Source organism: Pseudoalteromonas sp. APM04 (assembly GCF_022809815.1).
GTDB classification, from domain to species: domain Bacteria; phylum Pseudomonadota; class Gammaproteobacteria; order Enterobacterales; family Alteromonadaceae; genus Pseudoalteromonas; species Pseudoalteromonas marina.
This window is the reverse complement of record NZ_CP094442.1, coordinates 115,343-230,685: the sequence shown is the minus strand read 5'-3', so window position 1 is coordinate 230,685 and position 115,343 is coordinate 115,343. Positions and strand designations below refer to the sequence as shown.

Annotated in this window: 97 protein-coding genes and 2 pseudogenes (1 of these 99 cut by a window edge); 45 read left to right on the top strand and 54 right to left on the bottom strand. The window is 39.7% G+C overall.

Annotated elements, in window-relative coordinates; translation table 11 throughout:
• Window positions 1-168: 168 nt before the first annotated feature.
• Window positions 169-2,346: a catalase/peroxidase HPI gene (gene katG / locus MTP24_RS16965; RefSeq protein ID WP_243534391.1), complete on the bottom strand. Its 2,178-nt coding sequence runs from the start codon at window positions 2,344-2,346 to the stop codon at window positions 169-171.
• A 674-nt stretch (window positions 2,347-3,020) separates the two neighbouring features.
• Here katG and MTP24_RS16960 point away from each other — a divergent pair.
• Window positions 3,021-3,905, top strand: a complete 885-nt coding sequence (locus tag MTP24_RS16960) for a tetratricopeptide repeat protein (protein ID WP_008129566.1) — start codon at window positions 3,021-3,023, stop codon at window positions 3,903-3,905.
• Window positions 3,906-4,898: 993 nt separating this feature from the next.
• Here MTP24_RS16960 and MTP24_RS16955 read toward each other — a convergent pair.
• The 5 genes from MTP24_RS16955 to MTP24_RS16935 all read right to left on the bottom strand — a co-directional run bounded on the left by MTP24_RS16955 (window position 4,899) and on the right by MTP24_RS16935 (window position 10,874).
• Window positions 4,899-5,219: a hypothetical protein gene (locus MTP24_RS16955; RefSeq protein ID WP_058429360.1), complete on the bottom strand. Its 321-nt coding sequence runs from the start codon at window positions 5,217-5,219 to the stop codon at window positions 4,899-4,901.
• A gap of 8 nt (window positions 5,220-5,227) precedes the next feature.
• Window positions 5,228-5,896 carry a nuclear transport factor 2 family protein gene (locus MTP24_RS16950; RefSeq protein ID WP_243534389.1) on the bottom strand — a complete coding sequence of 223 codons (669 nt, stop codon included), beginning with the start codon at window positions 5,894-5,896 and terminating at the stop codon, window positions 5,228-5,230.
• Window positions 5,897-7,082: 1,186 nt separating this feature from the next.
• Window positions 7,083-8,629, bottom strand: a protein-coding gene (locus MTP24_RS16945) for an IS3 family transposase (protein ID WP_086007399.1) whose coding sequence is annotated in 2 segments (ribosomal slippage) — window positions 7,083-8,149 and window positions 8,149-8,629 — 1,548 coding nt in all. Because the reading frame shifts where the segments join, the coding sequence is not laid out codon by codon here.
• Between the two features lie 311 nt (window positions 8,630-8,940).
• Entirely contained in the window at window positions 8,941-9,642 is a 702-nt protein-coding gene (deoD, locus tag MTP24_RS16940) for a purine-nucleoside phosphorylase (protein ID WP_006794609.1), read from the bottom strand.
• 14 nt (window positions 9,643-9,656) lie between these two features.
• Window positions 9,657-10,874: a phosphopentomutase gene (locus MTP24_RS16935; RefSeq protein ID WP_008132937.1), complete on the bottom strand. Its 1,218-nt coding sequence runs from the start codon at window positions 10,872-10,874 to the stop codon at window positions 9,657-9,659.
• 192 nt (window positions 10,875-11,066) lie between these two features.
• Between MTP24_RS16935 and udk the strand changes: the two genes are divergently transcribed.
• The 3 genes from udk to MTP24_RS16920 all read left to right on the top strand — a co-directional run bounded on the left by udk (window position 11,067) and on the right by MTP24_RS16920 (window position 13,921).
• Window positions 11,067-11,699 (top strand): uridine kinase, encoded by a 633-nt coding sequence (udk, locus tag MTP24_RS16930; protein ID WP_006794607.1) that lies wholly within the window; start codon window positions 11,067-11,069, stop codon window positions 11,697-11,699.
• 17 nt (window positions 11,700-11,716) lie between these two features.
• Window positions 11,717-12,943, top strand: a complete 1,227-nt coding sequence (locus MTP24_RS16925) for a NupC/NupG family nucleoside CNT transporter (protein ID WP_008132935.1) — start codon at window positions 11,717-11,719, stop codon at window positions 12,941-12,943.
• A 315-nt stretch (window positions 12,944-13,258) separates the two neighbouring features.
• Window positions 13,259-13,921 carry a transporter substrate-binding domain-containing protein gene (locus MTP24_RS16920; protein WP_243534531.1) on the top strand — a complete coding sequence of 221 codons (663 nt, stop codon included), beginning with the start codon at window positions 13,259-13,261 and terminating at the stop codon, window positions 13,919-13,921.
• Window positions 13,922-14,226: 305 nt separating this feature from the next.
• Here MTP24_RS16920 and MTP24_RS16915 read toward each other — a convergent pair whose 3' ends face one another.
• The 12 genes from MTP24_RS16915 to MTP24_RS16860 all read right to left on the bottom strand — a co-directional run bounded on the left by MTP24_RS16915 (window position 14,227) and on the right by MTP24_RS16860 (window position 26,871).
• Window positions 14,227-14,436, bottom strand: coding sequence for a cold-shock protein (locus MTP24_RS16915; protein ID WP_002959120.1), 210 nt, complete (start codon window positions 14,434-14,436; stop codon window positions 14,227-14,229).
• A 239-nt stretch (window positions 14,437-14,675) separates the two neighbouring features.
• Window positions 14,676-15,389, bottom strand: coding sequence for a hypothetical protein (locus MTP24_RS16910; protein ID WP_008132926.1), 714 nt, complete (start codon window positions 15,387-15,389; stop codon window positions 14,676-14,678).
• Window positions 15,386-16,126 carry an iron transporter gene (locus MTP24_RS16905; RefSeq protein WP_243534387.1) on the bottom strand — a complete coding sequence of 247 codons (741 nt, stop codon included), beginning with the start codon at window positions 16,124-16,126 and terminating at the stop codon, window positions 15,386-15,388. Before MTP24_RS16905 ends, MTP24_RS16910 begins: the two co-directional genes overlap by 4 nt.
• The gene (locus MTP24_RS16900) at window positions 16,113-16,466 is read right to left on the bottom strand and encodes a cupredoxin domain-containing protein (protein ID WP_006793322.1); all 354 of its coding nucleotides are present in this window, start codon (window positions 16,464-16,466) and stop codon (window positions 16,113-16,115) included. Before MTP24_RS16900 ends, MTP24_RS16905 begins: the two co-directional genes overlap by 14 nt.
• The gene (locus MTP24_RS16895; RefSeq protein WP_010556092.1) at window positions 16,459-17,760 is read right to left on the bottom strand and encodes an ATP-binding protein; all 1,302 of its coding nucleotides are present in this window, start codon (window positions 17,758-17,760) and stop codon (window positions 16,459-16,461) included. The genes MTP24_RS16900 and MTP24_RS16895 overlap by 8 nt, the downstream gene beginning before the upstream one ends.
• 62 nt (window positions 17,761-17,822) lie before the next feature.
• A complete protein-coding gene (locus tag MTP24_RS16890; RefSeq protein WP_243534385.1) occupies window positions 17,823-18,482 on the bottom strand; it encodes a response regulator transcription factor in 660 nt (219 codons plus the stop codon).
• 11 nt (window positions 18,483-18,493) lie between these two features.
• Window positions 18,494-19,141 carry a hypothetical protein gene (locus MTP24_RS16885; protein ID WP_010556094.1) on the bottom strand — a complete coding sequence of 216 codons (648 nt, stop codon included), beginning with the start codon at window positions 19,139-19,141 and terminating at the stop codon, window positions 18,494-18,496.
• Between the two features lie 13 nt (window positions 19,142-19,154).
• The gene (locus MTP24_RS16880) at window positions 19,155-19,925 is read right to left on the bottom strand and encodes an SDR family oxidoreductase (RefSeq protein WP_243534383.1); all 771 of its coding nucleotides are present in this window, start codon (window positions 19,923-19,925) and stop codon (window positions 19,155-19,157) included.
• Window positions 19,922-20,611, bottom strand: coding sequence for an iron-containing redox enzyme family protein (locus MTP24_RS16875; protein WP_243534381.1), 690 nt, complete (start codon window positions 20,609-20,611; stop codon window positions 19,922-19,924). Before MTP24_RS16875 ends, MTP24_RS16880 begins: the two co-directional genes overlap by 4 nt.
• Window positions 20,604-22,082, bottom strand: coding sequence for an AMP-binding protein (locus tag MTP24_RS16870; RefSeq protein WP_243534379.1), 1,479 nt, complete (start codon window positions 22,080-22,082; stop codon window positions 20,604-20,606). Before MTP24_RS16870 ends, MTP24_RS16875 begins: the two co-directional genes overlap by 8 nt.
• A complete protein-coding gene (locus tag MTP24_RS16865; protein ID WP_243534377.1) occupies window positions 22,079-22,732 on the bottom strand; it encodes a thermostable hemolysin in 654 nt (217 codons plus the stop codon). Before MTP24_RS16865 ends, MTP24_RS16870 begins: the two co-directional genes overlap by 4 nt.
• 119 nt (window positions 22,733-22,851) lie before the next feature.
• Complete coding sequence (locus MTP24_RS16860; RefSeq protein ID WP_243534375.1) at window positions 22,852-26,871, bottom strand: rhombosortase-dependent M36 family metallopeptidase; 4,020 nt, start codon at window positions 26,869-26,871, stop codon at window positions 22,852-22,854.
• Window positions 26,872-27,002: 131 nt separating this feature from the next.
• Between MTP24_RS16860 and MTP24_RS16855 the strand changes: the two genes are divergently transcribed.
• A complete protein-coding gene (locus MTP24_RS16855; protein ID WP_138740682.1) occupies window positions 27,003-27,494 on the top strand; it encodes a hypothetical protein in 492 nt (163 codons plus the stop codon).
• An 18-nt stretch (window positions 27,495-27,512) separates the two neighbouring features.
• On the opposite strand, the pseudogene MTP24_RS16850 reads toward MTP24_RS16855, so the two are convergent.
• A pseudogene (locus MTP24_RS16850) lies at window positions 27,513-28,980 on the bottom strand (sensor domain-containing diguanylate cyclase).
• Between the two features lie 349 nt (window positions 28,981-29,329).
• Here MTP24_RS16850 and MTP24_RS16845 point away from each other — a divergent pair.
• The 3 genes from MTP24_RS16845 (at window position 29,330) to MTP24_RS16835 (ending at window position 34,052) form a co-directional block, all read left to right on the top strand.
• On the top strand, window positions 29,330-31,141 hold the full coding sequence (locus MTP24_RS16845) for a glycoside hydrolase family 3 protein (protein ID WP_243534529.1): 1,812 nt from the start codon (window positions 29,330-29,332) through the stop codon (window positions 31,139-31,141).
• A 1-nt stretch (window position 31,142) separates the two neighbouring features.
• Window positions 31,143-31,868 (top strand): 5-oxoprolinase subunit PxpA, encoded by a 726-nt coding sequence (locus MTP24_RS16840; protein ID WP_243534373.1) that lies wholly within the window; start codon window positions 31,143-31,145, stop codon window positions 31,866-31,868.
• A 159-nt stretch (window positions 31,869-32,027) separates the two neighbouring features.
• On the top strand, window positions 32,028-34,052 hold the full coding sequence (locus tag MTP24_RS16835; protein ID WP_243534371.1) for a S9 family peptidase: 2,025 nt from the start codon (window positions 32,028-32,030) through the stop codon (window positions 34,050-34,052).
• A gap of 602 nt (window positions 34,053-34,654) precedes the next feature.
• Here the strand turns inward: MTP24_RS16835 and MTP24_RS16830 are convergent.
• Entirely contained in the window at window positions 34,655-36,256 is a 1,602-nt protein-coding gene (locus MTP24_RS16830) for an isocitrate lyase (protein WP_006793310.1), read from the bottom strand.
• A 234-nt stretch (window positions 36,257-36,490) separates the two neighbouring features.
• Here MTP24_RS16830 and MTP24_RS16825 point away from each other — a divergent pair, with 234 nt between their 5' ends.
• Window positions 36,491-38,671, top strand: coding sequence for a malate synthase G (locus MTP24_RS16825; RefSeq protein ID WP_243534369.1), 2,181 nt, complete (start codon window positions 36,491-36,493; stop codon window positions 38,669-38,671).
• A gap of 276 nt (window positions 38,672-38,947) precedes the next feature.
• Here the strand turns inward: MTP24_RS16825 and MTP24_RS16820 are convergent, their stop codons facing one another.
• The 4 genes from MTP24_RS16820 to MTP24_RS16805 form a co-directional block, all read right to left on the bottom strand.
• On the bottom strand, window positions 38,948-39,673 hold the full coding sequence (locus tag MTP24_RS16820; RefSeq protein WP_008132889.1) for a YebC/PmpR family DNA-binding transcriptional regulator: 726 nt from the start codon (window positions 39,671-39,673) through the stop codon (window positions 38,948-38,950).
• A 130-nt stretch (window positions 39,674-39,803) separates the two neighbouring features.
• Window positions 39,804-40,421, bottom strand: coding sequence for an HAD family hydrolase (locus MTP24_RS16815; protein ID WP_243534367.1), 618 nt, complete (start codon window positions 40,419-40,421; stop codon window positions 39,804-39,806).
• Between the two features lie 312 nt (window positions 40,422-40,733).
• Window positions 40,734-41,228 carry a DUF6702 family protein gene (locus MTP24_RS16810; protein WP_243534365.1) on the bottom strand — a complete coding sequence of 165 codons (495 nt, stop codon included), beginning with the start codon at window positions 41,226-41,228 and terminating at the stop codon, window positions 40,734-40,736.
• The gene (locus tag MTP24_RS16805) at window positions 41,228-43,675 is read right to left on the bottom strand and encodes a M1 family metallopeptidase (protein ID WP_039037298.1); all 2,448 of its coding nucleotides are present in this window, start codon (window positions 43,673-43,675) and stop codon (window positions 41,228-41,230) included. Before MTP24_RS16805 ends, MTP24_RS16810 begins: the two co-directional genes overlap by 1 nt.
• 284 nt (window positions 43,676-43,959) lie before the next feature.
• Here MTP24_RS16805 and MTP24_RS16800 point away from each other — a divergent pair, with 284 nt between their 5' ends.
• The 7 genes from MTP24_RS16800 (at window position 43,960) to MTP24_RS16770 (ending at window position 51,332) form a co-directional block, all read left to right on the top strand.
• Window positions 43,960-44,196 (top strand): hypothetical protein, encoded by a 237-nt coding sequence (locus MTP24_RS16800; RefSeq protein WP_039037299.1) that lies wholly within the window; start codon window positions 43,960-43,962, stop codon window positions 44,194-44,196.
• Window positions 44,197-44,329: 133 nt separating this feature from the next.
• On the top strand, window positions 44,330-44,566 hold the full coding sequence (locus MTP24_RS16795; RefSeq protein WP_006793303.1) for a hypothetical protein: 237 nt from the start codon (window positions 44,330-44,332) through the stop codon (window positions 44,564-44,566).
• Window positions 44,567-44,644: 78 nt separating this feature from the next.
• Window positions 44,645-45,892: an exonuclease SbcCD subunit D C-terminal domain-containing protein gene (locus MTP24_RS16790; protein WP_243534363.1), complete on the top strand. Its 1,248-nt coding sequence runs from the start codon at window positions 44,645-44,647 to the stop codon at window positions 45,890-45,892.
• Window positions 45,889-49,539 (top strand): AAA family ATPase, encoded by a 3,651-nt coding sequence (locus MTP24_RS16785; protein WP_243534361.1) that lies wholly within the window; start codon window positions 45,889-45,891, stop codon window positions 49,537-49,539. The genes MTP24_RS16790 and MTP24_RS16785 overlap by 4 nt, the downstream gene beginning before the upstream one ends.
• Window positions 49,540-49,559: 20 nt before the next feature.
• Entirely contained in the window at window positions 49,560-50,219 is a 660-nt protein-coding gene (locus MTP24_RS16780; protein ID WP_203987707.1) for a class I SAM-dependent methyltransferase, read from the top strand.
• A 145-nt stretch (window positions 50,220-50,364) separates the two neighbouring features.
• The gene (locus MTP24_RS16775) at window positions 50,365-50,811 is read left to right on the top strand and encodes a hypothetical protein (RefSeq protein ID WP_138740692.1); all 447 of its coding nucleotides are present in this window, start codon (window positions 50,365-50,367) and stop codon (window positions 50,809-50,811) included.
• Window positions 50,812-50,939: 128 nt separating this feature from the next.
• On the top strand, window positions 50,940-51,332 hold the full coding sequence (locus tag MTP24_RS16770) for a hypothetical protein (protein WP_203987704.1): 393 nt from the start codon (window positions 50,940-50,942) through the stop codon (window positions 51,330-51,332).
• A gap of 71 nt (window positions 51,333-51,403) precedes the next feature.
• On the opposite strand, the gene MTP24_RS16765 is transcribed toward MTP24_RS16770, so the two are convergent.
• From MTP24_RS16765 to MTP24_RS16755, 3 genes are read right to left on the bottom strand one after another with little or no spacing between them, the layout of a single operon-like run.
• Complete coding sequence (locus tag MTP24_RS16765) at window positions 51,404-51,796, bottom strand: ACT domain-containing protein (RefSeq protein ID WP_203987702.1); 393 nt, start codon at window positions 51,794-51,796, stop codon at window positions 51,404-51,406.
• 17 nt (window positions 51,797-51,813) lie between these two features.
• Window positions 51,814-52,356, bottom strand: a complete 543-nt coding sequence (locus tag MTP24_RS16760) for a hypothetical protein (RefSeq protein ID WP_203987699.1) — start codon at window positions 52,354-52,356, stop codon at window positions 51,814-51,816.
• Window position 52,357: 1 nt separating this feature from the next.
• Window positions 52,358-52,813, bottom strand: coding sequence for a YaiI/YqxD family protein (locus MTP24_RS16755; protein ID WP_004588273.1), 456 nt, complete (start codon window positions 52,811-52,813; stop codon window positions 52,358-52,360).
• Window positions 52,814-52,933: 120 nt separating this feature from the next.
• Here MTP24_RS16755 and MTP24_RS16750 point away from each other — a divergent pair, with 120 nt between their 5' ends.
• Window positions 52,934-53,455, top strand: coding sequence for a lipocalin family protein (locus MTP24_RS16750; protein ID WP_243534359.1), 522 nt, complete (start codon window positions 52,934-52,936; stop codon window positions 53,453-53,455).
• 239 nt (window positions 53,456-53,694) lie between these two features.
• Here the strand turns inward: MTP24_RS16750 and MTP24_RS16745 are convergent, their stop codons facing one another.
• The 3 genes from MTP24_RS16745 to MTP24_RS16735 are packed head-to-tail and all read right to left on the bottom strand — an operon-like array spanning window position 53,695 to window position 55,963.
• Window positions 53,695-54,036, bottom strand: a complete 342-nt coding sequence (locus MTP24_RS16745; RefSeq protein WP_203987696.1) for a DUF3325 domain-containing protein — start codon at window positions 54,034-54,036, stop codon at window positions 53,695-53,697.
• Window positions 54,033-55,628, bottom strand: a complete 1,596-nt coding sequence (locus MTP24_RS16740; RefSeq protein WP_243534357.1) for a PepSY-associated TM helix domain-containing protein — start codon at window positions 55,626-55,628, stop codon at window positions 54,033-54,035. The genes MTP24_RS16745 and MTP24_RS16740 overlap by 4 nt, the downstream gene beginning before the upstream one ends.
• Entirely contained in the window at window positions 55,625-55,963 is a 339-nt protein-coding gene (locus tag MTP24_RS16735; protein ID WP_243534355.1) for a hypothetical protein, read from the bottom strand. The genes MTP24_RS16740 and MTP24_RS16735 overlap by 4 nt, the downstream gene beginning before the upstream one ends.
• Window positions 55,964-56,185: 222 nt before the next feature.
• On the opposite strand from MTP24_RS16735, the gene MTP24_RS16730 reads away from it, so the two are divergent.
• The 5 genes from MTP24_RS16730 (at window position 56,186) to MTP24_RS16710 (ending at window position 60,564) form a co-directional block, all read left to right on the top strand.
• Window positions 56,186-56,542 carry a VOC family protein gene (locus tag MTP24_RS16730; protein ID WP_006793291.1) on the top strand — a complete coding sequence of 119 codons (357 nt, stop codon included), beginning with the start codon at window positions 56,186-56,188 and terminating at the stop codon, window positions 56,540-56,542.
• 150 nt (window positions 56,543-56,692) lie between these two features.
• Window positions 56,693-57,283, top strand: coding sequence for a uracil-DNA glycosylase family protein (locus MTP24_RS16725; RefSeq protein ID WP_243534353.1), 591 nt, complete (start codon window positions 56,693-56,695; stop codon window positions 57,281-57,283).
• A complete protein-coding gene (locus MTP24_RS16720; protein ID WP_243534351.1) occupies window positions 57,280-57,624 on the top strand; it encodes a hypothetical protein in 345 nt (114 codons plus the stop codon). The genes MTP24_RS16725 and MTP24_RS16720 overlap by 4 nt, the downstream gene beginning before the upstream one ends.
• Window positions 57,561-58,016 carry a phytanoyl-CoA dioxygenase family protein gene (locus MTP24_RS16715; RefSeq protein ID WP_347814590.1) on the top strand — a complete coding sequence of 152 codons (456 nt, stop codon included), beginning with the start codon at window positions 57,561-57,563 and terminating at the stop codon, window positions 58,014-58,016. Before MTP24_RS16720 ends, MTP24_RS16715 begins: the two co-directional genes overlap by 64 nt.
• 163 nt (window positions 58,017-58,179) lie before the next feature.
• Complete coding sequence (locus MTP24_RS16710) at window positions 58,180-60,564, top strand: TonB-dependent receptor (RefSeq protein WP_243534347.1); 2,385 nt, start codon at window positions 58,180-58,182, stop codon at window positions 60,562-60,564.
• On the opposite strand, the gene MTP24_RS16705 is transcribed toward MTP24_RS16710, so the two are convergent.
• Window positions 60,548-61,477: a LysR family transcriptional regulator gene (locus MTP24_RS16705; protein ID WP_006793287.1), complete on the bottom strand. Its 930-nt coding sequence runs from the start codon at window positions 61,475-61,477 to the stop codon at window positions 60,548-60,550. The genes MTP24_RS16710 and MTP24_RS16705 overlap by 17 nt on opposite strands.
• 90 nt (window positions 61,478-61,567) lie before the next feature.
• On the opposite strand from MTP24_RS16705, the gene MTP24_RS16700 reads away from it, so the two are divergent.
• From MTP24_RS16700 to MTP24_RS16690, 3 genes are all read left to right on the top strand, one after another.
• Complete coding sequence (locus MTP24_RS16700; protein ID WP_243534344.1) at window positions 61,568-62,374, top strand: class II aldolase/adducin family protein; 807 nt, start codon at window positions 61,568-61,570, stop codon at window positions 62,372-62,374.
• Window positions 62,375-62,500: 126 nt separating this feature from the next.
• Window positions 62,501-64,486 carry an AMP-binding protein gene (locus tag MTP24_RS16695; RefSeq protein ID WP_243534342.1) on the top strand — a complete coding sequence of 662 codons (1,986 nt, stop codon included), beginning with the start codon at window positions 62,501-62,503 and terminating at the stop codon, window positions 64,484-64,486.
• A gap of 1 nt (window position 64,487) precedes the next feature.
• Window positions 64,488-65,360 carry a bile acid:sodium symporter family protein gene (locus MTP24_RS16690; RefSeq protein ID WP_243534340.1) on the top strand — a complete coding sequence of 291 codons (873 nt, stop codon included), beginning with the start codon at window positions 64,488-64,490 and terminating at the stop codon, window positions 65,358-65,360.
• Between the two features lie 57 nt (window positions 65,361-65,417).
• On the opposite strand, the gene MTP24_RS16685 is transcribed toward MTP24_RS16690, so the two are convergent.
• Window positions 65,418-66,326: a LysR family transcriptional regulator gene (locus MTP24_RS16685; protein WP_243534338.1), complete on the bottom strand. Its 909-nt coding sequence runs from the start codon at window positions 66,324-66,326 to the stop codon at window positions 65,418-65,420.
• Between the two features lie 115 nt (window positions 66,327-66,441).
• On the opposite strand from MTP24_RS16685, the gene MTP24_RS16680 reads away from it, so the two are divergent.
• From MTP24_RS16680 to MTP24_RS16660, 5 genes are read left to right on the top strand one after another with little or no spacing between them, the layout of a single operon-like run.
• Window positions 66,442-67,662 (top strand): acyl-CoA dehydrogenase family protein, encoded by a 1,221-nt coding sequence (locus MTP24_RS16680; protein WP_243534336.1) that lies wholly within the window; start codon window positions 66,442-66,444, stop codon window positions 67,660-67,662.
• A 9-nt stretch (window positions 67,663-67,671) separates the two neighbouring features.
• Window positions 67,672-68,493 (top strand): SDR family oxidoreductase, encoded by an 822-nt coding sequence (locus MTP24_RS16675; RefSeq protein ID WP_243534334.1) that lies wholly within the window; start codon window positions 67,672-67,674, stop codon window positions 68,491-68,493.
• A 12-nt stretch (window positions 68,494-68,505) separates the two neighbouring features.
• Window positions 68,506-69,579: a phosphotransferase family protein gene (locus MTP24_RS16670; protein ID WP_243534331.1), complete on the top strand. Its 1,074-nt coding sequence runs from the start codon at window positions 68,506-68,508 to the stop codon at window positions 69,577-69,579.
• Entirely contained in the window at window positions 69,579-70,283 is a 705-nt protein-coding gene (locus MTP24_RS16665) for a histidine phosphatase family protein (protein WP_243534329.1), read from the top strand. The genes MTP24_RS16670 and MTP24_RS16665 overlap by 1 nt, the downstream gene beginning before the upstream one ends.
• 10 nt (window positions 70,284-70,293) lie before the next feature.
• A complete protein-coding gene (locus tag MTP24_RS16660) occupies window positions 70,294-71,040 on the top strand; it encodes an SDR family oxidoreductase (RefSeq protein ID WP_008132839.1) in 747 nt (248 codons plus the stop codon).
• 62 nt (window positions 71,041-71,102) lie between these two features.
• On the opposite strand, the gene MTP24_RS16655 is transcribed toward MTP24_RS16660, so the two are convergent.
• A complete protein-coding gene (locus MTP24_RS16655; protein ID WP_243534327.1) occupies window positions 71,103-71,672 on the bottom strand; it encodes a short-chain dehydrogenase in 570 nt (189 codons plus the stop codon).
• Window positions 71,673-71,883: 211 nt separating this feature from the next.
• On the opposite strand from MTP24_RS16655, the gene arfB reads away from it, so the two are divergent.
• Window positions 71,884-72,297 carry an alternative ribosome rescue aminoacyl-tRNA hydrolase ArfB gene (gene arfB, locus MTP24_RS16650; RefSeq protein WP_006793276.1) on the top strand — a complete coding sequence of 138 codons (414 nt, stop codon included), beginning with the start codon at window positions 71,884-71,886 and terminating at the stop codon, window positions 72,295-72,297.
• A gap of 53 nt (window positions 72,298-72,350) precedes the next feature.
• Here the strand turns inward: arfB and MTP24_RS16645 are convergent, their stop codons facing one another.
• From MTP24_RS16645 to MTP24_RS16635, 3 genes are all read right to left on the bottom strand, one after another.
• On the bottom strand, window positions 72,351-73,235 hold the full coding sequence (locus tag MTP24_RS16645) for a fused MFS/spermidine synthase (protein ID WP_243534325.1): 885 nt from the start codon (window positions 73,233-73,235) through the stop codon (window positions 72,351-72,353).
• Entirely contained in the window at window positions 73,228-73,851 is a 624-nt protein-coding gene (locus tag MTP24_RS16640) for a fused MFS/spermidine synthase (protein WP_243534323.1), read from the bottom strand. The genes MTP24_RS16645 and MTP24_RS16640 overlap by 8 nt, the downstream gene beginning before the upstream one ends.
• Window positions 73,852-74,313: 462 nt before the next feature.
• Window positions 74,314-75,189, bottom strand: coding sequence for a LysR family transcriptional regulator (locus MTP24_RS16635; protein ID WP_243534321.1), 876 nt, complete (start codon window positions 75,187-75,189; stop codon window positions 74,314-74,316).
• Between the two features lie 107 nt (window positions 75,190-75,296).
• Here MTP24_RS16635 and MTP24_RS16630 point away from each other — a divergent pair, with 107 nt between their 5' ends.
• From MTP24_RS16630 to MTP24_RS16620, 3 genes are all read left to right on the top strand, one after another.
• Window positions 75,297-75,977, top strand: coding sequence for a hypothetical protein (locus MTP24_RS16630; RefSeq protein ID WP_243534319.1), 681 nt, complete (start codon window positions 75,297-75,299; stop codon window positions 75,975-75,977).
• A 386-nt stretch (window positions 75,978-76,363) separates the two neighbouring features.
• Window positions 76,364-76,624 carry a hypothetical protein gene (locus tag MTP24_RS16625; RefSeq protein ID WP_243534317.1) on the top strand — a complete coding sequence of 87 codons (261 nt, stop codon included), beginning with the start codon at window positions 76,364-76,366 and terminating at the stop codon, window positions 76,622-76,624.
• A 41-nt stretch (window positions 76,625-76,665) separates the two neighbouring features.
• Window positions 76,666-76,989 (top strand): hypothetical protein, encoded by a 324-nt coding sequence (locus MTP24_RS16620; protein ID WP_243534315.1) that lies wholly within the window; start codon window positions 76,666-76,668, stop codon window positions 76,987-76,989.
• Between the two features lie 818 nt (window positions 76,990-77,807).
• Here MTP24_RS16620 and MTP24_RS16615 read toward each other — a convergent pair.
• On the bottom strand, window positions 77,808-78,308 hold the full coding sequence (locus MTP24_RS16615) for a lactoylglutathione lyase family protein (RefSeq protein ID WP_054982007.1): 501 nt from the start codon (window positions 78,306-78,308) through the stop codon (window positions 77,808-77,810).
• Between the two features lie 101 nt (window positions 78,309-78,409).
• Here MTP24_RS16615 and MTP24_RS16610 point away from each other — a divergent pair, with 101 nt between their 5' ends.
• The gene (locus MTP24_RS16610) at window positions 78,410-79,276 is read left to right on the top strand and encodes a LysR family transcriptional regulator (RefSeq protein WP_243534313.1); all 867 of its coding nucleotides are present in this window, start codon (window positions 78,410-78,412) and stop codon (window positions 79,274-79,276) included.
• 74 nt (window positions 79,277-79,350) lie between these two features.
• Here MTP24_RS16610 and MTP24_RS16605 read toward each other — a convergent pair whose 3' ends face one another.
• Window positions 79,351-80,022, bottom strand: coding sequence for a haloacid dehalogenase type II (locus MTP24_RS16605; protein WP_243534311.1), 672 nt, complete (start codon window positions 80,020-80,022; stop codon window positions 79,351-79,353).
• 542 nt (window positions 80,023-80,564) lie between these two features.
• Between MTP24_RS16605 and MTP24_RS16600 the strand changes: the two genes are divergently transcribed.
• The 4 genes from MTP24_RS16600 to MTP24_RS16585 all read left to right on the top strand — a co-directional run bounded on the left by MTP24_RS16600 (window position 80,565) and on the right by MTP24_RS16585 (window position 84,477).
• Window positions 80,565-81,398, top strand: a complete 834-nt coding sequence (locus MTP24_RS16600; protein WP_243533905.1) for a tyrosine-type recombinase/integrase — start codon at window positions 80,565-80,567, stop codon at window positions 81,396-81,398.
• Window positions 81,395-82,483, top strand: a complete 1,089-nt coding sequence (locus tag MTP24_RS16595; protein WP_243533907.1) for an IS91 family transposase — start codon at window positions 81,395-81,397, stop codon at window positions 82,481-82,483. The genes MTP24_RS16600 and MTP24_RS16595 overlap by 4 nt, the downstream gene beginning before the upstream one ends.
• Before the next feature lie 360 nt (window positions 82,484-82,843).
• Window positions 82,844-83,920: a serine hydrolase domain-containing protein gene (locus MTP24_RS16590; RefSeq protein ID WP_243534309.1), complete on the top strand. Its 1,077-nt coding sequence runs from the start codon at window positions 82,844-82,846 to the stop codon at window positions 83,918-83,920.
• A gap of 122 nt (window positions 83,921-84,042) precedes the next feature.
• Complete coding sequence (locus MTP24_RS16585; RefSeq protein ID WP_243534308.1) at window positions 84,043-84,477, top strand: hypothetical protein; 435 nt, start codon at window positions 84,043-84,045, stop codon at window positions 84,475-84,477.
• A 303-nt stretch (window positions 84,478-84,780) separates the two neighbouring features.
• Here MTP24_RS16585 and MTP24_RS16580 read toward each other — a convergent pair whose 3' ends face one another.
• From MTP24_RS16580 to nhaR, 3 genes are all read right to left on the bottom strand, one after another.
• A complete protein-coding gene (locus MTP24_RS16580) occupies window positions 84,781-85,821 on the bottom strand; it encodes a methionine synthase (protein ID WP_243534306.1) in 1,041 nt (346 codons plus the stop codon).
• A gap of 31 nt (window positions 85,822-85,852) precedes the next feature.
• Window positions 85,853-86,827: a DUF1852 domain-containing protein gene (locus MTP24_RS16575; protein ID WP_243534303.1), complete on the bottom strand. Its 975-nt coding sequence runs from the start codon at window positions 86,825-86,827 to the stop codon at window positions 85,853-85,855.
• A 507-nt stretch (window positions 86,828-87,334) separates the two neighbouring features.
• Window positions 87,335-88,228 (bottom strand): transcriptional activator NhaR, encoded by an 894-nt coding sequence (gene nhaR, locus MTP24_RS16570; protein WP_243534301.1) that lies wholly within the window; start codon window positions 88,226-88,228, stop codon window positions 87,335-87,337.
• Window positions 88,229-88,337: 109 nt separating this feature from the next.
• On the opposite strand from nhaR, the gene MTP24_RS16565 reads away from it, so the two are divergent.
• Window positions 88,338-88,637: a hypothetical protein gene (locus tag MTP24_RS16565; protein ID WP_243534299.1), complete on the top strand. Its 300-nt coding sequence runs from the start codon at window positions 88,338-88,340 to the stop codon at window positions 88,635-88,637.
• A gap of 450 nt (window positions 88,638-89,087) precedes the next feature.
• Window positions 89,088-90,062: an alpha/beta fold hydrolase gene (locus tag MTP24_RS16560; RefSeq protein ID WP_243534296.1), complete on the top strand. Its 975-nt coding sequence runs from the start codon at window positions 89,088-89,090 to the stop codon at window positions 90,060-90,062.
• Between the two features lie 167 nt (window positions 90,063-90,229).
• On the opposite strand, the pseudogene MTP24_RS16555 reads toward MTP24_RS16560, so the two are convergent.
• The 4 genes and pseudogenes from MTP24_RS16555 to MTP24_RS16535 form a co-directional block, all read right to left on the bottom strand.
• A pseudogene (locus MTP24_RS16555) lies at window positions 90,230-92,562 on the bottom strand (S9 family peptidase).
• Window positions 92,563-92,720: 158 nt separating this feature from the next.
• A complete protein-coding gene (locus tag MTP24_RS16545; RefSeq protein ID WP_243534290.1) occupies window positions 92,721-93,299 on the bottom strand; it encodes a DJ-1/PfpI family protein in 579 nt (192 codons plus the stop codon).
• Window positions 93,300-93,411: 112 nt separating this feature from the next.
• The gene (locus MTP24_RS16540; protein ID WP_243534288.1) at window positions 93,412-96,612 is read right to left on the bottom strand and encodes a glycoside hydrolase family 2 TIM barrel-domain containing protein; all 3,201 of its coding nucleotides are present in this window, start codon (window positions 96,610-96,612) and stop codon (window positions 93,412-93,414) included.
• A gap of 134 nt (window positions 96,613-96,746) precedes the next feature.
• Window positions 96,747-97,988 (bottom strand): NADH:flavin oxidoreductase/NADH oxidase family protein, encoded by a 1,242-nt coding sequence (locus MTP24_RS16535; RefSeq protein ID WP_243534286.1) that lies wholly within the window; start codon window positions 97,986-97,988, stop codon window positions 96,747-96,749.
• Between the two features lie 92 nt (window positions 97,989-98,080).
• On the opposite strand from MTP24_RS16535, the gene MTP24_RS16530 reads away from it, so the two are divergent.
• On the top strand, window positions 98,081-98,485 hold the full coding sequence (locus MTP24_RS16530) for a MerR family transcriptional regulator (protein WP_243534284.1): 405 nt from the start codon (window positions 98,081-98,083) through the stop codon (window positions 98,483-98,485).
• On the opposite strand, the gene MTP24_RS16525 is transcribed toward MTP24_RS16530, so the two are convergent.
• The 7 genes from MTP24_RS16525 to MTP24_RS16495 form a co-directional block, all read right to left on the bottom strand.
• Window positions 98,482-98,889, bottom strand: coding sequence for a hypothetical protein (locus tag MTP24_RS16525; protein WP_243534282.1), 408 nt, complete (start codon window positions 98,887-98,889; stop codon window positions 98,482-98,484). The genes MTP24_RS16530 and MTP24_RS16525 overlap by 4 nt on opposite strands.
• A gap of 56 nt (window positions 98,890-98,945) precedes the next feature.
• Window positions 98,946-99,398 (bottom strand): GNAT family N-acetyltransferase, encoded by a 453-nt coding sequence (locus MTP24_RS16520; protein ID WP_243534279.1) that lies wholly within the window; start codon window positions 99,396-99,398, stop codon window positions 98,946-98,948.
• A 54-nt stretch (window positions 99,399-99,452) separates the two neighbouring features.
• Window positions 99,453-100,034 (bottom strand): hypothetical protein, encoded by a 582-nt coding sequence (locus tag MTP24_RS16515; protein WP_243534277.1) that lies wholly within the window; start codon window positions 100,032-100,034, stop codon window positions 99,453-99,455.
• A 125-nt stretch (window positions 100,035-100,159) separates the two neighbouring features.
• Window positions 100,160-101,626, bottom strand: coding sequence for a DNA recombination protein RmuC (gene rmuC / locus MTP24_RS16510; protein ID WP_243534275.1), 1,467 nt, complete (start codon window positions 101,624-101,626; stop codon window positions 100,160-100,162).
• A gap of 666 nt (window positions 101,627-102,292) precedes the next feature.
• On the bottom strand, window positions 102,293-105,439 hold the full coding sequence (locus tag MTP24_RS16505) for a DEAD/DEAH box helicase (RefSeq protein ID WP_243534273.1): 3,147 nt from the start codon (window positions 105,437-105,439) through the stop codon (window positions 102,293-102,295).
• A gap of 423 nt (window positions 105,440-105,862) precedes the next feature.
• Entirely contained in the window at window positions 105,863-106,825 is a 963-nt protein-coding gene (locus MTP24_RS16500) for a transcriptional regulator (protein WP_243534271.1), read from the bottom strand.
• Window positions 106,826-106,840: 15 nt separating this feature from the next.
• Window positions 106,841-108,079 (bottom strand): AAA family ATPase, encoded by a 1,239-nt coding sequence (locus MTP24_RS16495; RefSeq protein ID WP_006793244.1) that lies wholly within the window; start codon window positions 108,077-108,079, stop codon window positions 106,841-106,843.
• Between the two features lie 775 nt (window positions 108,080-108,854).
• Between MTP24_RS16495 and MTP24_RS16490 the strand changes: the two genes are divergently transcribed.
• Window positions 108,855-110,069 carry a hypothetical protein gene (locus MTP24_RS16490; protein ID WP_006793243.1) on the top strand — a complete coding sequence of 405 codons (1,215 nt, stop codon included), beginning with the start codon at window positions 108,855-108,857 and terminating at the stop codon, window positions 110,067-110,069.
• A 63-nt stretch (window positions 110,070-110,132) separates the two neighbouring features.
• On the opposite strand, the gene MTP24_RS16485 is transcribed toward MTP24_RS16490, so the two are convergent.
• Window positions 110,133-111,008 carry a DNA replication terminus site-binding protein gene (locus tag MTP24_RS16485; protein ID WP_243534269.1) on the bottom strand — a complete coding sequence of 292 codons (876 nt, stop codon included), beginning with the start codon at window positions 111,006-111,008 and terminating at the stop codon, window positions 110,133-110,135.
• A gap of 582 nt (window positions 111,009-111,590) precedes the next feature.
• Here MTP24_RS16485 and MTP24_RS16480 point away from each other — a divergent pair.
• A complete protein-coding gene (locus MTP24_RS16480) occupies window positions 111,591-112,940 on the top strand; it encodes a 3-deoxy-7-phosphoheptulonate synthase class II (protein ID WP_008131800.1) in 1,350 nt (449 codons plus the stop codon).
• 65 nt (window positions 112,941-113,005) lie between these two features.
• Here MTP24_RS16480 and MTP24_RS16475 read toward each other — a convergent pair whose 3' ends face one another.
• Window positions 113,006-113,815, bottom strand: coding sequence for a pyruvate, water dikinase regulatory protein (locus tag MTP24_RS16475; RefSeq protein ID WP_006793240.1), 810 nt, complete (start codon window positions 113,813-113,815; stop codon window positions 113,006-113,008).
• Window positions 113,816-113,969: 154 nt separating this feature from the next.
• On the opposite strand from MTP24_RS16475, the gene ppsA reads away from it, so the two are divergent.
• On the top strand, window positions 113,970-115,343 hold the 5' portion of the coding sequence (gene ppsA / locus MTP24_RS16470) for a phosphoenolpyruvate synthase (protein ID WP_033025757.1). 999 nt of this gene lie beyond the right edge of the window; 1,374 of the gene's 2,373 nt are visible here — the first part of the coding sequence; the start codon lies at window positions 113,970-113,972; its stop codon lies off the right edge, out of view.

Below are 115,343 nucleotides of genomic sequence, written 5' to 3'. Positions count from 1 at the left end.
AAGCGCCTCGGTGTGCTCTGTGGTGATAAAAAAATCACTTAACACTATTCAATTTGTCTGCTCATTTACTCCTCATTCGCTTCTCTTTGTGCATTAAGATTTAAAAGCCCCGTTTTTAAAAACAAAAAAGGAGCATTGCTGCTCCTTTTTAACTGTTTCTTAGGTTTATTAAATATCAAACCTGTCGGCGTTCATTACTTTTACCCATGCATTTACAAAGTCGTGAACAAAACGGGTTTTATTATCGTCTTGTGCATAAAACTCTGCCAATGCGCGTAAAATTGAGTTTGACCCAAATACTAAATCTACGCGTGTTGCGGTCCATTTAGTTGCACCGCTTGCGCGGTCAACAATGTTGTAAAGGCCATTACCTGTTGGCTCCCAGCGGTTTGCCATGTCGGTTAGGTTTACAAAAAAGTCGTTACTTAACGTTCCTACATTATTTGTAAATACGCCATGTTGTGTGCCGCTATGGTTTGTGCCAAGCATACGCATGCCACCAATAAGTACCGACATTTCTGGTGCTGTTAAACCCATTAGCTGGCTGCGCTCTAGTAATAACTCTTCTGCAGACACAACGTAGTCTTTTTTCAGCCAGTTTCTAAAACCGTCGTGAATAGGTTCAAGTACGTCGAACGATTCGGCGTCGGTCATGTCGTCGGTTGCGTCTCCGCGCCCTGGCGCAAATGGTACGTTAACCTCTACCCCTGCGTTTTTAGCGGCTTGTTCAACCGCTGCTGTGCCACCAAGTACAATTAAATCTGCCATGCTAACAGGTTTACTTAACCCAGCTTGTACTTTTTCAAGAGCCGCTAACACACTTGCTAAGCGCTCTGGTTCATTGCCCTGCCACTCTTTTTGCGGTGCTAAACGAATACGTGCACCGTTTGCGCCGCCTCGGTGATCAGAGCCTCGGTACGTACGCGCACTGTCCCATGCGGTGTTAATTAAATCGCTGGCGCTTACACCGCAATTAAGTAGTGTTACTTTTAAATCGGCGATTTCAGTATCTGTTAGGGTGTAATCAACGCTTGGAATTGGGTCTTGCCAAATTAAATCTTCGCTTGGTACATCGGCACCTAGGTAGCGCGCTTTTGGCCCTAAGTCGCGGTGCGTAAGTTTAAACCATGCGCGTGCAAACACGTCTGAAAAGTATTCAAAGTCGTTATGAAAACGCTCAATTATTTTGCGGTACGCTGGGTCCATTTTCATGGCCATATCGGCGTCGGTCATAATTGGGTTTAAGCGAATTGATGGGTCTTCTACATCGACCGGCTTGTCTTCTTCTTTAATATTTACAGGTTCCCATTGGTGAGCTCCTGCAGGGCTTTTTGTCAGTTCCCATTCGTAATTTAAAAGAAGGTCACAGTAGCCATTATCCCATTTTGTTGGGTGTGTGGTCCACGCACCTTCAATGCCCGATGTCATTGTATCGCGGCCAATGCCTCGTGTTTTGTGGTTATTCCACCCCATGCCTTGCTCTGAAATATCAGCTGCTTCTGGCTCTGGGCCAAGGTTAGACTCTTTTCCGTTACCGTGTGTTTTACCTACTGTGTGGCCACCTACGGTAAGCGCTGCCGTTTCTTCGTCGTCCATTGCCATGCGGGCAAACGTTTCGCGCACTTGTGCTGCAGTTTTAAGCGGATCGGGTTTACCGTTTACCCCTTCTGGGTTTACGTAAATTAGGCCCATTTGAACAGACGCTAACGGGTTTTCCATTGTGTCGGGTTTATCAACATTTTGGTAGCGTTCGTCGCTTGGTGCTAACCATTCTTTTTCGGCGCCCCAGTATACGTCTTTTTCTGGGTGCCAAATGTCTTCGCGGCCACCGGCAAAACCAAAGGTTTTTAACCCCATTGATTCGTATGCCATGTTACCCGCTAAAATAATGAGATCGGCCCACGAGAGTTTGTTGCCGTATTTCTTTTTAATTGGCCAAAGTAAGCGGCGCGCTTTGTCGAGGTTGGCGTTATCGGGCCATGAGTTTAAAGGGGCAAAGCGTTGATTTGCCGTGCCACCGCCGCCACGTCCGTCAGATAAACGGTACGAACCTGCCGAGTGCCATGCCATGCGGATCATTAAACCGCCATAGTGGCCCCAATCGGCTGGCCACCAATCTTGGCTTTGGGTCATTAAGTTTTTTAAGTCGGTTTTTACGGCTTCTAGATCTAGGGATTTGAATGCTTTAGCGTAGTTAAAGTCGCTACCGTATGGAGAGCTTTTTGTATCGTGTTGATGAAGGATGTCGAAATTAAGTGCATTTGGCCACCAATCTGTGTTTTGGCCTGCTGTTTGTGTATTGCTGCCATGCATTACCGGGCATTTGCCAGCGCTAGAGTTACTCATTATTTAATCCTCTTGGTCTAAAATAAAATACGTAAGCAATGGTCAATTTGTTTAGGTATTACTATTTTTAATTCATGCAAATGTTGCTTAATCAATTGTTTATATACTTGTACTTATTTTGAATTACCAATATAGGCTTATTTTTTGAGCTATACCAACAAATGCACCGTATTTAAAACGATTGGACCGATTTGTATTTTTGATTGGTATTTAAAAACGAGCCTTTAAAAATTTTTGATCTTTTTTTAAATAACGATGATCGAATTAAAAAGTAGCGGCGTAATGGTATGTGAAGGGTTTGAAAGTGGCTTTGGTTTACCACAGCGCACATAGGAATACCCCCCTTCACCATGAAATTGTAGTTATAACGTTAAAGGTGTATTACTAAGCCCAATACACCTTTACTTTATAACTCTAATTTATCTGTTTTTTGTTAGTTGATTATTATTAGCTAACGTTAGTTAAGTTTTCCTAACCTTTGATGTTTTAGCAGTTTCAGCCAGCTCACCCAGAGCTGGTTTTTTTTGCCTAAAATTTATTACTGCACACTGCTTTAGTGATAATAATTTATAATGTGCTGTAAACTCGCTTTCAAAACAAAACCCGCCCTAGTGAGTTTAGGTTGTGCGTGTTAATATTATTTTTGCAATTTATTATTTTATTTGGGCATGTTGATGCGTTATTACTTTTATTTACTATGTATTTGTTTTACTTTATTTTTAACGTCGGCTAATGCGGCTGAGCAACAAACAGAAGCCCCCTCAAAGTTACAAGAACAGCAAGCGCTTGAACAACTTAAAGAGCCTATGTATAAACCGCTTATGGAACGCTACATTTTAGATGAGTTAAAAGCGGTTCGCCAAGATCAGCAAAAACTGCGCGAAGACGTTACTAAACAAGTAACACATGCGCAGTTAGACACGGCCGACAGAGCCCTTACTTACACTACCGATACGATAAATAATGTGTTTTTTATTATTACCGCGACGGCATCTATTTTGGTACTTGTTGGCTGGAACTCGCTGCGCGATGTTAAAAATAAAGTAGAAGATATTGTAAATACCCGCGTGAGTGTTATTACTGATGAGTACGAAGAACGCTTAAAAGTATTAGAAGAAAAGCTGCGCGTTCGTTCGGAAGAAATACTTAGCAACCAAGAGCGTATATCGATTACAAATGAGGTTCACTCGTTGTGGATGCGCGCAAATTTAGAAAGTGATTATGCTAATAAAATCGAGATTTTTGATGAAATTTTAAAACGTAAACCTGAAGACGTTGAGGCTATTGCTTACAAAGCTGATGCCCTGCTTGAAATTAATCAAACCGCCAAGGCGATTGATTTATGTAACCAGGCAATTGATATAGATAGCGACTATGGTTATGCGTATTGGCAACGCGCATGTGCGTTTGCGTTAATACACGAACACGCCGATGCGCTGGCCGATATAAAAATGGCACTTGAGTATTCACCTAACTTACGTAATGAGTTACTCCACGAAAGTGCATTTGCAAGCCTTCACGATAATAATAGCTTTAATACTATTGTGGCAGGCGAGTAAGTTTAGCTTGCTTATATAGTTTGAAAAAAAGAGCGAAAGCTCTTTTTTTATGGCTGTAATAAAGTCCTGTGCTTTTGGATAAGTGGTTAACACGCAGCTGATTATTTAATACTGTGAGAAGCTGCGCTTCTAACGTGAGCAAGCTCTACGTCTACAAAACAAGGCCAAACTATGTCCTGTTCACTTTGTTTTCTCATTTTCTTCTCATTCGCTTCTCTTTGTGCATTACGTTTTTGAAAGATTATTATTCACAAAGAGGTTGAGAGGCGCTGCGCTTTTAGAGGTAAAAAATAAGTAATTTAATATTTTATCTGAAACAAGAAGCTACGCTTCTAACGTGAGCAAGCTCTACGTTTAGAAACAAGGCTAAGCATTGCCCAGATCATTATGTTTTCTCATTTACTTCTTTTTTTGCATTAAGATTTAAAAGTTCATATTCACAATGCCGTGGCTAAATACAGCCTGTAGAAGCGTTTTACTTGTGCTATAAAAGTGATTTTTTTACCACCGAGAAGTGAATGAGAAGAACAGGAGTAGTGACTAACCAATATTTTTTAACTCTGTGTAGCGCGAAGCGCCTCGGTGCACTCTGTGGTCATATCTAATTTTAAGTAATAAGAAGCTTCACTTCTAACGTCAGCAAGCTCTACGTCTACAAAACAAAACTCTATCCTGTGTATTATGGCTACTCATTTAGTCCTCATTCATTTCTCTTTGTGCATTTAAATTTTAAAGCCCATTATTCACAAAGAGGTTGAGAGACGCTGCGCTTTTAGAGTTAGGGACTAAGTAATTTAATATTTGACCTGAAACAAGAAGCTGCGCTTCTAACGTGAGCAAGCTCTACGTCTACAAAACAAGGCTAAGATATGCCGCGCTTTTAGAAGTAGAGGCTAAGTGATTTAATAAAGGATTACGTGAGCAGGCTTTAGGTATAAGGCATACGTACTCAGTATACCTTAGCCGCTTTACTTATATTTGAAGCTTCAGGGATTAGCGTTTAAAGTACAAGTCGATTGCTTTGGTGAGTAGCTCGTCGAGTTGCTCTTCAAAGCCATCCATATCGATTTCAAAGTGACTAAAATACTTTTTAACCTGCAATTGCGATAGGTTACGGCTTTTTACACTGTATTGGCGTTCGTCTTTTTGTTTATCGTAACGCGGTAAAAAAACGAATTGTGCATAATAAGGTGACTTAATATGCTTATTGGCATAACGACAAAAATCTTCAATATGTTGTGCGCCTTCGGGGCCTAAACAACCGGGCTCTACTCGGTACATTAAGCGAAGTTTTTTGTCGTCAGTAATTTGCATAATAATCCTTAACGAAAAAATAATACGCGAATTATTTTTCCGTTTTTAATTTGATAGCTCGATACAAGCTCTGAGCGTTTATCTATTACGTTTTCGTCTGCTGAGCAGGTTTCTGATAGCTCATGGTCTATTACTATATCACCATGGACTATGCGTTTAATTGGCGATGAGTGAATACACTTTAGCTTTTTAAACATCAAACCATAACGTGCTATTAGTTTTTCTTTTCCTTTAAATAATAGCTCATTGGGGAAAATATAAAACTCTACATCTTCATCGTAAACACGAATAAACTCTTCAATGTTGCGCGCGTTATAGGCTTTTATAAGTTGTTCAACCACAGCTAGTGATTCGCGTGATTGCTTGGCTTTAGCTTGCTGTTTAGCTGTTAAGGCCTCTTTTGCTTGGGCTACTGCTTTTTCTGCTTCGGCTACGGCTGCTGCCTTTTCTATTTTATTTTTAGGCTTTTCAACTGGTTTTGGTGTTTCATCGCCTAACACTTTTGAGTCGTCTGGTTTGGTTGGGTCAACAACCGGTTTTTTAAGCTCAGGGGCTTTGTATTCAAGTGTGTTTACTTTTTCATCCGCTTTTTGCTGATCGGTAGTAGGCTCTGTGGCATAGCTATTTACTGCTAGCGTAAAGGTAAATAAAGCAAAAAAAATAGATAACGATTTCATAACTTTCCTAATAAAAACACTGAGCGTGTATTGTATTGCAACATAGCAAATTTTAACGTTTTCGGGTAGCAATTAAATGAATAACCTTGGCTTTCATAGCGTAGTTTAGCTTGAGTTTAACCCAGCTTTTAAAATAATTTTGTTAAATACATAATTTTTAATGATGGTATGAAAAGTGATTACTTCACCACCAAGAAGGAAAGGACAGGAGCCGTGACTAATTGTTACTCTTTTTTTCTCGGTGTAGCGCGAAGCGCCTCGGTGCGCTCGGTGGTGATACCTTTTTTTAAGTAACAAGAAGCTACGCTTCTAACGTAAGCAAGCTCTATGTCTACAAAACAAAGCTAAACTATGACCTGTTCACTTTGGCTGCTCATTTACTCCTCATTTGTTTCTCTTTGTGCATTAAGATTTTAAAGCCCATTATTCACAAAGAGGTTAAGAGGCGCTGCGCTTTTAGAGGTACAAAATAAGTAATTTAATATTTGACCAGAAGTGAGAAGCTACGCTTTTAACGTGAGCAAGCTCTACGTTTACAAAACAAAGCTAATCTATGACCTGCTTACTATGGCTACTCATTTACTCCTCATTCGCTTCTCTTTGTGCATAAAGATTTCAAAAGCAGTGGCTGAATGTAGCCTACAGACTCGCTTTACTTTCGTTTAATAGCAACTGCTATAAAAGTGATTATTTCACCACCTAGAAGTGAAGGAGAAGACCAGGAGTAGTGACTAAAAAATGCTTTTAACTCTGTGTAGCGCGAAGCGCCTCGGTGCACTCTGTGGTGATACCTTTTTTAAGTAATAAGAAGCTGCGCTTCTAACGTGAGCAAGCTCTACGTCTACAAAACAAAGCCCTAGCCAATTTATTTTAGCTACTCATTTACTCCTCATTCGCTTCTCTTTGTGCATTAAGATTTCAAAAGCAGTGGCTGAATGTAGCCTGAAGACGCGCTTTACTTTCGTTTAATAGCAACGTTTATCTCATGCTATAAAAGTGATTGTTTCACCACCGAGAAGTGAAGGAGAAGACCAGGAGTAGTGACTAAAAAATGCTTTTAACTCTGTGTAGCGCGAAGCGCCTCGGTGCGCTCTGTGGTCATATCTATTCTTAAGTAATAAGAAGCTGCGCCTCTAGCGTGCGTCTACCGGAGTTTTTCAAGTTAGTTGTCGCCTCAAGTTAAATTTTATGCCGCCCGCATTTCTTCTTTTTTCTCAGGGTTTAAATTTACTTCATTTATCATTGACCAGTCTCGTGACTTCCCTGACCAACGGCTTGGGTTATTCAATTTAGCTGCGTCGTTTACCTGCTGACGCTTAGCTAATATTTCTTTATCTAAACCTGAATGACGTTGGTTTGGCGTCACAAATTTTATACCACTGTGTAGGTGCTCATTATTGTACCAATCAACGAACCCACTTACCCATTCTCTTGCTGCGCTTATATCTTCAAATGGCTTTTCTGGGTATTCTGGGCGATACTTTAACGTTTTAAATAACGACTCAGAGTATGGATTGTCATTACTTACTGACGGTCGACTAAATGATGGCACAATCCCTAACTCCTGTAATGTTGCCAGTAATGTCGCGCCTTTCATTGGGCTGCCATTATCTGAGTGTAACGTAACTTGCTCGCGCTTTATTTGCTCCCGACTGCAAATATCCTTCATTAAATCTGCGGCTAATTCACTTAACTGTGAGTCGTAAACTTGCCAGCCAACAACCTTTCGACTAAAAATGTCCATCACTAAATATAAGTATAAAAATTGCCCTTTTACGCTCGTTGGTAAATAGGTGATATCCCAAGTGTAGACTTCATTTGCACGCACTGCTTTCAATACTCTTGGCTTTTTTATCGGCTTAGCTGGCTTTACTTTTTCTCTATGCGTTAATAAGTTATGTGCCTTCATGACACGATAAAACGAACTTTCAGACGCTATCCATATGCCCTTATCAAGCAGCTTAGGGACTATTTTACTGGCCGGTAAATGCCCATATTCGGCTGAATTAGCCGTATTAATAATGCGCTGCCGCTCTAACTCTGTGAGACGGTTAGGCGGCTGTTTTTTCGTACTCGTCCGTTTGTCAGTCATATCGTCTGCTTCAATCCACCGCTGAACGGTTCTTAGTGTCAGTCCAAGTAACTCACATGCCTTTTCTTTCCTTGCCCCTGAAGCCTGTGCGTTTGTGATAAGCGTTATTAATTCATGTCGCTCAGTCGCTGTTGTTAATCGTCCTCGTTGAAACCCCAAAGTGCATCCGCTTTTTTTTTGAGTACAAGTAGAGCGGCAGTTTCAGCTAAGGCCTTATCTTTGCGATTCAGTTCTTTTTGCAGTTGCTTTATTTCTTGCTTAAGCTGTTTACTGTCTGACTTTACTGTTTTATTTGAAGGTGGTGTTACTAAGTCTTTCTTCCATTGCTGAATATGATGCGGATAAAGCCCTATATTACGGCAGTATTCATTTATGGCGGCTTCATCTAAACTTCCACACTCAATTACTGCGTTGAGTCTTTCTTCTAAACTCCAGTCTTGTGGTCGTTTTTCTGCTGTCATTTGGCTACCCGTCTGGTGTATTTCAAGTTGATGCTTTTTTGCCAGTGCTATCCAACGTTGTAACGTTGAATAACCGACACCTAAGTCATCTGCAATATCTTCTAAGCGAACATCATCACATTGAGATAATGCTTTTTCAACAGCTTGAACTTTAAACTCTTGTGTAAATTGACGTTTCATTTTATTTGCCTCTGCTAAATGTTAGAGGCGACAACTATCCTGACACAGGGGGCTACAAGACAAAGCTCTACCCTGTTTATTTGGCTACTCATTTTCTTCTTATTCTGTTCTCTTTGTGCATTACGTTTTTGAAAGATTATTCACAAAGAGGTTAAGAGATGCTGCGCTTTTAGAGTCTGGTACTCATGATTTTATAATTATTAAGGCATAAAAAAAGCCGCATAAAATGCGGCTTTGGAGGTTAGTCTCACTTCACTTTGGGCGTGTCTCCAAAACTTAGTGAATACGTTACCAAGGAACTGTTTTATTGATTAGATAGACTCTAATGCAATTTTAACCATTTCGTTAAACGTGCTTTGACGTTCGTCAGCAGGTGTTGCTTCGCCAGTGATCACGTGGTCGCTTACGGTAAATAATGCCATTGCGTTTGCGCCGTACTCAGCTGCAACGCCATATAAACCGGCTGTTTCCATATCTACTGCAAGAACGCCTAACTTATCTAAATCTTTGTAGAAAGTGTCGTCTGCTTGATAGAAAGTGTCGGTTGTGAATACGTTACCTACTTTTGCTTTAATGCCTAGCTCTTTTGCTGCATTAACGCCGTTTAAAAGTAGGTCGAAGTCTGCAATTGCAGAAAAGTCGTAACCACGAACACGTGCACGGTTTACGTTTGAGTCTGTGCTTGCACCTTGTGCAAAAATTACGTCACGGATTTTAATGTCGGTACCAATACCGCCACATGTACCAATGCGTATAATGTTTTTTACGCCAAAGCTAACAATTAGCTCACGTGCATAAATAGACATTGATGGAATACCCATGCCTGAACCCATAATGCTTACTGGCTTACCTTTGTAAGTACCTGTAAAGCCAAACATGTTGCGTACACCAGTTACTTGTACCGCATCATCTAAAAAGTTTTCAGCAATATATTGCGCACGTAGCGGATCGCCTGGCATTAAAACTGTTTCGGCGAAATCACCAACATTTGCATTTATATGAGGAGTACTCATTCGTTGTTTCCTTTTTATTTTGGCGCGTTTAATTGAGTTAAAAAGCTGTCGCCATATTCAAGCTCAGACAAGTTAAACCACTGTGCTAGTGTTTGACCAATATCTGCAAAACTGTTTCGTTCACCTAGCGGTGTATTATCCATACCAGGCTTATACGCTATCACAGGTACGTATTCACGCGTGTGCTCAGAACCTGGAAAGGTTGGGTCACACCCGTGGTCGGCAGTGATCATTAATACATCATCTGCATTTAACTGGTTTAGAATAGTTGGTAAATAGTCATCAAATTCTTTTAATGCTTTAGCGTAACCTACCGGGTTACGGCGATGACCAAATTTTTCATCAAAATCAACCAAGTTGGTAAAAATTAAACTGCGATCAGGTGCTGTTGAAATAACCTCGCTGGTTTTTTCAAGCAAGTTCATAAGCCCAGGTGCTTTGTGCTTTTGGGTTATGCCTTGATGCGCGTATATGTCTGAAATTTTACCAATACTAATTACTTCGCCGCCGTCTTTTGCTAAAACATCTAACAATGTTGGTGCTGGCGGAAGTACTGAATAGTCACGACGATTGCCTGTTCGTGCAAAATCTTGACTATTTGAACCCAAAAATGGCCGCGCAATCACTCGCCCTATATTCATTTCATCAAGCAGCGCCCGTGCGATTTCGCAAACTTGATAAAGCTTCTCTAGGCCAAATGACTCTTCATGCGCGGCTATTTGAAACACGCTATCAGCTGAGGTGTAACAGATTGGTTTACCTGTTTTTACGTGCTCTTCACCTAGCTGTTCTAATATGGTTGTTCCTGATGCATGGCAATTGCCTAAAATGCCAGGAATACCTGTACGAGCTATAAACTCGTCTACAAATTCTTGTGGGAAACTGGGCTGTGTTTTTGGGAAGTATCCCCAATCAAATAACACAGGCACGCCAGCCATTTCCCAATGGCCTGATGGAGTGTCTTTTCCGCTAGAAAGTTCTTTAGCGTAACCCCATGCACCTTGTGGTGCTTGGCGGTCTGAAACTAAACACGTTTCTCCACCGGCGGCCTCACAGGCGTCTACTAAACCTAATTTAGATAAATTAGGAAGCGAAAGTGCGCTGCCTGTTTCGTCGTAATATGCTTTTAGTAAGTGAGCGAATGTATTGGCGCCAAGATCACCAAATTTATCTGCATCTGGTGCTGCACCGATTCCTAGGCTATCTGCCATTAAGATAATTGCTCTTGCCATTTTGACCTCACTTTGTTTCTAGGTGGTTACTTTATCTGCTGAACGATTTTTCCGTACAGGACAAAAGTCCTGTTTCATAAAACCTAAACATTATAAATTTGCGTTCTTAAGCGAAGCAAAAGAGATTAATCGTGTCTTTTTTGCTATTGTGATCTACCAACAATATATCCTTCTGTGTGGGTGAGAACTTTAGTGACACGAACAACTATTATAGCTATTGCTGGCGCGTCTGCGTCGGGCAAATCTCTGTTTAGCCAAACTATATACAACGAGTTGGTTAATGAGCTTGAACCGGGCGCAATTGCCATTATTGAAGAAGATGCTTATTACAAGGATCAGTCGCATTTGCCGATGGCTCATCGTACGCAAACGAACTACGACCATCCTGATGCATTTGAACATGAGTTAATGCTTGAACATTTAACTCAACTTCGTAGTGGAAATTCAGTAGAAGTACCAACATATGATTATGCACAGCATACCCGCAGCGATAAAACGCGACGTGTAGCCGCTGCAAAAATTTTAATTGTTGAAGGTATTTTATTACTGAGCGACAAAGCGCTAAATAAAGAATTTGATATTAAGGTATTTATAGATACTCCTTTAGATATCTGCTTAATGCGTCGTATGCAACGTGATATGGAGCAGCGAGGCAGAACGTTACAATCTGTTGTTGAACAGTATCAAGCAACTGTAAGACCGATGTTTTATCAATTTATTGAGCCTTCTAAGCATAATGCAGATTTAGTAGTGACTCGAGGCGGCATGAACCGCGTTGCGATTGATATTATAAAAAGTAAAATTAAATATTTACTACAAGAATAACAACGGGAAACATTTGTATGACAACATTTATGAGCTTGGTAGGCATGTGTGTGCTGCTGGGCATTGCCTTTGCCGCGTCAACTAATCGCAAGGCAATTAATTTAAGAACCGTTGCTATAGCATTTGCAATGCAAGTTGTTATTGGCGGCTTTGTTCTGTTTTTTGACGCAGGAAAAAACGTATTAGCAAGTATGTCAGCAGCTGTTTCATCGGTTATTGGCTACGCGAATGACGGGATAGGCTTTTTGTTTGGCCCGCTGGCATCGCAGGATACGCTAGGTTTTATTTTTGCAATTCAGGTTTTGCCCGTTATTGTGTTTTTCTCAGCGCTGGTCGCTGTTTTATATCACATAGGCATTATGGACTGGATAATTAAGATTTTAGGCGGTGGTTTACAAAAGCTTTTAAAAACCTCGCGTACAGAATCACTTTCAGCGACGGCAAATATATTTGTTGGCCAAACTGAAGCGCCGTTAATTGTTAAACCGTTTATAGCAACAATGACCAAGTCTGAGTTATTTGCTGTAATGGTAGGTGGCTTAGCCACTGTAGCTGGCTCTGTAATGGCTGGTTACGTAATTATTGGTGTAGAGCTTAAGTACTTAATTGCAGCCAGCTTTATGGCGGCACCAGGTGGTTTTTTAATGGCAAAAATGATTGTGCCAGAAACCGAAACACCTAAAGATAACTTAGCTGATTTAGATTTAAACGACGATGATAAACCGGTAAACGTAATTGATGCTGCTGCATCAGGTGCGGCAAATGGTATGCATTTAGCACTTAATGTTGGTGCAATGCTACTGGCATTCGTAGCGTTAATTGCGCTTCTAAATGGTTTATTAGGTGGTGTAGGCGGATGGTTTGATCATCCAACATTAACGCTACAAGAAATTTTAGGTTATGTATTTGCTCCTGTTGCATGGTTACTCGGTGTACCGTGGGATGAAGCAATTATAGCCGGCAGTTTTATTGGTCAAAAGATAGTAGTAAACGAGTTTGTTGCTTACTTAGACTTTATAAATTATCGCGATACGTTAAGTGCGCACACACAAGCAATTGTTACGTTTGCTTTGTGTGGATTCGCTAACTTATCATCGATAGCCATTTTACTAGGTGGGTTAGGCGGTATGGCGCCTAGCAGGCGGAAGGATATCGCACGCTTAGGGCTCAGAGCAGTGTTAGCAGGATCTATGGCTAACCTTATGAGCGCAGCAATTGCTGGGTTTTTCCTCTCGCTAGCTTAGAAACTTAAGAGATGAACCGGTGTTGCAAAACAAGAAGTTAGTACTTTAAGGGGTTAAAGTGCTAGCTGACTTGAACGATACTTCACCAAGGGCCGCAAGGCCCTTTTATCGTTTTAGGGCTTTAATAAAGTTACCTTCCTTCCTATATCCTCTCTTTATTTTGATTATGAGATTTTTACAACTCAAATAACCACTAATACTTTGTAAATTTAACAATTTTAAACCACACTTAATTAAGTGTTTCCAAGCCTAAATTGACTAGTTGTAGTGAATTATAATCTGACCTTTTTTATCCTTTTTTTATCATTTAGTACTTTGGCTGAAGAGCCTTTGCTGGTTGTTACAGAATTAGCACCACCTAATCAAGTTTTAATAGACGGTGAAGTTCAAGGTAAAGGAACACAGTACATAAGAGATATATTTAAACAGGCAGGTTTAACACCAAACATACAAATGTACCCTTGGGCCCGCGCCTATAAAATGGCAAGCGAGGAAAAAAACACGTTTATTTACAGTATTGCTCGCACGCCAGAACGTGAAAATCAATTTCAGTGGGTAGGGGAAATTGGTCGCTTTGAAATGGGGTTTGTTGGGCTATCAGACAGAACCGATATAGTAATCAATAGTATTAACCAAGCAAAAAATTACAAAATAGCTATGCAACATAACGACTTCTCGACCCAAACTCTCACTAAAATGGGGTTTGAGGGCGTTATAACTTCAGATATACAGCATTCTTATAAGTTACTACTAGCCAAAAAAGTAGACCTAATATTGGATGACCCGCTTTATATGCTCCAATATAGTGATTACTTTAAACTTAAATCTGGTCACTTAAAATTTATTTTTAAAATAGATGCATTAACAACGGTTGCTTATTTAGCTGCAAATAAAGATACAGATAAAGTTCTTATAGAAAAAATGGAAGAAGCGCACAAACAAGTGAGCAAAACTAAAAGAAGCCCTTACGGTAAATGAGATAAATTACACGCGGCTTTTGAATTAAATGATGTGCAGGTGAGGTAAATAACTAACAATAAGTAGTATTAGCTCAGCGGTGCTTGAACTATCTCTTCTACGCTTTTACTAATTAAAGCTATACAGGCTTTTTATTAACACGTGACCCTGTCACTAACTAGGTATTTATATTAGACCTTGGGGTCAAGTAGAACCACTTTAATTGTGATCCTTGGTATTAGGTCGGGCTGTTGAATAAGTTAGGTTTGTTTCAGACACAAAAAAAGCGCCCTAGGCGCTTTTTTTCATTTTACTTAAAAGTAAAATTATACAGCTGTGATGTTATCAGCTTGAGGACCTTTTTGACCTTGTGAAAGAGTGAACTCTACACGTTGGCCTTCAGCTAAAGTTTTGAAACCTTCGCTTTTGATTGCTGAGAAATGTGCGAAAACGTCTGGGCCATTTTCTTGCTCGATGAAACCAAAACCTTTAGACTCGTTGAACCACTTAACTGTACCTGATACGATGTTAGACATTGTAATATCCTGATATAAAAATAAAAAATATGCTCATATGAGCGGGTGTAGCAAAAAATGAGATGGTACTTTAAAAACTTCAGGACGGTACTACAAGTATTACTTATACAACAACGAAATGGAGATTTATAGCTTACATGCTTTCTTTCTAGCTGCGGTCCACTATATAGATAACCAAATATAAGTCAAGCACTTCCTTATTTTATTGAGCGATAAATAATCAACCTGTATTTATACGCTTAAAATTCAAATTCTAGGGCAAGTCTAAAACTGTGGTTTTTTTCAGACTGGCTAATTTCACTTATAAAGCCAGCTTCCCATTTTAGCTGTTTTTGCCCTTCAAACCGGTATAGCCCAATAAAACCGGGCCCAATTCCGATAAAATCTTCCCCTGCATATAACTCAATAGAGGGTTGAAACGCAGACAAGTATCGGTAACGATATTGTGCCCTAAACTCTGTTTCCCATTCGTTCTCTATGTCTTGCCCCCATTCGTATACCAAAAAAGCATTCATGGTGAGACTTGCACGACCAAACTCTTTTTCAATTACAAAACCGGAGGTTGCTTCGTATGCGTCGGCGTCATGCTGTTTTTCAAATTCAAACAAAGCGCCCCAATCAGCCCATAACCGGCCTTGCTCTATTAGTTGCCATCTAAGCTCCAATTCATACGCTTGCAAGCCAAAGTCGCCGTTATCATCTCGCTCACCCACTAAATAACCTTCTAGTGCCATAGTGTCGTTAATGGCACCACCTAAACCAATACGTTGAGCTAAAATATTGCCACTGTCGGTTTGATGCGACACAAGGCGCCACTCAAGCTCTCGTTCAAACGGCAACACATACGGGTGATAAACTTTATCTACTACTATGCCATCAGCATAAGCGAGCTTAGGTATTAATAAACAAAAACCAATTAATACAGTAGCTGCAAATAGGTTTATTGCTTTCATGATTTTTCCTTAGTGATTGATTTAGGAATAAAATAACTAGCAGATAAAAATAATACGCTGCTCAGCACATAGCTTAAAAAACTGGTTAAATTTGGTGTAGCCTCATAACCGATCAGAGCGCGCAATACTCTTCCAAACTCTGAGTTTTCGGTTAAAATGTCACGTAAATCCCATACGGTTACCGTTGTTGGTATCAAATCAATTTGGCTCGCCAAATCAAGCGCCACAACTAGTTTTGCTGCACTATTTAAAGCTAACAATACCAATAAAGGGGTAAGCCCAAAGCGCTGTTTGATTGCACTCAATAAAAAATACAACAAGACGCTAAAGCTGCTGCATATTCCCAAGCCTAAAAAAGTGCCAATAAATAAACTTTGAGCCGCTTCGTTGCTTTGCCAAAAGCCAATCAGGTAAATAATGTAGTGACTTAAATAAAGTGTCATTACACTGATAATCGCAATCATAAAAGCAGCTGTTGCTTGTTTAATGGCGTAGTACAGTGCACTAATAAAAATTAAAATACACAAACCAATTTGGGCATATTCTAAACCCTGATAGTCAAACAAGGGGCTCATTAACGGCGCACTTTTTACAAACAAAAATGAAAGCCCGATCCCTAAAATAAGCCCTCCCAGCAATTTCATTAAACTTTGCTTGGCTACAACTTGGAGTAAAATAAGTAAAATGGCCACCGGCAGTAACTGGTTTAGACTCATCACTAGGCTAGTTATTAGCATTAGAACGCTCCTTTTCAGTCACTATGACAGCACCACGCGCCGTATTGGGCGAAAACTCGCCAAAAAATTCATAGCGCCCAGGGATTAATGGCCCGATATAAATAACGCTTTTGCGCTTTGGGTAAAGTACTTTCTCTCGATTGAGATCGAAACTGTCGAACTCTTCAGGCGTACTATCTTGATTTTCGATTAACAAGCGTACCTTTTTATTGGCCGGCACGACGATTTCTGCGGGGTAAAACAAATGATCTTTAAGTACAATACGATAGTCTTTACTGGCGGCGTTAAATGATAAAAATACACAACAATATAAGTAAGGCCTAATAAGTTGTTTAATCACATTTAGCTCCTGCAAAAACTACCTGTACTTTTAAGCCACCCAAATCACTATCCGTTAAGTGAATTTCAGCGCGATAAATAGCAATAATATGCTGCACTATTGCCATGCCTAAGCCCGCACCTTGTTCACCCGAAGGGTGTTGGTCACCGCCAACACGATAAAAACGGTTAAATATCCGTTGTTTTTGATCGTTCGTCATACCTGGGCCACTGTCTTCTATTTGCCAAATACGCTGCTTGTGCATCTGCTTTAGTGTTATTTTTATTTGTCCATTGGCTGGTGCGTACTTTATAGCATTGCTAAGTAGGTTTGAAATTAGCGTCACTAAGGTAAATTCATCACCGTTAATGATAAAATCATCTCCCTCAAGACTGATAGTGTGATTTTTAGCCTCTATTTTTTCATACAACTGGCTAACACCTTCTTGCGTGATCGCTAATAATGACTGCTCCTTAAACTGTTTTTGCCACTGCTCTGGCTGAGTACGCCCTAGTATTAGCATTTGCTCGACTATATTGGACAGTCGATTAATACCTTGGGTCATGGCTTGTAGTTCTTGGTTATCTCCTTGTTGAGCTGCCAAATTGTGCACATTAATTTTTAAACTGCTCAGGGGAGTACGTAATTCATGTGCCGCATCAGAGGCAAAAAAACGCTCTCGTAAATAGGCGGTTTCTACGCGTTTAAATAAATCGTTTAAGCGGCTGATCACCGGTTTTATTTCTTCATCTGTCACCTGCCAATTGATCGCAGTGAAGTCATTTGCTTGGCGCAGAGCTAACTGTTTTGATAAACGGGTTAATGGTGCCAGTGCATATTTAACAAAAAAGCTAATAAATAGCGCAAGCAAAGGAACCGCCCAGAGCATAGGCAACATAGCTGATAAAATAACCGCCTCGGCAAGTTCAAACCGCTTAGCAATCGGCTCGGCAACAATAACGGTGCGTAAAGAAGTGACAAAAACGAATACCCGCATTCGCTGCCCTGCAATATTAAGCGTTTGAAAACCCGCTTGATACTGGCTCAAATCAAGATTTAATTCGTCAGAGCCACTAAGAAGCTCACCAGCTTGCCAAATTTGATACAGTAACTGGGCGCTGTCTTGTATTTTTGGCGCCATGGCGTTTATAGATAAAGGCTGTTGCATCAACACTCCAGCGACCACTTTTAGCTCACTATCGAGTAATTGCTCACCATGGCTCATACTTTTTTGGTAGCCTTTGACTAAAGCTAAAAAGCAGGTTAACACCATCATTGACAGTAAAATAAGAGTTAAACGCTTACGAATTGACATAGAGTTTGGTTACCTTTGTAAATTCAAGTTTGTGCAATCTAGGGGCGTTTTAATCACGTGAACTATCTCTTTCCCACGACATAGCCAATACCACGGAGAGTTTTAATAAAATCGCTGGGGAATTTTTTTCGTAGGTGATGAATATGTACTTCAATGGTGTTGGAGCCAACTTCTTCTCCCCACTGATAGAGTTTATTTTCTAACTGCTGTTTAGATTGCACGCGACCTTGGTTTTCCAACAGCGCCTTTAGCAGCATGTACTCTTTTCGTGGCAGAGAAAGTAGCCCATCGTTGAGTGTGACACTATGCGCTGACGTGTCCATAGTCACTTCGCCACACTGTAATAAACTCGACTGAGCTTGATTTACTCGGCGGCTCGCTACGCGCAAACGAGCAAATAATTCGGCTGGTTCAAATGGCTTAGCTAAATAATCATCAGCGCCCATATCAAGCCCTTGCACTTTGTCATCAATGCTACTTCGTGCAGTTAGTATAACCACCGGAATCACTTTTTTTTGTGCTTTTATGTGCTTTAAAATTTGTGAACCATCACCATCGGGTAAACCTAGATCAAGTATAATCAACTCTATTTCACCACTGCCTAAGCATTGCAATGCATGCTTAACCGTTGCGCTATGCTCTACACTGTAGCCTTCTTGGCGCAATGAGCGGCAAAGCCCTTGCGCCACAAGATGATCATCTTCAACTAATAATAAATGCATTGTTTATTTTGTTATCTCTTTAGTTTTTTATCTACTTTAGCTAATAAAGAGCTAATTGCTTGTTGACGATATTTATCAGCTTTAGCACGAGTATCACGAATACCTGCTGCTTGCGCAACTAACAAATGGACTTTAGCTTGCTCATATTCACGTTCGTCATATAAAAACTCACCATACAAGTAATTGGTATCAATGCCTTTATTGTTAAAAGCGAGCGCTTGCTTAAAAAACTTGTCGGCGGTGTCATCATCACCAAAACCAATAGGCCACCCCGGTACTTTACTGTATAAGGTTGCTAGGCTGGCATACGCTGAGCCACCTAAAGCACTGTCGTCTACCTTAATGGCTTGCTCTAATGACGCTTTTGCATCTTTAGCATAGCCCAGTGCCCCTAACCCGCCCTTTGCGCCAGCAAAACTGGCCAGTACAATGCCGTTCCACGTATAGCTATTTGCTGAATCAGGGTAGTTTTCAATAAATTGAGCACTTTGCTCACTCAGTTGAGTAAACGCTTTAATTTGTGCATCACCTTCAAGCTCATAATTAGCAACCGCCCATTGCTGTTGAATAGCAAGTAAATCGCTTTGTTCGTCTGCAAATACCGGCGATGAAAACACACTAACAATGCTTAAATAAGCTACTAAAGTAAATTTTTTCATAATAAATCCTCTATTAACCTAAAAAGCTTTTTATTTTAGGGAGTTGTTTAGCAATTGCGTTATCTACAATACGTGGAAAAACGCCATTGATACGTGCAAAAAGTTTCTCAGGAAAACCAATAAATCGTCTGGTTTTATTTGAGTTTAATAACGCAACTAACTCATCAGCCACCAACTGCGGAGAGTCCATTTGATTACCAAGCGCTTTGTTCATTGCCCGCGTTTGAGCATCATTAATGTCGGTATCAGTTGCTCTAGGTGCTAAATAACTAACTTTAACGGGTGTGTCTGAAAGCTCTCGTGATAGCGCTTCGCTAAAACCACGTAAACCGAACTTACTAGCACAGTAAAGTGTTTGATACGGGTAACCTATACTGCCAAATGACGACCCAACATTAACTATGGAGCCTTTATTCGCATGCAACTGCGCTAAAAACAGCTGACATAATTTCATAGGGACGGCTAAATTAGTGCTCAGTAGATTATCAATTTGCTCACTACTCGATGCACTTAAGCTTTGCATTACATTAATGCCAGCATTGTTTATGAGTAACTTAGCGCCCCCTAATTTTTTGGCTTTAATGGCGAGTGCCAACATGTTTTCGGCAACCGTTAAGTCCCCCACAAAAACCATACTACCGGGGCATTGGCTACTTAGCGTATTGAGGGCATCACTATTTCGCCCCACCAAGAGTAGTTGCCAACCTTGGCCGTGTAGTGTTTTGGCAATGGCTTGACCAATTCCACCTGTCGCACCAGTTAATACACATAAGCCGGTATTCATGCGTGTTGCTCTTGTGCTGATGCTTTAAAAAACGGCTCGTCGTCTAAAGCGCGAAAAATATCGCCGTACAAACGGTAAAAACATTTTGCGCCATGTAAGATAGCCTGATGATCCGCCTCGTCGGTAATTTGATTCATTAAGTTTTCAAAAAACTTAACATGCTCTATATCAAGCGCGCCGTGAGAGGTTAAATAGCTAAACGCTTTTTTAGGAAGCCCTACTGCATTTGCTATGTTTGATGCGGCTCCATCAGCAAGCGCAATTGAGGTCCCCTCTAATACATGAACCATGCCAAAAAAGCTAAGCGGATTTTTACGTGCAATACTATCGTAGGCATACGACACCATCATTTCAGTGGCGAATTGTGGCTGACTATGGCGCACACTTTCTTTATCAAACCCACAGGCTGCAATGTCGTTTAGCACCCACTCTTGATGACCAATTTCTTCTTCAATATATTCAGCTACCGCTTCACGTAACCACTCTTGCTCATCAGTTAAACGTGCGCCAAGTGACATCATTAAAGGAACAGTGTGTTTTACATGATGATAAGCCTGTGCTAAAAACGAGGCATACTCTTCAAGCGTTGCTTGTCCGTTAAATACACGCTGTATAATTGGCGCAGCTAATAAGTACTCACGCTCGTTTTGAGTTTGTGCTTTTAATGTATTAAAAAAATCACTCATGGATCACTTCTCCAAGTCGGTAAAACTGTTCAAAAATAGGGCTGTAGTGCTGGCTAATTGCCGCTCGTTTAGGGCGGTTATTAGCGGTTAATAATCCTTGCTGCTCGTTTAAAGGTTGGGCTAAACGGTGCCACTTTTTAATCTGTGCGTAGTCAGGAAGTTGCTGGTTTACTGTTTTTAAATGTGCTTTTAATTGCTCATCACTAAACTTGGGAGCCGCATAAATAAGCGCGCTTAAAAATGGCTGGCTTTCACCAAACACCACCGCTTGCTGTATCGCAGTTTGGCTTAAAATTAATGATTCAGGCCATTCGGCACTAACATTACGCCCCATACTGGTGATGATCAGATTTTTTACTCGCCCTTTTATGTACAGCTTATTATTACGCTTAGATACTAAGTCGCCAGTGGCGTACCAGGTGTTTGGGTTATGCGGCGCTTGATTTAAATACCCTAAAAATAACGATCCTTTAATAAATAACTCACCATTTTCAACTTTCGTTTCAACATGCCCTAATACTTCACCAGCACTATTTATGTCGTCATCATTGGGGGTGTTTAAACTCACTACTGAGGCAGCCTCAGACAGACCATAACCTTGATAAACCGGTAGGTTATATTCTCGTGCAGTTAAAATTAAAGATTCACTAACCCGTGCTCCGCCAACAGCAATAAACTTAAGTGACTTTGGTGGCTGCCAGCCTTGTTTTGCAAAGGCAACTAAACACGTTAATAACTCAGGCACTAAAATAAGGGTGTTAGGTTTTACACTATCGATTGCGCTAATGAGTTTGTTAGGGTTTTTTAACCCTGAGCCAACAAAACCTAATTCGTTTAATGGCATTAAATGTACACAACCGCCACTTAACAAAGGCGCATACACACCGGCTATATTTTCCAGTAGTACTGGCAGCGGAAGTAAGCATAAATGCACAGGATTGCTAATGTTTATTTGCTCACATAACGACTTAGCTACCTGCATCTGGCTTTGTGTTGATAAGCACACCCCTTTTGGCTCGCCAGTAGAGCCTGAAGTAAAGGTAATTTTTTGCGTACCAGTAAAATAGTCCACAGGCTCAATCGCATCGAGCTGATAAATATAAAGGGTATAATGCTCAAATAATGTTACCGACAATGAATGCTTACCAAGTGAATGACGAGGCATATCACTAATAAAAAACTGCGCACCGCATTGAGCTAACACATACTGTGTTTGCTGCTGACTAAAAAAATGGGCAATAGGCACCGCAACCTTGTTGGCAGCGCTGGTTGCGGCATCCACAACCAGCCAAGCGGGTGTATTATCAAGCTGGAAGGCCATTGCACCAGAGTCTAAAGCGGTAAAAATAGCTGTCAGCTTATTGGTTTCTTGTTGTAACTCCAAAGCGCTTATAGGCAGTACCTGATTGGCTAAGTAGCTAACAACCACGGGCTCATTCGCTACCTTATTAATATTATTTAATAGGCTCATAAGCTCTCCAACGCAGTCATCAAGGCATTAATTTGTTGTGTATTTTGCTGTTTAATATTTAACAGCATGGGTGTGTTAAGTACTTGCTGATGTGCCTGCGCTAAATTAACAATGCACACCGTAGGTTGATTTGCATAATAACTTCCCCAACTTAATGGGTTTTCAACCACAAAGCTGTTTGCAACAGCAACCTCAGTGCAATTAACCCCCAGCATTCGAACCATCGCCCTTACTTTTTTTGTGGCGCAAAATACTAAATACTTAGCTCCAGCATTGTAAAGTGCCTCGTTAACAACAATAAAATGACCAAGCGTTGCCCTGCGATGTGTAGAGCATAAGTTACCTAGCTCAAATATTTTGCTACGCGGAGTTTGTTCTAATAAAAAGTGCTCAATGGGCTCTGCAGTGTACTGCTCAATAAATAAGGGAGAGGTAGCTTGCCTTAAACCTAACGTACATTGCCCCTCAATTGTTGTGTATTGACAAAGTAGTGGCATAAATGATTTAAGCGTTGCATTGTAAGCTACTAAAAAGCCATCTTTTACCGCAGATTCTAGTGCATTACGATGCTCACCATTTTCTCGAGCAGTTATTAAATGTGCCGAATTTGATATGTTATCTAGTGATAAATTTAACTGTGCTAATTGCATAAACATCGCCCGTTTAAGGAGTATGTTTATAAGTTAAAGAGCGAAACTTAAAAAAAACTTAAGAAACAAAAAAGCCCTTAAATAAATTTAAGGGCTTTTAAAGTAAAGTTTATTTTCAGCTATTTGGCAACGCGTTTACGGCGTCTATTAAACCAAACTAATGGTGCTAGTAGTAAGGCAATAAAGCCAACACTACCGCTGCTTGATTTTTTCTCTACAACAGGTGCTACCGGTTCAGCTTCGTTTTTAACCGTAACAGTAGTTTGTTGCATTACAGTTGCAGTGCCATCACTAACCGCAACTTCAAAAACAAGATCTTCATCAGCGGTGATTGCTGCTGGTGTAAATGAGAGTGTAGCTGTATCTTCCCCTGATAATGTTGCTGCAGAACCACTTACTTGAGTCCATGCAAATGTTAACGTATCGTCATTTCGATCTGATGCACTTGCTGTAATGGTCCCTGTTTCTGACTCACTAATTTCACTTGATGCGTTTTCAACTAGTAATAACGGCATCGCATTGTCACAAGAAGTGATTGAATCTCCTGCTACAACTGTTGAGAACACAGGTGACAATACATTTGACATTGTTAAATTATCAATCCACCAACCAAAATCAGAAACTACAGCGTCAGATGAAATACGGAAACGTACTTTTGCTTGGTTACCATTTAATGCAGTACCAAAGTTGATTGTTTCATAATTACCATATGCACCAGACTCCTGAATATTTCTACCAGTGAATGTACCGCGCTCTTGTAAAGCCTGAGATGTGTTTTCAATAAGCTCACCATCGTAACCTACAGAAAATTGTCCCCCCATTTCAGTAACATCAGTCCAATCACCATTATTTACGCTAATTTCTACAACACCACCATCCCAGTCTTGCTCTATAAGGTATAGATGCCAGAATGAAATTTCGAAATCACCAGCGTAACCAATTTCAAACGTTTTAGACTCGATTGCCACATCTGATTGGAAACCATTATTGTTTAAGAACATAGTCTGATCCCCCAAGCCAAAACCAGCTTGGTCAAAGAAGCCTATGTTGCCACTATTATCCATACTCTGAGTGCCAACAGCGTTGGAGCCACCAAACATTACGTTTTCAGATAGGTCAAATAATGATGAGGCTGATACTTCCATATCATCTGACACTACTGCATTAACTGGTGATTTATCTTCAAATGCCATATTTACAGTGAATGAAATAGAATCTTCTAGTGCTTCAACAATATCATCATCTGTTTCTAGCTCAGGGAAAGTTACTTGTATCTCTAGCGTTTCAGCGGTACCTGCATCATTTAGAGTCAGCATAATTTCTTCGCTTATTGATGTAGCAAATGGCGCTGTTTCACCAAAAGTGACCAAACCTTCATTTTCAAGAGTCACATCATGATCACTAACAACTGTCAGCTGAGCTTTAGTACCGGATAGTGTTTCACTACCACGGTTGACTATGCTTACACTGATAGACCCTGTTTCACCTTTATCTAAGATATTGTCATTTGAACAAAAACCAACTTCTGCGCCATTAAATGCGTTATTAACCATTACATCTGATAAAGCAAAGGTTGCAAGCTGAGTTTTGTCTGACTCCACAACACCAGTTAAATCGGTACTGAAACGCTCAGGTGCTTCTGCACCCAGGCCCATGCCACGTTTAGCAAATGCTTCTAAAATTAGTGTGTAGTCTGCGGGGTCAACAGCATAGGCAGCAGCCAATATTGCGTCGCGAGCTTCAGTATATAGTGGAGCTACTGGTGTTAATTTGTAACCCGCTACAAGGTAATCTGCCATACGACTTTGTGCATCTTCAAAACCATGTGCATTTATTAACGCTACATAACTTTCCCATAGCATAGTTGCCCATATTTCACCTGCAGCATGCGGCGAAGCTACGTTAGTTGGAGAAATACCTACATCTTCACCTGCTGCCTCTGTAATATGACGGAATGAAAGAGGGTTAACATCTGTATTTGTAGAATATGGTACACGACGAATACCGTAGTAGAAGTCCTCTACGAATGTGCCACTCCCGTAAGCTTTTTGGAACTTGTCGTTACCTGCAATATTAATATCATCAGCTTTTGCAATAAACATTAATGAATGGAAATCACCCCATCCTTCACCCATTGCACGTCCTTGGAAGTTAATTAACCCCGATGAATTACCAACCAAGCGGTTACTGATATAATGACCCCATTCGTGTGCAATAATACCGTTATCAAAGGTGCCGTCTTTCAATGTTGCCTTATTAAACATATCAACAGTAACAATATCACCTGCAGCAATTAAGTCATAGATAGCTTTTCCATCAGCAAAATTTAAGCCCAGATTAGGAATAGATACAGCATCGTCTGCCCCACCCATTGGGGCTGGCTCATCTGTATCGGGGTTATTATTTACAACAATTGCACCGATTGCACCTGCATCTTGCGCATTAAGTACTTTTTGAGTAAACGCGCATGAACCACGGTCAATAATTGCAATTTTACCAGCGAGATCTACTGCATTTACAGCAGGCTCACATCCGTCGTTGATACTTTCAGAGTCTGTAGCATTACCATCGTCGATACGAACAACTTCACCTTCGATATCACTAAATTGATTCTGACCAAAACTTGATGGTTGTGTTGAGTTTAATAGCCCTACACTTGCATTTGATGTAACTGTTACACCAAAATCTACGCCTACCATTGCATCTTTACTGTCGTATAGGTACATCTGCATACGTGGGCTAGCGCCATCAGCTGGGGTAGACATATTTGCATTATTACGACCAGAGTTATCTTGCGCTTGAGCTTCTATTGGATCGCCCTCAATCCCACCACGTTCGTAGTTAGATAACTGAGCAACATTTGACGTTTCATCAAAGCCATGATCATAAAAGAAATCATGCAGAAAGTTATTCATGTAAAATAAGTTTACAATAGCAGCTTTTCGATTTTCGTAACTGTTTGCTACTTGGTCAACCTGATATGGATAATCGAAAGTAAAATCTGCATTTGTTTCAGCAGTAAAATCCCCCTCACTAAAATCTTGCGGCGCTACAACATCGGCATAAGCAAATACATTATTGCCCGATGTTGTCGTTGCATCGTCAGCTAACCATGGATCCATAGTACTTATTTTGTTGTAGTAAGATAAAGAAACCATTGGCGCATCTAAAATCTCTGTTTCATCTATCTGCTCTGGTCCATCGGCAGGGATTACATCACCATGAGGACTTTCCATTGGGTAGCCGTCTTGATTAGCGTAAACGCGATAGTTAAAATCTGTTGCATGTGATTTTAAATTTTTCTTAAAGTAAACTTTATTATTTTGCGAGCCGATTACGTAGCTGTAATAATCACTTTCTAGCGAGTTAGCATCAGCAACTTCTATTTCTATATAATAAGCAGACTCTAATTCGCCAGCAACTTCGAAAAATACTTTTTTAGCTCGAGGCTCACCGATGATGACTTTTGAATCATCTGCAGATGTTGCTTTGTATTTAGCATACCCACTCTGTTCACCAATTTTTGTAAGTGACACATTAATTCCTGCCAACTCTCTAAAAACAGCCTGAATACTTTGCTCTGCAGTTAAAAAGTTATTCAATACTGCAAATGAACCATCAACAGAAGCTGTGTCGGCAAAGTAACCAGAGCCAGCAACTAGGTTAAACTCTTTATCCATTACTAAATTGTATTCGCGGTTAAATACTTCAATACCATGTACTTGCTGTCTATACTTTGCAGTAATAGAGCCACGCTTTTGCTGATGTAAATCAGCTAATACAGCTGAAGCTACTGTACTTTTTTGGCTACTTACACCCGTTAATGACTCTAGATAAAAGTCAGCTGCATATTTATTTCGCATAGCAGGCTCAATCAGAGCCATATCCGGTTTAGCTTGGCCAATAGCTTGCCATAAAAATGTGGCTTTACCCATTTGAGCATCAAAAATGGAATTATGGCCTGAAACTGTAGTTCGTGCTGCTAAAGCGCGTTGCTGAACTGCAGCTGGAACCATTGTTTGTGATTTAGATTGTGCGGTAACATCGAAATACTGCGCTGATTCAGCTGCGGTTAGTTGGCCTGCTGATAATGTAGCTGCAACTATTGCGGCCACAGTAGAAACTTTGAAACTAGACATAAAACACCCTGTTTATATTTTGTAATTTTTGTTTGATTTTTGTATTTTAAATGCAATACATGTAAACAGTAGCAACATAATCTATAAATACAAAGCACAGACCAATCTAATTTTCAAATTAAGGTAAAGAAATGCAAACAAAAAATATTTTTTCATCTATGACAATTATTACAACTCTCATATTGATAGGATGTACAAATGATAATCAACCTAAAGATACCCGATTAACTAGCGATGAAAACTTAGTTGATACTATTGATGAAAGAAGTGTAAAAACATATATTAAAAAAAATAGAGAGCAGCAAGTTAGAAGTATTTTTTCATCAGGTGACAAATTAACTTATTCATCTCAGATTTTAAAAAAAGGTGATGTCGTATTTAACCAAACAATGGGGCAAAAGGGAGTTATAACGGGGTCAATTATTGTAACACTTCTGGGTAACTCTATCCCAATGGATTTAAGTAAAAAATTTAAACTATCAAAGCTTACTCAGAATAATTATAAATTATTAGCAGAAAAAAATAGTGATATTGAAGAATTAGTTACTTACCTGAATAGCCATGACCAAATTTCTAATGTGGAGATTTCAGTAAATTACTCACCTATAAATACGCAATTTTAGTATATGGGCTTATCTATACTAACTAGGCTCTGCCACTACGCAGCGATTACGGCCATGCTCTTTAGCATGGTAAAGCGCTTTGTCTGCACATTTATATACTTGGTCGATGTTATTGCTGTGGGTTGGCCAAGTTGCAATTCCGATTGAAACGGTAATGAAACCGATTGTTTCCATTTGCGTTGTTTCAACTGTGGTGCGTAATCGCTCTGCTATTTTTAGAGCGCTTTGGCTGTCTTCATGAGGCAATACAAGTAAAAACTCTTCACCACCAATACGCGATACAATATCCCCTTTTCGAGAGATCTTTTTTATAATATCGGCTAATACTTTAAGTGCTTCATCGCCTTTATCGTGCCCAAAGGTATCGTTCACACGTTTAAAAAAATCGATGTCTATTTCTAAAATAGCGAAGGGTGTTTGTCAGCGGATCGGTTTGGGCATCGTGCTTAAGTTGCCCTATTTGTGTTTGTAAAATATTGACGCCATTAAGCATCGCCAGCTTCAATCTTTGGCTTTCAAAGTACCACGCTTTTATTTTTTTTAGCTTTTCTATACTGTTTACTTCATCGAGCCTGTTTGCGCTACTAGCGAGTTGCTTTAATGGGCGTGAAATAAAATACGAAAATACACCTATGAGTATGAAGGTGACTAACGCCATGGGGAGCGTTCTTGCAAATACTTCCATGATTAATGTATCTAGAGATGCAAGTGTTGCTTTGATGGGCCGTTGAGCCACTACGCCCCAGTTTGAATTAATAACGGGTGAAAATCCTGCGAGCATTTTTACCCCTTTGCTGTTTACAACAACGGCTTGCCCCGCCTCTCCTGTAATAACCGCATTGATTACTTTATTCTTGGCAACGCTTGTACCTATTCGCTCGCTATCTGGGTGATACAGGATTTGCTTATTAGCATCGACGACATAAAGGTGCGATCCCCCTTCGTAAAAATGTTGCTCTAAGAGATCGTTTAAAATATTTCTTTCTTTTAAATATAACGAGCCGCCCACGTAGCCTAAGTAATTCCCTTCTTCGTTAAATAAGGGATGCGATATAAATATAATTAAATTATTGGCTGCTGACATGTACGGCATACTAATAAGTGGCTTTTTTTCTTTTAAAGCCTGTGTTGCGCCGGGAGAGGAAATTGATTTTCCTATGATTTCAGGTAAATAAGGGGATGTGGCATTTATAACCCCATTCTTACTTATAACTACTGAATTAAAGCTATTTGTTTGCAAATTTAAGCGCGTTACTTCTTCTTGCAGTAATGCTGCATTATTTATGTTTTGCTCAATTTTATTTGCTGAATATGCAAGTTGTTGTTTTGCCGACTCTAAAAAGTTGTCGGTTGCTGAAGCTAATTTATTAGCGTAAGCAAAGTTACTTTTTAATGTATGGCTTATTAACTGCTCTTTTTGTACTTGGTATGTTGAATGAAAACTACTAATGAGCGTGGCTAAAGCCGCAGAAAAAGCCAATAGCACAATAAGAAGACGCAGATTAAGCACAGGAAATAATTTATTCAGCAAAAGTAGATAGCCCACAGTACACTGCTATTAAAGCAAGTACTTTGTTAAAAAGTATTTACAATTATACCCCGCCATTTATTAATTATCTAATATTTGAGCACATAGTGTATTTTTAATAACCAGCCAAATAACCTTTTATTATATTGTGACGTTACATTCCCCCTAATGACTAGGGTGCGCTTATTTTGCAGTTATATAAAAAAATAGATAAGCTGCTTTCACTTGTTCATTTTATTTAGCTTTGGAGTGTATTTTGCTAAATAAGTATGTTTTATCGTCAATTATTTTTATATCTGGGTGCTTAATGCCATCAATTAAAGCGGTTGCAAAACCGGCTCTTTCTCTTGAGGAAAAACTAGGGCAAAAGTTAATGCTCGATTTTCGCTATTTTTGTGAACAAGGCACTGGTAAACATTGCAGAACGCCTATGACAAAGCTACCAGAGTCATTAGCGCGCGTAATCAGCGACTATAACATTGGTGGCGTTATATTATTTTCAGAAAACACACAGTCAATTGAACAAACCATTACGCTTAGCCATCAACTTCAAGTGGCTGCCAGTAAATCTTCAAGTAAACTGCCACTATTTATATCAATAGACCAAGAGGGCGGAAGAGTTGCGCGTTTGCCGCGTGATATTGCAACGTCATTCACGGGCAATATGTCTATTGGTGCAACCTATAAACAGCATGGCGTTGATTTTGCTACTAAATCAGCAACGGTTATTGCCAATGAGCTAACAGCTCTGGGAATCAATGTAAATTATGCACCCACCATTGATGTGAATATGAACCCAGACAACCCCGTTATAAATGTACGCTCGTTTGGTGAGAACCCACAACGAGTGAGTGAACTTGGCGCAGCACAAGTGGCTGGGTTTGAGAGCAATGGCATAATTACATCGCTCAAACATTTTCCGGGACATGGCGATACTCACGTTGATAGCCACACAGGACTCCCTAACGTTGCCCACTCAAAAAGTACCATTTACGAACAAGATTTAGCCCCTTTTAAACATATTATTGCTAAGCAAAATCCCGGTATGATCATGACAGCGCACATACAATACCCAGCGCTTGATAGCTCAACCTTTGTCTCTGTAGAAGGCAAAACAATGATTAAACCCGCCACTATGTCGCGCACTATTATTACCGACATTTTAAGAGGTGAGCTTAACTATAAAGGCGTAGTGGTTACCGACGCACTTGATATGGCAGGTATTAGTCAGTTTTTTACACCCATTCAAGCTGTTATAAATACATTTTTAGCCGGCGTTGATATTGCGCTTATGCCTATAGAAATAAGAACGCCCGATGATATAAAAAAGCTCGATGAGCTTATTAAGTCGTTAGTTCATGCTGTCGAGTCAAATCAGTTAGATGAGCAAGAAATAACACAATCGGCTGCGCGCATTATTTCGCTTAAAAATGCATTTGCGTTATCTACTGAGTTTGACCCTATTAATGCAGTAGTTAATGCAAAAAGTATAATAGGCAATAAACAACACAGAAAAATAGAAGCTGAGCTTGCTTTAGCAGCAATAACACAGGTAAAAAACACAGAAAACACATTGCCACTAAATTTAAATGATGACCAACATATACATATTATTATGCCCGACACCCGTAAGTGTATGGCTATGCAGCAAGCAATTGAATCTGCAAGTTCATCATCTATTACGTTCAGCTGCAGCAGCTTACAAGGGTTTGACCCAGCAAAAGCAGCCCAGAGCATTAAAACAGCTGATATTGTTATAGCGGGTAATGCCACGCCCAATCAAAGCGCGGTTGAAATTGGTGGCATGGATGATTTAAAAGATGACCCTAATTTTGCGCTTAATACGCGCGAACAGCCACAAGCGCTTGAGTCATTGCTTGCCATGGCTAACAAATTTAATAAGCGTACTGTATTTATAAGTTTGAGGGCTCCTTACGACATTGCTAAATTTGGCGACTATGCTCACAGTGTACTGGCCTCTTATGCTTACAATATTGATGTAGACACGCACGAGCGTGTTTCAGGCCCTGCCTTTACCGCGCTCGCTAAAGTATTAGTAGGCCAAGCCACTGCCAATGGCACCTTGCCTGTTACAATTAAACCGCAAAAAGGCAATTAACATGAAACTCAATTGTGATTTGGGCGAAAGCTTTGGTTCATGGAAAATGGGGCTAGATGATCAAGTTATGCCTCATATTAATATGGCGAACATTGCTTGTGGTTTTCACGGCGGTGACCCTGATGTAATAGCAACAACATTAACGTTAGCTAAAAAAAACAACGTAACGGTAGGCGCGCATCCCAGTTACCCTGATCTTCAAGGATTTGGACGACGCTCTATGGCGTTAACAACAAGCGAACTAACTAATTGTATTCAGTATCAGATAGCAGCGCTTGAAGGCATGGCAAAAATACAGGGGCTTACGTTAAGCTATGTAAAACCACATGGTGCACTTTATAACGATATGATGGCTAACAACGACGTATTAGCAACCATTATATCTGCTGTCGCGAGCTACCCTAGCAAACTAAAGCTAATGATTTTAGCGACTAACCAAGCAGATAAGCACATCCAGTTAGCTAAACAGTTTAATGTAGAACTAGTACTCGAAGCATTTGCAGATAGGCAATACACTGATGAGGGCTTTTTGGTCTCTCGCAAACTCGATGGCAGCGTACATGATAAACCCGCCATACTTGCACAGGTCAAACAGCTCTTACAAACAGGCAGTGTAACCACACGCTCAGGTAAGCAACTAATGCTAAATGCACATAGCTTATGTGTGCATGGAGACAATAATGATGCAATTGAACTCATTAAAGAAATAAAAGCACTGTGTGACTGACATTTAATAATATACGAAAGCTGTAAACCCCCTTTACAGCTTTTTACCCTAACTTGTTAAATACACCCATGGAGTTAAATATGAGCTTCATCGCATTGCACTGTTAATTTAATAATCCCTCACTTATAACTGTACATAAGTTAACAACAGGGATTAATAATGAAACAACTTTTAGCACTTAGTTTTATATTAAGCGCAAGCCATTTGGCCATCGCAAATGACAATACACACACATTGCAACTTCAAGATGTATTTGATTTAGAATATGCAAATCAAATAGATATTACCGACGACGGAAAAACCGTTTACTTTGTGCGAAACCGCATGGATATAAAAACAGACCGAAAAGTGGGAAACATTTGGTCTGTTGATTACAAAACCAAACAAATGCAGCCGCTCACTTCAGGCGTTCATATGGATTACTCGCCAGTACTTTCTCCAGATGGGCAGCGCCTTGCTTTTATATCTACCCGTGATGGCAGCAGCCAAATTTATATGAAGTGGCTTAAAACCGGTGCCATTGCCAAAATAAGTAATTTAACCAGTAGCCCTCGCGCTATTAGTTGGAGCCCCGATTCAAGCCAGCTTGTATTCAGCATGTTTGTACCAAGTAAAAACACGCCACCGGTTAATTTGCCAGGAAAACCGAAAGGCGCAACGTGGGCAGAGCCAGCTAAATTTATTGATGACGTATACTATCGAGCCGATGGTGGTGGATACTCGCAAAAAGGCTTTAATCAATTATTTACACTTGATGCTAATGGCGGAAATGCTAAGCAACTTACTAGCGATGAATTTGATAACGCAGGTGATGTTAGCTTTAGCAAAGATGGCAGCTTACTTTACTACTCAGCCAATAGGCATAAAAATGGTGAACTCAAGCCTACAAACAGCGAAGTATATAAGTTAAATCTTAATACATTAGCCATTGAAGCTGTGACAAATAGAAATGGCCCAGATCAACAACCCAAAGTCTCCCCTGATGGTCGTTACCTTGCGTATACAGGATATGACGATAAACGCACTAACTACGAAAATACTCAACTTTACATTCGTGATTTAAAAACGGGTAACACCAAAAGCTTAACACCCAACTTTGATAGAAGCGTTGGGCAAATAAAATGGGCTGCAAACTCTAAAGGGGTTTACTTTAGCTATGCCAATGAAGGGCAAACTACCCTTGCTTATCAACCTCGAAGTGGCAAGCGTAAAGTGATCACCGAACAAATTGGCAGTGTAGCATTTGGACGACCATACTCAGGCGGAGATTTTGATGTAAGCAGCAACGGCGATATCGCGTTTACACTTGCTGACACTCAACGCCCTGCGGATGTAGCGAGCATTAAACGCGGTAAAACTCAGCGCTTAACCACGCTTAATAGCGATGCGCTAGGTGATAAACAACTGGCAAAAGTGGAAGAGATTTGGCTTAAATCAAGCCACGACCAATTACCTATTCAAGGATGGATTGCTTACCCGCCAGGGTTTGATAAAACTAAAAAGTATCCTCTAGTGCTCGAAATTCACGGCGGGCCGGTCGCTAATTATGGCCCTCACTTTAGTGCCGAAGTTCAGCTTTTTGCAGCAAAAGGTAATGTGGTGTTATACATGAACCCGCGCGGAAGTGATTCGTATGGGAAAGAGTTTGCACAAACCATTCATCATAATTACCCAAGTAATGACTTTGATGACTTAATGTCTGGGGTTGATGCGCTTATTAAAAAAGGGTTTATTGATGAGTCTAAACTATTTGTTACCGGTGGTTCTGGCGGAGGTGTACTAACAGCATGGATTGTTGGACATACAGATCGATTTGCTGCAGCTGTTGTTGCTAAACCTGTTATAAATTGGATCAGCTTTGTACTAACTGCCGACTTTTATCCATTTTTTGCTGATTACTGGTTCCCAGGCAAACCATGGGATCACATAGCGCATTACATGAAACGTTCGCCAATTAGTTATGTAGGTAATGTTACTACACCCACAATGCTGCTTACAGGTGAAGCAGACTACCGCACACCTATTTCTGAAACAGAGCAATACTACCAAGCACTAAAATTACAAGGTGTTGACACCGCGATGGTTCGCATACCAGATGCATCGCATGGTATTACAGCTCGCCCTTCTAATTTAATGACTAAAGTTGCTTACATTCAATGGTGGTTTGATAAGCACAGTAAATAGCATTACATTAATTAAATTACTAAAAGCCACTTTTTAAAAGTGGCTTTTACGTATGTGCAAAGTGTAAACCCCCTTTACACTTTTAGGGCATATTAAATATCGGACTTAGTCTATTTCTCAGTTAGTAAAATTTCGGTTTATAGCTTTTTTATAGTTTGAGTTAGTAAAAAATCGGTTTGAATCACTGTTTATAGCCTTTCAGTTGGTAAAATTTTGTTTTGTGAAAGGTATACGTTAGTAAAAAATCGGTTTATAAATCGAATTTAAACACCAAAAAAAACAAAAAATAACGTTTTTGATTACTTTAATAGCTCTTTAAGGCCCCTTTACAGCAAAAAAGCACTTACAAAACGCTTTTATTAAAGGGTTAGTTAAACTCTGATCTACAAATTCGGTTAGCTAGTTAAAACGTGATCCGCATATCTATAGTTGGTTAAAACCTGATCTCAACTAACTAAGTAACCTAATGTAAGTTTTTATTTCTCATACACTATCCGCTTTTAGCACTAATAAAGGCTTTGCTATTAGTGAGTGCAGTAAAAATATTTATGACACATAAAAAAAGGGCCTTACGGCCCTTGAGTAACACTATCTAGAAATTTTTAGAACTGGTTCATGGTGTTATCTTCACCACCGGCTTTTAAAGCGTTATCACCAGAGAAGTACTCTTTGTGTGTATCACCAATGTTAGAACCTGCTAGGTCTTGGTGTTTAACAGATGCTTGTTCACGGCGAATTTCTTGGCGTTGTACATCACGTACATAAGCAAGCATACCTAAGTCACCAAAGTAGCCTTCTGATAAAATATCTGTGCTAAGTGCTGCAGTATGGTAAGTAGGCAGCGTAATTAAGTGGTGGAATATACCCGCTTCACGTGCACCATCACGTTGGAAATTTTGTACCAATACATCAGCTGCGGCTGCAAGCTCTGTTGCATCCATTTCTGGTGCCATTAGGCCTTTGTTATCACCAAGGCTTGGGTAAGCGCTCAAATCGCGACCCGCTTCTTGCCACTCTTGGTACACTTGCTCACGGAACTTAAGCGTCCAGTTAAACGAAGGTGAGTTGTTGTACACTAGTTTAGCATTTGGTACTTGCTCTTTAACACGGTTTACAAGCTCAGCAATTTGTTTTACGTGTGGCTTTTCTGTTTCAATCCACAATAAATCAGCGCCAGATTGTAGGCTAGTTACACAGTCAAGTACTACGCGGTCTTTCTCTGTTCCTTCACGGAACTGGTATAGGCCATTTTCAAGGCGAGTAGGTTTACACAGCTCACCGTTGATTTTCATTGCCGTATCACCTTCGTTTAAGTCCTCTACGCCATTAATAGGTGTAGTCTCTAAAAAGGCATTGTACTGACTTGCTAAATCACCTGGAGTTTGTGATACCGGTACTTTTTGAGTCAAGCTTGCACCTAACGAATCAGTACGCGCAACAATAATACCGTTGTCGATACCTAACTCTAAAAATGCATAACGAACCGCATTAATTTTTGCTAAAAAGTCTTCGTGAGGCACGGTTACTTTACCCGCCTGATGACCACATTGTTTGGCATCAGATACTTGGTTTTCGATTTGGATAGCACATGCACCTGCTTCAATCATTTTTTTAGCAAGTAGGTAAGTTGCCTCTTCGTTACCAAAACCTGCATCAATATCAGCAATAATTGGCACAACATGTGTTTCAAAGTTGTCAATTTTATCAAGCACAGCTTGAACGTCGCCGCCATTCGCTTTTGCTTCATCTAGGTCATTAAATAAGTGGTCAAGCTCACGGGCATCGGCTTGCTTTAAGAATGTATAAATTTCTTCAATGAGCGCTGGAACAGATGTTTTTTCGTGCATACTTTGGTCAGGTAACGGACCAAACGCAGAGCGAAGTGCAGCAACCATCCAACCACTTAAGTAAACATAACTACGTTTAGTTGTTTTTTGGTGGCGTTTAATAGCCATCATCATTTGCTGAGCAGTAAATCCATGCCAACACCCTAAAGACTGTGTGTACTGGCTTGTATCTTTATCGTAAGCGGCCATATCTTCACGCATTACGTCAGCTGTGTATTGTGCAATTTCAATCCCTGTACGAAAGCGATTTTGTAAACGCATGCGAGTTGCATACTCTGGGTTAATTGCCTGCCATGCATTACCTTGAGATTGGCATAAAGTAGAAAGTGTGTCGGTTTCGCGTTGATATGTTGTCATAATAAAGTCCTTCGAACGGGTATATAAATAATTTAATGTTGTGAGAGTGGCAACGTTGCTAGTGCTCCGTAGCGCTTAATTCAACATTAGGCTTATTTTTTAGATTTAGTAAATTTATAGTTTTTATTACGACTATATTTTTTGTGAATATCAAAAACACACTCAACATGGCTTTTTTACGTTATTGTTGCTCAAACGCACAAATACTATGGCGACCGTTTAAGGAAGGCAATTATGACCCACACTCTCACACATTCAGGACTCAGCGTAGATTTAGAGCTTGCTGACTTTGTTAAAACTAAACTATTACCTGGTACACACTTATCAGAACAACAATTTTGGCAAAGCTTTGCAAAGATTGTTCAAACGCTCACGCCAATAAATAAAGCGTTGCTGGCTAAGCGAGAACAGCTGCAACAGCAAATTGATCAGTACCACATTGCAAATAAAACGTGGGATAGCAAGCAATACCAACGTTTTTTAAGTGACATTGGCTACCTAGTGCCAGAGCCTGCAAATTTTAAAATTGAAACACAACAGGTTGAACCCGAAATAGCGGTTACAGCAGGCCCACAGTTAGTTGTTCCAGTAAGTAACGCACGCTTTGCACTTAATGCAGCTAACGCACGTTGGGGCTCGTTATACGACGCCTTATATGGCACAGATGTGTTAAGTGAAGATGACGGGGCAGAAAAAGGCACTACCTATAATCCGGTTCGTGGCTTTAAAGTAATGGCATACGCACGCCAGTTTTTAGACAAAGCACTGCCACTTGAAAACGGCTCACATATTGAAAGCACTAATTATTCTGTTGTAAACGGCGCATTAGTTATTACGCTGCGTGACAGCTCTCAAACCACTTTAGCTGACCCATCTCAGTTAATTGGCTACCAAGGCGAAGCCCAAAACCCAAGCGTTGTATTGCTTAAAAACAATGGCTTACATATAGAATTACAGATAGATCACCATCATATTATTGGCCAAGCTGATAAAGCGGGTTTAAAAGATGTGGTACTTGAAGCAGCCCTAACTACTATTATGGATTGTGAAGATTCTGTAGCCGCCGTAGATGCACAAGATAAAGTGCAAGTTTACAAAAACTGGCTTGGTTTAATGCAAGGTAACTTGGTCGAATCGTTTAAAAAAGGCGACAAAGTTGTAGAACGTACGTTGCAAAGCGACAAAACGTATACTTCTATTGATGGCGGTACCATAACGCTTAAAGGCCGAAGCATGATGTTTGTAAGAAACGTGGGCCACTTAATGACAAACCCAGCCATTACAGACGTTTACGGCGAGCCTGTTTTTGAAGGTATAATGGATGCAATGTTTACTGCCACAGCCGCCCTGCACGACTTAAATAAAAATTCTGGCGTAAAAAACAGCAGCGCGCAGAGCATTAATATTGTAAAACCTAAAATGCATGGCCCAGAAGAAGTTGCTTTTACAAGCACACTATTTACCCATGTAGAAGAAGCCTTAAACTTACCTAAAAACACCTTAAAAATGGGTATTATGGATGAAGAACGCCGTACATCTGTAAACTTAAAAGCATGTATAAATGAAGCAAAACAACGTGTTGTATTTATTAACACCGGCTTTTTGGACCGTACAGGCGATGAAATTCACACCTCAATGCAAGCAGGTGTTGCGCTCCCTAAAGCTGAAATAAAACAACAGCCTTGGATAAGTGCTTACGAAGATCGCAACGTAGATATTGGCCTTGCCTGTGGATTAAGCCAAAAAGCTCAAATAGGCAAAGGCATGTGGCCTATGCCTGACAAAATGGCGCTGATGATGGAGCAAAAGTTAGCACACCCTAAATCGGGCGCTAATACAGCTTGGGTGCCCTCTCCTACTGCCGCAACGCTGCATGCTATGCACTACCATGATGTTAATGTTTTTACTGAGCAACATGCAATCGCTGAGCGTACAATAGCAAGCCTTGACGACTTACTTACTCCGCCACTCATGCAAGATACGTCAACACTCTCTAAAGAAGACATACAAAGCGAACTTGAAAACAATGCACAGGGTATTTTGGGTTATGTAGTGCGTTGGATAGACCAAGGTGTAGGCTGCTCTAAAGTACCCGATATTAACCATGTAGGGCTAATGGAAGACAGAGCAACACTTAGAATATCTAGTCAGCATATGGCTAACTGGCTATTGCATGGCATATGTACACAAGAGCAAATTACATCCACAATGGCAAAAATGGCCAAGGTAGTAGACGGCCAAAACGAACACGATAAAGCCTATACCCCAATGGCAAGCAGCCCTGAAACACTAAAAAATAGTATTGCGTTTCAAGCAGCCCTCGCCTTAGTACTTGAAGGAACAACACAACCTAGTGGCTATACTGAACCGTTATTACATAGCTACCGTATACAGTATAAGTCACAGCAAAGTTAATACACTCCAAATGTGTTTAACGCTGTATCTTAATTGTTTATTTCGTGTCAAAACCAGCCTTAGGGCTGGTTTTTTATTTTCTAAATCAACAAATAAGCACACCAATATTTTTAAAAATGTGTTTAAACACACTTAAAACAACTCATTTTAAAATGGAAACACATAAATTAATAACCTCTATGAATACCTAACATTTCTGTAAATACAAAAAAGCGTGTTTTGTATACACAAAACACGCTTTTTAATTTGTATTTGCTATAAAAAACGACGTTAAGATTATTTTTTTATAATTGCATTGTGATACACATTTTGTACGTCATCACAGTCTTCAAGCATATTTATAAATTTATCGAAGTTAGCAATAACCTCTTCATCATCAATTTCAATATTAACTTGAGGGATAAAAGTAATTTCGTCTACCTCAAAGTTAATACCTTCAAATGCGTCTTCAAGAGCTGTTTTAGCCTTAAAGTATTCTGTAGGAGGTGCAAAAACCGAAATTTTTCCATCTTCAGCTTCTACGTCAGCAACGTCAACGTCGGCCATCATTAGCGCTTCTAAAACAACTTCATCGTCATCGCCTGCAAAGCCTAATACTGCATAATGATCAAACATATGGGCTACACAACCAGGCGTCCCTATTTTTGAATCAGTTTTAGTAAACGGTAAACGCACATCTTTAATGGTTCTGTTGGGGTTATCAGTTAAGCAGTCAACAATCACCATACAATTACCCGGCCCATAGCCTTCGTAGCGAGCAACCGAGTAATCCTCCCCTGCTCCACCGGCGGCTTTCTCTATTGCTTTTTCGATAACGTGCGCAGGAACTTGGTCTTTTTTAGCTTTTTCGATTAGACGACGCAAAGTTTGATTTACTTCAGGATCGGGTTCACCATTTTTAGCAGCAACGTAAATCTCTTTACCGTACTTTGAGTTTACTTTTGTTTTTGCATTAGCTGTTTTGATCATAGAACTTTGACGAACTACAAATGCTCTACCCATTTTGTGCCTCTAATAAATACATTATTTTTTTATTATTTTACCAATTCAAAACGTATTGGGCTAGTAAACCTTAGTGAATGAGCGCCCATATTGTGAGAGGTAAATTTACTAAAGCTAATATAGCGTCAATTTAACATAACTCGACTTTTTTGGAGTAGCTTTCAACTAAAGCAACCAAATCGTAAAAATCATGCAACACATAATCAGCTTGATCAGCATAAGGAGGCGTTTCATTGGGAGCATATAAGCAGGCACGCATATTAGCATTGTGTGCAGCTTGAATATCGTATAAGTAATCGCCTACGTACAATAGGTTATCTGCGCTAATATTCCAAAGCGCAGCAATAGCATTTAATGCACTTGGATCGGGTTTTGCTGGTGCGTCACTTCGTGTAAGTACTGTACTGATAGGAAGCGGGTTATTTTTTAATTTAAGTGCAGCGGCTTTGTCAAAATTACGCGTCACTATTGCCATAGGAATATTTCGTTCATTTAATAGTGCAATAGCTTCACTTACACCTGGCAACAACGTGGCATGTTGCGCATCTAATAATTCGTGCTGGTGAACAATGTTCATTGCCTCTTCGCGCATATAGGGAGAAGGAAGTTGCGCAATAAAGTCGAGTAAATCTTCGTTATCGGGACAGCCAATTTGGGCTTTAATAAGTGAAAAGTCGAGTTCTGACGATACCAAAGTACCATCTAAATCAAAAATAACACCATGGATAGCCTCTACCTGAGTCGTCATACCAATCCTTGTTTGTGAAAATAATTAGTTGAGCTTTTTTCAAACATAAAAATACTCTGAGCTTACACCCTTAAATGGGAACAATTAATACTAATTATATTTAAATTAATAGTGCGAGGTGGTCAGTAACTTCACTGCAACTACCAATGAACAAAAGCTTAGCAGCTAGTTGTATGTTGCGCAAAACAAGGTAAATATAAACAACCCAATTTTTTACGTAACTTGGTATTTTACCGATCAATTATGAACGCACGTTAAATAGTGTAATAAAATACGCACTTAAATAAGCGCGTATTTTATATTAACAATGAGTTAGTTAGCCTCAAAGCGAGCTTCAAGCCAGGTATCATCCTGAGCAAAGTTTAGGGTTTTAACTTTACCTTTGCCTTCAACGTTCACCATATTAACTTGTGATGGCCATAAATCACGCAGCGCACCATTGCTCATTTTTATCCCTTGAATTCCCTCTGGGATAGGCGCTTCTTGATAAACCCAAAAAAACTTACCATCAACCTGAGCGCCAACAAAGTTAAGCGGCACAACATCACCATTTAATGTTTGCAAAGCCACATGTGACTCAACATATTTGGCAAAGCGTTGTTGATCGGTTTTATTGCTAATTATATCAATTTTACCTTTAAATAAGCTGCTAACAGCATGCTCAGTATCGTGTAAGTAAAACCGATGCATAAGCTCAACATTATGCGTTCTTTTGTTAAAAAGCACAGTCGTTACTGATGATTTTAATTGATGCGCCATACTTGGCGCAGCAATTAAAAAGCAAACAACAATAAACAAAAAACGCATTATTGCTGTTCCTCTACTTCATCCTTTGCGTCTTTTTTCTCATCGCTTTTAAGCTCTGTTTTAATATCTTGCATGATATCGCGACTCACTTTAGCTTTACTCTTACTCTTTTTAAATACTTCAATACGTGAAGGAATAATACGACGTGGGTAGTTATTATTTTCTACATCAACGTCTGCAGTTTCCCAGCGTGGATCAACACTTACTGATACAAGCGGCTTATTTTTATCAGTAACTATAAGCTTTTGTACATTTTTATGATTACGACGCCAAATTTCAGCAGGAATGTAACGCTCTTCTTTAGTGCCATCTTCATACGTGAGCTCAAGTAAAATTGGCATCACCAAACCGCCTAAGTTTGAAAATTCCATCACGTAATAGTTTTGATCGTCACTTAAAGCACGGTCTAGCGTTTTACGCTCCCACGGCTCAAGCCCTTTTAAAAACTTGTTGTACGCGTTGCGCTCTTTATTCGTTACCGTGAAACGGTCATTTTCGTCATAAAAATCAGTAATATCAGGGTTTTTCTCAACCCATGTTTTTTTACCTTCTGCACGGTTACGCTCAACAAATAACGATGTTGGTTTGTCAGCTTCAATATCACGTAGGCGGCTGTAATCTATATCTGGATTTTTAGTATCTAAACGCAGTTGATACACTTTATCTAACGAGATATCTACATGGTCGGTAGTGTAAAACCAGCCGCGCCAAAACCAATCTAAATCAACACCTGACGCTTCTTCCATAGTACGGAAAAAATCAGCAGGGGTAGGGCGCTTGTATTTCCAGCGCTGTGCGTACTCTTTAAATGCAAAGTCGAATAAATCACGGCCTAAAATCACCTCACGTAAAATATTAAGCGCGGCAGCGGGTTTAGTGTAAGCATTAGGGCCTAAGCGAAGTACGCTATCTGATTGCGTCATGATAGGCACCTGAACTTCAGATTTCATATACGATACAATATCACGAGGCTCAACACCCCAAGGAATAGTAGGATCCCATTCACGTCCAGCAACACCATCTAAAAAGCTATTTAAGCCTTCATCCATCCACGTCCACTGACGTTCATCAGAGTTAACGATCATTGGGAAGTAAATATGGCCAACTTCATGAATCACAACGCCAATCAAAAAGCGTTTTTCAGACTGAGAATAGGTGCGTGTACCGTCATCTTGTAACTTAGTACGCGGACCATTAAAGGTAATCATTGGGTATTCCATACCACCTACCGGACCATTTACCGATTGTGCAGTTGGGTAAGGGTAATCAAACGAATACTTTGAATACACTTCCATTGTGTGCACAACAGATTCAGTAGAATACTTTTTCCATAAGTCGCCACCCTCTTTAGGGAAGAAAGACATGGCCATAACCAGTGGTTGAACATCACCGCCTTGCTGATAGCCTTTTGCATCCCACATAAATTTACGTGAAGACGCCCATGCAAAATCACGAACATTATCGGCTTTAAATCGCCATGTTTTCGTTTTGTCTGTGCCTTCTTTTTCGTTTTCGAGTGCTTCTTCTTCGGTCACGATAAACACAGGACGCTTAGCAGTTTCAGATTGCTTTAAACGTTTACGCTGCGTGCTTGTAAGTACCTTGCTTGGATTATCTAACTTACCCGTCGCCGATACAATGTGATCAGCGGGTACTGTAATTTCTACGTCGTAATCGCCAAATTCAAGCGTAAATTCACCTGAGCCTAAAAAGGCTTTATTCGTCCATGCTTCGTAATCTGTGTACGCCGCTAAACGCGGGAACCACTGGGCAAGTAAAAATATATCGTTGCCATCTTTTTCAAAATGCTCATATCCTGAGCGTGCGCCAACAGCATCTTCTTCAACAATATTGAACGCAAAGTCCATGCTGAACTCAACTTCTTTACCTGGCTTTAACGGCTCATTCAAGTCAATACGCATTAATGTATCTACGATTGTTACACGTAGTGCTTTACCGTCTTCGTCTTTAACATTGCTTATTGCAAAGCCAAGTTCGTTGTCACTCATAAATTGCTGGCGACGTAACTGCCCTAGGCTCAGTTTTGCGGGCTTTTGCGCAGGCAGGCTTTGTAACGTGCTTTTAAAGGTTTTAGTGGTTTCAGCAATTGAATCACTTTTAAAAATATTTTGGTCTAACTGTAACCATAAATATTTTAATGTATGCGGTGAGTTATTTTTATACTCAATGCTCTGGCTTGCACTAAGACGACGCTTTTTTTCATCTAACTTCACGTCAATATCGTAGTTAACTTTTTGCTGCCAGTAATTTTCACCTGGTTCACCCGCAGCACTGCGGTAAACATTTGGTGTCGGCAATGCTTCATCTAACTGACGAAACTTATCAACAAACGAGCCTTTTGTTTGTTCAACTGAAGACGCAATAGCACTACCCGACATTACCATTGGCAATAAAAGAGCACTAAGCGTAAGACTTATTTTTTTCATTGTTAGTCCTAAAATAATTTTGTGATCATACTGTGTCAAATGTAGCCGTTTTCTTCAATTAAATAGCGACCAAACACCCTATTTTTAGGGTGATATTCACTAAAGTTTTGTACGCACAAATAACAATAATTTGTTAGCTATTTTAATTCATTTAAAAATGTAAAGGGGGTTTACAAATTTTAAACCGACTAGAGCATTAAAACACTCACGTATTAGCCAACTTCAGGTCAAGTTCATCAAATGAGATTACAGTGGAGTTAAGTGAGATTTTAAAGGTCCACGCTATGAAATTCTATATTGTAAAAAAGGCAAACAAACTAGACGCAATTCCTGCTGAAAAAGAACTACTTGAGCGCTATAAAGCTGACCATTATTCTTATGTAGATATTGTGTCGGCCTGCAACAAAGAAGATGCGCTAAAGCGGCTAACCACTGAACAAAAACACAGTAAAAAACAGCTCATAATTGGCGTAAATATTGCGGTGTTTTCACTAATTTTAATTATTTGTACGATAAATTGAAATTACCGTAGTTTTTGGTTGATCTTTGTAGTCATTTGTATTTAAAATCGCCCACCTTTTTATTTGAGGCAAATAAATAACAACTATTTATCCTCAAGTATTATCGATTACAAGTAAGAAATGCGGTGGGCTCATGGATTTTTATATCCTAAAAAAACAACAAGAACTAATTGCAATCCCAGCCAACGAAAATAGCTGTAAGCAGTACCTAGATTCAGGTTATTTTTACATTGATAAAGTAGCTGCTTGTAACGAAACTAACGCACTTAAAAGACTACAATCCAAACAAACTAAAACGTTAAAAAAACCTCTACTCATCGCATTGATTGCTTTGCCAGTAATTTTTGGCATTTGGTACAGCTTAAGCTAACTGTTTAGTTATACTGAGGCTTGCATCTTTAGCAGCCTTGGGTATATTGGCGCTCTTACTGGTTTTTAAGAGCGCGACATGAAAGTCCTTCATACCTCCGATTGGCACCTTGGCCAACAATTTTACGAACACGACCGCCGTGTTGAGCATCAAGCATTTTTTACCTGGTTACTTGCCACACTTGTTGAGCAGCAAATAGATTTGTTATTAGTCGCAGGCGATATTTATCATACGGCAACACCCAGTGCCAGCGCCGAAAACCAACTTTACCAGTTTATAAAAGACGCTAAAAAACATTGCCCACACATGCACGTGGTAATTATTGCTGGCAATCATGACTCTGCAAATCGTATTTTAGCGGCTCAACCCTTACTTGCTCAATTTGATACCCACGTAGTAGGGCGTTTTGATGTATCAGCGCCTGGCGATATTATTATAGAAATAAATACTAATAATAAACGCGCTGTAATCGTCGCTATGCCTTTTTTACGTACCAGCGATATAAGCTCACTTAGTCATACTAAAAACGGCCCTAGTTACGCACAAGGCGTTGAAAAAGCCTATAAGCTTGCCCTTGATCACGCCTATAGCATTAACGCGCAAAATTCGCCGTTAATTGTAATGGGGCACTTACATGCCAAAGGCGGTGATATTTCAAGTGACTCAGAACGTAATTTAGTGATTGGTGGGGAGGAGTCTATTTCGGCCAGTGTATTTGGTAACAAGGCAGACTACGTAGCACTGGGGCATCTACACAAAGCGCAACAAGTTGCTAAAAACGAGACTATTCGCTACAGCGGCACGCCTATTCCCATGTCGTTTTCAGAACGTAACTACACACACCAAGTTAATGTTATCGAATTTAAAAGCGATAAAAAACAGAGCATTAGCACAACTGTAACCCCCCTTTACATTCCGCGCTCAGCCGACGTTATTATTTTACCAAAAGGAGAGTGTGTGCCACTGAATGACTTATGTGAACAAATTAAAGCACTTGATACATCACAACATGCTATTGCCCCTTATTTACGCGTAAAGCTTAAATCAAGTGATACCGACACCACCTTCAGAGAACAAATAGAACAAGTACTAGAAGGTAAGCACGTAAAATTTTGCGGTATCGAACGTGTTCGTGAACAAACAGCCCAAACCGACAACGACACAGTATTTGAAGATTTAAGTGAAGTTGAAATGCTCAATCCGCTCAATTTATTAGAACAAGCCTTTGCAAATGATAAAGACATGGCAGGGCAGAACGTACCCGATGAACTAAAAGTGCTTTTAAACGATGTAATAAGTGAGCTGACGGAGCAAGAGCAACTATGAAAATAACCGCAGTACGCATTCATAACTTAGCATCAATAGTAGACGCCGAAATCGACTTTACTCAAGCCCCACTAAAAGATGCGGGCTTATTTGCAATAACCGGCGACACCGGCGCGGGTAAAAGTACCTTTTTAGATGCTATTTGTTTGGCGCTTTACACAAAAACGGCACGCCTAAAAGGCGATAAAGGTAATCTGATTGATTTTAATGGCGACAGCATCAAATTAAACGATGCGCGTAACTTATTACGCCGTGGAAAGTGGGAAGGCTTTGCTGAGGTTGACTTTGTAGGGCAAGACAAACACCTTTACCGCGCCCGTTATTCTATACAGCGCACCCATAAAAAAGTAACCGGTAAATTAAAAGTCGCCGAGCACACGTTAGTTACCCTACCAGATGAAACATTAATAGCCGACAAAAGCCAAACCTTAAAACAAATAGAAAGTAAAATAGGTTTAAGCTTTGAGCAATTCTCGCGTGCGGTATTATTAGCGCAGCACGAATTTGCTGCTTTTTTAAAAGCCACTGGCGATGAACGCGCGCAATTATTGGAGTGCCTAACAGGCACCGACAAATTTAGCCTAATTGGTAAGCGTATTTTTGAACGTAACAAAGAGTTAAAAGATAAGTTTGATTTACTACAAGCAAGCCTTTCAAGTTATACCTTATTGAGTGAAGACGAATTAGCAATAAAACACACCACGCTTAATGAGCTAAAACAGCAAATAGAACACACTAAAAAAACAATAATAAGCACAGAGCAAAACTTAAATTGGTACAAGCAAGCAAGTGCACTTGAGCTAGCACTTGAAGAGGCAACAAAAAGTCAGCAGCATGCTACCAACGAGCTTGCAAAAATTGCTCAACAGAGTGAGCAAGCAAAACAAGCACAAAGCGCACTTGAGATAAAAGATAACCGAAAACGACATGAGTATTTAACAGCGCAAAATAACACCCTAAATAAACAAATAAGTGACTTAAAAAATATTGATCATGCAACGCTTATTGCAAAGCAAGCCGAGGCACTTAAAACCAAACAAAGCGAATTAAAAACAGCGCAAGAGCAAAAGCACTCTGCTGAGCCAATTATTGCAAAAGCCCGCGAGCTCGACAGCCAGCTTGCTATACACGCACAAAGCATTACTAGCCTTACTCAGCAAAGTGATAAAGAGCAGCAACAACTTAGCGAATTACAAATTCAGTTTAAACACAGCCAAACCGTGCTTGATGAGGCAACTAAGCTAAATACGCAGCATCAGCAATGGCTTACTGAACATACACAGCTTAAACCGCTCGCGAATGATTGGAATTATTACCAACACAGCTTTAATACGTATTTAAGTGCTAATGAGCAACTTAATGCAACAGCAACCCAAAATAAGCAACTGCTAACAGAGCAAACCAAACAGGCTGAGCTTTTAACAGCGCAAAATAAAAAGGTAGAGCAGCAAGAGCAGCAACTAAGCCATGATCAAAAAAACCTAAACGAGCTGAACGAGCACCAACGCCAATTCAATATTGAGCAATGCGACAGCGAACTTAAAAATATTGATTACTTAAAAGAGCAGCGAATACGCTACGCTCAATTTACCCAAGAGCTTAAGCAAAGCACACAAGCGCAAAATAATATTGCAGCTAAACTTAGCCAAAGTGAGCAACAGCAGCAGTCGCTTTTACAAAACCTAGCAACGTGCGCGCAAGCACTTAAACATAACGAATATGCGCTAAACCAAGCTCGCCTGCGTGCCAGCGAAAACGTAGAGCATTTGCGCGCACAGCTTAACCCTAACGAACCCTGCGCAGTGTGCGGTGCAACCGAGCACCCCTATGCTACTAATCAAAACCCGCAATTAAACAACTTAATAGCCGATTTTGAAGCCAACTATACTTATGCTAAAAAGCAGCACGATAGTGCACAAACGCAGTTACACACACATCAAACACAACATGCCGTACTCGTTAACGAGCATGCTCAGCACGGTCAAACCATTCAAACGCTCAATACTAAACGAAATGAAATAAAAACCACCATGGAGACTGCGCGTACTCACCTAAATGCCCTCACAGCAGAGCAGCTAGATGAAACCTATAAACAGCTTAACGAGCAAAAAGCGCAGTATTTTGAATCGCAAAAACAGCAAACTACCCTACAAGCAAAAGTAAATCAGCAACAAAGCTCACTAAAAGCTGAGCAGCAAATACAGCAACAATTGCATAATTTAAACAGTGAACTAACCAATAAACTAAGCCAAGTAAATACAAAGCACGCTGAGCTAACGTCGCAAATTAACGATCTAACCACAACACTTAATGCACAATTTGAACACAGCAACTTTTGGCAGCAGCTGCAAACTGGCTCGCTTAACTTAAATGATTTAAGCCAACAGGTTGAGCTGTATCAGCATACATATGCGCAACTTGAGCAAAGTCAAAAACAAATAGACACAGCCAATCAGCAATTACAGCAGCTTAAGCCACTAATGACTAAAAGCGAAAGTGCACTTAAAACGCTAAAAGATGATTTAGACAATGCTCAACAGCTACAAAATACAACACAAAGTGAGCGCCTTGCGTTGTTTAATAACGAGCAAATAAGCGTAAACGACTACCAAACAAGAATTAATGCCCAGCTTGAGCAATGCCAAGCTCAGTTAACTAACAGCCAGCAAACTTACGATAACGCTGTAAAAAAACGAGACGAGCATGCAATTGAGCTTAAAAACGCAGAGCTGCGTTTAGCCGAGCAAAGCACGGAGCTTAAAACACTTGAAGAGCGCTACAACGAATGGTTTAGCGACTTTAAAGCCCAGTACAGTGAGGCAACGCACGAGCAGATCACAATTTTACTAACGTTAAGCAGTGAGCAAATTAAAGCCCATTTAACCCAGTTTGAGCAGCTTTCAGCTGCACTTTTAGATGCAAATGCTGCGCTTAAACAGCAACAAAGTGCGCATACAGATCACCAAAATACTAACAAGCCATCACAAAACCACGCTGAACTTAGCGAGCAATTAACGGCATTAAATACAAAGCAAACTGAGCAGCAAAATAGTTTACTTACCATTAATACCGCCATAGAGCAGCATAACCAAAATGCCAAAGCGCTTGAGGGTAAACAAACTGAGCTAGCTACTCTTAAAAAGCAGGTAGAGCAGTGGCATTTATTAAATAAAGTACTAGGCGATGCAACCGGTAAAACCATGCGTAACTTAGCGCAAACACAAACGCTAAAAATTTTACTGCATTACGCTAATAGCCACTTAAAAACCCTTAATAAACGCTACGAGCTTACAGCCATTGCGCAATCGCTCGATATTGCCATTATTGACCGCGATATGGCCGACGAACAACGCTCGGTTAATACACTCTCTGGCGGTGAATCGTTTTTAGTATCACTAGCATTGGCATTAGGGCTTGCATCCCTTTCGTCAAACAAAGTACAAATCAACTCTTTGTTTATTGACGAAGGGTTTGGTACGTTAGATAGCGAAACACTCAGCGTTGCTATGGACGCGCTCGATTCGTTGCAAGCACAGGGCCGCAAAGTAGGGGTTATATCGCATGTGAGCGAAATGAGCGAACGTGTAGCCACGCAAGTTCATGTAAGTAAGCAAAGTGGTGGATACTCCACTATTGAAGTTTTATAAGCTGATTAAAGGAGTTAAAAATGCCGACATTTACAGGCGAGCAAGCAACACATTACGATAGTCGCATTACCCGCTTAGTACCTGGTTATGAGCTATTACACCAACTTACCAATGCACAACTACTCGCTACGTTAGCAGACAACGCGCATATTTTAGTAGTAGGAGCCGGTACAGGTAAAGAAATACTCGCCCTTGCCGCGCTTAACCCTACTTGGCAATTTACCGCGCAAGATACCTCAAGTGATATGCTCGCAATTGCTAAACAAGCGTTTGAAGAGCACGGCATAGCAAAGCGCGTTAACGTTATTGAAGGCGAGCTTGATAAGCTATCTACTAAGGCCGATTCGGCGCTATGTCTACTCGTAATGCACTTTTTAAAAGACGACGGCAGCAAAAAGCAGCTACTCAAAAACATTAAAGCTAATTCAAATAAAGGCGCAAACTTATTTATTAGCGATTTAATGAAACCCGAAACCGACTTTGAGCGCGAAGCACAAATTACTGTGTGTGCCGATTTAGGCTTAAGTGACGCAGGGCAGGCCTACACAGCTCAAAACTTAGAAAGTGAGTTTTACCCACTTGATAGAATGCGCTTAAGTGAATTACTTAACGAGTGCAAATACGGTATTCCTAAGCTTTATTTTAAAGCGCTGGGGTTTAGCGGATACGTTGTTAAATAGTCTTAACCTTAGCACCGTTCTGGCTTCAGTCGGTGTTTTATTTGAACACATTCTTACATCTTCTAACAGGTACAAACAAAGCTCTCACAGTTTTATTACTAATTAGTGAATATGATTATACTCATTACCAACACAGAGAATAATCATGAAAAAAAGTTTAATTGCCCTTTTATTACTGTCTGGCTGTGCCTCTCAGGGCGTTGATCGCGATGACCAAGGTCATATCATTAAGCATTACTATGCTACGGTCGAATCAATTGAAAAGGTAAAGCTGTCATCAGAAATCGGAACCGGAATCATGGTTGGTGCAGGCATTGGTTTAGCCGAGGATTTAGATGGTAACACCGAAGACATGATCAGCGGTGCAATTGCCGGAGCATTGATTGGCGGACTTTTTACGGCATTATTTGAAGGCGGTAACACAGCATATCAATACACACTTAACGATGTAGATAACGGCGAATTTAATGTAATTCAAAAGAAAAAACTGCCAAAAAGTACTCGCTGTGTAAGAGTAAAAACAGGAAATAAAGTAAAGCTAGAAGCGGCTAATGACAGCTTTTGCCTAAATATAAATAACACCAAAAGCTAACCTAGCTTCAAGGCTCGTATTATTAATTACTTACAAAATGTTGCAATTAAACAAACCTATTAAAATTACTTTTTGGTGTGCTTTGGTATAAGCTCTTTAGCAGTATTTTTATCCATCAAGGAAGCACTATGAAGTTTGAACAGTTATTAAATAATTTTGATATGGGCGTGTGTGTTGAGCAACTTCAAAAAGAGTCGTTATTAGACCTCGCTTTACTTTTTGTCACTGTTGATGGTTCTATTGCTGACGAAGAGCTAAATGTAGTGAGTGCTTGGGCACAAAAAATTGAATGGAAATCAGCAATAGAAATAGACAATTACATAATAGAAATGACTAAAAAATGTGTTTCAGCGGTGCAAACAAACGAAATAGAGTCATTTATTCAACACCGTATGTCGCACATTATTGACCAACCAATGAGAGTGTTTGTTTTAGAGCTTCTTAAGCAAGTAATTGAAGCTGATGGCATAACCCACGAAAACGAACTTAAAGCATTGAAAATTGTTGAATCTATAGTGTAATTAAAAATATTAAAAGCTCGGTTTCTGAACGTTAAACAACCCCGAACCGGGGACTTTTAATCAAATTAAGTTTAACCAATCTCTTTAAGCGCAGATAGCGCCGCCTGTGCTTTATCTATTTGTACAAAAATATGGTCGTGATAAAACGCAGCCACTACATTGGCGCTAATATTATGCCCGGTTAATTTGGCCGATACCGCAGCGGTTAAGCCAACAGCCTCCAGACTTGAATGCACATTAAGGGTGATTAAATTATATTTACCTTCGTAAGTAATACCGGCTTTATCAGCGGTATCTGCATTTAAAATAAGGGTTAGGCCTTCTTCTTCAACGTAACTAGCAAGCGGGTTTAAATGAACGTAGTCAGCAAGGTCGCCTGCTAAACAGCAAAATATATATTCACCCTGTTTAAGCTCGGGGTTCATTGATTTTAATAACGTATTTAGCTCTAAAATTCCCGCCATGTTGATTCCTTAAATTTTTAATTAGCTGTTTTAAGCTTAGCTACAAGCCCGCTTAATCGGGCTATTTTAATATTACTTAACTGCCTATAATCAAAGTACGGGCACACAATAATGTTATTCGTTGTATCAATTGCAAACTCATCGTCTAGCCAATTAAATTGCGCATTAAGCTTACCTTGCTGTAATAAGTTTTTAGCATGGGTTCGCCCAGCAATAATATGCAGCTGGTTTTTATTAGTGCCGTTAATAATGGGGACACTAAATAGCAGCGCTGTTTTCCTGTTTTTTTGCAGTAAAAATGTATCGCGATACGCTTGCCAGCTATCGGCTTGTTTAGCAAAGCTGTAATGCTCACTCGGTAGCGCAAACAATACTTTAGCGTATACGTTAAACACTTTACGCCAGCCATTACCACAGTGCTGGTTTATGGTATTTATTTGCTCGTTTATTACAGGCTCAACACTTTGCAGGGTTTCAAAGTAGGGCATAGGCGGTGCTTTTGCGACATACACGGCTATATTAAAATCATGCTCACCTAGGCCAATAGCTTGCTCACTCACACTAGCTCGCCTTTTTTTGCGCTAAAATACGGTCGAGGTTATTGGCAAAGTTTTGGCGGTCAGTTTGGCTAAGCGGTGGTGGCCCGCCACTCATTTCTACGCCGCTTGAGCGCATGGTGTCCATAAAGTCGCGCACGTTTAATAACGAGCGAATATTCTCTGGTGTGTAAAGCTCACCGCGCGGGTTAAGTGCTTGGCCACCGTTATCTATAACTTCACTGGCAAGGGGGATGTCGCCAGTAATAACTAAATCGCCTTTTTCTACACGCTTTACTATTTCGTCATCGGCCACATCAAACCCGCTCGAAACCTGTACGCGGCTTATAAATTTTGAAGGCGGAATGCGCATTGCATGGTTAGCCACTAAAATGGTCGGTGTTTGCGTGCGCTCAGCGGCTCTAAAAAGTATTTCTTTTATTACCACAGGGCATGCGTCGGCATCTACCCATATTTTCATGCATAAATCTTTTAATTGCTCTAGTATTTAGCTGATCCTATAGCAATTTATTTTAATCGGCTAGCAAACTTTATTTGGTTAAAGCCGTACAAACTGCATCACATTTAAAAAGGAGCTTTCATGAAGGCCATTACGACTATTTTACTTATTACAGGGTTATTTTTACTCACTGCCTGCACAAGCGCACCTGAGGGCATTACTCCGGTTAAAAACTTTGACTTAGAGCAGTACAAAGGTAAGTGGTACGAAATTGCCCGCCTTGATCACTCATTTGAAGAGGGCATGGAGCAAGTAACCGCAACTTACACAGTAAACGACGATGGAACAGTAAAAGTGCTCAACAAAGGTTTCATAACTAAAGAGCAAAAGTGGGATGAAGCACAGGGCTTAGCAAAATTTGTAGAAGGGACTGACACAGGCCATTTTAAAGTCTCGTTTTTTGGCCCACTTTATGGTGCTTACGTAATTTTTGAATTAGACCAAGACGACTACCAATATGCGTTTATAACCAGTTACAACCGAGACTTTTTATGGTTTTTATCACGTACGCCTACCGTTAGTGATAAGCTTAAACAACATTTTATAGCTAAAGCAAACAAACTAGGCTTTGCCACAGAACAAATTATTTGGGTTAAACAGTAGGCTATTTAGCTATGTAAAGGGGCTTTACAATTGTAGTGCTAATGATTGTTACAGCTGTAATAAAACGATCATCTTACTGTAAGGTAAGTTAAATATGTTCGGGCTATATTAGCTGCACTTGCAACGAGACATGCAAGTGTTGGACATACTGAATATCCCCCCTATTGTTGGCAAGCTTTATAGCTTGCCATTTTTTTTGCCTAAAATTAATGGCTTTTTTGGGATCAGATTTTTACTAACTACAGTGAGGTTACTACTAATAATAGCCCTGATAAGCCAATCAGTAACATATTTAAAAAGCTAAATGGCTTAATCAACTTTTCTATAAAATTATAAAAAATCGTTATAATTAATACACTTAACCCCATAAAACCACAAAACAGTAAAGCTCCGTATCCTTGCTGCGTAACAACACAGAACAATAAACTTAGTAAAATACTGATCCAAGCAACTATTAGCAGCAAATTACTTTGCAGCTTAGAGGGACGCGTTGTAAACACCGTTTTAAAATGCACTGGTTTTGCCAAAGCAAAACCATTAAAAGCAAACAAACAGAGGCTAAAGCTAAGTAAATCAATCATGCTTTTTGCCTCTTTTTATTATTGGTCAGGTTATTAGCTGTTTTTTTAGATGCGCTAGAAGCAGTACGTAATTTTTCGGTTTGTACTAAAAACAATATGCTAAACAGTAAAAATACCGCATCGAAAATAAACAAGGCCCATTGTTTATTAAGTAGGTAGCTCACTATATTACCCTGTGTGGTAAGCGCATTTATTGCCGGTACACTCAAACACGCGAGGGCATTTATGGCTGCCATTACACGCCATTGCAACCTATCGCGCTTTAAAAGTGCCATAACGGCAACCACTAACCATGCTAAAAAGAACACTGTAACTTCTTTTTCACCACGCCCTGCTACGGTTGGACTAAGTAATCTATTGGCAATAAAAAAGGCGCAAGTAGCCAGTGGTAAACCCATAATGGTGGCAAGGTTTAAACCTTCGACTAATTGTAAGCCAAATGAGGCTTTACCCTTATTACGCTCGCGTATGCGTTTAGCCCACATTATGCAGCCAGAGCCAATCATTACGCAGCCTGCAATACCGCCAAGTACGTATAGCCAGCGCAGTAAAGGCGTAGCAAAGCGCCCTGTATGCATAGAGTTAAGTGATTCATAAAGTGCTTTACTACTGCTAAGTTCGTCATCAGTTTGTGCAACTAATTCGCCAGTAGCGCCACTAAACAAAAGCCGTGGAGATTGATCGCGAAGCGCCTTCGCAGGGCTTACCAATACCGTTACTGTTGAAGCGGCCATATTTGGTTTACTAACCTGAACACGCGTAATATCTGCACTAGGCCACTTAGTATAAACTTGATCCAAAATAGTGTTTATAGGGAGCAATTCTGCACTGCCTTGGGCGTTATTAGTCACGTTATTGCTAGGTGTTACATCGTTAAAAAAGCCACGCATACCCTTGTCATACGTCGTTAACGCAGGGTAGGGGAACAACATAAATATAAGCGTAATAATGCCTGTGTAGGTAATCATTAAATGAAACGGTAGGGCAAGTACCGAGCTTAAATTATGTGCATCTAACCAGCTACGAGTCCCTTTATTGCGCCTAAAGGTAAACATATCTTTAAATATGCGCTTATGAATAACCACGCCCGAAATTATTGCCAGTAGCATAAAAAAGCTGGCAAAACACACTACCCAGCGACCTGTTATGGCATCTAAATAATAAAGCTGATAATGCAACCGGTAAAAAAAGTTACCACCTTTACTTTCAACAAAAGCGGGCAGCGCTTGCATGGTGTTTGGGTTTAATTGGGTATTTACAAACTGGCTGCGGCGCTGCCCTGGCTCTTTAGGTTTTGCATAGCCATATACCAAATACGGTATTCGCTCTTCGGGCAAGGTAATACGCCAACTAGGGGAATTTTCAGCGTGCTGATTTAAATAATCAAAGCCATTAATAATTTGCTGCCTTTGCGCGGCCACTCTGTCGGTTTGGGCTTGCACATTGTGTATAGCCGGTTGATTCCACAGATTTATTTCATCTCTAAAAAAGCTCGCTGTGCCTGCAAAAAATATTATGTAAATAATCCAACAGGTAAGTAAGCCCACCCAGGTATGTAGCCAGGTCATCGACCTAAAAAAACTGTCTTTCATAGCCAACCCTTCAGTAATGCCAATATAGCAACAAAAAAACCTGTACTTAATAAAATACTGATCCAAACAGTTTTTAACGACTTAACCGAAAACGCATAAATAAACACTGCGGCGTAAATTAAAATACTGATAGACACACACAGTAATACGGCATCTTGCTTAGGAATGGGCAGCAGTACACTTAATAATGAAATACACGCTGAGGTAAACGCATAACCACCCACTATGGCAATAATAAAACGCAAAAATACTAACACTCTATAGCTTTGGGCCACATTTAAAAGCGTAGCTAGGTTAGTTTTTGTAAAAGGTGCTATGTGCAGAGGTGCCTGCATAGTTAACAAATCCCTTATTCAAATACGAGAATAAAAATAAGGCGTTATTATAAAGCTTACAAATACAAAAGATAGCGATTCTCATTTGTATATTCTAGTTAATTTAACATTAGTGCCTAGCATATTAGTAAAATACTGATCTCTGCTGTTTTAGGGTTATTGCTTAGCTAATTACGAAGGTTTACAGTGGTCAATACTGGCAAGCCAAAGAGTAAATTTAAAATGAGCAACCACGAAAAACTAAATTATGTAGAGTTTCCCGCGTGCGATTTAACAGCTACAAAAAGCTTTTTTACTAACGTGTTTAACTGGCAATTTACCGACTATGGCCCAGAGTATACGGCATTTAGCGGCCAAGGGCTTGATGGTGGCTTTTTTAAAGCACCGCTTAAATCACTTACTCAACATGGGGCCGCACTGCTGGTGTTTTACAGTAACGACATTCACGCTACCTATAAAAAAGTAGCGCAATATGGCGGCAAAATAGTAAAACCTATTTTTGAGTTCCCCGGTGGCTGCCGCTTTCATTTTACCGAGCCGAGTGGTAACGAATTTGCCGTATGGTCAGAAAAACAATAAACATATCAAATAATTAGTTGTTATTTTTAGATGAGATCACGATTTTACCAACTAATAACTAATTTGAGTAAAATAAACCGATTTTTTACCAACTCATTAGGTCTAAATGGCCATTTAGAACAAAACTTAAGCATTTAAGGCCAGATTTATATGGATCCGATCAATTTAATTGAGCAAGTTAGTAAATGCGTGATCTGTGAACCTCATTTACCGTTAGGTGCTCGCCCCGTTATACAATTTAATGCCAATGCGCGTATTTTAATTGCCGGCCAAGCACCGGGCATAAAAGTACACGAAACTGGCAAGCCCTTTAACGATGCCAGCGGAAACCGCCTACGCGAATGGCTTGGGCTAAGTGTTGATGAGTTTTATGATCCGCAAAAAATAGCTATTTTACCTATGGGCTTTTGTTACCCTGGTAAAGGTAAGTCGGGCGACTTACCCCCGCGTAAAGAATGTGCACCCGCTTGGAGAGCGCAATTACTGGCCGCTCTGCCAAATTTAGAGCTTACAATCGTGCTCGGTAAATACGCGCAGGCTTATCATTTACCGCATACTAAAAACATGCCCTTAACCGAGTTAGTAAAATCGTGGCGTGAATATTGGCCGGAGCATTTGGTGCTACCACACCCAAGCCCACGCAATAATATTTGGCTTAAAAAGAACCCATGGTTTGCACAAGATGTACTGCCAGAACTTGCTGAGCGCGTTGCTGCAATATTAAATGAAGAACCACAATGAACAACTATAAATCAAACGGTTATATGCTTGTAAAGGGGCTTTACAGTATCAAAGAGCTAAATAAAATTAAGCTCCTAGTTAATGCCTTTCATACACAGTGGAAGGCTAATAACCGTGAGTTTTATCAATCCCGTGCAATTAATAGCTCGGGCATAACAAATAGTGAGTATTTAACAGCGCAGCAAAACGAAGCCTTATTTAGTTTATTAGCTGATAACAAATTAATTAAGCGTGTAAAACAGGCGATTAGTGAGCCACTGTTTTTAAATACTCAGTTATTTTTAATCCCGTTAAAGTTACACAAAAAAATTATTGGCATCGCGATATGCAATACCATTTAAATGTGCAAGAGCAACAAGCTGCGTTAAACGGGCCCGACGTAGTGCACTGCCGGTTAGCCCTTGAAGACGAGCCAGGTATAGAGCTTGTACCCCACTCGCATAAAAATTGGGATACACCAGAGGAGCTAAATGTACGTCTTGCAAAAAATAATAAACTGCCAAGCGATAACCTAACTACAGGCAAAGTTATTAAACTTAATGCGGGTGACTTACTGCTATTTTCAGCCAATATGATTCACCGAGGCTTATACGGCAAAAACCGTTTAGCACTGGATATTATTTTTTGCGAAAATGCACCACAGTTTACCGCCTTTATCAATGCAGCAAACACTCCAAACTCGGCAATCGCTAATAAAACCGCTAATCCACAAGTATTTTTTAACCCACTTTAAACCCGCTATAACCCCATTTAACACAACACTTTTTCGCTTAACTATAAATATTACTAATAGTGTTTAATAAATAAACATCACTGTTATTTATTTTAAGACTCGTCAGTATGAAATAGACGCAAAATTATCCAATAAAAATAACCTCTATAATGGAGTTGCAGCTATGACAACTGAACACACACAATCACACACACGTTTAAAACCTGCTTTTTTAAAACAAAAAACACTTACTTTATTTACGCTCAGCGCATTTAGCGTGGGTATGGCACAAGCCGCCGAGAATAAAGTAAATAAAAGTGAGCTTGAAACCATTACCGTCACCTCGCAAAAGCGGGTGCAATCACTGCAAGATATTCCTACCTCTATTCAAGCGCTTTCTGGCGATTACCTCGAGCAAAACAGTGTTGACGATTTACTCGCCCTAAGCGAAAACCTACCTAACGTGCATATAACCGAAACCTCAAGCAGTAAACGTATTTTTGTACGCGGTATAGGCTCGGGTACTAACTCAGGCTTTGAGCAATCGGTTGCTATGTATAAAGATGGCGTGTATTTAGGGCGCGGGCATCAGGCTAAATTTCCATTTTTAGATATGCAGCGCCTTGAACTTATAAAAGGCCCGCAGTCAGTTATGTTTGGTAAAAACGCCACAGCAGGTGCCTTTAGTATGATCTCAAATTCGCCAACCGATGTACTTGAAGGCACCGTATCGGCAGAGTTTGGATCAGACAACGAAAAGCGCTTTACAGGCGTTATAAATATTCCTATTAACGATGATTTAGCCATACGTATTGCCGCGTTTGACCACTCTGTTGATGGCTTTTTATATAACCAAGCGCGCCAAAGCGACGAGCAATCTAACGACTCATCAGGTGCGCGTTTATCAATAGATTGGCAAATAAACGATGATATAAATGCATTATTAAAATGGGAACACGGTGAGTTTGAGTCGCACGGTTCACGCTATCAATACATTATCGATACTCCCAACCGCGACTTACAAATAGCAAGCGATCCAACAAATCCGGGAAACGTGGGCTATCGCTCACTTTTACTAAGCGACAACTCGGGCCTTGATTACACAAGTTCGGTATCGGGCGATGGCCACCCTGGTGGGCTTAATGAGCAAAGTAAAACCACGCTTGATAACGCATCACTTAAATTAACCTATAACCATGGCGAATACGAATTTACCTCTGTAACCACGTATAGCGAGTATGATTGGGACTCAACTTTTGATGCCGACTTTTCAGAAGTCCCGCTTATAAAACAAGACTACTTAGAAACCTATAACCAGTTTACGCAAGAGTTTAGAGTAAGCTCGCCAACAGGACGCACGCTTGAATACGTAGCGGGCATTTTTTACATGAGCAGCGAACTGGAACACCCAAACGATATTTTATTTAGCGCATCGTTACTTATTCCTGATTTAGTGGGTACATCATTGGGCGTAAATGCCCTGTTTGATCAAGACCAACAAAGCTACTCAGCATTTACCGCCCTTACTTGGAATGTAAACGCGCAATGGCGCGCTAATTTTGGCCTGCGTTATCAAAAAGAAGAAAAAGAAGTAAGCAGCGTACAAAATGTGTATAGCGTATTTGAGCCCAATACACCGCAAGCCGTACAACAATTTGCCAATGCGGCTGCGCCCACTATTGCAGGGCAGCTCTCAGGCGCGGGGGTACATGACCTTAACGCTAAGCGTGATGAATCACACTTATCACCCAATATTAGTGTGCAATATTTAGGGTTTAACAACACCATGTTATTTGCAAGCGCTGGCGTAGGCTACAAAGCCGGTGGTTTTGATGGCTCTGGCTTAAATGGCTCGCAAGGTAATACGGTTGATGAAAATTCAGGCTTTGAGTTTGACGACGAAAAAGCCACTAATTTTGAATTTGGTATTAAAGCCGAGCCAATTAAAAATACTCTACAAGTAAACGCTACACTGTTTTACACCCTGTACGATGACCTACAAGTATCTGAATTTAATGGTAATGCATTTGTAGTTAAAAATGCTGCCGAAACCAAAGTAAAAGGGATTGAGCTCGATTCACGCTGGGCAATAAATCAAAGTTGGCAGTTATCGGCAAACCTTGCTGTGCTTGATTTTGAATACGAGCAATACGCCAGTGCCTCGCCAACAGTTATGCAAAGCGAACTACTTGGCCAAGCATTCCAAGATTTAACCGGGCAAACGGGCGCGTTTGCTCCCGACTACTCAGGCAATATAGCAATTGATTACAATACTGAGGTATTTTCAAATCTTACTTTAAGCAGTAATTTAGCACTTAACTTTAGTGATGATTACTTTTTAGAGCAAGATCTTGACCCAATAGCCAAGCAAAGCGCTTTTGAAAAGCTAAATTTACGCATAGAACTAGGCAGCAGTGAAGGAGATTGGTCGGTGTCGCTATTAGCTAAAAACCTAACCGATAAGCACACTTTTTCGCAGGCCAACGATGTGCCAGTAATTAGCTACGCACACCGTTTTTTATCAGAGCGTGGGCGTAGTTATCACGCACAACTTAATTATCGCTTTTAAGTTTGTCAGCAGGGATAAGTTGCTGGGCTAAACCTAGCAGCTTTTCTCGCATCCAACTATTTACTAAATCGTCGTCGGCTTGTTCGTGCCAATACATGTGCACAGGCATTAACGGCACATCAAACGGCAAGCTAGTTACATGCACGGGCATTTGCTCTTTTAATACCTGCGCGTACGCGTTTGGCATTGTCATTATCATGTCGCTTTGGCTAATCACTTTAGTCGCCGCAAAATAATGTTCACATTTAAGTACTACATTACGGGCAAGTGCATGCTTTGCCAGCGCCATATCAATAATATCTACCTGCGCACCTTTTAACGACACCAACGCATGCGATGCCTTTGCGTAACTTTGTACGGTTAAGTCATTTAATATGGGATGATCGTGCCTACAAATTAGCGAAAAATGCTCATTACAAATAAAGGTATTTTTTATGTGGTTGCTCGTTGGGGTAAGCACATCAATAACTATATCGAGCTCTTGGTTTTCGAGTGATTTTTCCATATCAACATGCGAAACCTGTCGGCTGTTAATTGTAATATTAGGGGTGTTTGTAAGTAGGTCGCTCATTAGTGGCGGAAAAAATATCGATTCTAAAATATCTCTAAAGCCAAATTTAATTTCCCGCTTAAAGGCGGCTATATCAAAAAGCCGCTCGTTGTTCATGGTTGCCTCTAATGCCTGCACCGACTCAATCACTTGCGCTATTATTTTTTGGCAAAAAGGCGAGGGCACCATACGCCGGCCATGGCGAATAAATAGGGGGTCGTCAAACTTATCTCTTAGGCGCGAAAGCGCATGGCTAACTGCTGGTTGCGTTAAATGCAGCTTATCTGCAGCACTAGTAATGCTCCCCTCTTGGTATACTGTTTTAAGTATTACAAACAGGTTTAAATCTATCTTTCCATGCATAGCATTTATGTTTAACCATTAATTAACATCACTTCTATTTATCTTAAGCGAGACTAAACTAAAGTCAATAGACTTTAATTTAGGATTATTATGAGCAATACACTAGAGCAGCAAGCCGCAAAAATGACCATAGGCAGCGATAAATTTAAACTTATCATGCCGCCTAAATTTAACACCCTAAACGAGCAACGTACTTACGAAAAACAACGCCTAGCCGCTGGGTTTAGAGTATTTGCCATGTACGGTTTTGATGAAGGACTTGCGGGGCACATAACACTTCGCGACTGCATAGAGCCCGATACATTTTGGGTAAACCCCGTAGGTATGCACTTTGCGCATATTAAAGCGTCAGATCTTATTCGGGTTGATCATAAAGGTAATATTATTGAAGGCAGCACACCGATTAATAATGCGGCGTTTGCTATACATTCACGCATACATATGGCGCGCCCCGACGTAAACGCAGTAGCCCATGCGCATACACGTTATGGCCGTGCGTTTTCAGCATTAGGTGAGTTACTTAAACCAATTTCGCAAGATGCTTGCGTATTTTACGAAAACCACAGTGTATTTGATGTATTTAGCGGCGTAGTAGCCAACAGCGAAGAGGGCGACATGATAGCTAAATCGCTGGCCGATCACTGCGCTGTTATTTTGCAAAACCATGGTTTGCTAACTGCGGGTTCGTCGGTTGATGCCGCAGTTGCCAATTTTGTATTGCTAGATAGCTGCTGCCAAAGCCAGTTATTAGCACAAGCCGCAGGCGAGCCTAAGCTTATCTCACACGAGGTAGCACTACATACAAAACAAGCCAATGGCTCAGAGCTGGTTACATGGGGGAACTTTCAGCCCATGTATCAGGTAGTTGCTGCACAAGATAACAGTTTTTTAGATTAAAAAATGGCAATAACTTAGTTTTTGATAGACTAAATTTTACGCGGTAATGGCCCACACACCCAAAGCCGCGTTAAACACCATGCACTCACACGCAAACACACATTATAAAAATACGTTGAGAGTTTTATGACTATAACAACAATTAAAAACCAAGCCGATGTTGGCAATTTAAACCTTGCTGAAATATCACCAGCGCAACTTCCTCGCTCTACTTATCATGCCATTTTACAATCGGCCCAAAACTTTGGTGATGCAACCGCTATTGAATACATTTTAGATGGCGACTGTATTAGCGAAGCGCAAATTCCGTTTGCAAAAAAGCTTATTCACCGCATTTTAATGACCTTTAAAGGCAAAAGTTTTGCTAATCCGCATCGTAAAATGAGTTACAAAGCGCTCGCAAAAAACGTAACAGGGCTTGGCAATGCATTGCACTCGTTGGGTATTACTAAAACCGAGGTAACCTCGCTGGTGTTACCTAACTTTCCAGAAACCTATGTCTCGCTTTGGGCAGCAGAGGCCGCAGGCATTGCAAACCCCATAAACCCCTTGCTTGATGAGTCCATAATGAAAGAAATTATGATCTCAGCCAATACCAAAGTAATTATTGCCCTAGGTCCAGTGCCTGGTAGCGATATTTGGCAAAAAGTAATGGCAATTAAAGAGCATATTCCCGGCCTAAAAGCGGTTATTAGCTTATTTGGTGACGACATAGCGTGCTCGCAAAATAATAAAGTACCCGTGTATGGGTTTAAAAAGTTACTGGCTGCGCAAAATACGCAAGCAGCTAATTTTACTTTGCCTGAGCAAAGCGATGTGTGCGCGTATTTTCATACGGGTGGTACCACCGGCCTACCAAAACTTGCAAAGCACTTGCACTTAAACCAGCTCACCAATGCAGGGCAGGTTAATTTACTTTCGCCAGTAAACGCAGGCGACACCATGCTAGTAGGCTTACCTATATTTCATGTAAATGCGGCGGTAGCCACGGGCATAGCCTCAGTTATGAAAGGCTGTAAAATTTTACTCGCAAGCCCATCTGGCTTTAGGGGTAAAAACATCATTCAAAACTTGCTCACCCTAATTAATAATTACGATGTGGCCGTTATGACCGCCGTACCTACGGTTTACGCTGCTATGGTTGAGCAAATTACCTCGCAAAAAATTACTGTACCACCACTTAAAATGAAGTTTGCCATTTGTGGGGCCGCGCCGCTTTCATCAGATTTACAAGCCCTGTTTACTAAACTCACCAATACCCCACTGGTAGAGGGTTATGGCTCAACTGAGGGCAGCTCGGTAAGTACGTTAATGCCTGTAAATCCAATTAATAAAGAGGCTTCTGTAGGGCTACCAATACCTGGTATTACGCTTAAAATTGCCGATATAAACGAGCAAGGCACGCTTGTTAAAATTTGCGATACACTCGATGTTGGCGAAATAATAATAACCGGTAATAACGTATTTCCCGGTTACGTAGAAGATGCGCATAACCAAGGCGCATGGGTAGTTGATGAAAACGGCCAACAATATTTTAGAACCGGGGATTTAGGAAAAATAGATGAGAGTGGGTATGTATCGTTATGCGGTAGGCAAAAAGAGCTAATAATACGCGGCGGGCACAATATAGACCCCAAAATGATTGAAGATGCCGCAACAAGCCACCCCGATGTAACACTTGCAGCCGCCGTGCCACGCCCAGACAGCTACGCAGGCGAAGTGCCGGTACTTTACGTAACGCTAAGCCCAAATAGCACGCTTAAGCTTGACGCTCTCACCGCGTATGTTAGCGCCAACATACCTGAGCGGGCAGCAATACCAAAAGCTATTTATATAGTTAATGAAATACCGCTTACTGCCGTAGGTAAAATTTTTAAGCACGAACTGGTTTGCCTAGAAATAAAACAAACCATTACAGAGGCTCTTAGCGAGCAATTAATCAACAAAACCGTGCAAATAAATGTGTTTGCTGATAAAAAGTTAGGCATAAAAGCCACTATTTTAGTTAATGAAGATGAGTTAAACGCGCTGCAACAACAGATAAAAACGCTGCTAACCCCGTACTCATTTAACTACGCAGTGCTGGCATTAAAAACAACAGAGGCCGCCTAATTTGAACGCATCATTTTTAACAGAAATCATACTCCCACTCGCCCTTGCCCTTATTATGTTTGGCATGGGGCTTGGGCTTACAGTTGGCGACTTTACGCGGCTTTTTAAAAAGCCCTTAGCAATTGCTATGGGCTTACTAGGCCAAATTATTGCCATGCCGCTACTGGCTTTAGGTTTGTGTTATTTACTTAATTTACCCACGCCTATAGCAATAGGGTTAATGATTTTAGCCGCGTGCCCAGGTGGTACTATGTCAAACGTAGTGAGCCAGCTAGCAAAGGCTAATTTGGCGCTTTCGGTAAGCTTAACCGCTGCCTCAACCGCTATTAGCATTATTACCACACCGTTTATTATTGGCTTTGCCATGCACCAATTTGCGCCGCAAGACGATGCCAGCTTTTCAATATTAACTACATCTCTTGGGCTGTTTGTCATTACTTTAGTGCCTGTAGCCATAGGGATAAGCTTGCGCCATTTTAAAAGCGAATTTGCGATTAAAAGCGAGCCGTTTTTTAGGCGCTTTTCGTTATTTTTTATGCTCGCCATGATAGCCGCGCTAGTAATAAAAGAACGCGCCTTACTGGCAAGCTCGTTTAACGATGTGTTTTGGGCGTGTATAGCACTTAATATTGGTTCAATGATCGTTGGCTTGCTAATAGCAAAGCTTTCAAAACTATCTTTAACTGATTCGTTAACACTTGGGATTGAGGTAGGGATTCAAAACGCATCGCTGGCTATTTTAATTGCTATAAGCTTTTTAAATAAGCCTGAGTATGCCGTAACTGGTGGTGTATATGGCCTTGCCATGTTTATTGGGCCGCTGTTATTAATTGCTGGGCTTAAGTTTAAAAACAAACGCCTTGTAAACGCTTAAAAAATAATGAGAAGCGCCAAATTTAGTTCACTAAGTTTGGCGCTTTTTTTATAGCTATTAACGTTTAAAAATATGCTGCACTTGCCCGCGTAACCATACTAAAGCGTCGTCTTTATCAGTACTTTGATGCCAATATAAATGCTGATAAATAGCAGGCATAGTGGTGGGCACAGGCCTTGCTATTAGTGTGTCATCCAACAATTGACTGGCAACCATTGAAGGTAAAGTAAGTAAAAATGGCGCGTCTTTTATTACCTCTTTCGCGGCAAAATAATTTTGACAACGTATAGCCACCTGCCTATTAAAACTCAATTGCAATAACGCAATATCTTCAATAACAGTACCGGTTGCCCGGTTAGATACCGCAACATGCTTAGCCGCTAAATAATTGTCTATATTGAGTTGGTTTTTAAGCGGGTGGTTTTTTTTCATGAGTACACAAAAGTGATCACTTGAAAGAACAGCATGGCTAATGGGCGCTTTTATTGGCCGTGCTACATCAATTGCCATATCTATTTGATGATTAGCTAATTGCTTATGCATATCTTCACGGCTTAATTTTACGCTCGCTAAGCTTGCATTGGGAGCATGTTGTGCCAGTGCAAGTTGCAATTTAGGCAAAACAATAGGCTCTATTGCATCGTGCAGGGCTATTTTAAAGGTTTGCGCAGTGGTCTCTAAATTAAAGTCACCGCAGGCTTGTAGCACTTGGCGTAATTTTTCGAGTAAATCTATTAGCTCGGGTGCCATACGTTGGCACGCAGGGGTGGGCAGCATTAATTGCCCTTGGCGCTCAAATAACGGATCGTTTAATACAGTGCGCAAACGTTTTATAGCATGGCTAACTGCTGAGGGCGTTATGTACAGCACCTTTGCGGTTTCGCTCATGTTTTTTTCACGGTATAGGCATTCAAATATTTTAAGTAAATTTAAATCTAACTGTTGAATATTTTTAGCTTCTATCATTATTACCCGCTCACACTATGAATGTAATTCACACTTAACTGGTAATATATTTCATTTAATTCATTGGGGCGAATGTTTTATGCTGGGTTAACTAAAAAATAAACAGGCAACCCTAATGAACTTTGAGCCAAGCCAAAAAAGCCAAGACTACCTAAAGCGTGTAACTGCCTTTATGGATGAACACGTATTGCCTATTGAACAAGCAGTAGTTGCGCATAACCATGCTAAAAATAATTCAAACGATTGGACCACTTGGCAACTAAGTGAGCACATTGAGCTATTAAAAGCGAAAGCAAAAGCCGCTGGCCTGTGGAACTTATTTTTACCCGATGCAGAACTAGCACAAGGTTTAACCTGCTTAGAATACGCCCCTATTGCAGAGCAAATGGGTAAATGCTTATTTGCCTCAGAAATATTTAATTGTAACGCCCCCGATACCGGCAATATGGAAGTGCTTTATCACTTTGCAAACGATGAGCAAAAACAGCAGTGGTTAACCCCATTATTAAATGGCGATATTCGCTCAGTATTTGCTATGACCGAGCCCGATGTCGCTTCATCAGATGCGACAAACATGCAAGCAACCATAGATGTTGATGGCGACGAGCTTATTTTAAATGGCAAAAAATGGTGGACCACCGGCCTTGGTCATCCCAATGCACAGGTGGCTATTTTTATGGGGCTTTCCAACCCCGAAAACGATAAACACAGCCAGCATTCAATGGTACTTGTGCCGCTAAACACACCCGGTGTAAACATTAAGCGTATGCTAAGTGCCTGTGGCGATTTTGATGCCCCCTACGGCCACGGTGAAATGGAATTTAATAACGTACGCGTACCAAAGCAAAACCTTATTTTAGGGTTAGGCAAAGGCTTTGCCATTGCACAGGGGCGCTTAGGGCCTGGGCGAATTCATCATTGTATGCGCGCAATTGGCGCAGCAGAGCGCTGTTTAGAGCTCATGATTAAACGAGGCCTGTCGCGCAGCGCTTTTGGTAAACCCTTACTTAAATTAGGCGGTAATTTAGAACGTGTAGCGCAAGCGCGTATGGCAATAGATCAAGCCCGTTTATTAACCCTACACGCGGCATGGAAAATAGACACTCAAGGCGTTAAACACGCCATGACCGAAATATCGAGCATAAAAGTAGTCGTGCCTAATATGTTGCAAATGGTCTCAGATATGGCAATACAAGTGTTTGGTGGCGCAGGGGTGTCGAGCGACTTTCCTATTGCCTCGTTTAATGCAATGGGCCGTATTTTACGCCTTGCAGATGGCCCAGACGAAGTACATATGGGCATGGTTTCGCGCCTCGAACTTAACAAATACCGCTAAGGCAACACCATGAAAACACGACTAATAATAACAGGTGGAGCCACAGGGCTGGGTAAAGCGTTAGCCCTGAGTTACGCAAGTAATTTGGGCGCTAACTTACAAATTTGTATTGCCGATATAAACGCCGAGCGTGCAGCCACAACCATTAGTGAGCTGCAAGCACTAAAAAGCGATGCCTTTTTTTATGCCTGCGATGTAACCAAGCAAGCAGATGTAAAGGGGCTTTACGATATTATCCAAACCAAGTGGCAGGGCGTAGATATTGTTATAAATAATGCAGGCGTTGCCACGGGCGGCTCGCTTGAGGGCGAATCGCTTGAGCAATGGCAGTGGATTATGGATATTAATTTGCTCTCTATGGTGCGGGTGTGCCAAACGTTTTACCCCGCCTTTGTGCAACAAGGCGGTGGCTACTTTATTAATATAGCCTCACAAGCAGGGCTTACCCCTATTCCGTTTATGAGCAGTTATAACGCTGTAAAAGCAGCGGTTATAGGCTTTAGCGAAACCCTAAAGCTCGAACTCGCCCACGATAATATAGATGTAAGTGTTGTGTGCCCGAGCTTTTTTAAAACCAATCTTGATGAATCCATGCGCACCAGCGAGCCGGCCATGAAAACCATGCTTAACCGTGCCTTTGAGCGCTCCCCCATAAACGCAGAGCAAGTTGCCGATATTATTTATCAGCAGTCGCTTAACCGCCCATTTTTAATTTTGACCCATAAATTAGGTAAACAGGCCTTTTTAATGAAAAAACTACTCCCCATTGAGTGGTACATTAAAAATATGCTGAAAAAAACACGCTCAATGCAACGTTTAAAATCAAAATAATAAAGGCTAGCAATGAACACACAATTATTAGACCAAGCCAAAAACGTACGCCAAGGCGAAGAGCTCGACACACAAAAAGTAGATGCCTGGCTTAAACAGCACCTTTCACAGTTAACTGGTGAGCCCAGTGTTACTCAATACGCAGGGGGGGCATCAAACTGGACCTACTGCCTAGAGTACCCAGAGCAATCGCTTATATTACGCCGTGCGCCCAAAGGCACCAAAGCCAAAGGCGCACACGATATGGCCCGTGAATATAAGCTGCAGCAAGCGCTAAAACCAGTTTACAGCTATGTGCCAAATATGGAGGCGTTTTGCGACGATGAAAACATTCTCGGCACCGACTTTTACGTTATGGAAAAGCTTACGGGTATTATTCCGCGTAAAAATTTACCACGCGGATTAACCCCCACGCCCGAGCGCACCAAAAAGCTGTGCGAAAACGTACTCGACTGCCTAGTAGAGTTACACAAAGTAGATTACAAACAGGCCAACTTAAGCCATTTAGGCAAAGGCAAAGGCTATACACAGCGCCAAATTAGCGGCTGGAGCGAGCGCTTTAATAAAGCCAAAACTTGGAATGTACCCAGCGGCAAAAAAGTAATTAAATGGCTTGAAAACAACATGCCAAGTAACGAGCGCATTTGCATAACACATAACGATTTTAGGTTTGATAACGTTGTGCTTGATGCAAACGACTACACCAACGTACTGGGTATTTTAGATTGGGAACTTGCCACCCTTGGCGACCCACTTATGGATTTGGGCAATACACTGGCTTACTGGGTAGAGCCAGGAGATGACTTTTTAGCCCAAGCCACCCGCCGTCAACCCACTCACTTAGAGGGTATGCTAACGCGCAAAGAAGTGGTGGCCTACTACTGTAAAAAAATGAATATAACCGTAGATGACTTTACCTTTTACGAAGTGTACGGACTATTTAGACTTGCCGGCATTGTGCAGCAAATTTATTACCGCTATCACCATGGGCAAACTAAAAACCCTGCCTTTAAACACTTTTGGGTGTTTGTACATTACCTTTTATGGCGCTGTAAAAAAGCCATTAACAACCAAGGTAAAGTCTAATGTGTATTTTATATTTTGTACGCCACGGGCAGGCCAGTTTTTCGGCTGATAATTACGATACGCTCTCAACAAAAGGGCAACAGCAAGCCACACTACTGGGTGAATATTTAGCACAAAAGCAGCTAACACCCGATGCTGTATTTGCAGGCACTATGCTGCGCCATAATCAAACCGCAGAGCTTAGTTTAGCAAGTGTTAATAATACGCCTGTGGTAATAAACGATGCGCGTTTAAACGAGTACGATCACGAACACATTTTAGCGGTTTATAACCCACAGCTTGCCACCCCAAGCCAAGTGCGTGCTGCACTTAGCGAGCAAGCCGAGCCTATGGAATACTTTAAAACGGTATTTATCAGCGCCATACAGCAATGGGTACTCAACCCCGACAGCACTCAGTATAACGAAAGCTTTAATGCATTTACTGCGCGAGTACTGGGCGCACTTGAACAAATAGCCAATGAAAACCACGGTAAAAAAGTACTTATTTACACCTCTGGCGGGCCTATTAGCATTATAACCAGCCATTTAATGGGGCTAAAGCTCGAGCGCTTTATTGATATTAATTGGAGCTTAGTAAACGCAGGCGTAACCAAAGTAGTGGCGCGCGGCAAAGGAAAAAATCAAAAATTAACGATAAGTAGTTTAAACGAGCATCACTTTTTAGAGTGCCACCCACAACAAAAATTAATTACATACACCTAAGGATCTAATTATGCGCAAAAACATACTAATAACAGGTGCAAGTTCAGGCTTAGGCAAAGGCATGGCAAAAGAGTTTGCAAAACAAGGTTGTAATCTTGCTTTATGTGCTCGGCGCTTTGAGCTGTTAGAGCAGCTAAAAAGTGAGCTTGAACAAATAAACCCAAACATAACCATTAGCATAAAAGTGCTTGATGTTAACGATCACGAACAAGTATTTAGCGTATTTAATGCCTTTAAAGAAGAGCTTAACGGCCTTGATAGAGTAATTATAAATGCTGGTATGGGCAAGGGGGCTTCTATTGGTACGGGTTACTTTAATGCCAATAAACAAACCGCACAAACTAACTTTGTGGCCGCACTGGCGCAAGCTGAGGCCGCAATGGAAATTTTTAGAGCGCAAAACCATGGACACTTAGTGACTATTTCATCTATTAGTGCTGTACGTGGTTTTAGGCGCGCCATGACCGTTTACGCCGCCACTAAAGCGGCTATTACCTCATTAAGTGAGGGCATACGCATAGATGTAATGCACACGCCTATAAAAGTAAGCTGTGTACATCCAGGTTTTATAAGAAGCGAAATAAACGAAAAAGTAAAAACAGTGCCGTTTATTGTTGATACCGAAACTGGCTGCAAAGCACTGGTAAAAGCAATAAATAAAGAAAAAGCCAACAGCTTTGTGCCAAGCTGGCCGTGGGCATTCCTGCATTGGATTTTACGCTTAGCACCACTTAGTACAATTCGTAAAATGTCGTGAGTGTTATAAATTTTAGGTATTAAAAAAGGTGGCAAATGCCACCTTTTTTAATTGTTTAATACTTATAAAAGTGCAAACAACTTTTTAAGCTGTGGCATGTATTCACTTACTAATGCTAAATTACTTTCGCTAACAAGTGACTCGGTTGTATCAGCAGCGCTTGACGCATTACCTAACGAACCCATTAACGATGTAGCGCCTCTATCTTTAGCGCTTTTCATGCTTTGAAAACCACCCATTAATTTGTTTGCTGTTTCTTTATTTTCATCAGACAAACCCGATTTAAGGTTTTCTATGTATGCCATAGACACTTCAGAACCCACGCTAATTAACTGCTCAGGCGTAAAGCCATAGCGAATTGTTACGCTCGCAAAGCTTTTATACAGTGATTGCTCTTTAATCATATTAAGGGCTGTATTTGCAAGCGCGCCTTGCTCTGCTGTAGTTTGATCTGCGGTTGCACCTAGCATGCTGCCTAAGTCTACGTTTTTTAACGCGTCTTGAGAGCTCGCCCAGCTTGTTACAGCAGGTAAGGCTTTCATGTAGCTTTGTAAATCACCTTCGGTGATATCTTTAGCAAAACCAGAAAAGCTCATTGCTAACAAGCTCAGTGATACAAGTAATTTTTTCATGCAGGTACTTCCTATTATCGAAAATCGATTATTATATTAGGCCCGTATAAGGGCTGCGCAATTAAAAACTAAATAATTGCCTATGCCAATCTAAATTTATTTATTGGCGTAAATGTTTACTCAACTTTGCATTAACCGCCTATTTAGCTTATTCACCCTAAGTCAATGTACAAATGGTACAATGCATTTTTAGCAACGGAAACTGAACGCAATGTTAACAATTTCAAATACAGTCACTATTGATGAGTGGGAGTTAGAGCTCACCGCTATTCGTTCTCAAGGTGCCGGTGGCCAAAACGTTAACAAAGTCGCCAGCGCTATTCATTTACGTTTTGATATTAATCGCTCTAAATTACCAGACTTTTACAAAGAACGTTTACTTGCTTTAAACGATTCGAGGATCACCAAAGAGGGCGTTCTCATCATTAAAGCACAAAGCCACCGTACCCAAGAGCTTAACCGCGAAGACGCGTTAAAACGCTTAAAAGATCTCATATTAAGCGCTACCAAGGTCAATAAAGCCCGCCGTGCAACTAAACCAAGCCGTAATTCGCAGCGTAAACGCATGGATAAAAAAACTAAACACGGCCAAACAAAAGCATTGCGCGGTAATATTAAGTTTTAGCAATAAACCTAAATGGATACGCCTAACTATATTAGTGCAAGGCGCATTACATATTAAAAGTTAAGTAGGTTAGCAGGAGAGTATTGGTCGGTTAGAATTTTGGTATTTTTAGGCCAATCTTGCTTATCTTGTGTGTACTGCATGTAATTGCTTATGGCGTTTATATCTACATCATATTTTTTAAGCTTGGGCCCAAGCGCTTTAACACGTTCGTTAAGTTGAGCCTTAGTTGGCATAGCTTTAAAACCCGCTAAAATAATACGGTTGCTTCGATTAGCGCGGCTTACGTTAATAAAATCGCCAAACACGCTATGGTAAGTTGCCGACTCGTGCTCGTATAGTTTACTACTCGAAAATGTATTCGCAGCAACTACGCCGCCATCAGCCAACACACCTTTAACCTCTTCAAAAAACTCTTTGGTTAACAGGTGCTCAGGAATGTAGTCACCGTTAAACGCATCAAGAATGATCCAATCGTACTTTTTCTTTTTAATAGCCGCGCGTTTAATAAAAATACGGCCATCTTGAACACTAGATGTCACTTTATCGTTTTCAATAAAGCTAAAGTAGTCGCGAGCCACACTCAATACAGCGGGGTCTATTTCTACATTGTGTATTTTAGCCGCAGGGTATAACTCATGAATAACATTCGACAATGTGCCTCCCCCAAGCCCAATAATTAATACATTTTTAGGGTTTTCGGTTACTAATAAACTCGCAAAAGTAAGCTTTGTGTAGTTGAAAACGAGCTTGTCGGGGTCGTTTTTGTACATGCAACTTTGACTTGTTTGGCTACTTTTAGTGTTAAATTTTAAGCAGCGTAAATCGCGAGTTTCATCAACAATAATATTTCGGTATAAAGAGCGCTCTTCATGAATAACATTAGCTAAAGCAGCGCCTGAAAACACACTAAGTGCTAAAAATACATATTTAAGCATGCGCAAGCTCCTTATTATTAGCAACACTGTTTACAGCAATTGCAACAACACCTAACACACCCAACGTAGTTGCAAAGGCACTAATAATGGTGTTTACATCAAACGCGAGTACAAAGTAAAAAGAGGTAATAATAGTGCCCAAGGCACTGCCAAGCGTGCTTACAAAATATAAAATGCCCGCAACTTGGCCGCTTCTTTCGCTGTCGGTAACCAGCAACCTTACTGAGTACGGCGAAATCATACCTAGTATAATGGTTGGAATAAAAAACAACGCAGTAGAAGCGAGTAACGAGCCATAACGGCTATCTTCAATATGGGTAAAAATAAATGCCATTATGGGCTGAGCAAACAACGTAATAGGCACAACCATAATGCTCGCAACTAAAAATATTAATCCGTATTTAGTCAGCGACGCATTTTTTGTACTCAGCTTACCGCCAAGTAAGTAACCAAACGACAAGCTAAGCATAAACACAGTAATAATACTGCCCCAAATATGTACACTACTGCCAAAGTAAGGCGCTAAAATACGCCCTCCTAAAAGCTCAATCCCCATAATGCAAAAGCCACTGCAAAAGGCTAAAAAGTAAATCAAAGCGTTTGTTTTTAAAGTCATGTTTTTATCGTTATGTAACTATAAGTAGAGCACCATACTAACGTGATGCCATCAGAGTCGCTAGTGTAATAATTAGCCATTTGTAGGAATAAAAAAAAGTATTGCTTATTAATTTATTGTGCTATCATTTTTGTTATAATATAACATACTTTACTTTGTTGTATTGTCGGTTAATTGTACTTGTACCATTTCGCTTGATTAAGTGATCTACTTAAGTGTGGAAAAACGTGTTGATAGCCAGCCAAAATATTTGTTATTTAGTTGCTCTCGGCAATTGCTCCTGCTTTGCTCTACCTTCTGCATCTGTGCAGTCGTAAATAAGAGTTTTTTTACGCAGGTATTTCCACCTTTAGCCCCGCAAAGCGATTAAGTATTGTTGCGGATTAGTATTTTTAACCACCTTGCTATTTTGTAATGTAGTTTTCACCCTAAAGCGCTTTAGTGTAGTGGCTAAGGCGCTTTTTATAACGAATACATGAGTTTATTAAGCCACCCATCGGCCTTCGATGGTTTATAAATTAACACAATGTCTTCACTGTAATGACTGTTAACCCCCTTTACAGTTAATTTTGTAAACCCTAAATCATCAATCACAAAATTTGGTAAATACGCCAACGCTAAGCCACTTTGTACTACCTCTATTAATGCACTGTAATCGCTACATCTAAATACAATATTGCGCGGTGCAATGTGATCTTGCCAGCCGTCGGAGCCTATTCCTTGCTCAAGGCCGCACAGGGGTGAAAACAAGGGGCATGCAAAAGCAAGCTCTAGTAATTGGTTTTTATTAAGCGTTAAAGAGCCAGTTTTTACTAGCTGATGCCCAGCGGACCCAGCCACACTAAACCCAGTATTAAATACATCAACCGCTACTAAATTAGTATGTGAGCTGTTTTTTAATGCCTCGCGAGTTACTAGCGCAATATGCGCAGCGCCTGATGCAACTTGGCTTATAGCTTCACCTTCAAATACATTATTAATACGTACCGAACAAGGCAGGTTGCCAAGAGGGGTAAGTAACTTTTTTAAACCACTTTTAAGTAAAATTGCAGGGCCTGCAATAACTGCATTAAATTTATGATTATCGCTTTTAAAACGGCTAATAAGCTGCTGGTAATTATGAACTAAATCACTACTGTGCTTAACAAACTCTTTGCCTTTATCATTAAGTACTAAGGTTTTGCCCACACGATTAAACAGTTCAGTGGCTAAGTTTGCCTCAACCTTTTTTAGCGTTTTAGACAGCGCCCCTGGGGTAATATTAAAATGCTTAGCGGTTGTGTGCAGATTTTGCGAACCCGCCATATGAATTACTTTTTCAATGTCATCTAAATGCATAGCACCAAACCGTATTGATTAAAAGGAAACAACTAACAACTTATTATCGATTATTTGTGTATAAAAATCAGCTTATAGTGGCGCTATATTTATTTTTGAGCATTAACATGAAACACATACTGCTATTTTTTATTTTATTCTCGAGCGCAACACTTGCAAGCCCCCCTCAGCACAGTGCACACAACACACATAAAACCCACAGTTATGTGGGGTTTCATGGCATGGCGCTTATATTAGCCGGCGATAAAGTACTTGCTAGCCACATGCCTTTATACGCCCCCCCACACAACTACCAAATAGTGTACGAAGTAACCACCAATGACACCCATCTTAAAATAATCAAAAAAGCACTAAACGAGTCACTAAAAAAACAAACTCAGATCACCATTTTACCAACCAAATTTGATTTGAATTTATTAATAAATAAGCTGACACCCACATTAAATACCACTGTGTTTAATGGCCATTTTGAGCGCGGAGGTACGGCTTTGTTTTCGACAAAGCTGACCTTTAAAAGTCCGTTATATGTAAAAAAGCTCGCTATAACAAAACCCACAAAAGCAGAGTTTGATTTAATAAAGCTATCTGCAGGGCGAGGGTTGGTTATTCATAAAATACAAAGTAAACCAAGCTATGACTCGTTAATTTTAGTAGCACTAACTAACGGGAAATATAATGGCAAGTTAATGTGTGATGCACCAGTAACAACAGCGCTTGCAAGTAAGCTGAAGGCCTGTTTTAAAATCGTTCCAAGCTATTTAGAAACTCGCGATTTTGCAGTTAATTAATCTATAACCCTATATACAATGACAACCAGTGCTCAATATTGAAGCGTGACGTGTAGTGGCTGATACCTGAAGTTAGCGTTTAGATGGAAAGATTATAAATGCATGACTGGCTGTTATGAGCGAAGAGCTGTGGATCAAAATTAATTGTCATTAGCTAATAGATACTATAAGCAAACGTCTCCCTTTTACATAGTGAAATAAACTTTAACAAGCATAATATTTATAGCTGGCAATAGCTTACTCTATTTGCTATTAATGTAAGTTCATTAAATAAGGATTTTTTTGCGCTAAGATAGGGTGGGGCGCATAGTGTTCTTTGATAAAGTTGTTAGCTTATAATTGAATAAGCTACTATATTTTAATTTTAACGAGTAAAGGAATATAAAATGAAAAAAATGTCTGTTTTAATTTCAGTGTGCTTTTTAGCTGCTTGTAGTAATACTAACGATGTATCAAGCAACAAAAGATATACCCTGACATACGATAACGGGACCCCTGTTAGTGCTCACAAAGAAATAAATGACTGCAACGCTGCTGCTATTGTTGCTAATATCAGAGAAGTTAATAACTGGAATAGCAAATACAGTAACTCAAAAACAGCTCCATTAAATAAATCATCAGCACCTAGAAAAGCCTCATGTGAATAAACCTAACAAGCCCCTTATTGGTGCATTATGCATCCTAAGTTATGAGAGAAGTTTCAATTAACGTTCAGCGTGATAGTGTTTGTATGGGGGACGATTATAACGCCCCCCATACTGTTAATTTTTCAATGTTTGATGATAAGTCTTTAAAGGATGTATTTAATTACCTCGCAAAGCATGGTTATTTGGCGAAAATTGCGGGTAAGCATCATAGTTGGTCTTGTTTAGTAAATGGAAAAGTGATCGCAAAGTTTAAAGGAAATAACAACATTCCTGAATATGATTCATCACACAATAATCCAATTTTAGAGTTGGCTACGAACGGAAGAATTAATGCTAAATTTGTTTACAATAGCGCGGCCACATAACAAAAATTCTAAGGCGGATATGCCGGAAGAACGCCATCCCACTGCTTAAAATAGTGTTATATTGCTAAGAAGGTTTATAAATGAATGAAGAGATTGTTGGAATTATTGTTCTTCTCGCCCTTGGTACTCTGACATCAATTCTAGTTCATTATTTAATGTCAAAACGGACTTTAGCGGTTGTATTATCTGCACTGTTGGGAAGTTTGCTTTTTCAATTTCTGGTCTATTTAAACCTGGGCCATCTAGATCCATTTATTCTAATCACTTTTCTTACAAGCTTCTTTATTATTGTACTCATATCGTGGTTAGTAAGTATTCCATTTTCAAAGCATCGCCGTGAGACCACAGGTTGAAATATTTAAATACAAAATATCAATCCACAAAACCGGCACCAAACTCGCAGACTGACTTCCTTCGCTCGCAATATAGCCAACAAGTATTGTGCTCTCAGTTGGGGCGTTAGGTTCTAAGTTAAATTGAATATCAGTCAAGAAATAAACAAGAATGGAAAAAATATCAGCAGGCACCTCTGAGTTTAATGATAACTCTTAGTTGACCCATTTATTTTATCACCATTTGCATTAACAGTTATTATTGGTTTCACTTGTTTAGCAGTAACGGATTCATGTTTTTCCTTTAGACCCAGTTTGTGTAATTAGTAAGCTATCAGTGTATGTACCTATAATCACTCAAATGAAGAGATTGATTTTTATAAACCCTAAATTAACTAAATTAATAATCTACAAGTTCATTTAACACAAAAAGGCCGCAGTAAATAAATACTGCGGCCTTTGTTTTTAGCTTAAGCTAAGTGCTATTTAATAAGCGCCTGCGCTGTAAATAAGCTCGTAGCTGTGGCTGTAAATCTCAAGGATGTTACCAAACGGGTCTTCCATGTAGATCATGCGGTACGGCTTTTCGCCAGGATAGTAGTAACGTGGCTCTGGCATACGTTTTTTACCACCTGCAGCAACAATACGCTCCGCTAAGCCTTCAACATCTGGATCTTGTACACAGAAATGGAAGATACCGGTTTTCCAGTATTCAAAGTTGTCTTTAGGGTTTTCTTGGTCTTTAAATTCAAAAATTTCTACACCAATACGGTCGCCTGTTGAAAGGTGCGCTATTTTAAATTTTTCCCAATTTGGGCCAAATACATCGGTACACATTTCACCAATGGGGCTGTTATCTTCAGTGATCACGGTAGGCTCCATTATGGTGTACCAGCCCATCACCTTAGTGTAAAACTCTACGGCTTTTTCAACATCCGGTACTGAAATACCAATGTGCGAAAAACTACGTGGATATGTATGACTCATAATGCTTCCTCTTTAACTGTGATTAGTTGATGGAGTTAGTTTACGAACCATGAGTTATTAAGTAAAATTATCATTAATCATCATTTTGAGTATGTTTTGTAATGATAAACCCGACATGGTTAAACACGTTTTGCACGTTGGTTGAGGTAAATCATTTTACCCAAACCGCCGAGCGCTTATTTATGACCCAATCAGGCGTAAGTCAGCATATTAAAAAACTAGAGCAGCAAGTAAGCTGCGCGCTATTAGAGCGCCACGGCAAACAATTTACCCTTACCGTACATGGGCAAAACTTGTATCAACAAGGCAGCTTGTTATTAAAAGAATGGCAATTTTTAGAGCAGCAATTAAAAGATGACTCGCCTTACAGCGGTTTAGTAAAAATACAATCGCCTGGTAGTTGTGGGCTAAAGTTTTACAATCAACTATTAGCAATGCAAGTAGAGCACAAGGAGCTAGTTATAGATTACCGCTTTGCTCCAAATACCAGTGTTGAACAAGCGGTGGCAAACCACAGTGCCGATATTGGCTTTTTAACTCAAGCGCCAACACTTAGCGAAGTTACTAGCCACAAAATTGGTCAAGAAGCTTTATTATTAGTAACCCCTGCACATATTAAAAACCCAACGTGGGAGGTTTTATGTGAGCTTGGCTTTATTGGCCACCCCGATGCAAAACACCACGCGCAGCTTTTACTTAGCGAAAACTACAGTGAGTTTGAGCATGTTGATCAAATTAAGCGTACGGGGTTTTCTAACCAAATAAGTTTAATACTTGAGCCAGTAAGTTTAGGGTTGGGTTTTACGGTTTTACCTGCGCATGCTGTTAGCGCATTTAATAAACCCGGACTGATAAAAACGCACCACTTAGCTAATCCGATTAGCGAAAATATTTATGTGTGCCATCACCGAAATAGGCCAATGGCAAAGCGCATGAATACAGTAATTGAAGCAATAAAAGCAGGCTAGGGCGCGTGTAACTGCGCCCGTAAAACCCCTTTACAGCGTTGGTTTTTGATAAGGCTTAAAAAAGGGTCTCGTTTTTAACTTACTAATTTGGCTTTTAAATCAACTAAATCGGTTGCAGTGGTGGTTGGCTGAATTTCCCATGGGTCAAAAATAGAATCCTCAGAACGCTTTATCCACGCACCGCGCATGCCATGCGAAATAGCGCCGGTTATATCAAACGGATTACTCGAAATAAGCCACGTGTTAGCACCCGTTGAATTTGCCTCGCGTAAAAAGTGGCTGTAAACACCTGGGTTTGGTTTAAATGTTTTCATATCGTTGGCGCTTACAACACCTTCAAAATAATCACTTATGCCTGCCGTTTCGAGCAAAGTATTTACCGCATCAGCAGCGCCATTAGAAAATGCAAACAACCGGTAATTTTGTGCTTTAAGTTGCTCAAGCCCTTTTTTAACATCGTCAAAGGCGGGTAAAATTTTATATTGCTCAAGCAATTGCTGTTTTTGTTCATCAGAGAGTGGAGTTATATGCGCTAGGCAAGCGTAGTCTAACGCCTGTTTAGTACACACTGAAAACGGAACATAGTTTTGCATTAAGCCGCGCCTAAACGAATACTCTAACTGTTTTTCACGCCATGTATTTGAAAAGTTTTGCGCTTTATCGCCAATCATATTTTCAAGTAAAGATAGTACGCCTTGGGTGTTTATAAGCGTGCCGTATACGTCAAATGCGAGTGTGGTTGCCATGTTTGCTCCCAAAATTTTAGTTACTTGTAGCCTAATTGTTTCGAGCTTAACTTACTTTGAACGACTGCTCAACGTTGTTGATTTGTTATATAATAAGGTACAGCAACAACACCCACGCTATAAACGCTAACAGAAACCCCGCAACATTTTAATTAAAGAAACAGCGCTTTCAAACCCGAGATACTCGCTCGTTTTAGAATGGCTAGAACGGCTGTTGAGTTTATAAGTGCTAGTTAGAAGCCAAACAAAGTAATAGCTAATCGATTGGTCAAACAGCTCTTTGCTCACATATTTATAAAAATGAGCAAAGAGCGCATATTGTTCTATTTAACTTTACTTTAAATTTTCAGAAAACTTATTAATAGTAATACCTTAGGTTATTTGCTAAAACTAAATAAGTAGATAAAAGAGCGTTGAGTCGGCAGAAATATGCGCAATGAGCGCACTATTAAATTGTTGAACTAAGCCGCTACGCGGAGATCCTATTCTGACCATTTGAGCCACACTTACCTTGGGGTTATCCCATAACTTGGAGGTAAGTCATGAATACACTCATTGAACAAGTCAAAACTGAAATAGCCTATCGTGGTTATTCGCAAAGTACCTGTAAAAGCTACTGTGAACATTTACTAAAACTCAGTCATTATTTTAATAAACCACTCGATTCGATTACTGATGACGAGATTAACGCCTTTTTTAACGATCCTGCGATTCGTGAACTTTCCAGATCGAGTCAAAAAATACAGATAAACAGTATTTGGTTCTTGTTTAAGAATATTTTACACCGGCCATTGAACTTAGATATTACACTGCCAAAAGTAAAACTGCGTGCACCCACGTATTTATCGCGCGATGACATGCGACGGCTTATAGAGAGTTGCACCGATATGCGCTTAAAAACATTGATTATGGTGTGCTATGGGTGTGGCTTACGTATTGGCGAATTGTTACGTATCAAAGTGCAAGACATCGATGGCCAGCGTAAAACCATTTTAATTGAACAAGGTAAAGGAGATAAATCGCGTTATGTTGTAGTTTCAGATAGCGTACTAAACCAATTACGCAGTTACTGGAAAATGTACCACCCAACAGGCTGGATGTTTTATTCACGATGGTTAATGGATAAACCCATGTCACCCTCAAGTTTCAGAAAGCCATTGAGAAAACATGCACAAGCGTGTGGCTTAAAGCACTGTAATCCACATGCTTTACGCCATGCTTATGCAACACACCAACTTGAATCAGGTATGCCACTTCATCAACTGCAACATCAGCTTGGTCACAGTGATATTAAAACCACACAAAGTTACTTACATTGGTTACCAGAGTTAGGTCATGGCGGCATTGATTTGCTTGCGAGCTGGGGTAAACAATGAGCGCTTTACACCTCGCTGATATTTTAAACTCGAATCTTGAGAATTATCGCCAGCATCATACGATGAGCTATCAACAACTGCGTGTCTGTCAGCATCTTCAATCATGCAGAACAGGTCAGCTCGGTTACCAAGCATGGCAATGTGATAACTGTGGTGAGTCACAAAAGATTGGATGTAGCTGTCGAGACCGTCATTGTCCACGTTGCCAAGGCATGGCTACGGCTAAGTGGGTGCAAAGGCAGCAAGAGGATTTATTACCGTGTCGGTATTTCCACCTTGTTTTTACGCTCCCCCATGAGTTGAATATCATTGCGCACTATAACCCAAACGCGTTGTACCAGTGTTTATTTAAAGCCGCATGGCAAACGCTGTGTAAATTTGCGAAACGAAAGAGGCATGGTCAGTTAGGCATGACAAGCGTACTGCATACATGGGGGCAAAACTTAAGTCAGCATATCCACTTGCATTGTTTGATACCCGCAGGTGCACTTGAAAAAACGCACTGGCATGAAATAGAAAAAGGCTATTTATACCCCGTAAAAGCGTTATCAACAGTCTTTAGAGGTAAAATGCTGGCGGCGCTCAATGAAGGCGATGGTTCATTCGCGAAGATAAACACGCCAACCAAATGGTGCGTGTATAGCAAAGCCTGTTTAACGTACAGTGAAAAGCTAGTTAGTTACCTTGCTCGTTATACACGAAAAGGCGTGATGTCAGAATCGCGATTAGTGTCAGCGAATGAGCAGTCAGTGAGCTTTAAATACCGCGATTATGCAGATAACAACCGCGATAAAGTAATGACACTGAGCTGTGATGAATTTTTACGGCGTTACTTACAACATGTATTGCCCAAAGGGTTTATGCGCATTCGTCACTATGGTTTTTTAGCTAATGCATGTCGCAAGCGAAAGTTAGCATTAATAAGGTCACAAGAATCACACATAGGTAAAGTGGAGAAGCTAAAGACAGAAAACGTAACACTGATACCGCATTGGCCTTGCCAGCATTGTAAGGTAGGTATCATGCGATTAATTGGCGTATTCAAGTTATATGAAACAACGACCAAAGTAGAGCGAACGAGTTAGCAGCTAGGTAGCTGCTTAAAATCAATTAGTTAACCTGCTTAACTGCTCAGGCTAGCGGCCTCTGTACGTGTAAAAAATATAATTGCTTATTAAGGCAAATTTAGGTGTAATGAATACATAATAAGCGCTGAGCAATGCAGGGAAAGCTTACATAACACTTTCCTAGCTGATTAAATCAGCTAGGAAAGTGAGAGCCTCCAAAAAGCAAATTCCCATAGCATAAACAACACCAACTCTGACACACCGAGCAGGTAGCGGCTCAGTCCAACAAGCGATTATGCAACACAAACAGCGTGTCGCATAAATACTAAAATGTTAGGCAGCTGGTTAAGTTGTGCCTCAGTCAAGGAAGAAGAAATAATGCAAAAAATTATAACTCAAGTTTTTCTGATTTTACTTATCTATTTAGCAAGCACACCTGTAATTGGTGTTGTACATTCTCAAGATAAAAGCGCTCTTGTAGATAACTTAAATGTAATACTTTCAAAGCAAAAAGAAGACCAGCCAGGTGTTAGTGTTTTAGTTAAAAAAAATAATGAAATTATTTATCAGTTAAGTAAAGGGCTTGCTAATAAAGTTAATAATAATTCGATTAGCTCTCATACAGGGTTTAGAATTGGCTCAATTAGTAAACCTTTTACTGCACTGGCAATTATGAAGTTAGTTGAGCAGAAAAAGCTTTCTCTAGACGATCAAATAACCAAATACATTCAAGAGCTACCCACAGGTTGGGAAGATATTACGATAAAGTATTTACTATCTCATAGAGTGTATATTTCTGATGACTTCTTCTCTGATTCAAACCTGAACTTAGTAAATTTATCAACAAATCAGGATGTTATAAAGTTTATTTCCTCAAATATGATTAAGGTTAAACCACAAGCTTTCGATAAAGCGATTTATTGTAATAGTTGTTACGTATTGTTAGCTGAGGTTATAGCAAAAGTTAGCGGAGTTAGTTTTTCAGAATATTTGAGTGAGAATATCTTTGTTCCTGCAAATATGAAAAATAGCTACATTGTCGAGAAAGGCGTCACTATTAAGCCTAATGACGCCCTTAATTATGCTAAAACGGAATCTATTTTTGGTATTCGTCAATATACCACAGGGGCAATGGCTCAAGTCAGTAGTATTGAAGACCTGAACAACTTTATTGTTGCATTGAAAGAGGGACAAATTATTAGTCAAAAATCGTTAATTTCGATGACAAAAGTGCATAGTGATGCAGGTAATGATGGCTCCTTTGGTTTAGGTTGGATTATAGGTTGGGGTGATGAGCCTTTTTATTCTCATGGCGGTTCACAAGATGGCTATCAAGCAGAATTATTTTTTTATCCGAAGCATGATCTTGAGATTGTCATTTTAACTAATGGCGGTGATGAAACTTATGAACTTCAATCGAAGGTGATGAGAGCAATTATTACTCACTATAATTAAGTTTGTTTAATGCTGCCTAACAAGGGTTTTCAAGTCGGACAAATTACAGTTGGCTTTTTGTTCGTGCCTCACTTATTTTAGCCACTGCAATTAGCCGCTTAAAACGGCGTTATGTGTAAATCATGATTGATAGAGAAAATCGAAATCGAACCGCTGAATTAATAAGAAGCTTGTCTTCTGGGCTGATTTCAAATGATGAATTTGAAGATAAAATTCCAGAGTCAGATGATCCGGCGATTAGTGAAATATTTTCTCATGGTGCCTGGTGTATCTATTCGGATATGAAGGAATACAAGCTAAAAGGTAAAGATGCTCTTTGTAAGGCGGACCGGTCAATCATTGCGAGATGGGTGTTATTTCTAAAATCGGATATTGATTACAGATGGCCATCCGCAAGTTTTAAGGAGAGTGTCTATAAGGCAGTTACGCTAGGAATGTTCGGTCAATCAACACTTGATAAATGGGATGAGTTTGGTGATGTTCAATACTGGCCGTTTTCTAGCAAAGAACAGTTTGAGTCAGCAGATAAAGGGTACTTAGGTTCAACAAACACATAACAAGCAAGTCTTGCGGAACGTCTTACGCTTCGCTTCAGCCGTCCGCAAATTTGGACGTTGCCGTTCTCTGTAAATGGGGTACTTTCCACTCAATAATTAATACCTAGCGGCTCGGTTAAGTTTATTTAATTACGCTAGATTTTGCTGCACTCAACCCGATCAATATTCAACAAACTTAAAACCTTTGACCTTTTGCCTTGAACCTTGCATTTCAACTGTAAACCCCCGTTACATTTTGATTAAAAAAGCCACACCTAAATATTTGTTAATGGGTGGCTTTTTTGCAGCAGTTGTAACTAAAAGTTAAGCTACATTCGCTGCTAATAGCTCGTTACGTACTAGCTCTGCGCCTTTACTTAGAGCGTTGAGTTTACCGTTTGCAATGTCGCGCGGCAGGGGGGCCATGCCGCAATTGGTGCAGGGGTAGAGCTTGTCTGCATCAACGTATTTAAGCGCTTCGCGAAGGGTTTTTGCCACCTCTTCAGGTGTTTCTATAGTATTGGTGGCTACATCGATTGCGCCCACCATTATTTTTTTACCGCGTATCAGTTCGAGTAGCTCTATGGGTACATGTGAGTTTTGGCATTCTAGCGAAATAATATCTATATTCGATTTTTGCAGCTTAGGGAATACTTCTTCGTATTGTCGCCACTCGGTGCCAAGGGTTTTCTTCCAATCGGTGTTAGCTTTAATGCCGTAGCCGTAGCAAATATGCACGGCGGTTTCGCATTTTAACCCTTCTATGGCTCGCTCTAGGCAAGCTATGCCCCAGTCGTTTACCTCGTCAAAAAACACGTTAAAAGCGGGTTCATCAAATTGAATTATATCAACCCCAGCGGCTTCTAGCTCTTTGGCTTCTTGGTTGAGTATTTTAGCAAATTCCCATGCTAGTATTTCACGGCTTTTATAGTGATCGTCATACAGGGTGTCGATCATGGTCATTGGCCCTGGCAATGCCCATTTAATTGGTTGGCTAGTTTGCTGGCGTAAAAACTTGGCGTCTTCAACAAATACCGATTTAGTGCGAGACACGGGGCCAACCACTGTGGGTACGCTGGCGTCGTAACGGTCGCGAATTTTAACTGTTTTACGGTTTTCAAAATCAACGCCATTTAAGTGCTCAATAAAGGTGGTTACAAAGTGTTGGCGGGTTTGTTCGCCGTCGCTGACTATATCTACGCCTGCGGTTTGTTGTTCGTGCAGAGCAATTCGCAGGGCGTCGTGTTTGCCATCAACCAGCTCATTGCCTTGTAATTTCCACGGTGACCATAATGTTTCGGGCTCAGCAAGCCATGACGGTTTTGGCAAGCTGCCTGCTGATGATGTGGGTAATAGTTTTTTCATAATAAATGCTGCCTTTAATTTTGTTGTGTGATTAAGCGATACTTGCCGAGAACTGCTGCAATACTGACTGATAAGGCTTAATAAAGTGCTGCTCGGTAAATTTGCCTTGCTCAACCGCTAATTGACCTCGCTCTGCGCGGTCATACACAATTTGCGTTAACGAATGATCGTCATTTTTTAAATTCGGTTTATAACGGCTACCTGCGGCGGCATTAGCGTTATAAATTTCTGGACGATAAATTTTCTGAAACGTTTCCATGGTGCTAATAGTGCTAATTAGTTCAAGGTTGCTGTAGTCGTTAAGTAGGTCACCAAAAAAGTAAAACGCTAACGGTGCAACGCTGTTTGGTGGCATAAAGTAGCGCACTTGTAAGCCCATTTTTTTAAAGTATTGCTCTGTTAACGACGACTCATTAGGCTGATACTCTACGCCTAAGATAGGGTGTAAGTTTTCGGTTTGCTGATAGGTTTTGTTATCAGACACGCTTAAACAAATAACCGGTGGCTTTTTAAAGTGCTGTTTATAGGTATTTGAGTTTACAAAGCATTTAAACAACTTGCCGTGTAAGTCACCAAAGTTATCGGGAATGCTAAATTGCGGTTTGCTTTTGTTATGCTCAAGTAGTAACACGCTAAAGTCGTAGTCGCGCACATACGATGAAAAGTTATTACCCACCATGCCCTCAATTCGCTCGTTGGTTTGACGGTCAATAATATTGGTTTTTAATACCTCAATTGACGGAAATGCCTGGCCACTACCTGCAATGTCTAAATCAACCGAAATGATCTTGAGCTCAACCTCGTAACGATCCCCTTGTGGGTTATCCCAACTGGCCAGTGCATTAAAGCGGTTGTTGATCATTTTTAGGGTGTTACGCAGGTTTTGTTGGCGGCTTTCACCCCTTGCTAAATTAGCGAAATTGGTTGTAATACGTGTGTTATTTGACGGATGGTAGTTTTCATCCAAGTTAGTGCTTTTAATAATAAATGTAAGATCAGTGCTCATAGCCGTATCCTTTCAATTTGAGTGGTTACTGCTTTTATTAACTGGTTGTTAAACCGACATAACGGTTAAGCAGTAGTGATGCTTTGCTGAGTTAATGAATTTATACGCGGTATGTAACATGAAGCAAAACGGGTTTATTTCAGGTAAAACATGAGACAGATTCACGCTTGAGTGAATTCATTAAGTTAGCAATATTGATTTGTTGCTGATGAGGGGCAAAACTCAACTTAGACGTCTAGATTTCTATTTAATAAAGTAAGCTATGCAGTTTATTCATATAAAACCTGAATAATATTCAACGCTTTTAGAACACGCTTATCGTTTGTACTGGTAGGTCTGCCATGCAATAAATTCTAATTAATTTAATAACTTAAAAGTCACAATCCACGTTAAAAATTTAATATAAAGCTAGATGAGGAAATGTTTATTTTTTAAATACAATTTAGTATTTAAAAATAGGGCGCTTAGTTAAACACATTGATAACTACGTGACGAGTAGCGCTAAGCTTACGTTGTTTGAGCGTGCTTTATAAATTCATCGTAAATACTGTCTTTAATAAGCCTGTCGGGCGTAAAGGCATAATAATGCTGATAAACATTTTCAATTGTACCAATATAATTAACGTCGTAGTGACGCTCTACTTCGGCTTTTACCAAAATAGGCGCAGGGAATATGCCAAACCCTTGTTCACCTAACGACTTCATTAATGCGCTGTCGTCAACATGGCCAGCTATTGTCATTTCAATCTTGTGTTCTTGCAGCCAATAATACATAGCACGCGCAACGGGGCTTTCTTTTGCAGGCAGCACTAAAGGCTTATTATTTAAAGATTGCGGAAACTGCTTATGTAACTGCGAATGCCATGTTTCGTTACCAAAAAGAGCGATTTGGCTTTTGCCTATTTCATGACAAAACGCCTTAAACGATAAAGTGGTATCGAGCGGTTTATCGGCTAACACTAAATCAAGCTTATGAATCGCCATTTGTGCAAGCAGTTCATCTTGTTGGCCATCAATACAGTGTAAGTTGGTAATACGGTCGTTATTAATTAAAGGGGCTAGCCACTTTGACACCAGTGATTTGGGCAACACATCTGAAATACCGACCTTTAACGTTCGTGAATAGTGCGTGGCATCACCTTGCGTGGTTTCGAGCCATTCGTGAGCAATAGCAAACATATCATTGGTGTATTGCTGGGTTACATGGCCAAATTCCGTTAACTGTAGGCCTCGCCCTTGGCGAACAAACAGTGGTTTTCCTAGTCGTTGCTCTAAGTTAGTAATTTGTGAGCTGACCGTTTGCGGCGTTAAATTAAGTATTTTACTGGCCGCTGCAATACTGCCGTGCTTACTTACTTGCCAAAAATAATATAAGTGATTGTAGTTGATGTTAGTAATCATTCGAAAATACCTGTTTTAAAGTAAGAAATAATCAGCTTTTTCCTTTGCCTCTAAGTTAGTAGATTACAGTCATGCCTGCAACATAGGTACTATTAAAAGGTGTAATTGCATGAAGCTAAAACTTACAGTTAAAAACAAGATAATTAACGCAAGTGAAAAGATGTCGCTTTTAAAGCTGATCAAAACACAATTGGCAAAACATGCTTTAAATATTCGCAAAGTGGAGATTCAAATAAATGATCTTTCGAGTGATCGCCACGGCACTTTGCAGCAGTGCAAAATTAATATTCTTTTACCTGGGCTACCCAGTATTAATGTAAATACAAAAGGACGAAGTATGCTGCAAGCGATAAAGCGGGCACTTAAAAGTTTGCAGCACATTCTCGTTAATAAGTATCAACCTTCGTAACCAAGCTCTTAATATCGCACTTGTAGTAGCAAGGATGCTACTTTTTTAATACCTCTCTAATTCCAAGCTGTGTTTAGTATTAAACGATTCAATTATTACCATTGAGCAGTATTTTCTTGTTCCTTTAATCTTTCAATCCAGCTGTAACCCCCGCACTATTTTGATTAAAAAGAGAGTGAAATTTCAGCCCCTAAATCCATAAAATTTAGATAAAAAAGTAACTCAAACTCGTAATTAAGCACTAAATTTGGGTTTTGATTAATAAGAAAGTGTCTACCTAATGCCAAACAGATTTATTTACTTGAGAAAATTGAGGTAGATAGAGGATACTGTTAAGGTACTTTAAAATAATAAAAAATGCCTAACTAACGGCTAAAACCTCCTCCACCCCATAGGACGTTATCAGCTTAATTAAAGTGCTGATGTTCAAGTTTAACTAATGAAGCGAAAATGGAAAATTTCACCAAACTACTAGCAGTTACACTTTATATATTTTCTTTGTCTGGCTGTACTTCAATTGGCAGTTACGTCATGTCAAACCCCGGTATCTATCTTTCTGAAGCAGAGTTTATAAAAGCAAAACCTAGTTACATTGGCTTTGAAAAACAAAAATTTTGCTCTTTTAGTACCACTCAATGCATTACATACCTGACTGCTGAACCTTATCAAGCAGCCGAATTTTCGCAAGAGAGTTCTGTTTATTACAACCTTCATGCAACTGGTAATAATGTAGAAAATACAATTTCACACAGAATGGCACCAGATACATTTAATCGTTTTAAAGGCACTGCTTTATTACTTCATGGCTATGGGGGCAGTAAAGAAGCAATGATGGCTTCAGCTATCTATTTTAGAGCGCTAGGTATGAACGTTATTATTCCAGATCTTTTTGGCCATGGTGAATCAACTGAAGCATTTGTATTTGCAACAAAAGAGCACGGCATTTTAAATGAACTGCTTGCTGAACCACTTTTAAATCAAACAAATAACCCGACTGTTGTAGTTGGCCATTCTATGGGAGCACTTACTGCAAGCAACTTATTATCATCAGAGTATGTTGACGCTGCTATTTTACTTGCCCCAATGATGAGTTTTGAGGTTGCAGCTAAGGAGTACTTACCTTATAAATCGCCTTTGCTTAGTCATTTTTTTCATAGCGAGATTGATAATATTGTTAACCAAGCAATGTTTGAGGCAGGAGTAACCATTCAAGAAACAAATTTATTACCTAAATTAACTGAGACTAAAAAGCCTGTATTGTTAATTAACTCAGATGTTGACTCTCTATCCCCCCCGGCTTACTTTTCATCTATACAAAATGAGTTAGTAAAAAAAATAACTTTTAATGCTCGCTCTCATTCAAGTTTAATGGTGTTTGATCGTGATGATGTTATCGAAATAGAAAACTGGCTAATAACATGGTGAGCCTTCGCTATTTTAGATGACCTTGAGTGTATAAGTCATTTTTTATTATTGTCGGGTTTTGTTGCACTCTACCCAACCTACGCTTTGTAAACCCCCGCACCATTTTGATTAAAAAGCCGCACACTAAAAATGAGTGTGCGGCTTTAGTATTTTACTTTTTAAAGCGATTACTTGGTTAGTAAGTGCTTTTCAAAAAAGTCAGCCATCATTGTATGGTAATGCAAGGTGGTGCCTTTGCCTTCACGTAAGCTGTGTGAGCGGTTAGGGTATGAGAAAAACTCAAACTGTTTGTTGTGTTTAACGAGCTCGTCAATTAAACGCTCTGAGCCTTGGTAATGCACGTTATCATCGCCAGTGCCGTGAATAAGCAATAGCTTACCCGTTAGGTTTTTAGCAAAGGTAATAGGCGAGGTGTTATCGTAGCTCTCAGGATCGGTATTTGGGTTACCCGCATAACGTTCTTGGTAAATAGTGTCGTATAAACGTATATCTGGCACTGGCGCTGAGGCAATCCCTACTTTAAATTTATCACCATGGCGGAATAATAAGTTAAGGGTTGAACTACCGCCTCCTGAGTGTCCCCATACGCCAACGCGGTCTGTGTCTATTACATCCCAGCGTTTAGCCATGGCATCTAGGGCGTCTACTTGATCTTGCACGGTAATTGAGCCAATTTTTTTATAAATCGATTTACGCCAGTCGCGGCCTTTTGGTGCACGTGTGCCACGGTTATCAACCGATGCCACAATAAAGCCTTTTTGCGTTAACAGTGATTTATACAGGTAACTGTTGCCTTCCCAGCGGTCTTGCACAGTAGAGCCCCATGGTTCGCCGTATACGTAAAACACAATTGGATATTTTTTACTTTTATCCATGTTCTCAGGGAACATAATATAGCCGTCAAGCTCGGTACCATCTTGCGCGTTTACTTTAAAAAACTCATGGTTTGGTAAGCTTTGCTCAGCCAGTTTTTGTTTAAGCTTTGTATTTTCAACTAAGGTTTTTACATTACTATGATCGCTCACTTTAATGATCTCTTTAGTCGGTGGCGTACCAAATTTAGAGTAAGTGTGCATTGCCCATGAGGCATCTTTTGACATGTAGTAGCTGTTTGAGCCTTCAAAATCAGCAGGTGTTACTCGCACCGGTTTGCTACTGCCATCAAGCGGTGTGCTGTATAAATAACGCTGACCAGGATCGTTTGGCGAGGCAATAAAATACATTACGTTTTTATCTTCATTAATGCTCAGCATATCAATAATGTCGTAATTGCCTGGGGTTAGGTCGATAATAGTTTTGCCATCGCGCGATACACGGTAAAGATGGCGCCAACCGTCGCGTTCGCTATGCCAAATAAAAAACTCGCCGTCTTGTGACCAGTTGGCTTTATAAAACCATTCGATAAACGCATCGTCTTTGTCTTCTAAAATCTTGGTCAGTTGCTGTTTTTGCCAATCAAACAACCACACTTTGTTATGGCTTTGTGGGCGGTTTAAGTCTTGAATCATTAACTCATTAACGGTGCCTGCCCAGCTAATACGCGGAATATAACGGTCGCGGTTATCGCCTTCAAGCTCAGCCCAACGGGTTTGTTTGTCGCTAAGGCTTACCACACCAACACGCACGGCAGAGTTGGTTTCACCGGCTTTAGGATAAGGGAATTCTTTTAGGGTAGGGTACAGTTCGTCAGTGTTGTTGATCATAGTGAAAAATTTAACGTCACTGGTATCAAGCTGCCAATAGGCGATTGATTTGTTGTCGGGGCTCCAACGAAAGCCATCGGCAATAGTAAACTCTTCTTCATATACCCAATCAAAATTACCGTTAACAATGGTGGCGTTACCATCGGTTGTGAGCGCAGTTACATCGTGATTGCCAACCGATTGCATATAAATATTGTTGTCGCGTACGTAAGCCACTTTTGAGCTATCTGGCGAGAACTTAGCAAACATTAACTTAGTTGGCTCAACGTCTTTACCACCAAGTTGCTGTAATTGGTTAGTCTCAAGGTTAAGTAACCAAAAGTCGCCTCGGCTGCGTGAGCGCCAAACTTGCTCGCTGTTGGTAAATACCATCAGCCATTTACCGTCTTTTGACCATTGGTAGCTTTCGATTGCAAATGGCTCGCCTGCGCCCTCTGGCAATAGCTTTTCAAACTCAACTAATACTTTACGGCCTGTGCCGTCAGCATTGTAAAATACAATATCGTTGCCTTTTACGCCGTGTTCTTTTTCGTCATCGGCGTTGTTATCGTCTGCTTTTTCTTTTTCGCTTTCGCGCTCTTCAAGTACGGTGTAGCCGGTACCATCGTCTAGCCACTTAAAGTAAGTGCTTCGCTGGGTTTTAAACTCTTTATCTTTATAAATTGCGCGAGTGAAAGTGGCGTGTCTATTTCAGACGAGGCTAAAGTAGATGGGGTATTTTGAGTCATAGAACAACCAGATAAAGACAGCCCCGCTAATATAGAAAAAGCAAGCACTGAGGTTTTAAGTAATTTCATGTGAGTCCCTAAAGTGGTATTTACTTACCGCTATTATTTTATGAGTTTTGCAATAAGTTGATTTAGTAATACATACTTGTATTACCAACCTTAATTTAACAAACTTATTGGCTTTATATCAGCACACTTATCGCAAAATAGGTACATTTAAGGCGTATTTAAATATTTTTGTGCCATATGTACTGCATTTGCTTTGCTGTAAGTTTTGCAAGTTCAGGGCTTATATGTTCAGCGACTAAATGTAAGCTCATATCGATACCTGCCGAAATACCCGCCGAGGTTGTAAACTTATCATGCTTTACCCAGCGCTTATTACTTATTACGTTGAGTAAAGGAAACATCGCAGCTAGGTCGTTTATGTCTTCCCAGTGAGTTGTTACATTTTTACCATTTAATAGCTCTGCCTTTGCTAATAAAAATGCGCCAGTACATACCGATGCAACGACAGGAGCTAACTGAGCTGTGCGCTTTATCCAATCAATAACAGGTGCTTTAGTAAGCTCATTATTGTGAACACCGCCAACCACTAACAATAAATCTATAGGAGGATGATCAGCAAAACTGTAATGGGGGTTTACACTGAAGCCGCCTCTCGCATTGACCGGCTGATTATGTTGCGCGACTAAAAATATATTCCACTCGTTTTTAGCTAAACGTTGAGCTGTACTAAATACTTCAAATGGGCCTGAAAAGTCGAGTACTTCAGCATCATCATATATATAAATACCTATGTTCATTTAGCGTTCCTTCTATTTCAAACGTTTAAATTAGCATGTTTTACATAAAAAAAGCCCACTATTTAAGGGGAAAAAGCGGGCTTAGGGTAGTCATTTAAAGCTTTATGTATAGCTATTTTTTAGCGTTTAACTTAACAGCTTCAATTTTATAGCTGTATTTGTAGTCTAACCATGGGAGCTCATATTCGTACAAGGGTTTACTACCCCACGAATCCGTTCCACCTACACCACGCTGCTTGTAATCTATATTTACAAAAATGTACGGGGCTTTGGTTAAATCTGATGGGTGCATATTGCGCCTATTAACTTGTTCAGTACTCTTATCGTAGTCGTGCATATCGTAGAAAGATGCATTAAAGCCAATTAAGGGATCGCCAGAGAACTTAACACCAATTCCTTTATCATCATAAAACGTAACGTACCGTACATCCGTTTTGTGACCGTTTTCTTGCGGGCGAACATACGGTACACGTAAAGAGTCAACGTCAGATTGATATAAGCCAACAAAAGCCGATGACTTACGATCGTCGTAGTTTTCGTGAGGCCCTCGGCCATACCACTGTACGTTTTTAAAGTTCTCGTTCACAACAAACTGCATACCTAATCTGGGTAAGGCTGAGTACGAATTATGAGGTGCAGCATAAAAGTAAACATCTACATCAACTACGCCATTGCCATTTATTGTGTATGTTGTGAAGTACCGACTTTCAACGTTATTTAATGTGTGCTCTGTTTCGACTTTGTATTGTGTTGAGGATACTTTTTTACTACTAAAACTAGTCAGTGTTGTATTTGATCCCGCGTGTTGCCACACAGCAAACGAGTCACCATATCCCTTTTGCGGTAAATCATTATCGGTAGGCGCACGCCAAAAGTTAGGCTGCACAGGTTGGTCTACACTATTGGCTAGTAATGGCTTTCTAAAGACATTAATTTCATTTAATAAGCCTGTTTTTTTGTTAAACGTAAATTGAGCGTTTTTAGTAGAAAAAGCTAAAGAATTTTCAGAATCCTTTACTTTTAACGAGGCTGATTTTGTATTATTAGTCAGTGCAAAGCCTGTTAATGCTAGTTGCTCTGACGCAACTACATGACCCGTTGGCAATGTATTTTTAGCGTTTTTGAGAACGGCTTGTACATTTAAAAAATATTCAATTCCTGCTTTTAGTTTTGTTTTAATTGGCAAACTAACACGCTGAGATGTTTGTGGTTTGGCATTAATACCAAGGTTAGCACCTTGCTCTACTTCAACACCGTTGGCCATTAGCTGCCATGACAAAGTAAAGTCAGACAGGTCGGCAAAAAACTGTTTGTTAATTACATTTATTTCGTAAGGTGTTTTGCTCGTTAACTCAAAGTCGATGTTTTGCTGTACTTGTTTAACCTCCCACAAATAAGGGTAGGGCGTTCTGTCGGCGTAAACTAACCCATTTGCAGCAAAACTTTTTGCGCTTACTGCAAATGGAGGCTCTAAGTCGCCACCATATGCCCAAAAAAGCTCACCTTTACTGTTTTTCATGGCAAAAGTTTGATCGACCCAATCCCAAATAAAACCGCCTTGTAGCTGTGAGTATTTTTCAAAGGCCTGCCAATATTCTTCAAGGTTACCTAACGAATTACCCATTGCGTGTTCGTATTCAATTAAAATCATGGGTCTTGATACATCATGCATTGTTTTAGCATAGCGAATAGCCGATTGGATTGGCGCATACATTTGACCGTATACGTCGGTGTGGCGCCTTAACTGTGCTTGTTCAGATACAACTGGAAACCCTGGGGCTTGACGCTTTAGCCAATCGTACGACGCCTCTAAATTAATACCATCGCCCGATTCATTACCCAGTGAGCGCATTACAACCGATGGATTATTTTTAGAACGGTGATACATGTTTGAAATGCGATCTATGTATGCATTTTGCCAACTAAGCTTATTTACCAAGTGTGCCGAGGGGTCGTACTTACCTTGGTTTGCGGCTCCCATTCCATGTGACTCAATATTAGCTTCGTCCATAACGTATAAGCCATATTTGTCTGCAAGGTGATAAATGTACGGATCTTGCGGGTAATGAGCCATTCGTATTGCATTAATATTAAAGGCCTTCATTAATGCAACGTCTTTTTCCATAGACTCTTTAGAAACGACGTGCCCTGTTTCTGGGTCGTGCTCATGTCTATTTACACCTTTAAATAAAACTGGTTTGCCGTTAACTAAAATATTACCATTTTTTAATTCACTGCTTCTAAAGCCTATTGATTTTCCAATCCACTCAACAACCTTATCATTACTATTACGTAAGCCTATTTTTAATTTATAAAGGTTAGGAATTTCAGCACTCCAAGGCAGTACATCATTTACTTTAAACACTGTTTTTACTTGCGTACTTTGTTGTTTTTTTATTTTAGGAACTGACAATGTTTTAGTACTCATTACCTTATCGTTTGCGTCTAAAAGTGAAACGAGTAAGTCAAAGTTAGTTTGGGTTTGCTTAGTGTGGTTTTGTACTGTTGTGGTTAGCGTTAGTTCACCGTTTGTGTAATTGTCAATCAAAGTGGTATTAGCTTCAAAATCACTTATACGCACTTTTGGCGCTGCATATAAATACACATCGCGCTCAATACCACTCATACGCCACATGTCTTGGCATTCAAAGTAAGACCCTGTTGAATAGCGGTAAACTTGTAATGCTAAAGTATTTTCACCTTTAGAAACGTATGGCGTAATATCAAATTCGGCGGCAGTTTTAGAATCTTCTGAATAACCAACTTGCTGACCATTTACATAAATATAGAACGCAGACTTTACCGCCCCAAAATGAATAAGGATTTGTTTGTTATTCCAGCTTTCGTCGATGTTAATTATTTTTCGGTATGAGCCAACAGGATTATAGTAACGCGGCAGCTCAATTTGCTCAGTATTAGGTATTAAACAGTAGTGAGAGTGATAAAAAGGAGAACCGTAACCATTTAGCTCCCAATTGGCAGGGACGGCTATTTCATCCCAGCTTGCGTCATTGAAGGTTACTTTTTCAAATCCGTTTGGTTTTCTACTAGGCGAGTCAACCCAGTTAAACTTCCACTGCCCATTTAGTAATTTATAACTATCTAACTGCCAAGGCTCTAGTGTAAATGCGTTTTGCTCATTTGCTGTAGGATAATAGAACGCGCGGGGTGGGAGTTTATTTACTCTAAATATACTTGGATCCTGCCAAGCCTGAGCAACTTGCTGTTCTATTGCAATGCTTTGCAAGCTAGTTATTAATAAATAAAGTCCCCCAAAGCATAGAAGCTTTTTTAGATAACCTTTAAGCCGCATCCTGTTCTCCTTTAATTTTTTATCATATAAATATGCTAATTAAACTTTAGCGTATTTTTAACAATTAAGAAACCTAATTAATAGAGACTACAACGGCGGCTATGGGGACTATTTCTAATCAACTAAGTTTCAGACTATTCAATATAATGTTTTTTATAGCGCTTTGTTAATTTAAGAGATCTAATTTGGTCGTAAATTAAAGTAAATACTGCTGATGCATTTACTTTCGCACCTTTGCCTTGGCCTATACGACGAATTTGCCTTTTTACTAATGCCATGGTGGCAAGGCCTGCTATGGTTTTATCTTTAATCTGAACGTTTGGCGCTGCAGGAATAAACTCGGGTTGTTTTTGCCAAATATTGACTAAATCAGGTTTATACGCAAGTGCCGTTGCAATACCGGCCAAAGCTACGCCAGAATCAATAACATTATTAGCCACTGATAGGCGACTAATACCACCCGTGGTCATAATTGGAATACTTGATTGTTCACTAATTGTTTTAGCAAATTCTAAAAAGTACGCTTCACGAGCGAGTGTACGTTCATCGGCCGTTTTACCTTGCATGGCGGGTGCCTCGTAACTACCGCCCGAAAGCTCAACAAAATCTATATTTAAGTCACTTAATAGGGTAATTACTGCTTGGGCGTCGCTAGGTTCAAATCCACCACGCTGAAAATCAGCCGAATTTAATTTAACCGATACCGAAAAGTTATTTGCGCAACTAGCCTTAATCTTTTGCGTTATTTGTGTGAGTAAACGCGCTCGATTTTCAAGGCTACCACCGTATTTATCATCACGCTTATTGGTTAAAGGCGATAAAAACTGTGCTAATAAGTAACCATGAGCCGCATGTATTTGCACGCCATCGAACCCTGCCTTTTGTGCTTGTAATGCCGTATTTGTGAATCGCTCAATCACATCATCAATTTCATTGTGTGTCATTGCTTTTGGCTGGCCAAATAAATGAGAGTGTTTTCCCATGCTTAATGCCACGTTGGAGGCTGAAAGAACCTTTCCCCCCATTTTTTTAAACACTTGACGACCTGGGTGATTAATTTGCATCACAATTTTACTGTCGTTTTGCTGCCCTAAACGCGCAAGCTCCGCAAAAGGCGTTACATCGGTATTATGCTCAAGCGCAAGGCCACCGGGGCCAGTCATAGCTAAGTGATCAACCATTACATTGCCGGTAATAATTAAACCAACCCCACCCTCAGCCCATGCGTTATAACAATTTTTAAGTACTTGAGAGGGTGTGAGATCGGCTTCTGCTAGATTTTCTTCCATGGCCGCTTTTACTAGCCTATTTTTTAATACTAAACCGCTAGGTAAAGTAACCGATGTAAATACGCTCTGTTGTTGATTTTTTGGCATGTTAGGAACCAATTAAATTGACATTAACGCCACTATAACTTTAAAGTCAGCTTTAAGGTCAAGGCAGTATTTATAACTAATTTAGGACCACTATGAAAATAAGTGAGCTTGCAAAACTTGTTGGCGTTGCCCCCAGTACAATTCGTTATTACGAAGGTAAAGGTTTATTGCCGAAGGGTAGCCGCAACAGTAATGGTTATAGGCAATACGACCATTCAAGCATTGAGCAAATAAAAATGATTAAGTTTGCACAAAGTTTAGGGTTTTCGTTAGAGGAGATACCCACATTAAAAACGCCAGAAAACGATCTGGATCACACTGTTGTTATTGAGCGTTTGCAGCAAAAGCAAAACGAAGCGAATGCGCTGATTGCTCAGCTGCAAAAAAAGTCGCAGCGTATTGGTGATTTAGTCACGCAATTAAATGCAAGCTGGTCAAATGGACAATGTTTAACACAACAACAAATGAGTGACTTATTGGATGAGGTTCAGTTTTAACGGTTAGGTGCTTTGATGTGTGTTAAGAATACCCAAGCAAAAAACAGCATAAACACAAAATCGTTGATACCGTAAATACTGTAAAAAATCCCCGCGAATACATCTTTATCGTAAACGTCATCAAGGTTATTGTTTGCTAACCATAATGACCAAGCAACAACATAAACCAGTTTTTCAATTACGAAAGCGCCAGCTAACCACCTTATATTGGAGGTAATAAAAGCACTAGCCAAATATGCCAAGCCCCATATAACAATCATTAACAAACCAAAATTAGACATAACAACAGGGTCTAGTTCGTTTATTGTGGAATTTGTAAATAGCCGTGAGAACAGTAAAACGCCACCTATATTCATGGCTGCAGCCATAATAAAACCAAATTTAATTAGTTTATTTTTTGTCATTTTTTTCTTCCTATCAGGCTTATTAATTAAAGCGGAAAACTTAATCACATATTTTGTTAGTGAACTTCAATCTGCATTGCTGTTTTTAAAATACCATGTGCGGGCAACCATTGTTTATATTCAGAAAAGCCATGTTTTTTATATAAATTTATTGCTGGCGTATTTGCTACAGCCGTTTCCACTATAGCTTTATTATACGTATGCAAAGTAAGCGCATGAGCAATTAACTTCCCTGCGATTCCTTTTTTAAAGTAGCGAGGGTGCACTGTTAAGCTTTCGATACTTAAGCACTTATTTTTTACTGTAATTTCTATGACCCCCGCAAGCGTACTCTCATAATAAAAACCATAAAATAGCGCGTTGCTGCGCACAATGGCATGCTGCGTTCTACTAAGAGGGGGAAAATGTTCAACCTTTATTAAAAGCGCCTCTATTTTATAAGCACATTGAAAAACGTTATAAATTTGCTCGGCAACAGAAGGAACTGCATTTTTTAGTTGAGTGATCATTTTAATTTCACTTATTTATTTTTAGATACTGCAGCGATTGGAAAAAATGAATTATTAATTGCTATATTCAATTAGCTCTTCAACGTATAAATACCCTTTTTGACGCTGAGTTAACTTAATGAATGTTTTTAGTGTTGGTGCATACAAGTGTATGTCTTGTGTGTCGGCTGAATAGCCTCTCGAATTAGTAATTTTACCCGTGTACTCAATGGTGTAGGCTTTATATGTGCCAGATTCTACTTTTTCATCTTTAAAAGAGACAACTTTAGCGTTTTGAATTGTTGAGCCTTTGGTGCCATCTTCGCTTTCCCAGTGCTCTTCAAACACCCATGTTTTGCCTACATATAACGGCCAATAATAACGCGAGGTTTTGCTGTTATTTGGTTTTGTTAATACCTTTAGTAACGTAGATCCCTTAGCCGTTAACATACTAAGTGCGCCATTTTTGCTGACTATTTGTTTAGTATCGGTGCCTTGTGCACGTATTTCATTGCTAGGTGTTACCCCTTTATATTTCCATACCCACTTTTCCCCTTCACTATAATCAGCTTCTGTTGGCTGATACGCTTTTTCATCTGAAGCTTGGGCAAAAAAGCTTATTAGGCTTAAGGCAAAAATAATAAATTTAGCGTTCATTCACGTTGTTCCTTTTATTGATTTTTTTATGTGTGTTCAAACCTAATAATTAGGTGTATTGACCTAAAAAAAAGTGTGAGAAATAGCGCTTACACTTTATAAGCGCTTTTATAAAGCTAAAAGGACTAATCTAACTCTAACTGTGCTCGCTCTACGCTCTCGTTGGGTAACTCTTTTTGAACAGATACACCAAGCTCTTTAAATTCGGCGGCTTGTTTAATTAAGTTTCCCTTACCTCGGTAAAGCTGAGAAAAGGCCTTGTCGTAACTTTCTTTTGCTCGGTCTAATTGTTTACCAACACCTTCCATGCTGAGTAAAAAGCCATTTAATTTGTTGTAGAAGCGCTCTGCACGATTTGCCAGCTCCTTTGAATATTTAGTTTGCTCTTCAAAACGCCACAGCTGTTTAACAATATTTAAACTGGTTAACAGCGTAGTGGGAGTAGCGACCAGAATGTTTTTTTCTATCGCTTGTTGATAAATATCGCTTTGATATTTAAGCGCCTCTACAAAGGCTGACTCTATAGGTACAAACATAATGACAACCTCTGGCGAATTTAACCCAGGAAGGCGGTCATATGATTTACTGGCTAGTTCGTTTATTCGAGCCGTAACTGCATTTACATGCTCTTTAATTGCTTGATTAGCATCAAGTTCATTTTCAGCATTTACATAACGGGTGTAGGCATTAAGGGATGTTTTTGCATCTATAACTAAATGACGCTCTTGTGGTAAGTACACTACAACATCTGGGCGCAAACGACCGTCCTCGGTATTAAACGACACTTCGCGTTTGTAATCGGTACCCGCGCGTAAGCCTGCGCTATCAAGCACGTTTTCAAGCATCAGCTCTCCCCAGTTACCTTGGGTTTTCTTTTGCCCTTGTAAGGCGTTACTTAGCTTATCGGCTTGTTCGGTGATGGATTGGCTTTTGGCTTGTAAGTGTAAAAGCTCAGTTTTTAATTGTGCACGCTGTTTTAAGTCCTCAACATGAATTGATTCCATTTTATCTCTAAAGCCTTTTAACTCACCTTGAACGGGTTTAAGCAGTTGTTCAATACTTTCTTGGTTAGTCACTTTAAAGCTTTGGGTTTTTTCATCGAGGATTTTATTGGCTAAATTTTCAAACTCTTTTTTAAGTACGTTTTTACTTTCTTCTATTTGAGCTAACTGCTCAGTAAAGCTTTGCTGCTTTTGCTCAAGCATAGTTCGCATGGAGTTAAGCTCTACATTGCGTTGATTATATTGTGCACGCAACTGCGTTATTTCGGTTTCGGCTTTTTGCCAAAACTGATTGTATTGCATGCTTTGTTTTTCTTGTTCACTGCAACGCGTTTTAAAATGCTGCGCTTCGTCGCGCTGTTCTTGGTGGCTATGCTCAAGCAACTCATGTTCATCTTGTAAGGCGCTAAGTTGCTCAGCTTTGTTATCGAACTGACTTTGTAATAAAGAGAGTTGCTGTTGTTGCTCGTTAATTGTTTTTTTTAATTTTCTGCGAGGCAAAACACCAATAACACTATAAAGCACAACACCTGCTGTAAACCCTGCAGCTGTGCTTACCCAATCAATTTGGGTGAGTATTTGAGTAATCATAAAATAAACTTATAAAATTTATGGACATGCCATCATAACGAATAAGTTTGAGTAGAAGTAGGGGGTAACAAATAACAGCCATAAAAAAAGCCAGTTCAAATGAACTGGCTCAACCATTACTAAATAAGTAACACAACAGGGGAATCAACATGAAACTTGAATTAACTGCAATTAATCAACAAGCACAATAGTAGACGCCCTGTTTTGAATTAAGTTCATTAAAAGATCTAATTATTTTAAAAAACTGATCTTTGGCAAATAAAGCATTAAACGGTAAAAATTAAACATAAAAAAAGCCAGTTCAAAATGAACTGGCTTGATCATTACTAAATAAGTAACTAAATGGGGGGGAATCAACATGAAAACTTGTGTTAACTGCAATTAATCAACAAGCATAGTAGTAGACGCCCTGCGTTCAAATAAGTTCAAAAAAAAGATCAAATTAATTTAAATAACTTTAGCCCCGACTAATAAGCAACTAAACACTAAAAACAGGCATAAAAAAAGCCAGTTCAAAATAAACTGGCTTAATCATTACTAAAAATTAGTAACTAAATAGGGAATCAACATGAAAACTTGTGTTAACTGCAATTAATCAACAAGCATAATAGTAGACGCCCTGCATTTAAATAAGTTCAAAAAAGATCGCACTAATTTTAAAATAAATTAATTTTTTATAAGTGACAGCATTTGTTGCTCATCGAACTGTGTAAAACTCATTGATTTGTCTGTAAATAATGCATCAACAAGTGCTTGTTTATCTTCTTGCATTTTAAATACTTTTTGTTCAATTGAATGACTCATAATCAACTTATAAACAAAAACTGGGTTTGTTTGCCCAATACGATAGGCACGATCGGTGGCTTGTTTTTCTACTGCGGGGTTCCACCATGGATCGAAATGAATAACCGTATCGGCTTGCGTTAAATTAAGCCCAGTGCCGCCTGCTTTTAAGCTAATTAAAAAAACAGACGTTTTGCCACTGGTAAACTCATCTATAACTTTATCGCGATGGCGAGTTTGGCCTGTTAATAAACTAAAGTTAATATCCAACTCACTTAATTGCTTTGCAATTAAATCTAACGCTGATGTAAATTGGCTAAATATAATTACTTTACGCCCCAAACTTAGCATTAAAGGGAGGTGACTAGATAACCATTCTAATTTGGCAGACCCGGCTTGTGTATCAGGTTCAATGAGCTTTGGATGACAACAAATTTGTCTTAGCTTCAGTAAAGCCTCTAAAAAGGCAAGTTTACTTTTTTGAACGCCTTGCTCAGCAAATAAATCAATAAGTTTTTCTTCAAGGGCACGTGTTATTCCTTGATACATTTCTTTTTGTTTGGGCTCAAACTCAAACTCTTTCGTTATTTCTGTTTTTTGCGGCAGTTCTTGCGCCACTTGTGCTTTTGTTCGGCGCAGTATAAACGGCATTATGAGTGCTTTTAATTGCTCTGCACGCTGCATGTCGGCCTCACGCTCAATAGGCGTTTGAAAATGTTGTTTAAAATGAGCCTGAGAGCCTAAAAGGGAGGGCATAGCAAAGTCGAGTAAAGACTTGAGTTCAAGCAAGTTGTTTTCGATTGGGGTACCGCTTAAGCACAATTTAAAATCAGCATTAAGACGTTTTACCAATCGAGATACTTGCGCCGTGTCATTTTTAATATATTGCGCTTCGTCTAGCACTATATTTTCAAAAAAAAGCGGTGAGTAATAAGCTATATCACGTTTTAACAAAGGGTAAGTAGTCAATATACACTGTGCTTGCGCTAGGTGTTGCAGTGGCTCGTTACGATTAGACCCAAATATGGTGGTTACCTTTAATCCTTTGGTAAATTTAAGTATTTCGTTTTGCCAGTTACTCACTAAACTGGTTGGACACACGATTAGTGTAGGACCTGCCTGCGGACGATTGTACGTACTCGTTAAAAACGCAATAACCTGCAGTGTTTTACCCAACCCCATATCGTCAGCTAAAATGCCACCAAGTTTGTGGCGTTTTAAAAAACTCAGCCAATCAACACCTTGCTGTTGATACTCTCTAAGTTCGACAGACTCATTTAAACCATGCAACGATACGCTCGGCAATGTTTTATGTGTATTGTTAAGCTCCTCAAGATAGAGCTCGAGTGAGTCGTCGTGCAGCTCAACATTAATTGCAGTGTGTTTTACAAGTTCTGGCAAGTACGAAAGCGGTATATTGAATTCGTCACGTGTTTTTACAAACTCAAAACGTTGCTTAAAATCAGACAAAACGTTCATGGCTGACTTATTGATAACACCAAATTGGCGGCCAACAGGGTAGTAATGAAATAACTGACTTTGTCGATTTAACGATTGATAAAGTGAATCTTCGTTGCTAAAAAGTTGTGAAAGCTTGCTGCTGTTAATAAGCACTTTACAGTGCACTTGATGCCCTGCAGCTCTATTAGCAATCAGTGTAACTTCACTTTGCGGATTGGCGATATCCATCTTACCAACAGTTACTTTCCAACCATGCTCTTTAAAGCTAGGAAATACCTCGTAAGTTAACCAGTGCAAATGAATTGCTGATTGCTTATTAAAAGTAAACTCGCTTTGTAAACCCCCTTTACAAAATTCAAAACCTAAATTAACAAGCTCATTGGTTACTGTGTTTTCAAACGCGCTGTTAATTAAATTATTTGGCGCTGTACCTGCGGGGTAATGTTTATTTTTATACTTAAATGATAAAGACAGCCTTAAATCAGCCTCTTCCATAGTCACTTTAATTACTGCATTACTCGCTGTATGCGGTAAAACAGATTGCGTATTGGTAGGATGGGGAATAACACCCGCACCAAAGTTATCTGCAAGCTGTTTATAAATACGGTCGAAATTAGGGCTGTGTATTGCAGGCATGGTTTGTAAGTGGGCTATTTCATCGCCACTTAACGGTGTGCGTATACGGCCAACTTTTAAGTGGTCAAGGTCAAGGTATGTAGGAGGTGTAGTTTTGAGTACCGCCCAATTTTTACTTTGTTCTAAATTAACGACTAATTTTGTACGCTCTTTTTCTTGTTGCCAATTAAAACTAAGCGCCTGGCCACTTTGAGGCTTTATTGCAGTTCGAGAACGATGCAAAAATAAGCGCTCGGTTGCAATCAACTGCTGTAACGCGCTAAACCCCCATTGACCTTTTAACTCAAGACTACCAACTGCATTTTGTGAACGGATCCAACTATAAAGTCTAAAGTCGCTTTCAAGTAAATCATTTGGCGTTATAAAGCTATTTAATTGTTGGTCGGTTAGATTGCGCCCTAAGGTATAATTTTGGTCTTTGTCGAAATTAGCTATTTTAGGAGATATAAATACTTTTTTATTTTCAACACTTAATACAAAAAGTAGTACTTGAGATGGTGTTGTTGATTCGGTACTTTTAAGTGTACTTAATTCGCTGAACCAATCATTTATAAAATAGTCTTCGCCATACTCACCGGAGTGCTCAATTTTGAGCTTTAACAAAATGGCTGCTAGGTGTAGGCATTTAGATTTGATATTACAGGTACAGTGGGTATCAACAGAATAACCTGTTGGTAATTTACTGATCTCGATTCGCTGATTATAAGAGGCACCGGTATCACTTTGAACGGTTGAGTCTATCACCGAAAAATCACTGTTATGTTCTAACCAGGCGATTTTACCATTTTTATAATACGCTTTACCCTTTGCCAACACGTTTGGCTTAAAAAGTTTATTTATAAAACGCTCAGAAAGAGGAAACTGGGTAGCCTGCTCATTTTTAATTTCTTCAAAAATAGCCAGTAAATCATTTTTTGATAAGTTAGCAGACATGTCACTCAAAGGATTAATTTTTTAAAATAATTTTCCCAGTATATGCCTTATAAGCGCTGAGCTAAAGCACTATTCACAGTAATGTAAACTGGTTGGAGTTGATAGGTTAGTAAAAATTCGGTTTATGATGGTAAACGGTAGCGTAATAAAAAACGAACAGTAACCCACAAATAACAAACAAAATATAAACACCTTACACACAGCGTAGGGGCTTTACAGATCATAATTTTACTAAGAGATAAGATAACTACAGAAGAAGGACCAGGAAATGGATAGTAGTTAGTAAAAAAATGATCTCATTAAGGCTATTTGAGTAAAACAGCTATAACAACACTAATATAGATCAAATTTTTACTAACTAGACAGACTACTAGATCATAGTTTAACTAACTTATAGGACCAAGCAGATCGTTATTTTACTAACTAATTAAATGCACTTAATAACTTAGTCAACTGCTCTAAACGTTTGTCGGTCATTACTTTATTATTAATTTTAATCGACACATCGCCACTTTTTAAGTTTCGTTGCAACATCACATACTCGTTTTCCAACACAGCTTCTTTCTTTGAAGGTGCTTGAGGTTCAGCAGTCAATAACTTAGTGATAGCCATAGCACGCTTGTCGTCACTTGTAATGGCGTTTACCTCAGTATTACTAGCAACATCAGCTACTAACTGGTTAAAGCTCTCAGCATCGCGCTCCTTGGCAATAACAAGCTTTTTAGCGACTTCTCTACCAACGTGATTTGCTGTTGGGTACAAAGCAATAACAGAAGACGGTATTTGCTCATACGCTTTTATTGCATCTGCAATTGCTGTGTGGGATACCCCTTCAATGGCTGCAATTTCGCGATACGATCCTTTTTTACCTTTTTCAAGAAGTTCGTTTTTGGTTTGTTGATAAGCTTGACCTAATTCCCACAAGCTGGGTGCTATGTATTGGTCAGACGAAACAGCTAAAATTTTAGCATCTTGCTCTGTGAAATCGCTTGAACTTAAAGCAAGATAATCTGCATTACCTAGGATACACGCCATTCTGCGGCGAGAACCAGCGAGTACTAAACTTGTATCTCCTTGTTCCCAAAGCAGAGCAGGATGCTGATTTCGTCCGTCTTCACGAATAGCAGGAAGAATATCCGACACCGATTTTTCGTTTAAAAGCGACTGAGCACGACGGTTTTTGCCATAAACATGAGTCGTTTTTTCAATATCAGCATGTGAGATTACTTTACAAACAAGGGTAATTTGTCGCGAAGAATCACTCGGTGCAGGCATTTTAATTACATCGCCAGCATTAGCTTGTTCTAAAAGTGCATCAAGGCTGCTATTTCCTACAGCTGTTGCAAATGGGTCTAAGCGGGTGTCGTTTTTACGTTTTTTAGCCATTATTATTTAACATCCTTACTTAGGTGTATTTAATTTTGATTGAGTAGACTGCCAGTTTGATCGGATCAGCATTTCAAGTTCATCAACAACATCTTTAATATTTTCTTGTGCTCGCATAAGAGATTCGCGACTTGCTAAACTGTCTGATGCTTTTTGATCAAAAATGGTATTGAACGATGATGAGCTCGCCGTGATAGCTGAACTGTGGTTAATTGGGTAACTCATTACTTGGCGACCAAAAGCACTACGTACATCTTTAACAATATCACGTTGTGAATGGTTACCTTTTACGTAATTAGTAACTAAAAACTGCATAAAGTCCCAACCTTCATGGCCTAGTGCGGCAACAGTATGATAAATCTCACCTAAACGTTTTAAATATTTATTATTAGCATCAAAATCAACAGCTTCTGGATGAACAGGAATTAACATAGCTGTAGATGCCATTAATGCATTATAAAACATAAAGTTGAGGGTAGGGGCAGTGTCGATTAGTAATATGTCGAACTCGTCTTTTACCGGATCAATTACTTTTTCGAGTAATTTATGATAATGACGTGTTTCTTCATAATTTGATGTGTCTTTGAGTAAAGTTGCGGTTTCGTGTTCAAAGTAAAAGTCATCCATACCTGAAGGTAAAACACGAATATTAGGAATATGTGTTGGTAAAAATGAACTTGAAACAAATTCTGGCCAGGTTTCACCGTCGTCTAAGTCGATACAATCGCGCATTAGATCTCCGACAGTAATGGGATCGTGCTCACTCGATGGGAAAAAACTCGATGAAGAACCTTGAGGGTCTAAATCTATAATCCCAATTCGGTATCGCTTAATATTAGTGGTGGCAAGTGCCGCTGCAATATTAACCATACTGGTTGTTTTCCCACAGCCCCCTTTGAGTGAATTAATAACAATAACTTGTAGTTTATCACTATCAGAACGGTGATCTGGCTTTATGTCCATAATATCTGCCATTGCAAATATATTAACCAATGTGTAAGCATAATGGCCGTTAGCGCCCCGTTTGATATTCAAATCGTCAAAGTCGCCATTATCATGACGACGTTTTAGTGTACGATTGTTACATCCTAATAAATCAGCGGCTGCTTTTTGGGTGTATGTTCTTAATTCTTTTTCTTCTGATTTAAGATGAGCGCGATAATGTTGAATACGTCCTTCTAATGACTTTTCAGCAACTTCGGCAGTTGCTTTTAAAAGTCGATAGGTATCAAGCGCATTATTGTTAATTGACATACTTTCCTTCCTCAAAGTTAAGCAATTAGTATAATGTCCATTCAAATACCTGTAAACAACTATTTATGACGACATGTGTTTTAAAAAGAAGACATCATAATATAAATTTACACCTTTAATATTGCTTAGTATAAATAAAGAAGTTTAAAGGTGGTTAAATATATAAGGTAATAAAGGTTAAGAGGTTAAAAGTGTATATTAACTATATGATAAATATAAATAAACTATAAAAAATTAGATCAGCATTATACGTGGTTAAGATCAGATCTTTAATAACTAACAGATCAGCATTTTATTAACTGCTAAATAAATTTTATAGTTATACACAGCTTACCCTTAAGGTTATAAACAAATAGGTCGATTAAGATCATGCTTTTACTAAGTAAATTAGAATGTTATGCACCGTTCAATGTAGAAAAAGCAGTAATCAATTGGTATAGATCTGATCTGTAGTAAGTACAGATCAGATCTATGCTAACTAACTAAGTCCTTATCCACAGGCTAGTATGAAAAAGAACAAATTTGTCGTGCTTTGCAGTCTAAATTTAGCATAGCAGTGGACAAATTTATAACTGAGTTAGTAAAAATGAGATTTGAAATACACGTGTTAGTATAATAATGATCTTAAATTAAAGAAAAATGCTAGTACTTAGTATAAAACTGATCTGAGTAGATTAATTAGAGCCAGATCACTTTTATACTAACTTAAACATTTAACTTTTTTTGTTTTATGTGTTGTTATTAGCTGTCGCAATAATAAATGGAAATAAGAACAATGAGCCGAAAGGTCAACATCTCGGTAGATAACTTGCCTGATACACTAAGAGGCCAAATTCACGGGGTGGAAAGTGCAATTGATAATGAAAGTTTAGCACTATTTACAGATAATAAAGATGTTCGCATTTCTATTGAGAATGCAGCTCATGGTTTACGTGCCTATTCAAATACATTTAATCATTACGATTTATGGGGACGTTTTGTTCGATCGGGTCATAAAAAACTTCCATTAGAAGAAGCGCCTAAAAAAACAATCATTACACGTAAAATATCAGAAAAAGTAGATGGTATTTTATACGATGGCGAAATAAAAATAACACCCGCCGTTGTTAGTACTCGCAAAGACGGTGAAGATATTGAATACCTAGTATGGCCATCAGATAGAGAAGAAAAAGTAGAACGAGCTCTGATCCGTTTAGCCTCTAAAGGTAAAATAGTAAAAATAAATTTTAAGTCCGGTATTCAATATGCCGTTGTTTTTTCGATGAACGAATTAGCACAAGAACTTAAAGCCGTTGGTCAGTCCATGCCATATCCTGCAATTAAAGAATCACTTGAAGCACTTCAAGGGTCAAAACTTTCATTTAAATACTCTGCAACAGATACTAAAAATTCAGATATTGATGATTCATTCTACGAGTCAAATATGAATTTTTTATCGTCTTTGCATTTTAGTGGGAAAAAAGGTCAGGGCGGTAATGTTAAATGTGTTGCTTGTTTAAATGCTTTCGTTCATAACATGATCGATAACTTAGAATATAAAGGTTATTATTTTAACAGTGCACAAGAACTAAAGCGTGGTTTATCACGTTGGATGATGCTGCGCTTGTATCACTTATGGCGCTACGCGGCACCGGGTAAAACATATCATTTTAGATTACTTTCTATTATGGAAAAATACGGTTCGATATACTCAACCGACAACATAACAGAAAACAAATTAAAAGCATTACGTCGTGATATGACAACTACCATGAAAGACCTTATAGAAAAGGGTGCCATTTCAGAATACAGCATTACCAATGTTAAAGACGATAAGACCGGTAATATTATAGATTACACCTATGAAATGCATCCGTCAGATCAGTTTTGTGATGAAATACTTACATTGAATAAGCATAACAAACGTATAGAGATTCAAGGCGGTAAACGCATAGTTGAAAATGCCGTTTTAATAGATGAAGATAAAATAGAAGAAATAGTCGAAAAATAGTTTTTTATTTATCTTTGTTATACAAATACTAAAAGGCCAATAAATGTGGCCTTTTTAACATAATTAATTTGTTACTTGTTCAAGGTAAAGCCTATCAACCAGGAAATCATAATCTCGTTTTCGAGGATGACTATCTGGCTTTTCGTAATCTGGTAAAGTTCCTATTTTAACATCGGGCTCTGGGTTTATTAATATAAATGGTAATGCAGCACTAACGTGGTAACGATTTTGTGCCGTGTATCTGATATTTACTTGAGGACTAACTCGAGTAGGGCGTCTTATTCTTAGTTTTTCTTTTTCACCTAAGCTAGCAATCCTCATTTGTTCTTGAGCGACTAGAGATTGCCACTTTTGCTGATCGATCATTCTTGGATTTGTATAACCTGCAGATTTACTCAACATTTCAAGAGCCATCTTTTTAGTGAGGGTTTTAGTTGCATGTTTGTGCATCCATGTAAATCTAACAGAAAAAGGAGATTCACTCTCACTGTGTATTTTTCTGTATGCAGCTAAAGTAATTAAATTTGGTACTGCATTATGAACAGCTTCAAAACGAGCGTCGTTGTTATCAATACTTAGAATACATTCCTTAAATGCTGCTTTAGCTTTATTAACCTGATTAATCCTATCATTGAGTGCCTGTTTATTAGCATTTTTTATAACTAACAAACCAGGGTGCCTTTTAAGTACTCGGCTACTTAACCCTGACTTTGTATACATATCATAAAATGAATTAAGAATGGCTCGTTGGGCATTATCTCCCGTTAGTTTTGAAACGGGTATACTTTGCGGGACATTATTTTCTTCACTAGTAAGAACCTCAGGCAATTTATAGTATTCAGCTTTTGAGTATTCACATTGTTTGAGTTCATCAATTAACAATGAGGTAAGCTCACTCATTAAATCAAACTGACTTCTTATTTTTATTTTAGAGACCATCACACACCAAGAACACATCTTACTTTAATCAGAAATGATACTAATCTTTTGCTTTGATCGCTAGATCTTTATAAATCTATTGTTGCCGAGATAAACATTAACTACAGTTTTAGTATGATGTGTTCTTTGCTGTTTAGCATATAAGCTCTTATTTATATTAGATATTGTTAATGTTATAGGTGGGCCGCTTAAACTTGGTTGTGCTTCTTTAGCATATATAAGTATAAATACAATCCTCATGATTATAATTTTTAAATTTAACTGTAAAGTTTAGAATACAATTGACGTAAATTAAGTATGATGTGTTCCTTCTTATTCTGTATATAATATCTGGTATTACGCTTAGTGTTCTCGAACTCTTTGAAATTAACATTTATAGGTGTAATTAACTGATAATAAATGGTTTTAATATTAGTTTGATTAAGCTAATTTATGAAATATACACATATGGAAAGTTGTTAATTGGTGTTTATAACTAGCCCATAACAAAATAATTAGTAAATAGTGAATTTAGTACTTGAACAGAGGTACGTGCATACGTTAATTTCAGTACATCAGGTAAAGTAGGAATGAGGAAAGAATATGCAATCGTGGAACCCAAATAGCTGGAGAGAGCTGCCAATACTGCAGCAGCCACAATACCCAGATCAAGACGTGTTAAAATCTGTTGAAGGCCAATTAAAAACTGCACCCCCATTAGTTTTTGCAGAAGAAACTCGTAGTTTATTTAAGCAACTTGAAGATGTGTGTGAAGGCCGTGCATTTTTACTTCAAGGTGGCGACTGTGCAGAATCGTTTAGTGATTTTAATGCAGCAAACATTCGCGACACATTTAAAACAATTTTACAAATGGCTGTAGTTTTAACCTACGGCGGTAAATGCCCAGTTGTAAAAATTGCCCGTATGGCTGGACAGTATGCAAAACCACGTTCTGCTGATTTAGAAACTATTGACGGTGTTTCACTTCCATCATACCGTGGCGACATAATTAACAACATAGACTTCACAGCTGAAGCCCGCATACCCGATCCGCAACGTTTAATGACTGCTTACCACCATAGTGCAGCTACATTAAACTTACTACGTGCATTTGCACAAGGTGGCCTTGCAGATTTACACCAGGTCAATCGCTGGAACATGGGCTTTGTAGCCGCCAATCCTCAAAAGCAAAAGTACCAACAGCTTGCTGATAAAATTCAAGACGCATTAGAGTTTATGGAAGTGTGTGGTATTAATTCTACTATAGCACCAAGCCTTAAAGAGACAGATCTCTACACATCTCACGAAGCATTGTTATTGGGCTATGAAGAAGCACTAACACGACGCGATCACTTATCAGGCGACTGGTATGACTGTTCAGCGCATTTTGTTTGGATCGGTGAGCGCACACGTCAATTAGACCACGCACACATTGAGTTTTTTAAAGGAATTAAAAACCCAATTGGTGTAAAAGTAGGTCCTGGTATGGACCCAGATGAATTAATCCGCCTAATTGATGCATTAAATCCTGACAATATTCCAGGACGATTAACCTTAATTACACGCATGGGTGCAGATATACTGCCAGAGAAACTACCAGCACTCGTACGTAAAGTACAACAAGAAGGGCGTAAGGTAATTTGGAGTTCAGACCCAATGCATGGCAATACTGAAAAAGCGACCTCTGGATACAAAACGCGTAATTTCGACAATATAATGCGCGAAATCAGCCAGTTTTTCTCTGTTCACAAAGCAGAAGGTTCATATGCAGGTGGCGTTCATCTAGAAATGACAGGTCAGCACGTTACAGAGTGTACCGGCGGAGCGTATGGTCTATCAGACGACGATTTAGCACAACGTTACAAAACACAGTGTGACCCACGTCTTAATGCAGACCAAGTATTAGAGCTAGGTTTTTTAGTTGCTGATTTATTAAAAGACGCACGTAAATAAAGACTCTCACATATAAAAAAAGCCGCTTAACAGCGGCTTTTTTGTGGCGTAAATATTTAACTAAGTTAGTACTTACGACGTTCTAAATCCGTATCCATCAATATTTTTGCAGAAATTTCTTCAACAGAATGATGGGTTGAATTGAAGTAAGCAATTTTATGACGCTTGTAAAGCATTTCAACCTCACGTACTTCAATACGACACTGCCTTATAGATGCATATTTAGAGTTGGCCATGCGTCGATGCCTAATTGCAGCAAGTCTCTCTGGGTCAATAGTTAAACCAAACAATTTATGTTTATAAGGTACTAAACATTTCGGCAAGCCTTCGCTTTCTAAATCTTCTTCGGTAATAGGGTAGTTTGCTGCTTTAATGCCATATTGCAACGCTAAATATAAGCTCGTTGGGGTTTTACCACTTCGGCTCACACCTATTAAAATAATATCAGCCTCGGAAAAGTTTTTGATATTGCCGCCGTCGTCATTCATTAAAGCATAATTCACCGCGTCTATTCTAAAGTCATAACTTTTTTCATGTATAGAGTGTGTACGATGCATTTTTGGTACAGGTGCCACCTGTAATTCTTTTTCAATTTTTTCGCTATACGTAGTCAAAAAATCATATGGGATAGCATCCGCTGACTTTATGATTTCGCTCAAACTATGATTAACAAATGTAAAAAACACAAAGGGCTTTTCACCCGTTTTTGCAGCTGTTGCATTTATTAACGCTTTAATTTCGTGTGCTTTTTCTTCTGTTTCTACGAAAGGAATAGTTTTGTGATTAAAATCGATTGGAAACAAAGATAACGTTGCATGCCCAAACACTTCTGATGTAATTGCTGTTCCATCAGATATATAAAATGCAGTTCTCATAATTAACCTTTTTGTTACTTTTAATCCCTAAAATGGGTTACTCACGGTTTACGCGAGGACTGTTGCCAGTGTAGAATGAAGGTGGCCTTTATAAAAGGTTTTCTTTCTTAACTCTCACAGTTTCAACTACAATTTGTTTTTTGGAGAAAGACCCGTGCAAGAATACGTTCTCTGGTATCAAGAGCTTGGTATGCAAGATGTTCCTCGAGTTGGCGGTAAAAACGCCTCTCTTGGTGAAATGATTTCTAACCTAGCTAACGCTGGTGTACAAGTACCGGGTGGTTTCGCAACAACCGCCGATGCTTTTAATGAGTTTTTAGACCAATCAGGACTCAATGCCAAAATTCATGACATCCTAGATACACTCGATGTTGATGATGTAAATACACTCGCCAAAGTAGGTGCCGATATCCGCCAATGGATAATCGATACACCATTCCAACCAAATTTAGACCAAGCCATTCGCGATGCATACAGCCAACTTCATGGCGACACATCAGCTGATGTGTCATTTGCTGTACGTTCATCAGCAACCGCTGAGGATATGCCAGACGCATCTTTTGCAGGCCAACAAGAAACATTTTTAAATGTTGTTGGCATCGATTCGGTTATGGTTGCTATAAAGCATGTATTTGCATCTTTGTTTAACGACCGCGCAATTTCTTATCGTGTTCACCAAGGTTACGATCATCGTGGTGTTGCATTATCAGCAGGCATACAGCGTATGGTACGCTCTGATAAATCAGCATCTGGCGTTATGTTCAGTATCGACACTGAATCTGGCTTTGAAGATGTTGTATTTGTAACCTCAAGCTACGGTTTAGGTGAAATGGTTGTACAGGGTGCTGTTAACCCAGACGAATTTTATGTACATAAACCAACATTACTAAAAGATAAGCCATCTGTAGTGCGTCGTAATATTGGCTCTAAAGCCATTCAAATGATTTATTCAAACGACAAAGCACATGGTAAACAAGTAGAAATAGTTGACGTAAACCCTGAACTTTCTAACAAATTTTCGATTACAGATGAAGAAGTACAAGACCTTGCTAAGCAAGCTGTAATCATTGAAAAACATTACGGTCGTCCAATGGACATCGAATGGGCAAAAGACGGCAACGACGGCAAACTATATATAGTACAAGCTCGTCCAGAAACTGTGCGTTCAAACGAAGATACAAATGTAATGGAGCGTTTTCAGTTAAACGGTTCGAGTAAAGTTGTTGTAGAAGGTCGTGCAATTGGTCATAAAATTGGTAGCGGTGTTGTTCGTGTTCTTGACTCGATTGATGAAATGGATCAAGTGCAAGTTGGTGATATTTTAGTCACCGACATGACCGACCCAGACTGGGAACCTATCATGAAGCGTGCAGCAGCGATTGTTACAAATCGTGGTGGCCGCACATGTCACGCAGCAATCATTGCTCGTGAACTGGGTATCCCTGCAGTTGTAGGATGTGGCAATGCAACCGACCTAATCAAAGCTGGTCAAGAAGTCACTGTATCATGTGCCGAAGGCGATACTGGT

Bases quoted from the DNA above. Each gene is read 5' to 3' on its own strand.
- MTP24_RS16960 (WP_008129566.1), top strand. From the start codon at position 3,021: ATGCGTTATTACTTTTATTTACTATGTATTTGTTTTACTTTATTTTTA.
- MTP24_RS16670 (WP_243534331.1), top strand. From the start codon at position 68,506: ATGAACACACAATTATTAGACCAAGCCAAAAACGTACGCCAAGGCGAA.
- deoD (WP_006794609.1), bottom strand. From the start codon at position 9,642: ATGAGTACTCCTCATATAAATGCAAATGTTGGTGATTTCGCCGAAACA.
- MTP24_RS16545 (WP_243534290.1), bottom strand. From the start codon at position 93,299: ATGAACATAGGTATTTATATATATGATGATGCTGAAGTACTCGACTTT.
- MTP24_RS16530 (WP_243534284.1), top strand. From the start codon at position 98,081: ATGAAAATAAGTGAGCTTGCAAAACTTGTTGGCGTTGCCCCCAGTACA.
- MTP24_RS16560 (WP_243534296.1), top strand. From the start codon at position 89,088: ATGGAAAATTTCACCAAACTACTAGCAGTTACACTTTATATATTTTCT.
- MTP24_RS16895 (WP_010556092.1), bottom strand. From the start codon at position 17,760: ATGTCAATTCGTAAGCGTTTAACTCTTATTTTACTGTCAATGATGGTG.
- MTP24_RS16485 (WP_243534269.1), bottom strand. From the start codon at position 111,008: ATGGTCTCTAAAATAAAAATAAGAAGTCAGTTTGATTTAATGAGTGAG.
- MTP24_RS16700 (WP_243534344.1), top strand. From the start codon at position 61,568: ATGAGCAATACACTAGAGCAGCAAGCCGCAAAAATGACCATAGGCAGC.
- rmuC (WP_243534275.1), bottom strand. From the start codon at position 101,626: ATGATTACTCAAATACTCACCCAAATTGATTGGGTAAGCACAGCTGCA.
- MTP24_RS16520 (WP_243534279.1), bottom strand. From the start codon at position 99,398: ATGATCACTCAACTAAAAAATGCAGTTCCTTCTGTTGCCGAGCAAATT.
- MTP24_RS16525 (WP_243534282.1), bottom strand. From the start codon at position 98,889: ATGACAAAAAATAAACTAATTAAATTTGGTTTTATTATGGCTGCAGCC.
- MTP24_RS16880 (WP_243534383.1), bottom strand. From the start codon at position 19,925: ATGAATACCGGCTTATGTGTATTAACTGGTGCGACAGGTGGAATTGGT.
- MTP24_RS16665 (WP_243534329.1), top strand. From the start codon at position 69,579: ATGTGTATTTTATATTTTGTACGCCACGGGCAGGCCAGTTTTTCGGCT.
- MTP24_RS16840 (WP_243534373.1), top strand. From the start codon at position 31,143: ATGAAACTCAATTGTGATTTGGGCGAAAGCTTTGGTTCATGGAAAATG.
- MTP24_RS16955 (WP_058429360.1), bottom strand. From the start codon at position 5,219: ATGCAAATTACTGACGACAAAAAACTTCGCTTAATGTACCGAGTAGAG.
- MTP24_RS16680 (WP_243534336.1), top strand. From the start codon at position 66,442: ATGAACTTTGAGCCAAGCCAAAAAAGCCAAGACTACCTAAAGCGTGTA.
- MTP24_RS16675 (WP_243534334.1), top strand. From the start codon at position 67,672: ATGAAAACACGACTAATAATAACAGGTGGAGCCACAGGGCTGGGTAAA.
- MTP24_RS16790 (WP_243534363.1), top strand. From the start codon at position 44,645: ATGAAAGTCCTTCATACCTCCGATTGGCACCTTGGCCAACAATTTTAC.
- MTP24_RS16580 (WP_243534306.1), bottom strand. From the start codon at position 85,821: ATGAAAAAACTATTACCCACATCATCAGCAGGCAGCTTGCCAAAACCG.
- MTP24_RS16540 (WP_243534288.1), bottom strand. From the start codon at position 96,612: ATGCGGCTTAAAGGTTATCTAAAAAAGCTTCTATGCTTTGGGGGACTT.
- MTP24_RS16780 (WP_203987707.1), top strand. From the start codon at position 49,560: ATGCCGACATTTACAGGCGAGCAAGCAACACATTACGATAGTCGCATT.
- MTP24_RS16755 (WP_004588273.1), bottom strand. From the start codon at position 52,813: ATGAAAATATGGGTAGATGCCGACGCATGCCCTGTGGTAATAAAAGAA.
- MTP24_RS16735 (WP_243534355.1), bottom strand. From the start codon at position 55,963: ATGCAGGCACCTCTGCACATAGCACCTTTTACAAAAACTAACCTAGCT.
- MTP24_RS16645 (WP_243534325.1), bottom strand. From the start codon at position 73,235: ATGCTTAAATATGTATTTTTAGCACTTAGTGTGTTTTCAGGCGCTGCT.
- MTP24_RS16730 (WP_006793291.1), top strand. From the start codon at position 56,186: ATGAGCAACCACGAAAAACTAAATTATGTAGAGTTTCCCGCGTGCGAT.
- MTP24_RS16865 (WP_243534377.1), bottom strand. From the start codon at position 22,732: ATGCAATTAGCACAGTTAAATTTATCACTAGATAACATATCAAATTCG.
- MTP24_RS16830 (WP_006793310.1), bottom strand. From the start codon at position 36,256: ATGACAACATATCAACGCGAAACCGACACACTTTCTACTTTATGCCAA.
- MTP24_RS16745 (WP_203987696.1), bottom strand. From the start codon at position 54,036: ATGATTGATTTACTTAGCTTTAGCCTCTGTTTGTTTGCTTTTAATGGT.
- MTP24_RS16600 (WP_243533905.1), top strand. From the start codon at position 80,565: ATGAATACACTCATTGAACAAGTCAAAACTGAAATAGCCTATCGTGGT.
- MTP24_RS16815 (WP_243534367.1), bottom strand. From the start codon at position 40,421: ATGACGACTCAGGTAGAGGCTATCCATGGTGTTATTTTTGATTTAGAT.
- MTP24_RS16605 (WP_243534311.1), bottom strand. From the start codon at position 80,022: ATGGCAACCACACTCGCATTTGACGTATACGGCACGCTTATAAACACC.
- katG (WP_243534391.1), bottom strand. From the start codon at position 2,346: ATGAGTAACTCTAGCGCTGGCAAATGCCCGGTAATGCATGGCAGCAAT.
- MTP24_RS16860 (WP_243534375.1), bottom strand. From the start codon at position 26,871: ATGTCTAGTTTCAAAGTTTCTACTGTGGCCGCAATAGTTGCAGCTACA.
- MTP24_RS16490 (WP_006793243.1), top strand. From the start codon at position 108,855: ATGAGCCGAAAGGTCAACATCTCGGTAGATAACTTGCCTGATACACTA.
- MTP24_RS16635 (WP_243534321.1), bottom strand. From the start codon at position 75,189: ATGCATTTAGATGACATTGAAAAAGTAATTCATATGGCGGGTTCGCAA.
- MTP24_RS16710 (WP_243534347.1), top strand. From the start codon at position 58,180: ATGACAACTGAACACACACAATCACACACACGTTTAAAACCTGCTTTT.
- MTP24_RS16875 (WP_243534381.1), bottom strand. From the start codon at position 20,611: ATGAGTGATTTTTTTAATACATTAAAAGCACAAACTCAAAACGAGCGT.
- MTP24_RS16505 (WP_243534273.1), bottom strand. From the start codon at position 105,439: ATGTCTGCTAACTTATCAAAAAATGATTTACTGGCTATTTTTGAAGAA.
- MTP24_RS16845 (WP_243534529.1), top strand. From the start codon at position 29,330: ATGCCATCAATTAAAGCGGTTGCAAAACCGGCTCTTTCTCTTGAGGAA.
- MTP24_RS16535 (WP_243534286.1), bottom strand. From the start codon at position 97,988: ATGCCAAAAAATCAACAACAGAGCGTATTTACATCGGTTACTTTACCT.
- MTP24_RS16775 (WP_138740692.1), top strand. From the start codon at position 50,365: ATGAAAAAAAGTTTAATTGCCCTTTTATTACTGTCTGGCTGTGCCTCT.
- MTP24_RS16820 (WP_008132889.1), bottom strand. From the start codon at position 39,673: ATGGGTAGAGCATTTGTAGTTCGTCAAAGTTCTATGATCAAAACAGCT.
- MTP24_RS16800 (WP_039037299.1), top strand. From the start codon at position 43,960: ATGAAATTCTATATTGTAAAAAAGGCAAACAAACTAGACGCAATTCCT.
- MTP24_RS16740 (WP_243534357.1), bottom strand. From the start codon at position 55,628: ATGAAAGACAGTTTTTTTAGGTCGATGACCTGGCTACATACCTGGGTG.
- MTP24_RS16720 (WP_243534351.1), top strand. From the start codon at position 57,280: ATGAACAACTATAAATCAAACGGTTATATGCTTGTAAAGGGGCTTTAC.
- MTP24_RS16610 (WP_243534313.1), top strand. From the start codon at position 78,410: ATGATAAACCCGACATGGTTAAACACGTTTTGCACGTTGGTTGAGGTA.
- MTP24_RS16805 (WP_039037298.1), bottom strand. From the start codon at position 43,675: ATGAAAAAAATAAGTCTTACGCTTAGTGCTCTTTTATTGCCAATGGTA.
- MTP24_RS16905 (WP_243534387.1), bottom strand. From the start codon at position 16,126: ATGCTAATAACTAGCCTAGTGATGAGTCTAAACCAGTTACTGCCGGTG.
- MTP24_RS16660 (WP_008132839.1), top strand. From the start codon at position 70,294: ATGCGCAAAAACATACTAATAACAGGTGCAAGTTCAGGCTTAGGCAAA.
- nhaR (WP_243534301.1), bottom strand. From the start codon at position 88,228: ATGATTACTAACATCAACTACAATCACTTATATTATTTTTGGCAAGTA.
- MTP24_RS16495 (WP_006793244.1), bottom strand. From the start codon at position 108,079: ATGTCAATTAACAATAATGCGCTTGATACCTATCGACTTTTAAAAGCA.
- MTP24_RS16910 (WP_008132926.1), bottom strand. From the start codon at position 15,389: ATGAAAGCAATAAACCTATTTGCAGCTACTGTATTAATTGGTTTTTGT.
- MTP24_RS16950 (WP_243534389.1), bottom strand. From the start codon at position 5,896: ATGAAATCGTTATCTATTTTTTTTGCTTTATTTACCTTTACGCTAGCA.
- arfB (WP_006793276.1), top strand. From the start codon at position 71,884: ATGTTAACAATTTCAAATACAGTCACTATTGATGAGTGGGAGTTAGAG.
- MTP24_RS16705 (WP_006793287.1), bottom strand. From the start codon at position 61,477: ATGCATGGAAAGATAGATTTAAACCTGTTTGTAATACTTAAAACAGTA.
- MTP24_RS16595 (WP_243533907.1), top strand. From the start codon at position 81,395: ATGAGCGCTTTACACCTCGCTGATATTTTAAACTCGAATCTTGAGAAT.
- MTP24_RS16935 (WP_008132937.1), bottom strand. From the start codon at position 10,874: ATGGCAAGAGCAATTATCTTAATGGCAGATAGCCTAGGAATCGGTGCA.
- MTP24_RS16915 (WP_002959120.1), bottom strand. From the start codon at position 14,436: ATGTCTAACATCGTATCAGGTACAGTTAAGTGGTTCAACGAGTCTAAA.
- MTP24_RS16885 (WP_010556094.1), bottom strand. From the start codon at position 19,141: ATGAAAAAATTTACTTTAGTAGCTTATTTAAGCATTGTTAGTGTGTTT.
- MTP24_RS16480 (WP_008131800.1), top strand. From the start codon at position 111,591: ATGCAATCGTGGAACCCAAATAGCTGGAGAGAGCTGCCAATACTGCAG.
- MTP24_RS16575 (WP_243534303.1), bottom strand. From the start codon at position 86,827: ATGAGCACTGATCTTACATTTATTATTAAAAGCACTAACTTGGATGAA.
- MTP24_RS16870 (WP_243534379.1), bottom strand. From the start codon at position 22,082: ATGAGCCTATTAAATAATATTAATAAGGTAGCGAATGAGCCCGTGGTT.
- MTP24_RS16925 (WP_008132935.1), top strand. From the start codon at position 11,717: ATGACAACATTTATGAGCTTGGTAGGCATGTGTGTGCTGCTGGGCATT.
- MTP24_RS16770 (WP_203987704.1), top strand. From the start codon at position 50,940: ATGAAGTTTGAACAGTTATTAAATAATTTTGATATGGGCGTGTGTGTT.
- MTP24_RS16765 (WP_203987702.1), bottom strand. From the start codon at position 51,796: ATGGCGGGAATTTTAGAGCTAAATACGTTATTAAAATCAATGAACCCC.
- MTP24_RS16475 (WP_006793240.1), bottom strand. From the start codon at position 113,815: ATGAGAACTGCATTTTATATATCTGATGGAACAGCAATTACATCAGAA.
- MTP24_RS16825 (WP_243534369.1), top strand. From the start codon at position 36,491: ATGACCCACACTCTCACACATTCAGGACTCAGCGTAGATTTAGAGCTT.
- MTP24_RS16785 (WP_243534361.1), top strand. From the start codon at position 45,889: ATGAAAATAACCGCAGTACGCATTCATAACTTAGCATCAATAGTAGAC.
- MTP24_RS16565 (WP_243534299.1), top strand. From the start codon at position 88,338: ATGAAGCTAAAACTTACAGTTAAAAACAAGATAATTAACGCAAGTGAA.
- MTP24_RS16655 (WP_243534327.1), bottom strand. From the start codon at position 71,672: ATGAAAAAATTACTTGTATCACTGAGCTTGTTAGCAATGAGCTTTTCT.
- MTP24_RS16515 (WP_243534277.1), bottom strand. From the start codon at position 100,034: ATGAACGCTAAATTTATTATTTTTGCCTTAAGCCTAATAAGCTTTTTT.
- MTP24_RS16750 (WP_243534359.1), top strand. From the start codon at position 52,934: ATGAAGGCCATTACGACTATTTTACTTATTACAGGGTTATTTTTACTC.
- MTP24_RS16640 (WP_243534323.1), bottom strand. From the start codon at position 73,851: ATGACTTTAAAAACAAACGCTTTGATTTACTTTTTAGCCTTTTGCAGT.
- MTP24_RS16835 (WP_243534371.1), top strand. From the start codon at position 32,028: ATGAAACAACTTTTAGCACTTAGTTTTATATTAAGCGCAAGCCATTTG.
- MTP24_RS16855 (WP_138740682.1), top strand. From the start codon at position 27,003: ATGCAAACAAAAAATATTTTTTCATCTATGACAATTATTACAACTCTC.
- MTP24_RS16725 (WP_243534353.1), top strand. From the start codon at position 56,693: ATGGATCCGATCAATTTAATTGAGCAAGTTAGTAAATGCGTGATCTGT.
- MTP24_RS16585 (WP_243534308.1), top strand. From the start codon at position 84,043: ATGATTGATAGAGAAAATCGAAATCGAACCGCTGAATTAATAAGAAGC.
- MTP24_RS16685 (WP_243534338.1), bottom strand. From the start codon at position 66,326: ATGATAGAAGCTAAAAATATTCAACAGTTAGATTTAAATTTACTTAAA.
- MTP24_RS16500 (WP_243534271.1), bottom strand. From the start codon at position 106,825: ATGGCTAAAAAACGTAAAAACGACACCCGCTTAGACCCATTTGCAACA.
- MTP24_RS16615 (WP_054982007.1), bottom strand. From the start codon at position 78,308: ATGAGTCATACATATCCACGTAGTTTTTCGCACATTGGTATTTCAGTA.
- MTP24_RS16630 (WP_243534319.1), top strand. From the start codon at position 75,297: ATGAAACACATACTGCTATTTTTTATTTTATTCTCGAGCGCAACACTT.
- MTP24_RS16620 (WP_243534315.1), top strand. From the start codon at position 76,666: ATGAGAGAAGTTTCAATTAACGTTCAGCGTGATAGTGTTTGTATGGGG.
- MTP24_RS16625 (WP_243534317.1), top strand. From the start codon at position 76,364: ATGAAAAAAATGTCTGTTTTAATTTCAGTGTGCTTTTTAGCTGCTTGT.
- MTP24_RS16810 (WP_243534365.1), bottom strand. From the start codon at position 41,228: ATGCGTTTTTTGTTTATTGTTGTTTGCTTTTTAATTGCTGCGCCAAGT.
- MTP24_RS16795 (WP_006793303.1), top strand. From the start codon at position 44,330: ATGGATTTTTATATCCTAAAAAAACAACAAGAACTAATTGCAATCCCA.
- MTP24_RS16890 (WP_243534385.1), bottom strand. From the start codon at position 18,482: ATGCATTTATTATTAGTTGAAGATGATCATCTTGTGGCGCAAGGGCTT.
- MTP24_RS16590 (WP_243534309.1), top strand. From the start codon at position 82,844: ATGCAAAAAATTATAACTCAAGTTTTTCTGATTTTACTTATCTATTTA.
- MTP24_RS16695 (WP_243534342.1), top strand. From the start codon at position 62,501: ATGACTATAACAACAATTAAAAACCAAGCCGATGTTGGCAATTTAAAC.